This is a genomic window from Cryobacterium sp. TMT1-66-1 (assembly GCF_004403435.1).
GTDB lineage: Bacteria > Actinomycetota > Actinomycetes > Actinomycetales > Microbacteriaceae > Cryobacterium > Cryobacterium flavum.
In genome coordinates this window covers 1-114,182 of record NZ_SOGP01000002.1, presented here as the reverse complement: position 1 = coordinate 114,182, position 114,182 = coordinate 1, and the positions used below count along the sequence as shown (strand labels likewise).

The following is a 114,182-nucleotide window of genomic DNA, read 5'->3' as shown; positions in this document are numbered from 1 at the left end:
CGACCACCTCGGGGAGACGCTCGGTAAGTTGCTCCACGACTGAATCCACGGAAAGAGTGGATGCCCGGAGCCGGGCATCCACTCTTCGGGTGGCGGTTACGTCACGTTGGGGTGCGTTGCACAATGAACTGCACGGTGACCGTCTTCAACCTCGCGGGCACGACCCGTCACTCAGAACGGGAAGGCCCCCGGAACGCGGCGCATCGTGATCCAACGCGTCTCCGTGAACGCTTCGATGTTCGCCTCGGCACCGCCCTGACGCGATCCGGTACCGGACGCACCAACGCCGCCAAAGGGGGCATTCGCTTCGTCGTTCACGGTCTGGTCGTTGATGTGGACGATGCCTGACGGAATGCGCTGCGCCAACTCGAGCCCGCGCATGGCATCCGACGTCACGATCCCGAGTGACAGACCGTAGTCGCTCGCGCTCGCCAGTTGCACGGCCTCGTCGTCCGTGCTGAACTTGACGACGGATGCGACCGGGCCGAAAACCTCCTCGCAGTAGGCCGGGCCGTCCAACGGTGAATTCGCCAGCACGGTCGGGCGGTAGAACAGTCCGTCGTAACTGCCGCCGGCCTTCAACTCCGCGCCCGCCTCGACGGAGTCCAGGACCAATCGGTGAATCCGGTCGCGCTGGTTCTCATCGATGATCGGGCCGAGATGCACGTGGTCCGTTGCCGGGTTGCCGACCGCCATCGACTCAGCCTTCGCCGCAAGCTTCTCGACATACTGGTCGAAGATGCTTTCATGCACGACGTGGCGTCCGATCGACATGCAGATCTGCCCCTGGTGCAGGAAGGAACCCCACGCCGCGAGGTTGACGGCCTTGTCGACATCGGCGTCCTCAAGCACGATGAAGGCCGAGTTGCCACCGAGTTCGAGGTGAGCGCGCTTGAGGTGCTTGCCGGCGAGTTCGCCAACCTTCCGGCCGGCCCTGGTCGAACCGGTGAAGGCGATAACGCGGATGTTTGGGTCGGTGACCATGGCCTCGCCGACGTCGGCGCCTCCAGTGACCAACTGCAAGACCCCGGCTGGCAGCCCAGCCTCCTCGAAGACGCGCACCATCATCACACCGCCTGTCACCGCGGTGCGAGGGTCCGGCTTGAGTACCACCGCATTGCCGAGCGCGAGAGCGGGCGCGACCGCTCGGATTCCGAGGATGATCGGCACGTTGAACGGTGAAACCACACCGACAACACCCGCCGGAACCCGCTGGGCGATAGAGATTCTGGGTTCTTCGCTCGAGAGGAGCTGGCCGAGCGGATGCGACGGCAGCGAGGCCGCCTCATAGCATTCTTGGATTCCGACATGCAGCGCGAACCCTGCAAAGTCCGGCACGCTGCCGGCTTCTCTGACGTTCCAGTCCATGATCTCGTCGGCATGTTTTTCCATGAGTGCTGCCGCCTTGCGCAGCACTCCGGCGCGCACGGAGGGCGGGGTAGCTGCCCATGTCTTTTGCGCGATTGCTGCGCCAGAGGCAGCCACGGCCACGTCCGCTGGCGTCGCAATTCCTATGCGGCCCAACTCTTGCCCGGTCGACGGTTCGATGACCGGGAGCTCGCCGCCAGCTCCAATCTTCCACTCGCCATTGACGTAGATCTTTCCTGCCCAGGTTGCCGGATCGAGGAACAGGCCGGTTTTCGTTTCGTTAGTCGTGAGAGTCATTGTCTCTTCTTCCTCGTCGCATTGAGATTACTTTCATGTGCGTCCGGATCCAGACCTGCCTTGCGACAGCGTCGTTGGACGATTCGCGCCGGGCGCTCGCTTCGGTCAGACCGATTCAGGGCAAGAACAGGACATCCGGCGTGACAATCACTTCCAAGACCAGAGCTTCCTGACGGCCCGCAAGAGACGGCGCGATACGGTCCAGGACCGACACTAGGTCGGAGTAACCGTCTATTTTCAGGGCCTCCACGCCCAACCCAGCGGCAATAGCGGAAACCGACACCCGACCGAAGGACGGCCACGGGGCAGCGCCGCCGCGTTGATCGGCCAGACGGTTCATCACGGCGTAGCCGCCGTTATTCAGGACGATGAAGACGACCCCGACTCCGAGATTCGCGGCTGTCCATAGCGATTGGATTGAATACATCGACGAACCATCGCCGATGATTCCGATGACGGGGCGGTCCGGCTGGGCCATCTTCAGCCCGATGGCCGCTGGCATGGCAAACCCGAGCCCACCCATCGCAGCGGACAAGAACCCGAACGGTCGACGGGCCGGAATAAGAGCCTCCAGAGCCGGACGGGAGGACGGGGATTCCTCGACAACGGTCGTCTCTATCGGAAGACGCTCTGCGAGCAGCTGAAAAACGTGTGCTGCTCGCAGAGGCTCGTCGGCGGTCGGTGGATCCAGCTGGTAGCTCTGGGCATGACGCTTCACGTGGTCGGACTTTTGCACCGCGGGAAGGGGGCTGCGAACTCCGACTTGGGTGCTGATGAACGAGCACAGGGCGGCAGGGTCTCCGATGATGGACAGCTCAGCGGGGGACCGATTCGCCTCCGAGGCATCCGCGGTCAGGACGAAGACCCGCATGCCGTTTGGCACAAGAGAACCGGGCTTGTATGGATATTGGCGTAGGGCGGCGGTGCCAACAACGAGGAGAACGTCGTGGCCGTTGAGAGCTTCCCGCACGCGGGGGCGGTCGGCGGGGAGGCTGCCGCGGAATAGAGGGTGATCCTGCGGGAAGCCAGCCCGGGAACCGAAGGCTTCCTGCCAAACCGGGGCATGCAGACTTTCTGCGAGCTGCACCAGAGCGGCCCATCCTGCTTCGTTGTCGTTTCCCGACCCGGCGATGATTGCGGGTGCGGCCGCGCCGCGCAGCGCGGTTACGACGTTCTCGAGTTCCGTCGGGATCCCGCGCGGAGCCGAAATACTGTGGCTCGCGGCGGCTGTTGCGGTCGGATCTGCTGGCTCATCCCAGTCGTCCATCGGAACGATCACGATGACCGGCCCGCGTTCCTGGCGGGCGAGGTGTATCGCCCGTCGAATGGCCGACGGTACATCGGCGGCGATGACCGGCGAGATTACTTCCAGCGGATAATCTCCCGCGAGCCCGGCGAGTCGGCCGGCGAGGAAGGGCTCGAGTGCGAGGTGTCGTCGGTCCTGCTGACCGACGACGACGACCATTGGCGCGCGGTTAACCCGCGCCGTTGCGATCGCCCCGACTGCATTCCCGAATCCCGCCGTGGTGTGCAGGAGCACGAAGGCTGGCGAGCCGCTACCGAGCGCGTGGCCGGCGGCGATGCCGACCACCGACCCCTCGTGAAGCGCGAGAACAAATTGGATGTCTTCCGGCAGATCAACTAGGAAGGGGATCTCCGTGGACCCGGGGTTCGAGAAGATAGTAGTGAGGCCTTCGGCGCGCATGACGTCGAAACACGCGTCCCGCACGGTGGCGGTGGCAGCACTCATGACTTGTGGCCCTTCTTCGTTACCGCGATCGGCCCTGAAAGGGGACCGCTCTTCGCCAGCTGGATCTGCTCGTAGACGTGCCCGCGCAACTCGTTGAAGCGTGCGCTCGACCGGGTGGTAAGTTGGTCGCGATCTACCGGAAGGTCGATCGTCAGATCTTCCTGCACGACCGTTGGGGAGTTCGACAGCACGAGCACCCGTTCGCCCAGGTAGACCGATTCGTCGATATCGTGCGTGATGAAGATGATCGTCACGCCGAGCTTCTGCCAGATGTGGCGAACTAGGTCCTCCAGATCGGCCCTGGTCTGCGCGTCCACGGCGGCGAAAGGCTCATCCATCAGCAAGACCTCTGGCCTGTACGCCACTGCTCGCGCGATCGCGACACGTTGCTGCATTCCGCCGGACAACTGCCAGGGATAGCTGTCTGGCACGTGGGAGAGCTCGACGGCGGCGAGGGCGTCATCCACGAGTTTCTTGCGTTCGGCGCGTGGTATTCGCTGGTTCTTCAGCGGCAATTCGATGTTGGCGCGTACGCTCATCCACGGCAGAAGGCTGCGACCGTACTCCTGAAAGACGACGGCCATGGAATGAGGCGGGCCGACGACATTTGTACCGCGTAGTTCGATCGATCCCGATGTCGGGGTAAGTAGTCCGGCGATGCACTTCAGCAGAGTCGTCTTGCCCGCGCCGGACGGTCCGACCACGCAGACAAGCTGACCTGGCGCGATGTCAAACGTGAGGTCGCGCACCGCTTCGATTTCGCCGCCTGGGACCGGATAGACCTTTCGCAGGGCCTTGACCGACAGCATTGGCGGCTCGGATGAGAATTCTCCCGGGATGCGCTCGCCGTCATTGAGTACTTTAACTGCCATGCTGAACCTCTTTCAGGCCGGTGTACCAACTCAGCAACCGGTTTTCGATCGACTTGGAAATCACGGAGAGTGCAAGGCCCATGAGGCCGAGAACGACGATCCCACTCCACATTTCTGGGATAGCGAACGCACGTTGGAAAAGCACGATGGTGAAGCCCAGTCCGGAGGATGACCCGAACATTTCAGAAATGACCATCAGGATCAGTGCGATGGACGTGCTCTGTCGTACCCCGGTCATGATCTGGGGGCTGGCCCCAGGCAATACCAGATAACGCAACCGGGCAAAACCGGTCATCGAGTACGTCCGAAAGGTGTCGCCGAGCACGGGGTCGACGGCCCGCACCCCCTCAATAGTGTTGAGCAGCACGGGCCAGATGGCGCCGGAAATGATCACAATGATCTTCATCTGGTCGTTGATCCCGACCAGCAGCATGAGCAGTGGAACGAGTACTGGCGGAGGAATCGCTCGGAAGAATTCCAGCAGTGGCTCGGTGAGGCTGCGGAGCCAGCGCACTGAGCCGATTAGCACGCCGAAGATCACACCCAGCAGGATTGTCAACCCGAGTCCGACCAGCAGGCGGAGGACGCTGGGAACGAAGTCCGTCCAGAACCTCTCTCCGGCCCAGACCGCCCAGAATGTCTGCATGAGCTTGAGGGGCTTTGGCACGAAGAAGTTGGTCGACCCGAGCGTTAGCGTCCACCACAGTGCAACAAGAAGCACGGGCAGGCCGACAAAATAAAGGGTACGTTTAGTCGATCTCATAATGCTACCTCTCCGCGGACCGACGTGTGCCAGGAAAGAACGCGTTTTTCAACCAGGCGCACCCCGGCATTGATGAGAACGCCGATGAGGCCGGTCGCGACAATGAGTGCGTACATTTCGGCAACCGCGCCTCCTGACTGGGTCAAGGCAATCTGTTGGCCGAGGCCGGGGCTGCCGATGACCAACTCGGCTGTAATAGCCAGTATGAGCGCGACCGCGGACGCCAAGCGGATCCCCGTCATGAGGTAAGGCAGCGTCGTCGGCCAGACGACGTATCGGATCCGAGCCATCCGCCCCAGGCCGTAGCTGCGGGCCGTGTTGTCAGCAACCGGATCGACGTCGGCCACCCCGGAAAGCACCTGAAGCAGTACCTGCCAAAACGATGCATAGACGATCAGCAGCAGTGATGATTCGATCTTCAGCCCGAAAAGGAGAACCGCCAGCGGAATCAAGGCGACGGAGGGGATCGGCCGGAGGAATTCGATCGTAGATCTCGTGGCGCGGCGAAGAAATAGGCTGGAACCGATGAAAAGGCCGAGCACGATTGCAGTGATGATCGCAATGGCGAGGCCCAGAGCCCAGGCGGTCATAGTCTCGGCGACATCACTCCAGAAACCGGGCTGAACCAAATAGGCGAAGAATTTCGCCATGACCAGGCTGGCGGGTGGCAGGTATCGCTCATTTACCAGGCCGAGCCGCGGAATTGCCTCCCACGCGACAAGGAACAGCAGGATGCCCGTGACCCCTAGCGCGGGGCCGTTCAGGTGTTTCATTGACATTCTGCTGTTCCTCATCGTTTCGCAGCGCGTTCTTATGCCGAGGTGATGGTGAGCTACGGCAGCATCACGCTGAGATCGGGCTTCGCCGAGAGAGTGCCGAACTTGACGGCTGCTTCGCCAAGCTTCGTCGCTGCGTCGCCGTTGAAGTCAACCCGGAACTCTGGCAGGACCATATTCGTGAGCTGGTCGGCCGTCATTTTCGTGTACGTGGTCACTATCTGGCGCACCTCGTCGGGGTGGACCTGGGCGTATTCGAGGGACTTGTTCATCGCGGTCTGGAACTTCGTGACGAGGTCAGGATTGTTGCTGATGGTGTCGCCATTGGCGAAGTAGCCGGCGATATCAAGGTTGGTGTCGAACGCTGAGAAGTTGTACGAAATGATTCGGGCCCCATTGGCGACGGCCGAGTTGAGGAAGGGAGCGAGAATCCATGCCGCATCGACCTGGCTGTTCTCAACCGCTGCCTCGGCATCGGGAAAGCCGACCTCGACGAACTGGATCGTGGAGGAATCTCCACCGTCGTCCTCAACGATCTGACGAATCGTCGTGTCGCCAATGTTCTGCAGATTGTTGACGGAGACTGTCTTCCCTGCGAGGTCCGCGGCCGACGTGATCGGGGAGTCGCCACGAACGATGACTGCACCGAAGTCGGGCGTGCCGGCCGTCGAGTTGCCGTTCGCGACATATCGGAGGTCGAGGCCCTTGTCTCTGGCGACCATGACAGAGACCAAGTTGCCGAACGCGAACTCATAGTCGCCCGAGATCACTCCCGGTACCGCGGCAGCGCCTCCTGTCGTGACCTGGACGGTGAGGTCGAGACCTTCATCGGAGAAAAAGCCCTTTTCCTTGCCGAGCCAAATCGGCGCCGTGTCGACAATGGGGATGACGCCTACGGTGATTGGGGTGAGCGCGTCGGTTTCGGCTGGTGCCGTGGTACTGGCGCCGGCCGAGCAGGCGCTGAGGGCGATGACGGATGCCGCGGCAAGTCCGATCAATAGCGATTTCTTCATTTTCACTCCATTGTGTGGTGATACGGGTCGTGCTGCTGTGGGTGCCCGGGGCACTGCGAGCTACGGTCGTGAAGACTGATCCGCTCTGATTGGAGACTAGCCATGCGTTTCAATGCAAAAACATGCGCTTCCATTCAGTGGAAGTTCTTGGCACATCGCGGTAGCGTGGCGAGTAATGAGCGGAAAACCGGTACAAAAGCGTACGAGCGGCGACGCCGCTGCCGTCGACGACCGTTCCGTCGCGGCCAGGCTGTTCGCCATTCTGGACGCCTTCGCGGCTCCCGCCGGTGCAACCTCGCTTACTCTCACGCTGACGGCCATCGCCCAGCGGGCGGGCCTGCCGCTCTCGACCACGCACCGGCTGGTTGCGGAGTGGGTGAGTTGGGGTGGCCTGGCCAGGCACGAAAACGGCCAGTATTCCCTCGGCATGAAGCTGTGGGAGCTCGGGGTGCAGACGCCGACTGCCCGTAACCTGCGCACCATAGCGCTGCCCTACCTCGAGGACCTCTATGAGACGACGCGTGAGCATGTGCACCTCGCCATTCTCGACGGACGTGACGCCCTGTACCTCGAGAAACTCTCTGGCCACCACGCGGTTCGACTGATTTCGCGGGTTGGCGCGCGCCTGCCGCTGCACTCGACCGGGGTGGGGCTCGTACTCCTGGCCTACGCACCCACCGACGTCGTGCAGCAATACCTCGCCACAAGCCTGCAGCGCTTTCTGCCACGTACCATCACCGAACCGGAAGCCGTACGCAAACGGCTGGCCGAAATTCGATTGAAGGGCATCGCTCGCATGTCGGAGGAGATGACGGCCGGCTCGAGCTCGCTGGCCGCCCCAATTCGCGACCGCACCGGCCAGGTCGTGGCTGCCGTGTCGATCGTGACCCGCACGACCGACACTGTCGACTCGGAGCACGAACGCGCGGTGCGCCTGGCCGCTCAGGGGGTCAGTCGGGCCCTCGGCTATCGGCGGGCCCAGCAATGATGGATTGTCAACACTTTCACTGAGTGGAAGAATTACACCGCGGGCCTGAGTAGCACACCACACTGTTCAGATCACCCCTGTCATTGTCGCTAGGAGACTCCGTGCCCCACGAAACAACCCGCGTCGCTATCATCGGCGCCGGTCCAGCCGGACTTCTCCTGAGCTGGGCCCTGCGTGATGCCGGCATCGACTCGATCGTCGTCGAAAACCGCTCGCAGGACTACGTGCAGGGGCGCATCCGCGCCGGCGTGCTGGAACAGGGCTCGGTCGAGACCCTGACCCGCCTCGGGCTGGGTGACCGCCTCGCATCCGAGGGCCTGCAGCACGACGGAATCTACTTGCAGTACGCCGGCGAGCGCCACAATGTGAACTTCAACGAGCTGATCGGCCGCACGGTCACCGTCTACGGCCAGCAGCAGGTCGTGAAAGACCTCGTCACAGCCCACGAGCAGGCCGGATCGACGATCTACTACGAAGCCTCCGATGTGGCCGTCGACTCGCTCACCACGAAGAACCCGAACGTGACCTTCGTACACGATGGCGAAGCGCACACCATCGACGCCGACTTCGTCGTGGGTGCCGACGGATTTCACGGCATCTGCCGCGCGTCGATCCCTGCCGAAGAAATCACCCTGTTCGACCGCAGCTACCCCTACGCCTGGCTTGGCATTCTCGCTGACGTGGCACCGTCCTCGGACGAACTCGTCTACGCGCTGCACGAAGATGGTTTCGCGATGCTCTCGATGCGCTCGCCGGTCGTCTCCCGGCTGTACCTGCAGGTCGATCCGGCCGACGATATCAAGAACTGGTCGGACGACCGCATCTGGGAAGCTCTGCAGACCCGGCTCGGCACGCCCGGCTGGACCCTGAATCAAGGCCCGATCACCGACAAATCGATCACCCCGATGCGCAGCTTCGTGGCGTCGCGCCTGGCCTACGGCAACCTCTTCTTAGTCGGTGACGCCGGCCACATCGTGCCGCCGACCGGCGCAAAGGGCCTCAACTCAGCCATCTCCGACGTCACCCAGCTCGCCGCGGCGCTCACCGCCTTCTACGCGAACGACGAAACGCTGCTCGGTCGGTACAGCGAGACCGCGCTGGCCCGGCAGTGGCGGGTGCAGCAGTTCTCCCGCTACATGACCGAGATGCTGCACACCAGCCCCGGCGATCTGCAAACCGGCGCGTTCGACTACCGCAGCCAGCTCGGCCAGCTCGACTACGTCACCCACTCACCGCTCGCCCAGCGCATGCTCGCCGAGCAGTACACCGGCCTCCTGCTCTAATCGATATCGAGGACGCCATGACCCAGAAAACACCCGGCACCGGCCCGGCCAGTCAGAACGAGATCACCGCCGAGATCGAGAGAATCGAAGCGGATGCCGCCGCCCGCGTCGCCGCCGGCGGCTCACCCGAGCTGCAGCCGCGCCGCGACTACGCCCCGTATCGCAGCTCCCTGCTGCGCCACCCCACCCACGAGCTCGTGCGCGTCGACCCGGAAGAGGTCGAACGGGTCTCACCCGCCTTCGGCCACACCGACGTGAACGTGCTGGAGAGCGACCTCACCATCCAGCACGCCGGCGAACCGATCGGCGAACGCATAACAGTGAGCGGCCGCGTGCTCGACGGCGAGGGCCGCCCGGTGCGACACCAGCTGATCGAACTATGGCAGGCCAACGCCGGCGGACGCTACGTGCACAAACGCGACCAGCACCCAGCGCCGCTCGACCCCAACTTCACCGGAGTCGGCCGCGCCATCACCGGAGACAGCGGCGAATACTCGTTCACCACCATCAAGCCCGGGCCCTACCCGTGGAAGAACCACCTGAATGCGTGGCGACCTGCCCACATCCACTTTTCACTATTCGGCACCGCGTTCACGCAGCGCCTGATCACGCAAATGTACTTTCCCGGCGACCCGCTGTTCGCCCTCGACCCGATCTACCAGTCGATAGCGGATGCCGACGCTCGCGCCCGCCTGGTCGGGCAGTACGACCACAGCCTGAGCGTGCCCGAATTCTCGCTCGGCTACAACTGGGACATCGTGCTGACCGGCCCGAAGTCCACCTGGATGGAAAGCGAAGACGCCGATGAATAAGCTCCAAACACCGTCGCAGACCGTCGGCCCGTTCTACGGCTACGCCCTGCCCTATGCGGGCGGACCTGAACTGGTTCCCGGGTACCATCCCCGCGCCATCCGCTTTCACGGCACCGTCACCGACGGCGCCGGCGAGCCGATCCTCGACGCCCTGCTCGAGATCTGGCAGGCCGACGAGAACGGCACGCTCGTGCGAGAGCTGGGCAGTCTCGACCGCGACGGCTTCACCTTCACCGGGTTCGGCCGCTGCGCGACCACGATCGCCGGGCACTACACCTTCACGACGCTCAAACCGGGGGCGGCCGGCACCGCAGCGCCGTATATTCTGGTGACGGTCTTCGCTCGCGGAGTCACCCACCACCTGTTCACCAGGGCCTACTTTGCCGAGGATGCCGCGCTGCACGCGACGGATGCCGTGCTCAGCAGCCTGCCTGCTGACCGCCGGAAGACACTCATCTGTGTCTCAGAGGGCGTGATCGGGGGCGCCGAGTCGTACCGTTTCGATATTCGCGTGCAGGGCGAGAATGAGACCGTCTTTTTGGACTTTGATGCCTAACTTCACGTTCGATGCCGGACTGCTCAACCCGCTGAGCCACGGCACCCGCGAGTCTGAACTCACGAGCGACCAGGCCTGGCTGCAGGCCATGGTCGACGCCGAGCTCGCCCTCACCCGCGCGCTCGTCGACGCCGAGCTGGCCCCCGAGTGGATGCTCGCTGTCTGCGACGCGCTCGCCGACGCCAGCCAGTTCGACCTCGGCGCGATCGCCGTCGAGGCCCGGGGCGGCGGTAACCCGGTGATTCCGTTCGTGAAACACCTCGGCCGCGCCGCCGAACGGGTGCGTGCCGGGGCGTCGGACCACCTTCACGTTGGCGCGACCAGCCAGGATATTCTCGACACCGCCGCGATGATCGTGGCCCGCAAGGTCATCTGCGATCTCATCCACCAGCTCGATTCCTTCGGCGCCGACCTCGCCGCCCTCGCCGACGAACACCGCGGCACCGTGATGAGCGGCCGCACCCTCGGCCAGCAGGCCTCGCCGACGAGCTTCGGCTTCGTCGCGGCCGGCTGGCTCGACGCCGTGCTGCTGATCGTCACCCGTCTCGAAGGCATTCGTGACTCCCTGCCGGTGCAACTCGGCGGAGCCGTCGGCAACCTCTCCGTGCTCACCGAAATCGCCCGCGCCCGGCGCAGTGAAACACCAGCCTCGGAGGTTCTCGACACTGTGCTGGAGCGGTTCGCTGACCATGTCGGCCTGGTCGTGCCGCGCCTCAGCTGGCACACCAACCGGGTCGTCATCTCCGAACTGGCGTCCGTGCTGGCCGCCGCGACCGGGGTCGCCGGCACCTTTGCTCTCGACGTGTCGGTGCTCTCCCGTACCGAAATCGCCGAGGTGAGCGAACGCCTCGCCCCCGGCCAGGGAGGCTCCAGCGCTATGCCGCACAAGCGCAACCCCGTCTCAGCCGTGCTGATCACTGCGGCGGCGCTGCAGACGCCGGGTCTCGCATCCACTCTGTATGGAAGCATGCTCGCTGAAGACCAGCGCCCGAGCGGGGCCTGGCATGCCGAATGGCAGTCGCTGCGGGTGCTCGAACGGCTAACGATTTCGGCGGTGACCGGTGCCGCGTCGCTCGTCGCTCGCCTCGACGTGGACCCCGATCGCATGCGCGCCAACCTCGACCTGACCGACGGACTTGTGTTCAGTGAGCGAGTCACCACGATTCTGGCCGAAACCGTCGGCAAGACCACGGCGTTCGCGCTAGTCGAACGCGCGTCCCAGGAGGCGTTCGCTACCAACCGGCCGCTGCAGGTCGTCCTCGCGAGCATCCTCATCACCGAGGGCTGTTCCGACGAACTGCGCGCGCAGATCTGGGCGGCCTTCGACTATGAGGGCCAGCCCGGCCAATCGGCGGGCGGCATCGACCGCGTCGTGCACGCCTTTCGCCAGCGAGCGGATGCCGTCGCACGGCGTGCCCGGGCGGCCACCTCTACCGATATGGTCGAAGGAGACTCCGCGCAGGTGGGCGCCCCCGCTCGCTCGAACAATGCTCGCTCCAACAATGCTCGATCCAACAATGACGTGAGGACCGCATGACCCAGCCCGTCATTCTCTGCACCATCGAGCCGGCGCGAAACGGAAACGCCAACGCGCCACTGATCGTGCTCGGCCCCTCGCTCGGCACCACCACCGACCTCTGGGCCACCGTCGTGCCGGCGCTCGCCGCCACCCACCGGGTGCTGTGTTTCAACCTGCCCGGGCACGGGTTCAGCCCGAAGACGTCGGCCGCATTCACCCTTGAGGAGGTCGCCGACGCCGTCGTTGGCCTCGTCGATTCCATTGGTGTCGACACGTTTCACTACGCCGGAATCTCCCTCGGCGGCGCCATCGGCCTCGCCCTCGCCGTGAACCACCCAGGCCGCCTCGTGAGCCTCGCCGTGTTCTGTTCCGGCGCAAAAATAGGCTCGTTCGAGGCCTGGACCGAACGAGCCGCCGGGGTGCGGGCGAGCGGCACCCCCTCGCTCATCGCCGGCAGCGCCTCCCGCTGGTTCGCCACCGACTTTCTCGGCCGCGACCCCAAGGCCGGCGCGCACGCCCTCAACCAGCTGCTCGACATCGACGACGAATCCTACGCACTCGCATGCGAGGCGCTCGCCGTTTTCGACCAAACGGATGCCCTCAGCGGCATTCGCACGCCCGTTCTGTGCGTCTCGGGCGAGTTCGACGAGGTGACACCGACCGCGCAGCTCGAGGAGCTGGCTGCCCGCATCCCGGGCGCTACGTCGGCTGTGATCGCCGGGGCCGCGCACCTGCCGTCGCTTGAGCGCCCGGCTGAGGTCGGCGTGCTGTTGGCGGAGTGGGTGGCGGGAGTATCGGCTACGCCGGGCCCGGCCGGTGCTGGTCGTGCCCCGGGTACCGGTTCTGGTGGAGGCGTCGGTTCTGTTGCCGACGTCGGTTCCGCGGCGCCGCGACCCACCGCCGCGGCCGAGCCGCTGCCGGGAGGCCGCACCGCAGCATCCGCTTATGACGACGGTATGGTCGTGCGCCGCGCGGTGCTCGGCAACAAGCACGTCGATGCGGCAACCGCGGCGATCACCCCCGAAACCGCCGTGTTCCAGGACTTCATCACCCGCTACGCCTGGGGCGAAGTCTGGACCAGGCCGGGCCTCGACCGCCGCACCCGCAGCTTTCTGACCATCGCCGCGCTCGTCACCGGCGGGCACGAGGGCGAGCTCGCGATGCACGTTCGGGCCGCCCTGACCAACGGGCTGACCCGCGCCGAAATCAGCGAGGCGATTCTGCACACCGCAATCTATGCGGGCGTACCGGCCGCCAACGCCGCATTCGCCGTGGCCCGCGAGACCTTCGCCGGGCTCGATGCGGCTGCTGATACCTGCACCGACGACACCACTATTCGGCCCAGCTAAGGACCTCGAACCATGGACAAGACCTATCCCTCCGCTGCGGCTGCCGTCGCTGACATTCCCGATGGTGCGTCGCTCGCCGTCGGCGGGTTCGGCCTGGTCGGTGTGCCGATCGTGCTCATTCGTGCGCTGCTCGCGCTCGGCAGTACCAACCTGCACGTCGCGTCGAACAACTGCGGCGTCGATGGGTGGGGGCTCGGCGAGCTGCTCCGCGAGGGCCGGATCAGCCGGGTTATCGCTTCGTACATCGGTGAGAACAAGGACTTCGCCCGCCGCTACCTCGGTGGTGAGCTCGAGGTTGAGCTCACCCCGCAGGGCACTCTGGCCGAGCGGTTGCGCGCTGGCGGCACCGGAATTCCGGCGTTCTACACGGCGAGTGGCGTGGGTACCATGGTCGCCGACGGCGGACTGCCGTGGCGCTACGGCCCCGACGGCGAGGTGACAGTGTCCTCACCGCCGAAGGAGACTCGGCTGTTCTCGTCGCTCGGCAGCGAGAAGGAATACGTGCTCGAAGAGGCCATCGTCACCGATTACGCCCTCGTGCGTGCAGCCAAGGGCGACCGGCACGGCAACCTCGTGTTCGAGAAATCGGCCCGCAACTTCAACCCGGTGGCCGGCATGGCCGGCCGCATCACCATCGCCGAGGTCGACGAACTGGTCGAACCCGGTCAGATCGACCCCGACGAGGTGCACCTCGCCGGCATCTACGTGAACCGCATCGTGCAGCTGGGCGCGGTGGATGCTGCTGATCTGCCGATTGAGAAGACAACGACGCGGCCGCGACCGTCGACGGAAACTGGAGCGAACTGATGGCTCTCACGCGTAACGAAATGGCTGCCCGCGCCGCCCAAGAGCTCGCCCCGGACTCATATGTCAATTTGGGTATAGGCCTCCCGACGCTGATTCCGAACTTTCTCCCCGACGGCGTGCACGTCGTGCTGCACTCCGAGAACGGTGTGCTCGGCGTGGGCCCGTACCCGTGGGAGGGCGAGGCCGACCCTAAGCTCATCAATGCCGGCAAAGAGACCGTCACGGTCAACCCGGGAGCGGCGTACTTCGACTCGGCGCAGAGCTTCGGCATGATCCGCGGCGGGCTGATCGATGTGGCCGTGCTCGGCGCCATGCAGGTGAGCGTGGTCGGCGATATCGCCAACTGGGCGGTGCCCGGCAAGATGATCAAGGGTATGGGCGGCGCGATGGACCTCGTGCACGGCGCCGATACCGTCATCGTCGTCATGGAACACACGACCAGGACCGGCGAGTTCAAGATCAAGACGGTCTGCGACCTGCCTCTGACCGGCAAGGCCGTCGTCACGCGCATCATCACCGATCTCGCCGTGATCGACGTCACCCCTGACGGACTCGTGCTGCGCGAGGTCGCGCCCGGCGTCACCGTCGCCGAGGTACAGGCCGCCACCGAGGCCACCCTGCTCGTGCCGACCCCGCCGACCACCATCACGACCCTGATCGGCGCTGCCGAATGAGCGAGCTGCGCCAGGTCGTCATCTGCGAACCGCTCCGCACGCCGATCGGCCGGTTCGGCGGCGCGTTCAAGACCGTCGCCCCGGCCGACCTCGCCGCGGCGGTCATCGTCGCGCTGCTGGAACGCACCGGACTCGACGGGGCCGTTGTCGATGACGTCATCTTCGGCCAGGCCTATCCCTCGGCCGAGGCCGCGCCCGTTGCCCGGGTCGCCGCCCTCAACGCTGGCCTGCCCGTCACAGTCGGCGGTGTGCAGGTTGACCGTCGCTGCGGCAGCGGCCTGCAGGCCATCCTCGACGCCGCGATGCAGGTGCAAACCGGCGTCAGCGATCTCCTGATCGCCGGCGGCGTCGACGTCATGAGCCAGGCCCCGCTCTACACGGTCGATTCCCGCTGGGGCCTGGCCGGAACCGCCGGCGTGCTGCTGCGCGACGCCCTCGGCCGTGGCCGCGAGACCGCCGGTGGGCGCAACTATCCGGTGCCCGGCGGCATGCTCGAAACCGCCGAGAACCTGCGCCGCGACTACAGCATCGACCGCGTCGAACAAGACCAGCTCGCTGTGGAATCCCAGCACCGCGCCCTCGCCGCCGTCGCCGACGGCCGCTTCGTCGACGAGATCGTGCCGGTCACCGTACCCGGTCGAAAGGGCCCCGTCGTCGTCTCCGTCGACGAAACTCCGCGCGACACCACCCTCGAGGCCCTCGCAGGCCTCACCCCGATCATGGGCAAAACGGATGCCGCAGCCACCGTCACCGCCGGCAACGCCAGCGGTCAGAACGACGCCGCTGCCGCGTGCATCGTGACCACCCCGGAGCGGGCGGCTGAACTCGGGCTGACCCCCATCGTGCGGCTCGCGTCGTGGGCGCGCGCCGGCGTCGACCCCTCCCGCATGGGCCTCGGCCCGGTACCCGCCACGAAGCTCGCACTCGAGCGCGCCGGCCTCACTCTCGCCGACATGGACCTGATCGAACTCAACGAGGCCTTTGCCGCCCAGGTGCTCGCCGTCAGCCGGGAGTGGAACTTCGTTCCCGAAGACTGGGCCCGCACCAACGTCAATGGCTCGGGCATCTCGCTCGGTCACCCGGTCGGCGCGACCGGCGCCCGTATCCTCGCCACCGCGAGCCGCCACCTGCAGCGCACCGAGGGTCGCTACCTGCTCGAAACCATGTGCATCGGCGGTGGGCAGGGCCTGGCGGCCATCTTCGAGCGCGTGTAGCAGCATCCGCTTCGCCGAGGTGTGAGTTTGAGCCCGAAATTTGCTCAAAATGACCCCAGACTCACACCTCGGCGAGCGGATGGCTACCAGCGGGCGCCGCGTGCGGCCAGCGCAGCGCGCACTCGGCGTAGAAGTTCCTGCCCGCCGTACGTGAGGTCATCATCGGTAATGCGAACCATGCGCCAGCCCTGGTCTTCGACCCGCTCGCGTCGCGTGATGTCCTTACGGAATTGCTTCGGGTCCGTGCGGTGACCGTCGCCTTCATACTCGACGCAGACCCGAAATCGCGGCCAGGCCAGGTCGACGCGGGCCACAAAGTAGCCGTCGGAGTCCCGAATGACAAAATTGACATCGGGTTCTGGAATGCCGTCATCCACGATGAACAGGCGCGTCTTGGTCTCCTGGGGTGAATCGACCGCGGCGCGTGCGAGACTCGCGGCTTCCCGCAGGGCGCGGTATCCGCGTCGTCCGGTGAGTTCGGCCGCGACAACTTTCAGCTCCTCGGGCGTGTGGATGGGATTTCGACCCCGGCAGAGAAAGTCCGAAGCGGCGACGAGTTCGACTCGCCTGAGCGTCGGGGCGACATCGATCCAGGTGTGCAGGAGCGACGTCACCCGAAGGCCCTCGACCCGGTCAGTGACGAGCACCTCCCGCTTGTGCCCGACGATCCCCACCATCTGCGGAGCCCGGGCATTCTGCGGCACGCTGACATGCAGGCGTCGGTCTGTTTCGAGCCGATAGGGCAGCCACATTCCCTGGATTACGGCAGCCGTCGCGTGGCTGAAGACGTGAGTCGCGGGCATCCGTTGTGAGTAGGCCGTGGTCAATTCGAGAACGGATGCCGGTTGCACGTGATCAGCACGCAGACGTCGATAGGGCAGGGCAGCACGATCATGCGGAGTGGACATAGAGGAATAGTGCATTGAATCGGGATCGCGCATATTCGTTATGCACAGGCAGCCTCTGATTCGCCGCCGAGGTGTGAGTTTGCGCCCATTCTCGGCCAAATTCGGGGTAAGACTCACACCTCGGCGAACGGATGCTTCAGACCGCGCCGACATCGAGGTTGATGCAGCCCAGATACCCCGTTGCGGTCGTCATCGAAGCCGACCTGGGCCCCGCGCAGATAGGTGCCGTCGACGCCGGGCGTGGCCTCGGAATCGCCCTCGGTGTAGCTGCCGTCGGTCGTGGCACCAGACCCGCCAGAACCAAAGCGAGGTCGTTGCGAATGGAACCCACGTCGAAGTAATACGGCCCGGCTGTGCGCGACTCGGTCTCAGTGCCGCAGGATGACCCGACCGCGTCGAGCTTGGCCACGATGTCGCCGGCCGCGCTCGTCGACGGGATCAGTGTTGCCGTGCGGCATCCGTCTTGGGGATCTCCGGGCCCGCAAAACGCTACTGGAACGCGGAGATGCCGGTGATGGCGCGGCCGACCACGAGGGTGTTGATTTCGTAGCTACCCTCGTAGGTGTATAGCGCTTCGGCGTCGGCGAAGACGCGGGCCATGCCGAAATCGGTGGAGATTCCATTGCCGCCGAACACAGAACGGCCGAGCGCCACGGACTCCCGCATGCGGGCGCTGGAGGAAGCCTTGGCCAGCGCGGCGTGCTCGGGCCGCAGCGTGCCGGCCTGCTGCAGCTGGGCGATGCGTACCATCGTGCCGAGCGACGTCGTCGCGTTCTCGAGGATGCGTACGAGCTTCTCCTGCACGAGCTGGAACGAGGCGATCGGCTTGCCGAACTGCTGGCGCTCGAGGGCGTAGCGCAGGGCATGGTCGTAGGCGGCGAATTGCAGCCCGACGGTCTGCCAGCCGACCCACACGCGGGAGTTGGTGAGCAGCCGGTTGGTGTCGCGAAAGCTCGAGGCTCCTGGAAGGCGGTCGCGCTCGGCTACCACGACATTGTCGAGGGTGATCGTGGCGTTCTGCACGATGCGCAGGGCGATCTTGTTTTCGATGGCCTCGGCCGTGTAGCCGGGCAGGGTGGCGTCGACGATGAAGCCCTTGATCTGGTCGTCGGCGGTGTCGCGCGCCCAGACCAGCACGTTGGCGGCGAAGGTTCCGCTGCCGATCCAGCGCTTGACGCCGTTCAGGGTCCAGTTGGAGCCGCTGCGCGTGGCGGTCGTCTCCATATTGCGCGAAACGTCAGAGCCGTGCTCGGGCTCGGTGAGGGCGAAGGCTCCGATCTTGCGCAGGGAGACGGCGTCGTCCAGGTAGCGTTCGCGCTGGTCGTCGGTGCCGAGCTGGGCAATGGCCGCCGCGAACAGTCCGCTGTGCACGCCGACGAAGGTGGAGATGGAGGCATCTACCCGGGAGAGCTCGAGGGTCATGAACCCGTGCAGCAAGAAATTGTTGCCGCGGGCGCACAGCTCAACCAGGTTGAGGGAGGTGAGCACGGGAATGATCTCGAACGGGAAAGTCGCGTTGTTCCAGTGCTCGGCCACGACCGGGCGGATCTCGCGTTCGAACACAGCACGGGCCTGGGCTACGAGCTGCTGTTCCTCGGGGGAAAGCAGGTCCTGGTAGGAGAAGAAGTCGGCGGTGGGGCCGGTGAAGAAAGCGGGGCTGGCAGCATCCGTTTCGGGGTAGGCCGTTGCGTCGTCTATGCCGCTGGTGGCGTCGATGTCGGTGCTGGCAATGACAATGCTCATGGCTGGTCCTCTCTGACCTGGTACACCTGAATTGTGCGCCAATGAGCCCAATTGCGCAATCTCTCGCCTGAAGACCGTGCATAATGCAAAAGACTTGGGGGAGGAGGCCCGCCAGATTGCCCTCTCTGCGCGAGCGCCCAATTGTAAGCCTCCGAGGCGGGCGCCAGGAGGTGATCGCCGAGGTGCGTCATCGACCCGTGAGTTTCGTGCGCCGAGGTGTGAGTTTGAGTGCGAATTTTGCTCAAAATCGCCTCAGACTCACACCTCAGCGAGCGGATGGCTACCGCGCGCGACCCGCTAGCGCGTCGCGGAGGTGTTCATAGTCAGAACGTCGGTGCCGTCCAGGTCGTGCAGGCCCAGCGTCACGTTCACGACACCGAGGGTGCCGAGCGACGAAACGTGGGTGCCGCCACAGGGGATTCGCACGCTCGTGCCCGGCAGCTCGCAGACCCAGTAGCGGCGATCGGTCAAAAGGTCGCCGTCGCGGTCGATGCGCACCGCGGCTTCCGTTGATGTCCAGTCCAGGAGGGTCGCGTTGATGGCTGCTTCGAGCTGGGGCAGCGCCTCGGCGAACCCGTCCACGGAGAAACCCTTCTTGCGCAGCGACTTGCCGAGCCGGTAGGTGTCGACCGAGGCGTTCGGCCCGATCAGCGACTCGTCGATGGCGAGGCCGTCGAAGTCGGGATGGCCCAGGGCGTCGGGGCGCACCTCCTTTTTCCAACGGTCGGCGAGTGCGAGGTTGAGCGCGAGCGAGGCGAGGTGGCAGCTCGTGTGCCCGGCGCTCGTACTGTCGCGCAGGCCCTCGTCGACCTCGACGGTGACGGTGTCGCCGGCCGACAGCCCGTCCGTCTCGACCACGTGCACGACGACGAAGGCCCAGCCGGGCGTTCCCTTGCCCACCGGAATGTCCTCGCCGATATACAGCGCTGACCCGTCGGTGGCGCCCACGATGCAGTCTTCGACCGGCCAGAAGGCGGCGCCGTGGTGCAGCAGGGCGAGGTCGGGGCCCTGGTCGGGCCAGCCCGCATCGACCGGATGCACGGGTGTCACGTCGAGCAGAACCGCAAACCCGCCGCCCGGCAGCAGCTCGGAGTGCAGAACGGTCGCCTGGGCGTCGACCGCGCCACCCGGGTAGAGCACACGGGTGTCTTCGGTGGGCAGGGTCATGGCTGGTCCTTTCACTGTGGCAGACGGCGCGTCATCCGAGCGGATGCTGCGGCGCAAGCGGGTACATCAACCCAGCGGATTGAAGTGGTGCGAGAAAAAAAGAGGTGCCGCCACGATCGTGGCGGCACCTCGTGCGCTGGTTGGAACCTAGCTCTTGCGGGCCCGAGAAGCGGTCTCTTCAGACTTCGCCTTCTTGTCGGCCCTCTTTTCCTTGAGGGACTTGTCGGCAACCTTCTTGGTTGCATCCTTTTTCGGTGATTTGTCAGCCATTGTGTACTCCTTCGCGCCGAGCCGTGGGGCCCCGTCACCTTGAGAATACGCGGGTTTAGCGCAAACGGCATCTTGCGGCACGGCTCAGCCGGCCAACCCGCCGGCAGCCCTGTGCACGACTGCCGGTGTGTCGTATGCTGTCGCTCTACCGAACCGTTTCTCGTCGAAAGGTCACCCTCATGAGCCATAGCGCCACCTACCGTGCAGTTCTCTTTGGACCGAACCCGATCGCCGCCGGAACCGAAGTGGAGCTGGAATATATCGACGGTGCCTACCAAGACGCCGTGGTGCTCGAGTCGGTCGAAGATACGGAAACGATCACCCGCACCTACAAGCGCGGTCGGGAGACCGAGGAACCCATCCCGTACCGGTTCGTCGAAGAAGACGTCGCCGAAGACGACGGAGAGGCCGACGTTCCTAACTGACGCGAGTGGCGGCATCCGCTTTCACAGCTGATGCCGCCACCCTCGTTCGAAAGTTAGATGCGCTTGGTGGCGTCCCGGCCGAGCCGAACCGGCAGGGCCATGAGCGGTCCGACGAAGCGGCGCTGCAGGCGACGAGCCGGACCCCAGACGATCTGCACAACGTACTGCGACAGAAGAGCGCCCGCCGCAAGTGCCATGGCAATGCCCGCCGCGGTGAGCAGCGAGAGCAGCCCATTGATATCGCCCTCCGAGAGCTTCAGCAGTCCGCGAAACAGGGTGAGCCCGGGAACGAGTGGTACCAGGGCCGTCACCATGATCACGAGCGGGGGAGTGCGCACCATGCGCGCGGCGACCGCGGCGAGCAGGCCGACGCCGAGGGCGCTCGCCGCTGACCCCCAGACCAGGCCAAATCCGCCGGCCATCGCGGCCACGAACAAAAACTCAGCGAGGGCGCCGAGCACACAAACCACCCAGATCGCCCGCCACGGCACCTGAACGGCGAGCGCAAACCCGATAACGATCACCACGGCAGCCACCAGCAGCACCGGCAGAACGGCCAGGGTTACGATCGGGTTTGAATCGATCTCGAGAACCAGGCCGAACCGCGCCAAAAAAAGCGCCGAACCGGACACCCCGGTGACCAGGCCGGCCGTGATCAGCAGCGCCTCGACCAACCGCGCGGTGCCGGTGAGGTAGAACCCCGACAGTGTGTCGTGCACGGCGCCGAAGGTGGTGACGCCGGCCAGGAGCATGATGATGGTGGCGACGACCACGAGCGAGGGGCTCGCGGTGGGGTCGATCACCCCCACGATCGCGGCGACGATCGGGCCGACCGCACCGCCGACCACGGTCTGGTAGAACAGCGGAACCTGCCGGTGGTCGAGCACCGAAGTGATCCAATCGATGATCCAGGTGGCGATGAACGCGGCGATGATCACCGTCGGCCCACCGCCGATCAGCACGGCAGCGCCCGCACCGACCAGGCTCCAGCCGATGCGGCGCCACTGTTTGGGCACCTGCGGCTTCGAGCTGACGATGGTCGCCAGAATCTTGCGCGCCTCGGCCACCTCGATCGGCTTCTCGATGATGTCCGCGATCAGCTCCGAGGTGGCGGTGAGCTTGGAGTAGTCGAGGGTGCGGTATTTCACGTTGCGGCTGCGGGTGATCGACTCGTGCGTCGCCGGGTCTTCCTGCGTGAGCGTGATGATGGTGTGCGTGATGTTCGCGTCGGTGCCCTTGAGCCCGTAGGCACGGGTGAGCGCGATCATCGCGGCGGTCGCGTCTTCGGCACCGGCTCCGGCGGTGAAGATAACTTCCGCGAGTCGCATGGTGAGGTCGAGAACGGCCCGGGTATAGCCGGAGTGGTCGAGGGTGATAGCGGTGGTCTTGCTGAAGGTCATGAGGTGCGCAGATCAATCGGGCCGAGAACGGATGCTGCGGCGGTGGCGTGCGCGGAATCCGCGTCGGAGGGGTGGAAGAAACCGGCGAGCACGTCGCGGTAGAGCCGGGAGAGTTCGGAGGTCGTGTTGTAGGCCTGGCCGCCGGCGACTTGCACGGCGGTGTCCACGACGAACTTGGCGTTCTCTGTGGCCCGGTATTTGAGCCCGGACAGCTGCGCGAACCAGGCCGGTCCGACCGTGAACGAAAGCTCGTCGACCGCGCGGGCGAGGGCGTCGATTTGCGGGTAGATGCCGTCCATCGCGATGACGAGGTCGCCGACCCGCCATCGGGCCACCGGATCCTGCGCATGCGTGCGCCCGTCGTTCTTCAGCGACGTGCGCCGGTGCGCTCCCGCGACGGCGAGCTCCAGCGCGCGCCGGCCGATTCCGGTGTAGACCGCGGAGAGCAGGATCTCGAAGTTGGCGAAGATTCCGGCCACGAGCGGGTCGCCGTTCGGGCCGACCGGCAGCCGCCGCACGACCCGGTCCGGGCGGGCCAGAGCGCCGTCGAGCACGGTGCTCTGGCTCTGGCTGGCGCGCATGCCGAGGGTGTTCCAGTCATCTTTGGAGCGGATGCCGGCATCCGCTTTCTCGAGAAACGCCCAGACGATCGCGGGGTCTGACGGGTCGGTCGAGTCGAGTCCGAGGGTGCCGAGCCGGGTCCAGGCGGGGGACAGCGACGTGAAAACCTTGGTGCCGGTGAACCGGTAGCCGCCTTCTGGGGTAGGGCGGGCGTCCGTTTGGGAGCCGAACAGAACCAGGTCGTTGCCGGGTTCGCTCACGCCGAAGCCGAAGATTTCGCCTCGGCCGGCCTCGTCGAGCAGAAAGTCGAGCGAGCGGTCGCCCTGGGCGTGCAGGCTGCGGGCGACGCCGGTCCAGACCAGGTGCATGTTCACGGCGAGGGCGGTGGCCGGGGCGTGCGCGGCCAATCGGGTCTGCTCGCGCATGGTCTGCTGCAGGGTGAGTCCGAGTCCGCCGAACTCTGTCGGCACCAGGGCGCGCAGGTAGCCGGCGGCGACGAGCGCTTCGAGGTCTTCGGTGAAGAACGCGTTGGCCTCGTCATACCCGGCAGCCCGCGCGCGGACGCCCGCCAGCAGCTCGGCGGACAGCAGCGGTTCGTCGCTCGAGGGTACAAAAACGGGCGCCGCGGGCAGGGCTATAGCAGGGAGAAACTCGGTCACACAGACAAGCCTATGCAGCCTTGCGGCGCCGCGCGAACATGCGCACGATCAGAAGCACAATTGTCCCCACAATCGCCAGCAGAACCAGCCAGGGCAAGGCAACTCCGAGGCCGACCAACAGGCCGCCGAGGGCGGTCACGAGGGCGGTCCAGCCGACGATGATTCCGCTCCAGAAGGTGTCGGGACCGCTCGCGGCGACGGTGCCCTCCGCGACCAGTTCGAGCTGCACGGTGGAGTAGTCGATCTGGTCGGCGAGGTAGTCGCGCTGGGACTGCAGGCTTTCCAGCTCGCCCTGCCGGCTCGACAGAGCACTTTCGATGCTGATCAGGTCGGCCGTGGTGGTGGCCGACGCCATCAGCGCCAGCAGCCGGTCGACCGAGGTGGTCAGCGCGGTGATGCGGGCGTCGAGGTCCTGGCTCTGCTGGGTCACGTCCTGCGCGGTGAGCGTGACGAAGTTGAGGGTGCCGAGCTTTTTCAGCTCGGCCAGGGTGCGGTCGAGTTCGTCGGACGGAATGCGCAGGGTCAGGTTGGCGCTGGCCGGCTGCACGTCGGTGGCCGGGTTTTCGCTGCGGCTGTCGACCCGGCCGCCGGCCTGTTCCGTGATCGTGACGGCCGATTCGCTCGCTTTCACCGGGTCGGTGGCGGTGATCGAGAGGGATCCGGTGGTGATGACATCGCGGCTGGAGGTGTTCACGTCGCCGGTGGTGCCCGTGACGGAGGCCTTATCGCCCGCGGCAGGAGCTACGCCGCCGGAGACACTTTCCGACGAATTTCCCGAATCGCGGTTCACCGAGCTGCCGCTGTTCGTCGTGCATCCCGCCAGCAAGACGGCGGTCAGAAGAACCGCGATCACACCCCAAGTTCGTCTCATGTCTCACTGTATTGGCGCGCCGACGCCCGGGACTGGAGGCAGTCTGGGAGTCGGATCACAATTGGGACTCGATGTCTGTCCCCCGAAGTAAGGTCGTGGGGTCGGCGGTTCAGCCCGACTCGCAACGACCAGGAGGACGACATGGGATTCATTGACGATGCCAAGGATGCACTCGACGCCACCGGCAAGAAGATCGGCCGGGCCGTGGATGATGCCAAGGACCGCATCGAAGACAAGGCCGATGAGGTCAAAGCCGACGCCAAGGTGAAAAAGGCTGAGGGCGACGTGAAGCACGCCGAGGCCGAGCGGGGCGTCACCGAGGCCAAGAATGACTTCAAAGCCACGCTGCGCGACGATAATTAGATATGACCTGGTGGGCGGAGCGGATGCGCAGAGCGCGTCGGCCCCGCCCGCCGCTCTTGCACGTCGCAACGGATGCCGGCAGCGGCCCGGTCGTCATTCTCGTGCACGGCATCGCGTCGTCGTCGGTCACCTTCTACGAGGTGATCCCGATGCTGACGCCGAATCACCGGGTGATCGCCGTCGACATTCTGGGCTTCGGCCAGTCGCCCGCGCCGGACGGGTGTGAGTACCGGCTGGAGGATCATGTCGGGGCCTTGGCCGCGACCATCCGCTCGCTGAAGCTGAAGGAACCATTCGTTCTGGTCGGGCATTCGCTTGGCAGCCTGATCAGTACCCGGTATGCGGCCATGGAACGGCACGGTCGATTCCGGGCAGCATGGCGCCGGCTGGCCGCCCGCGGACCGGTCTCCCGCCTGCTGCTGGTGGGACCGCCGGTGTATCTGTCGCCGAGTGATATCGGCGATCCGCGGGTGCGGGCCCGGGTGAGCGCCTACCTGCGTGCCTACGATTTTCTGCGCGCCAACAAGGAGTTCACACTCGCCAACGCCGCGATCATGTCGCGCCTGCTGCCCAAGGGCATCTTCGAGCTGACCGAGAAAACCTGGACGCCGTTCATCAAATCGATGGAGCACTGCATCGAATCGCAGACCGTGGTGAGCGACATCGCGAGCCTCACTGTGCCGGTCGATGTGATCTATGGGGCGTTCGACGCGTTCATCGCGCAGGGCAGCATGACCGTGATCGAGCGGATGCGCCACGTCACCATGCACCGCGTGGAGGCCAACGACCACATCATTCGGAAGCGCCTTGCCCGGGTGTTGGTGAAGGTGATCGACGGCTAGACGGCCGGGAAAGTAACTCCGGTGAGCTCCTCGGAGAGCGACCAGAGGCGGCGGGCATCGGCTTCGTCGAGGGAACGCGGAGGCAGCTTGGCGGGGGCCGGAGCGCCGGTGAGTTCGCCGAACCCGCCGGGGCCGTAGTAGCCGCCGCCGGCCGCGGCCGGGCTCGTCGCCGCGTACAGCGCCGGCAGGATGCCCTGGTCGATCTGCTGCCACATCCAGCCGATGCGGTGGGACGCCTCGTTCGCGGCGAGGAAGACCTTCGCCGACGCGCCGTTGTGCGTGGGCCCGGTGATCTGCAGGTTCGTGACGGTCGCGCCGGGGTGCGCGGCGACGCTGCGCACCCCCCAGCCGCCGATAATGCTGCGCCGGTTGAGTTCCCGGGCGAACATGAGCGTCGCCAGTTTGGAGAGAGCGTAGGCGCGGTGCGGGCGGTAGCGCAGGCTCTGCAGGTCGGTGAAATCGAGGCGGCCGGTGCGGGCGATCAGGCTCGAGAGGCTCACGACCCGGCTCGTTCCGGCGGCGCGCAACAGCGGAAGCAGGTGGGCGGTGAGCGCGAAGTGGCCAAGGTGGTTGGTGCCGAACTGCAGCTCGAACCCGTCTTCGGTCTCGTCGCGCACGGGCGGCATCATGAGGCCGGCGTTGTTGAGCAGGATGTCGATCGGGCGTCCCTCCTTCGTGAGTTCCTCGCCGAATCCGGCGACGCTCGACAGCGACGCGAGATCCAGATGACGGATGCTGAGGGTCGCGTCGGGCTTCTGCTCATTCAGGAGCTTGACCGCCGCGGCGCCCTTCTCCTCGTTGCGCACGGCGAGGATGACATCGGCGCCGGCCCGGGCGAGGCGGCCGGTGAGTCCGAAGCCGAGTCCGCTGTTGGCGCCGGTGACGACGGCGAGCTTGCCGCGCAGGTCGGGAACCTGAATGTCGGGGAGGGTCTTGGTGCTGGTCTTCGTCATGAGGCTCCCGTTGTCGTGGTGCTCTATTGAACCCGTTCGGGCGGGGGAAGTCACGCGGCTGCCGGTGTGCCGGGCACATTCACGGGTGCGCAATGGCCGGTCTGCGACTGCTCCGCGGCTGCGATTTCGCTCCAAGACAATGCCCCAAGGCCCGGGCCCCGTCCGTCTTGCCGGCGCCCTGCAGGCCGGAGCGCTCAGCCTTGCGGCGGGTCGCCGATGCGTTCGAGGGCGTCGACGATGAGCGCCCAAAACTTCTCGTGGTCCAGGTCGACGGCCACCTGCGTGGTGCAATCCGATGGGGCCGGCGCGCGAAAGTCTGCTACGGTCATGCCGAGGGTGAGGGTGCCGGCCAGTTCCACGTCGAGCGGAGCCTTCCGCACGGTGATCACACTCGGATCGATCACGTAGGCGACCGCGCACGGGTCGTGCACCGGCGGATAGTCGAAACCCTGGGCATCCTTGTAGGTCTCGGCGAAGAAGGCCAGCAGATCGCCGACGAACCGGGCCGGCGCCGTGCCGACGGCCGCGATGCGGGCGACAATATCGGGGGTGGCGAGAGCCTGGTGGGTCAGATCGAGGCCGATCATGGTCAACGGCCACTTCTCGTTGAAGACGATGTGGGCAGCTTCGGGATCGATGACGATGTTGAACTCGGCCGTGGCCGACCAGTTACCCACGTGGTAACCGCCGCCCATCAGCACGACCTGTTTGACCCGCTCGACGATGCGCGGCTCCTTGCGGGCGGCGAGGGCGATGTTGGTCAGCGCGCCGGTCGGCACGAGGGTGATCTCACCCGGCTCGTGCGCCATGATCGTGTCGATGATGAGGTCGACGGCGTGCCGGGCGTCGAGCTCGAGCGTCGGCTCGGGCAGCATCGGCCCGTCGAGGCCGGACTCGCCGTGAATGGACGGCGCCGTCTCGATCTGCCGTACCAGCGGGCGCGGGCATCCGGCGGCAAATGGCACCCCGGTGATGCCGGCCACGCGGGCGACCGAGAGAGCGTTGCGGGTGACCTTGGCGAGGGTCTGGTTGCCCATCACGGTGGTCACGGCGACGAGGTCGATGTTCGGATTGCCGTGCGCGAGCAGCAACGCGATGGCGTCGTCGTGGCCGGGGTCGCAGTCGAGAATGATTTTGGTGGGCACAGCTCAGGGTACGTGGTCGTGCGCTTTCCGGGCCCGGTGCAGTGTGCAAGACGCAGCGAGGACGGGCGACCAAAGCGACGGGAGGCGCGGCATCCGCTCACCGCATTTCTCATGGTCCGTCCAGAGCGCCTCCGATAAGCTGGGCGCGCGGTTGTAGTTCACATCCGCCCCCGTACCGAGGAGCTTGTTCGTATGACTTTGATCGAGGAATTCCTCATGCCCGGCGGCGGCACGAGCATCAACACCCTGCCCAAGGTCTCCCTGCACGACCACCTCGACGGCGGCCTGCGCCCGCAGTCCATCATCGAGCTGGCCGACTCCATCGGATTCGTGCTTCCCACAACGGATGCTGACGCCCTGGGCGAATGGTTCTCCGACCAGTCCAACGCCGGCTCGCTCGTGGAATACCTGAAGACCTTCGACGTCACGACGGCCGTGATGCAGACCCGCGAGGGCCTCAGCCGCGTCGCCCGCGAATTCGTTGAGGACCTCGCCGACGACGGAGTCATCTACGGCGAGATCCGCTGGGCTCCCGAGCAGCACCTGGCCCGCGGACTCACCCTCAACGAGGTCGTCGAAGCCGTGCAGGACGGTATCGAAGCAGGCATCGAGAACGTCGAGCAGTCCGGCCGCAGCATCCGCATCGGCCAGCTCATCACCGCCATGCGCCACGCGAACCGCGGCCTCGAGATCGCCGAACTCGCCGTGCGCTACCGGTTCGACGGCGTAGTCGGGTTCGACATTGCCGGTGCCGAAGCCGGCTTCCCGGCCGGAAACCACCGGGCAGCCTTCGACCTGCTGGCCCGCGAATTCATGCCGGTCACCGTGCACGCCGGCGAGGCCGACGGACTCGACAGCATCCGCGGCGCACTGTTCGACGGCCGCGCCCTCCGCCTCGGCCACGGCGTGCGCCTGGCCGAAGACGTCACGATTGAACGTCAGGACGACGACAACACCTTCGTCACCCTCGGCCCGGTGGCCCAGTGGGTGCGCGACCGCGAGATCACGCTCGAACTGAGCCCCTCCTCGAACCTGCAGACCGGAGCGGTCGCCGCCTGGGGCGAGGAACTGTTCGACCACCCGTTCGACCTGCTCTACCAGCTCGGCTTCAAGGTCACTGTCAACACCGACAACCGTCTGATGAGCGACACGACCCTCACCCAGGAGCTCGCCCTGCTCTCGGATGCCTTCGGTTACGACCTCGGCGACCTCGAGACCTTCCAGCTCAACGCGGCCCACGCCGCGTTCCTGCCGCTGGAAGACCGCGAAGAGCTCGTCGAAGCCATCGAAGCCGGCTTCGGCGACGCCTGACGCATCTGCCCACTCTCCGGGCCTATCCAGTACGACCCCCACTTACCCGAAAGTGACCATGCCACTCCCGCACCTTCCGCTTGACGCCATCACCATCGGCGCACACGTCGACGACTGGCCGGCGGCCATCACGGCCGCGGGCGACGCGCTCGTTCGCTCCGGCGCCGCGACATCCGCTTACACCGAGCGCATGATCAAGGTGATTCGCGAATTCGGTGCCTACATCGTGATCGCGCCCGGGCTGGCGCTCGCGCACGCCCGCCCGGGAGCGGATGTGCTCACCGACGGTCTCTGCGTCGTCACTCTTGCCGAGCCGGTCGCCTTCGGACATCCGCACAACGACCCGGTCAGCGTGATCGTCGGTCTGGCCGTGACCGGAGCCGACGACCACCTGCAGTTCGTCGCCGAATTGGCCAATGTCTTCAACGACCCCGACGTGATTCCCGCCCTGGCCGGCGCGACCACCGCCGAGTTCGTGCAAAGCGTGTTCGCGTCATGAAGATCGTCGTGATGTGCGGAATCGGCCTGGGCACTTCGGCCATCCTCAAGGTCAACGCCGAGCGCGCCCTTGAGCGCCTCGACATCGACGCGCATGTGCAGGCCACGGATGTCGCCGGTTTGCGCGCCGCCGCCGCCGACGCCCAGGTCATCCTGACCTCGTCGGAACTCGTCGACGCGATCGGCAAGACCAACGCCGACGTCATCGTCATCAACAACTACTTCGACGTCGACGAACTCGTCGCCAAGCTAGAGGTCGCCCTGGGCTCCTAGCCCCCGCTTTGTGCCTACGCGGGTAGCGTTCGGTGCCCGCCTTGCAGATGGTGTCCACGGGCCCAGTTTATAAGCTGGGCCCTGGGCTATAAGGTGGGCCCGGCGACCATATGCCCCGTCACTACCGCTTTCCGGGCCCGGTCCCGGAAACTGGGACCACGATAGACTTGGGTTCTGTTTCCGGTTCCCTGCACCTGGGCCCGGTTCCCGAAGGTGGGCCCGGCACCCGCGTGCTGCCGCCCACTCAGTGAGCGCCGCACAATGGATGCCAGCCAGCGCGAGCGGGCCGCGCCGCGGCATCCGCTCGCCGAACCGTGAGTTTCAGCCGGTTGCAGTCGCCGAACCGTGAGTCTTGACGCCCAGCCGACTTTCACTTTCCGCAGGACGAGGACCACGACGCCATCGACGAGGTCGCGGCCCGCTCCTCGCGGCGCATCGGCTGGGTCGCGTCATACTTCGACTACGTGTACTTCTCGCTGTCCAACTCCATGGCGTTTAGCCCGACCGACACGATGCCGCTCTCGCTGCGCGCCCAGCCGCACCACCTACGCGATCAGCGCTCGCATGCCCCGATCGAGCTCATCGAGCGCCGCCTGCGCCGCAGCGCGCCGCTCGACCAACGTGCCGACCGTGCTGCGGGTGTCGATGTACACCTTGAGTTTCGGTTCGGTTCCGCTCGGGCGCACCATGACGCGCGACCCGTCCGTCAAACGGATGCGCAACACGTCACTCGGGGGAAGGTCGCCCAACCCCCAGCGAAAGTCGTCGATCTCGTCGACCCGAATGCGCCCGACGTGGGTCGGCGGGGACTCCCGCAGACGCGTCATCACGAGCGCGATCGTGGACAGTTCGGACACCCGCACCGAGATCTGACCCGACGCGAAGTGTCCGAACTTCTCGCTGAACAGCTCCAGGTAGCCGACGAGAGTGGTCCCCTCCGACTTGAGGTCGCTCACCAGCGAGAGCAGTGCGACCGCGGCGGAGATGCCGTCCTTGTCGCGCACGGTCTCCGGGTTGACCAGGTAACCGAGCGCCTCTTCGAACCCGTAGACCAGGTTAGGCACCCGCGATACCCACTTGAAACCGGTGAGGGTTTCTACGAAACGCAGGCCGTAGGTATCCGCTACCGCGTGCAGGGCGGGAGACGACACGATGGAACACGCGAGTGCGCCGGTCTCCTCAGTGATAACAGCGTCAGGGTCAGAACCAGCCAGCGCAGCGGCCCGCCAGCCGAGAATTGCGCCAACCTCGTTGCCGCTCAGCCGGCGGTAGCCGCTCGCGCTGGACAGATCGGGGATGGCCACGGCGAGGCGGTCCGCATCCGGATCGTTGGCGATGATCAGCTCGGCGCTCACCTCGCGGGCGGTCTCGTAGGCGAGATTCATGGCGCCGGGCTCTTCCGGGTTCGGAAATGCGACGGTCGGAAAGGCGGCGTCCGGGGCTATCTGCGCATCGACCAGGGTCGGCAGGTCGAAGCCGGCCTTGACGAGCACGCGGCGGGTGGTATCCCAGCCGACCCCGTGCATAGCGGTGTACACCGCGTTCACCTGCGCGCGCGGCGTGTGCGCGATGCCGGCTGTCGCCGCGATGTAGGCGAGCACGACGTCTTCCTCGGCCGTCTCATACGCCCCGCGCGGAAGCTTCAAGACGTGCTCGTCGGCGGCGACCCGCAGAATCTCGTCCGAGATCGCCTTGTCATCGGGGGAGACGATCTGCGCGCCGTTGTTCGCGCCGCCCAGATACACCTTGTAGCCATTGTCATTGGGCGGGTTGTGCGACGCGGTCACCATCACACCGCAGCTCGCGTCGAAGTGCCGCACCGCGAACGCGAGAACGGGCGTCGGCAGCAGACGCGGCAAGAGGATGGCGCGCACCCCCGCGCCCGCCATCAGCGCCGCCGTGTCGGTCGCGAAGACGTGCGAGTTCTTGCGTCCGTCGTAGCCGATGACCACCGATGGCGTCACGCCGGGCGCTGCGTGCCGGCGCAGGTAGGTGGCGAGGCCGGCCGCGGCCTGCGAGACGAGCACGCGGTTCATGCGGTTCGGTCCGGCGGAAATTTCGCCGCGGAGCCCGGCCGTGCCAAAGGCAAGGCGGGTGTCAAAGCGCGAGTGTAGGTTCGACAGGGCCACCGTGTCGCCATCGTCGACGGCATTGATGAGAGCGCGCAGCTGCGCCTGCGTCTCCGGATCGGGATCCTGATTCAGCCAGGACCTCGCCGCCTGCAGCAGCGTCGCTGTACGGTCGCTCGGAGTCTCCGGCGCCTCGTGCGCGACCGGAGCCGTTGCGAGGTCGTCGACATCGTCGTTTGCCGTGCCATCAGGGCTCATCGTCTGGATGGCAACGGTTCGTTCTGAGCCCGCATCGTCGCTGTCGTGCACGATGGTCTGAATGGCGACGGTGGGCTCGGATCCGGCATCGTCGCCGTCCTGCACGATCGGCAGGGCGCGGGTCGGGGTGTGCACTTCGTCGGCCGCGTCGGCATCGGTGACGTGCGGCGCGGCATCCGCTGGCGGGCCGGAATGGCGACCGCCGCTGCGCGAAACCGTCGGGGCGTCGTTTTCGGAATCGCCACGCTCGCTGCCGGTCACAGCGCGGCCACGATCCGGGCGAGGAGCGCGCTGATCACGGGTTCGGCCAGCGCGCCGGCCTCGATCACTTCGCCGTGACTGAGCGGGGTCTTCTGAATGCCGGCGGCGAGGTTGGTGATGAGCGAGAGCCCGAGAACCTCCATGCCGGCCTGCCGGGCCGCGATGGCCTCGAGCGCGGTCGACATGCCCACGATGTGGCCACCGATGGCCTTGGCCATCTGTACCTCGGCGGGCGTCTCGTAGTGCGGCCCGCGAAACTGGCAGTACACGCCCTCGTCGAGGGTTGGGTCGATGCCGCGCGCGAGATCGCGCAGTCGCTTCGAATACAGGTCGGTCAGGTCGACGAAGTTCGCGCCCTCGATCGGGGAATCGGCAGTCAGGTTGATGTGGTCGCTGATCAGTACCGGGGTTCCGGGCTTCCACGATTCACGGATGCCGCCGGCCCCGTTGGTCAAAATCATCGTTGTCGCACCGGTCGCCGCCGCCGTGCGCACACTGTGCACAACCCGGCGCACGCCGTGGCCCTCGTAGTAGTGCGTGCGGGCGCCGATCACGAGCGCGCGCTTGCCTCCGGGAAGCAGGATTGAGCGCAACGTGCCGGCGTGGCCGACCAGCGCTGGAGCGCTGAACCCGGTGATATCTGCGGCGGCCACGGTGTGCGTGGTCTCGCCGATCAGGTCGGCGGCCTTGGCCCAGCCGCTGCCGAGGGTGAGAGCGATGTCGTGCCGGGGCACTCCCGTGATGCCGGCGATCTCCGCAGCGGCCGAACGTGCTGCCTCAAACGGATCTGTTTCGGGCAGGTCTAACGGGTTGATCTCGTTCGTGAACATTTCACTACTCTAGAACCCCCACCTTGAGCACGGAGATTCTGCGCGAATTCTGCTCATCGGCGCGCCGAACGGCCGTCGAAACGGTCATTCGGCGTGTTTTCGCCCTTTTCGAGGGACAAACCGGGCTCCGCGGGCGGCGAAGCGGTTTTGTAGGGGCTCGGCGCCTTGAGAGAATGGAGTACATGGCCTATGAGTTCGAACGCAAGCAGCGCATCGCAGTACTGGGCGGTGGGCCCGGCGGATACGAAGCGGCCATCGCCGGAGCACAACAGGGTGCTGACGTCACCCTCATTGAAAGCGTCGGTGTCGGCGGTTCCGCCGTGATAACGGATGTCGTCCCCTCCAAATCCCTCATCGCCACGGCCGAGGCCTCGAACTCGATCGGCGAGGCCACCGACCTCGGCGTGCAGTTCTTCGTGCGCGGAGAAACCGGCAAGCCCCTGCGCCCGGAAGTGGCCATCAACCTGGCCGCCGTCAACAAGCGCCTGCTCGCCCTCGCCCGCCAGCAGTCCGAAGATATGAAGGCCACGCTCATTCGCGCCGGCGTGCGCTACGTACAGGGCCACGGACGCCTCGACGGCACCACCGGAATCATCGTCGCGACCTCCGGCGACTCGACCGCCACCGACTTCGACCGCATCGACGCCGACACCCTCGTGGTCTCGGTCGGGGCGAGCCCCCGCGTGCTGTCCTCCGCACTTCCCGACGGGGAGCGCATCCTCACCTGGACCCAGCTCTACAACCTCAAGGCCATCCCCGAGCACCTGATCGTGGTCGGATCGGGCGTCACCGGCGCCGAGTTCGCCTCCGCCTATCGTGCCCTCGGCGCCAAGGTCACCCTCATCTCCAGCCGCGACCAGGTTCTGCCCGGTGAAGACGCCGACGCCGCCAACGTCATCGAAAACGTCTTCAAGCGCAACGGCATGACGGTGCTGTCCAAGTCGCGGGCCTCCTCGGTGGAACGCACCAAGACCGGTGTCATCGCCACCCTCGAAGACGGACGCACGGTCGAGGGCAGCCACTGCCTCATCGCCGTCGGCTCCATTCCGAACACCGCCAACATCGGGCTCGAACAGGCCGGCGTGCAGATCACCGACTCCGGTCACATCCAGGTCAACCGCGTCGCCCGAACCTCGATTCCGAACATCTACGCGGCCGGGGACTGCACGACCGAGATTCCGCTGGCATCCGTTGCGTCGATGATGGGCCGCACCGCCGTCTTCCACGCCATGGGGGACACCGTCAACCCGATCGAGATTCGCAACGTGGCCGCCAACATCTTCACGCAGCCCGAGATCGCGACCGTCGGCTACACCCAGAAGCAGATTGAAGACGGACTCGCCCAGGGCGAGATCTACAAGTTGCCCCTGTCGCAAAACCCGCGCGCCAAAATGATGGGAATCAAGGACGGCTTCGTCAAGCTCTTCGCCCGCACCGGCAGCGGCACGGTCATCGGCGGCGTCATCGTTGCCCCCAAGGCCAGCGAGCTCATCTTCCCGCTCGCCCTCGCCGTCGAGCACCGCCTCACCGTCGACGAGGTTGCGCGAACCTTCCCCGTCTACCCCTCCCTGACCGGCTCCATAACGGATGCTGCGCGAGCGATGCACGTAGTCCTCTAGTTCCTCAATCCCCGCGCCTGCTCGAAAACGAGGCGCGAGGGCTGAAGGCTAGGCGGCGTCGGAGACAGTCAGCAGCACCGAGCCGGAAGAGACCGTCTCGCCGACGACGGCGGCGACGTTGCCCACGGTGCCGTCGCGGTGCGCGACGAGGGGCTGCTCCATCTTCATGGCTTCGAGCACGAGCAGCAGGTCGCCCTTGACGACCAGGTCGCCCTCGGCGACGAGGAGCTTCACGATGGTCGCCTGCATCGGCGCCTTGATGGCGTCTCCGGTGGCGGTGTCGACGGAGTGCAGGCCGCTACGACGCTTCGGTGCTGGTCCCACCGAACGGGCGCTCGCGCCGCCGGGAAGCAGACGGGTGGGCAACGTCACCTCGATGCGGCGTCCCCCCACCTCCACGACGATACTGTGGCGCTTCTGCTCGCCCGGGGCGTCTTCCATGCTGCCGCTCCACGGTTCGATGTCGTTCTCGAACTCGGTCTCGATCCAACGGGTGAAGACCGTGAAGGGCTTGCCGTCGGTCGGCGCGAAGGCCGGGTCGCGCACGACCTTGCGGTGAAAGGGCAGCACGGTGGGCAGGCCGGCCACCTCGAACTCGTCGAGGGCACGGCGCGAACGCTCGAGCGCTTGTTCACGGGTTGCGCCGGTGACGACGAGCTTGGCGATGAGCGAGTCGAACGATCCGCTAATTACATCGCCCGACTGCACGCCGGTGTCGACACGCACGCCGGGGCCGCCGGCGGGCTTGAAGACGTGTACCGGGCCGGGGGCAGGCAGAAAGCCGCGGCCGGCATCCTCTCCGTTGATGCGAAATTCAAAGGAGTGAGCGGATGCGACCGGGTCGCCGTAGGTCAGTTCGCCGCCCTCGGCGAGGCGGAACTGCTCACGTACCAGGTCGATGCCGGTGACCTCTTCGGAGACGGTGTGCTCGACCTGCAGGCGGGTGTTGACCTCGAGGAACGAGACGGTGCCGTCCTGGCCGATCAGAAACTCGCAGGTTCCGGCGCCGAGGTAGCCGACCTCTTTCAGAATTGCCTTGGACGCGCGGTACATCTCGGTCGTTTGCGCTTCGGTGAGAAACGGTGCCGGCGCCTCTTCGACGAGCTTCTGGTGCCGGCGCTGCAACGAGCAGTCGCGGGTCGACACGACGACGACGTTGCCGTGCATGTCGGCGAGGCACTGGGTTTCGACGTGGCGGGGGGAGTCGAGATACTTCTCGACGAAGCATTCGCCGCGACCGAAGGCTGTAATGGCCTCCCGAGTGGCGGAGTCGAACATTTCGGCAACCTCGTCGCGGGTGCGGGCCACCTTGAGGCCGCGGCCGCCGCCACCGAAGGCAGCCTTGATCGCGACGGGCAGGCCGTGCACGTCGACGAAGGCGAGCACCTCGGCGGCATCGCTGCACGGGTTCAGGGTGCCGGGCGCCATCGGTGCATTGACCTTTTCGGCGATCTTACGGGCCGAGACCTTGTCGCCGAGCTGCTCGATGGCCTCGGGCGACGGCCCGATCCAAATGAGGCCAGCGCCGATCACGGCGCGGGCGAAGTCGGCGTTCTCGGCCAGAAAGCCGTAGCCGGGGTGCACGGCGTCAGCGCCGCTCCGGCGGGCGATCGACAGAATCTTGTCGATGACCAGGTAAGTTTCGGCGCCGGTGGTGCCGTCGAGACCGTACGCCTCGTCGGCTAGACGGGCGTGCAGAGCGTCGCGATCCTGGTCGGCGTAGACGGCGACAGAGAGAATTCCACTGTCTTTCGCGGCACGGATGACCCGAACGGCGATCTCGCCTCGGTTGGCGATGAGGACCTTCGTTATGAGTGACACAATCACTTAGCCTATTGCCCGCCGCCGCATCCCTTTTGGTTCTGTCCCACAAAAAGACCCGGCAGATTCTTGCGGATGCCTACAACTACAGTGCTCCGGGGCGATTCCACAGGGTCGGCCACTCGTGTCCGAGGGCGCGCACCAGCCGCCGCAGCGTCGGTAGCGACAGCCCCACCACGGTCGACGGATCCCCGACGATACTCGTAATAAAGGGAGCACCGAGACTGTCGATCGTGAAGGCCCCCGCCACGAACAATGGCTCCCCGGTGGCGATATAGGCGTCGAGCTCGGCGTCGTCGAGGTCGTCGGCGAAGGTCACCTCGGCCACCGCGACCGCGCCGATCGCCCGCCCGGGCCGGCCATCAGCGACCTCGATCAGCCAGTGCCCGGAATACAGCGTGCCGGTGCGGCCGCGCTGGCGCTCCCACCGCTCGCGGGCAGCATCCGCTGTGTGTGGCTTGCCGTAGATGACGCCGTCGAGCACGAAGACCGAGTCGCCGCCGAGCAGCAGGCCGGTCAGCGGTTCGTCCAGCGGTTCGTCCAGCCGAGCGGATGCCGCTGCCTCCGCTTTCGCGCGCGCCAGCAGCTCCACGAGTACTCGCGGCTCGAGCGCCGAGCCCACAGCGGTTTCAGTCTCGGCGACGAGCCGAGCCTCGTCCACCTCGGGGTTGATCAGCACCGGTTCGATGCCGGCCGCGCGCAGCAGGGCCAGGCGAGCCGGAGAGGTGGAAGCCAGATAGAGGCGCATGGTGATCCTTTTCAAACGGGGCGTAAGCATCCATTCAAGCAGGCGGCAACCCGCAGCCCGGCAAGCGGTGTGGGATCATCGTTAGATGAGCAACACGAGTCACCAGCCCCAGGCCTCCGAGCCGACATTGTCTGCCAGTGTCGGCGACGAGCTTGAACTGAACATCACCAACGTCGCCCACGGCGGAATCTTCATCGCCCGCCACGAGGGCCGCGTCATCTTCGTCAGCGACACCCTGCCCGGCGAACGGGTGCGGGCCCGTCTCACCGAGGCCAACCACAAGAGTTTCTGGCGGGCCGAAACCGTCGCCGTCATCGACGCTGCCCCCGAACGGCAGCCGCATATCTGGAGTGCGGCATCCATTGACCGCGCCCCCGAAAATCGGGCCGGCGGCGCCGAGTTCGGCCACATCGAACTCGGCTTCCAGCGCGAACTCAAACGCCAGGTACTCGCCGACGCCCTGCAGCGCATGGCCGGACTCGCCACCGACGTCGTGGTCGAGCCGGTCGCGGTCAGCGTCAAGGCCAGCCCCGGCGACGCGATGGACGGCACCGGATGGCGCACCCGGGTCAGCCTGCACGTGGCCGCCGACGGAACCATCGGCCCGTACGCCGCCCGCAGCCACCGGGTGATTCCGGTCGACGACCTGCCGCTCGCCGAACACGAGCTCGAACTGCGCGCCCCGCTCGACACCCTGTTTCACAACGCGGCTCAAGTGGACCTGGTCGCGCCGAGCAAGGGCGACGTGCAGGTGCTGGTCTCGGCCAAGGACAGCAACGGCAAGCCCAAGCGGGTGCCGCACGGTCTCATTCACGAGGTCGTCGCCGACCGTGAATTCGAGCTGGACCGCTCCGGATTCTGGCAGGTACACTCCATGGCCGCCGATACGCTGTTCCACGCGGTGCAGAACATTATCGATCCGTCGTCGTTCGACCCGCGCGCCTCCAACCTCGACCTCTATGGTGGTGTCGGACTGCTCGCCGCGGCCGTCGGCGATAAATTCGGCCCGACGACCCGCATCACCTCGGTCGAAAGCGACCCCGAAGCTGTCGCGTTCGCCGCCCGCAACCTCAAGGAATGGGCCGGTGCCACCGCCGAGGCCGACCGCGTCGACCGCTTTCTGCAGCGCCTCTTGCGCGAAGCGGATGCCGCCGAACGCGCCCGTCTCGCCGCCGCCACGGTGGTGCTCGACCCGCCACGCTCCGGAGCGGGCAAGGCCGTCGTTGACCAGCTCGTCGCCATTGCACCGCAACAAATCGTCTACGTGGCCTGCGACCCGGTGGCTCTGGCCCGTGACGTGGCCCTGTTTGCGAAGCAGGGTTACCAGCTGAAGTCCCTGCGCGCCTTCGACCTGTTCCCCAACACCCACCACGTCGAAGCCGTCGCGCTGCTCTGCAAGTAGCTATCGTTGTACCCAAACAACCCGAAGGCAGCCCTACCGTGAGCAACACAGCAGCAGATCCCGCACCAACCACCCCCACCGACGCGCCCGTTCGCGTCGGTATTGTCGACGACCACGAGTCGGTACGACTGGGCTTACAAGCCGCCTGCGAGAACGCCGGCTACGAAGTTTTGTTCGCGGCAGCAACCGCGCAGGCGCTCGTCGCCGGCCTGGCCGGCCGCAAGTGCGACGTGATCGTGCTCGATCTTTCGCTCGGTGACGGGTCGCTCGTCACCGACAACGTGCACCTCGTGCAAACCACCGGCTCCGCCGTGCTCGTGCACAGCATCGCCGACCGGGTCGCCTCGGTGCGGGAAGCCCTCGCTGCCGGCGCGGCCGGAGTCATCCCCAAGTCGTCGCCGACCACCACGGTCATGGCGGCCGTCGCATCCGTTGCCCGCGGCGACGTGCTCAACAACCTCGAGTGGGCCACCGCCATCGACGCCGACCGGGACTTCGCCAAGGCGCAGCTCGGCCGCCGCGAACGCGACGTGCTGCACCTCTACGCTTCGGGCCTGCCGCTCAAGATGGTGGCCATGCAGTTGGGGATCGCGCACTCCACCGCCCGCGAATACCTCGATCGCATTCGCGTGAAGTACGTCGAGGTCGGTCGCCCTGCGCCGACCAAGGTCGACCTGCTGCGCCGCGCCGTCGAAGACGGAATCCTGCCCGGGCTCGACGCCACCGAAGCTGACCGCGGTGTCTAAACGGGCCGCCCGCCAGGGCGACCGCAACCGCCAGGGCACCCTGGCCTCCACGGCAACGCAGCCATTCACGGCCGTCGGTGACGACGCACTCGATACCGACGGCAGCCTGTTTGGCCGCGCCCGGCAGCCGCGCAACCCGATCAGCCAGGCCCAGATCGAAATCGTGCTGTCGCGATCGGTGGCCGCCGTCGCGGTGATCTTCGCCCTGCAGTCCGTGCCACTTATGCTCGAGCAACTGGAGAGCCGCAAAGCCGCGGCGGGCGTGCCGATTGCGATCCTTCTGGCGCTGACGATTGTGATCTTCGTCGTTGCGACGCTGATCCGGCAGGGCATCCGAACGGCCGCGGCCGCAGTGGCCGCTGTCTACCTCGCCGCACTTTTCGTGTGGCCCATGCTCATGATCGATCCCACGGCTGTACTCGAGAACAAGCCCTGGCTGTGGTATCTCTGCAGCGTTGCTACCTCGTGCGCGGCCATCGCCCTGCCGTTGTTCTGGGCCGTCGCCTACACCGTGATCACCCCGGTCGCCTTCGGACTCGTGCGGGGGCTGCCGTCCGGCGGTGAGGCCGAGACCCTGCTTGCCGTGCTTGACACGTTCTATGCCATGTTGCTCGGCGGCACCGTGCTCATCATCATCTACGTTCTGCGCGAGGCCACGGCCAAGGTCGATTCCGCCCAGTCCAATGCGCTCGCGAAGTACTCCGTGGCGGTGCGCCATCACGCCACCGAGGTGGAACGGGTCGAGGTTGATTCCATCGTGCACGACAGTGTGCTCGCGACCCTGCTCTCTGCGGCGGGCGTGCGCAATGCCAGGGGCGCGGAACTGGCCGCCGCCATGGCTCGCAGCGCCATCATCCGCTTGCAGGAAGCCAACGGAGAGCGCAATCTCGACGATGCGTCCGTCGCCGTCAGTAAGTTGGTCGCGCGCATCCGCACCGCCGCGACCGCGACGGGCGTGTTCACCGTGACCGAGCTCTGCGTGGATGGCCTCAGCATTCCGGAGAATGCCGCCGAAGCCCTCTATTCGGCCAGCGTGCAGGCCATGGTCAACAGCGTGCAGCACGCGGGTCCCGCACAATCGCGCAGCGTCACGGTGGGCGGTAACGACCAGAGCGGATGCACCATCGAGATCAGCGACACCGGCCGCGGCTTCGACGTGTCCGCCGTCGCTAGCGCCCGCCTGGGCTTGCGGGTGTCGATTCATGACCGGATTGCCGCAGTCGGCGGTGTTGCCGTGCTGCGCACGAGCCTCGGCCAGGGCACGACCATCACCATCACCTGGCCGCGGCCCGATGAGGCGGGCGAGCCGATCGCCGTCCAGTCAGCCGAGGCGAAGGGCGCGCTGTCCGGGCGCGACGCGGGCAAACACTGATGACCGGCGTCGTCGTTGTCTCCCGTGCCCTGACCCTCATCGTGGCGGCCTTCTTCTCTGGCTACCACGTGTTGCTCGGCGTATATTCGCTCGACACACCGCATTCGGCAGCGCCGATTTTCGCTGCCATGGGCCTGTACCTCGTGGCGACGGTTGCGAGCCTCTGGCCCTCCAGCCCGATGCGCATGTCGCTGCCGCTGGCCCTGTTCAATGTGGGCGTCTCGGTGGCGATTCCGCTGATCGTGGGCAGCCAACTCGACGGGTCCTCCGGCAGGCTGGGGTACGCCACCTGGTACGTCGCCGCGGTCGGCACCCTGATGACGATCACCGCCACCCGCAAGCGCCCGCAGCTGGCCCTGCTGGGCGTCGGCGCGCTCGTCGTGCACAGCGTCATCTGGGCCGGCGTCGGCGAGCTGGGGCACATGGGCGTCATTGGCAGCGTGGTCTGGGTTGTCGCTGCCGGGCTGCTCTCTCGAGCCCTCGTGAAGGCCAGCCGGGATGCGCGCCAGTATGCGCGGGCCGAGCGTGAGGCGAGCGGATGGCATGCCGCCCAGGAGGCTCACCTCTACGAGCGCCAGGTTCGGCTGACCCAGACCATGCGCCTGGCCATGCCCATGCTGCGCCGCATCAGCGAGAGCGACGGCGATCTGAGCGAGGTCGACCGCCAGGAGTGCCGGCTGCTCGAAGCGGCAATTCGGGACGAAATCCGCGGGCGGCGTCTGCTGAACCACGCCGTGCGCGAGCAGGTCATGGCCGCCCGGCGACGGGGTGCGAGCGTCACCCTGCTCGATGAAGGCGGGATCGACGACCTCAACGGATCTGAGCTCGAGATCGTGCTCAACGCCCTCGCGACGGCCATCGGCCGCACGAACGCGGATAAGATCATCGCCCGCACGTCGGCCGACAGCGCGACCATCGCGGTGACCGTGGTGGGCCTGAACAGCCCCGACCCGGCCGTGAGCGCCCTCGGGCCGGACTTATCCGGCGAAGAAGAAGTCGACCTGTGGATGGAGATCCCTCGGCGGGCAGCGACTGCCGTGGTCTGACGGGGGCGTGACTGGCCGCGTGACGGGGTGCTTGACGGGCGGCGAAGTAGGCGGCGTGACGGACCATCCGCTGGTGGGAACGCGAAAGGGGATCAGCCGAAGCTGATCCCCTAACGACTATTCGAGAAAGGACGCCAACCCGAATGGCATCCGTTCTCGCCCCCAACACATTCGCTCGCTTACCCTAGTCAGCGAATGATTGGTGGTGAAACTCCAGGAGCGTCACCGAGCACCTTTAGTCTGTACTATCCCCGCTGCCCGCACAGTCGGCATTTAGGAGGACAGACCGACCGGTGGTTTTGCCCCCGCATTTCGTCCGCAGTAGACACGGGCGAGAGGCGGGGGGAGTCAGCCGGTGAAGCCGCGCCAGCGACCGGCGCCGGGGTACACGGGCTTCCGAATGGCACGCTGGTTTTGCTGCCAGGCGCTCTGGCCCAGTTCCGGCGCGGCCCGACGCTCGTCGGACTCTTCCTGCAACAGACCACGGATGACGGCGCTCACCGCCGACACCTCGACATCACTCACACGCGTGGTCACGAAAACCAGCTCTGACGGGTCGAACTCTGACGGCTTCGAAGATGGCATTAGAGCGGAATATTCCCGTGCTTCTTGGCAGGCAGGGTGGCCCGCTTGGTGCGCAGCGCGCGCAGCGCCTTGATGACCGATACCCGGGTTGCGGCCGGCTCAATGATGCCGTCGAGCTCCCCGCGCTCAGCGGCCAGAAACGGGCTCGCTACGTTGTAGGTGTACTCGTTGGCCAGGCGGGTGCGCACGGCGGCGACGTCTTCGCCGGCCTGCTCGGCCGCCTTGATCTCGGCGCGATAGAGAATGTTCACGGCACCCTGGCCGCCCATGACGGCGATCTCCGCGGTCGGCCAGGCCAGGTTGGTGTCGGCTCCGAGCTGCTTGGAACCCATCACGATGTACGCGCCGCCGTAGGCCTTGCGCAGGATGACGGTGACCAGCGGCACGGTGGCCTCCGCGTAGGCGTAGAGCAGTTTCGCCCCGCGACGGATGATGCCGGTCCATTCCTGGTCGGTACCGGGCAGAAAGCCGGGCACGTCCACGAGGGTGAGAATCGGGATGGAGAATGCGTCGCAGAACCGCACAAAGCGGGAGGCCTTCTCGCCGGCCTCGATGTTCAGCGTGCCGGCCATGGCGTTGGGCTGGTTGGCCACGATGCCGATCGAGCGGCCCTCGACCCGGGCGAACCCCACGACAATGTTCGGTGCATACAGCGGCTGCGTCTCGAGAAAGTCGCCGTTGTCGACGATGTGCTCGATGACCGTCTTCACGTCGTAGGGCTGGTTGGGCGAATCGGGGATGATCGTGTTGAGGCGACGGTCGGCATCCGTTGTTTCGAGCTCCACCTCGCTGTCGAACACGGGTAGCTCGGCCAGGTTGTTGTCGGGCAGGTAGCTGAGCAGGGCGCGGGCGAAGTCGAGCGCGTCGGGCTCGTCGCTGGCGAGGTAGTGCGAGACGCCGGAGATCTTGTTGTGGGTGAGGGCGCCGCCGAGCTCTTCCATGCCCACGTCTTCGCCGGTGACGGTCTTGATCACGTCGGGGCCGGTGACGAACATCTGGCTGGTCTTGTCGACCATGATCACGAAGTCGGTCAGCGCGGGGGAGTAGACCGCGCCACCGGCGGCCGGGCCGCAGATGATCGAGATCTGCGGAATGACACCGGATGCCGCCGTGTTGCGACGAAAGATCTCGCCGTACTTGCCGAGGGCCACGACGCCCTCCTGGATGCGCGCTCCGCCGGAGTCGAGAATGCCGATGATGGGCACCCCGGTCTTCAGGGCGAGGTCCATCACCTTGATGATCTTCTCGCCGGCTACCTCGCCGAGCGAGCCGCCGAAGATGGTGAAGTCCTGGGAGTACACGGCCACCTGGCGGCCGTGGATGGTGCCGGTTCCGGTGACGACGGCGTCGCCGTACGGCCGCTTCTTCTCCATGCCGAAGGCCACGGTGCGGTGCCGCACGAACTCGTCGAGTTCCACGAAGGACCCCTGATCAAGCAGCAGGTCGACGCGCTCGCGGGCGGTCATCTTGCCCTTGGCGTGCTGCTTCGAGGTGGCGGTCGCCCCGCTGGCGGTCACGGCTTCGTGATAGCGCAGCTTGAGGTCGGCGAGTTTTCCCGCCGTCGTATACAGGTCCGGTGCCGCAGCGGGCGTCTTATCAGTCACCGTTTCACTCTACCGGCACCCCCCGGGCGCTTTCCGTTGACGATATTCCACAACTTTGCAGCGCAACACTGGTCGTTTCCCCCTCTGGCCACGCATTTCAGCCCGCATCGTGGCTCAATCGGCGACCTCTACCGCCCGCCCCGTTCATAACTGCGGAGATCCTGGCCGAAATGGCAAGGAATAACACATTAGCGGTCAGATTCGGCAGAATTACCGCAGTTACGTTTGAAGGAGAGAGTAGCCATGGAGTTTTCGCTCAGCCGCACCGAGGTCACCCGGTTCGAGTACCGGTCCGAGGCCGCCTCCACCAACGATGTGCTCAAAGAACTCGCCACAACGGATGCCGCCGCCTGGCCCGATTTCTCGGCCCTCGTCACCGACAACCAGACTCAGGGGCGTGGCCGGCTCGGTCGCGTCTGGCTGGCCCCGACCGGCAAAGCCCTGGCCATCTCGGTGCTGATCCGACCCCAGTTACCGCCGGCGACGCTCGGCTGGTTCCCGCTCCTGGCCGGCGCCGCCATGACCCGTGCCGTCAAAAACGTGGTGGAAAAGAGCATGAAACCCGTCGAAGGGGTCAAAGAGGCCGAGGATCCCCGCCACGACGTGACCCTGAAATGGCCCAATGACGTGCTCATCGACGGCTACAAGGTGTGCGGAATCCTCTGCGAACTGCTGCCCGACGCCAGCGGCATCATCATCGGCGCCGGCCTCAACCTCTCGCTCGACGAGCACGACCTGCCCACCCTCACCTCCACCTCGCTGCTGCTGGTCACCCGCACCGCGCCCGACCCCGACGCGGTACTCGCCGCCTACCTGCACGAGCTCGCTACGCTGTACCGGGCCTTCCTGAAGGCCAACGGCGACGCCCAACACAGCGGACTGCATCAGCAAGTCGAAGAACTGTGTGGCACGCTCGGCAGCGCAGTGCGAGTCGAACTGCCCGGCGGCACCGACCTGGTCGGCACCGCCACCGGCATCGACGCCGAGGGAAGGCTGCGCGTCGTCAACCAGGTCGATGGCGAAGAACGGTCTGTCGCCGCCGGCGATGTCACCCACCTGAGGTATTAATTGAAGTAATGAAAGCTAAGAAGACAGAGCCCAACGAGACCGAACCCTCCGGCTACGCCCGCGAGAGCCGGCCCGAGAAGGTCGTTGCCCGCCTGCGCCCGCACGCCCGGGTGCTGGCCTGGCCCACACTGCTCTTGTTCGCCCTGGCCGGCGGCACCGGCTACTTCTTCGGCAACCTGCCCGAGCCGTGGCAGAACGCCACCCTGCTCGCCGGTGCCATCCTGCTGGCACTGCTCGGCTGGCTGCTGCCGCTCGCCGCCTGGCTCACCAAGCGCTACACGATCACCACCCGCCGCATCATCTTTCGCCACGGATTCTTCGTGCGCACCCGGCAAGAGCTCCTGCACAGCCGCGGCTACGACGTGAGTGTGCGGCAGAACTGGCTGCAGGCCGGGTTCCGCTCGGGCACGGTGCTCATAAATTCGGGGCTGGAGCATCCGCTTGTGTTGAAAGACTTGCCCAACGTCGACCTCGTGCAGAGCACGCTGCACGACCTCATGGAGCAGGCCAGCACGGTCATGGGTTCCCGCCGGCAGGAGCAGTCGGCCCTCTCCGAAGAGTCAGCGTTCTGGGGTCGCCGCTAGCCGAATAGCCCCGGTGCGGGTACTGACCACGGCGATACCAACGGATGTCGGCGCCCCGCTCCGACTCGGCGCGAACACCCAGTAGCGGTACAGCGCGAAACGAAACACCGCGCCGAGAATGAGGCCAACGACGTTGCCCGAGATGTTGTCGGCGAGAACGCTGGTGTAGCCGAGCACGTAGTGGCTGAACCAGAGGCAGCCGATGCCGATGCCCATGCCCACGAGGCTCACCGCGAGAAACTCCAGGCCCTCGCGAGCCGTGTGGTCCTGCCGGTTTTTGCTGAAGGTCCAGTAGCGGTTGCCGAGCCAGTTCACCAGAATGGCGAGCACGGTCGAGATGACCTTGGCGTAGATGGGGCCGGCGTGTACGTCGGCGGAATCCAGCACGGTGGTGCGCAGCAGGTTGAACACCGTGAAGTCCACCACGAAGCCCAGTGCACCGACGGCGCCGAACTTGAGGCCCTGACTCAGAAAGCTGAGCAGGCGCTGCTTCAGGGTGATCGACATGCGTCCGTCCGACGTTCGGTAAAGTGGCACTAGGAAAGCATTGAAGTCTCGCAGTCTACGGCGTGTTGAAATTGCCTGGCTGGGTATTCCCGTTCGTTTAGCTGAACGCTTGCATAGAAAATGGTGAACAGATGGCTTTGACCGTCGGTGTGATTGGCGCAGGCCAGCTGGCCCGCATGATGATCCCCGCGGCCGTGAACCTCGGCATCGAGCTCAAGGTTCTCGCTGAAGCCGATGGCATGTCCGCCGAGCTCGCCGCGGTCCGCGTGGGCGACTACCGCGACCTGGCCACCGTGCTCGCCTTCGCCAAGACCGTCGACGTGATCACCTTCGACCACGAACACGTGCCGCAGGAGATTCTGCGCGAGCTCGTGCGTGAGGGCGTCAGGGTGCACCCCGGCCCCGACGCCCTGCTCTACGCGCAGGACAAGCTGCTCATGCGCGAGAAACTCGCCGAACTGGGCCTGCCCGTGCCGGACTGGGCCCGCATCACTGATGCGGCCGGCCTCGCCGACTTTTTGAAGGACCACGGCGGCCGCGCCGTCGTGAAGACCGCCCGCGGCGGCTACGACGGCAAGGGCGTGCGCGTCGTCAGTCACGAACACGACGTTGACGACTGGTTTCAGGCGCTCGCCGAAGACGGCAACGGCGGCGCTCTGCTGGTCGAAGAGCTCGTGCATTTCAGCCGCGAGCTCGCCCAGGTCGTGGCCCGCCGCCCGAGCGGTGAGATCGCGGTCTGGCCGGTCGTGGAGACCGTGCAGAAAGACGGAGTCTGCGCCGAGGTCATCGCGCCGGCCCCCCAGTCCATGGGGCGTCTCGCCGACGTCGCCACCGACATCGCCGTTGCCGTGGCCGAGGGCATCGGCGTCACCGGGGTGCTCGCCGTCGAGCTGTTCCAGACCACGGATGAACGCCTCCTCATCAACGAGTTGGCGATGCGCCCGCACAATAGTGGTCACTGGTCGATCGAGGGTTCGACCACGAGCCAGTTCGAGCAGCACCTCCGCGCTGTGCTTGACTTGCCGCTCGGAGCGACCGGCGCCCGGGACCCGTGGACGGTGATGGTGAACATCTTTGGCGGACCCGCGTCAGGCTCGCTGGGTGATCGTTATGGGAGCGCCCTCGCGGAGCATCCGCTTGTGAAGGTGCACAACTACGGCAAGGCATCGAGGCCCGGCCGCAAGGTGGGCCACGTGACGGCGGGCGGCGACGATCTCGACGAAGTTGCCTATCAGGCGCGCGCCACTGCACAAATCTTTCAGGACTGAGCCATAGGATCATCTGCGTGCCAGATAACACCGAGACATCCACTGTGCCTACTGACGGCAGCAAGCCTATCGTCGGCCTGGTTATGGGCAGCGACTCCGACTTCACCGTCATGAGCGCTGCGGCGCAAACCCTGAAGGACTTCGGGGTCGCGCACGAGGTGCAGGTTGTCTCGGCACACCGCACCCCAGAACGGATGCTCGACTACGGCCGCACCGCGCAGGCCCGCGGCCTCAAGGTGATCATCGCCGGAGCCGGGGGAGCCGCGCACCTGCCCGGCATGCTCGCCTCCATGACCACGCTGCCCGTGGTGGGCGTGCCCGTTCCTCTCGGGCTGCTCGACGGCCTCGACTCGCTGCTGTCGATCGTGCAGATGCCGGCCGGCGTTCCGGTGGCGACAGTGTCGATCGGCGGAGCGAAGAACGCAGCGCTGATCGCGATCAAGATTCTGGCCACCAGCGACGACGCGCTGCGCGTGAAGCTCGAAGACTATTCGGTACAGCTTGCAGATCTGGTTGAGCAGAAGAACCGGGACCTCCAAGAGCGATTATGAGTAGTGTTTCCGACCCGATCCGGCACCCGAATTCCGGCTCCGCACGCATTATGACAACGCGTGCGTGGTGGCTTGTCGTACTCAATTTCGTTCTGCCCGGTTCGGCGCAGGTGCTGGCCGGCAACCGTCGGCTCGGCCGGTTCGGCCTCGGTGCCACCCTCACCCTGGTGGCCGTGGCCATCATCGCCGGCGCCGTCTATCTGTTCTGGCCCGAAGTGCTGCTCACGGTGTTCACGAGCACGATCGGCCTCTGGGTCGCCGCCGCAGTGCTCGCGTTCTACGCGGTCACCTGGCTCGTGCTCACCGTCAACACCCTCAGCCTGATCAACCTGGTGAAGGCCGCGCCCGGTGCCCGCCCGCTCATCGCGGCGTTCTCCGCCGCCCTTATGGTCGTGGTCTGCGGCACCGCCGGCTACGGTGCCTTCGTCGCCACTTCGGCCAGCGGGTTTCTCTCCTCCGTCTTCGTTGCCGGCCCGAGTCAACCGCCGGTCGAAGGCCGTTACAACATTCTGCTGCTCGGCGGCGATGCCGGTGCCGACCGTGAGGGCCTCCGCCCCGACAGCATCTCCGTGGTCAGCATCGACGCCACGACCGGCCAGGCCACGACCATCAGCCTGCCGCGCAACCTCGAGAACGCGCCGTTCTCGGCCGGATCCTCCCTCGGCGCCCTCTACCCCGAGGGCTACGGCTCGATCGACGGATGCGACGTCTCGGCCTGCATGCTCAACTCCATCTTCACCGAGGCCGAGTTGAAACGTCCGGAATACTACCCCAACGCCACGGCCGAGGGCAGCTCCCCGGGCATTCAGGCCACGCTCGAGGCCGCACAGGGCATCACCGGACTCACCATCCAATACTTCGTGCTCATTGACATGCAGGGCTTCTCCGACCTCATCGATGCCCTCGGCGGCGTCGACATCACGGTTTCTGAGCGGCTTCCCATCGGCGGCGACGAGCAACTCAAAGAGGTCGAGGGCTGGATCGAGGTCGGCCCCCAACACATGGACGGCACGACCGCCACATGGTACGCCCGGTCCCGCCACACGACCAGCGACTACGACCGAATGGGGCGCCAGACACAGCTGCAAGAAGCACTGCTCGCCCAGTTCAACCCGGCAAATGTGCTGACCAAATTTCAGGGCGTTGCCACAGCAGGCACTGAGGTAATCAAAACGGATGTCCCGCAGGGCATGCTCGGCTACTTCGTGAACCTCGCCAGCAAGACCAAGGAGCTGCCGGTCATCTCGGTGCCCCTGATTCCCGAGAACGGCGTCGACCCCGAAAACCCCGACTACGCGGCCATCAAGGCCATGATCGCCACGGCGCTGGCCCCCGCGCCCACCGCCACGCCCGCCCCGTAGCCCTTCGTTACCAACCGCGTTCGCGCGCAAGTGTGAAGATCGATTTTGACACCGTCGTCGCGAATCCCTGTTCCTCCGAGCCACCACTGACGCTCCCGGCGGCATCCGCGAATGCGCCGGCAACATTGCCGCGTATGTAGCGAACACGCTCTTCAGCGTAATCTGCAGGGATCTGCAGTTTCGCGGCCACCGCGAGAAAGTCCTGGAGCCCGATGGCGTCCATGCGATACTCGTCGCCGACCTTCATCGCCGAGCGAAGCGCACCAGTCGCCGGATACGGCGCGTGCGTCCCGAGGTCATAAAGCGGGGCGAGCACAGCGCGGTCGCCACGCAAGAGAATCGAGATGTTCTTTGCATGCGCGTCGGTGCAAGCGGCCGATACGTTGAACACGAGGGAATCAAAGAACCGCTTCTGGCTTGCCTCCCGATCGTTTAAGGGCAATCGGCCGAGCAATTGAGCGATGGTGCCAACGCCCGGGCCGCCGTCCTGCTGATACTTGAGGTCTGGTGGAACGCTCAGAGCCTGGCAGAGGTCTTCCTGATGTAGCCGTGCCCATCGTCCGTCGAATTGTCGTCGGTCGTATCGGCGGGAGACAAAGACGCGATCGTCCTGCTCCGTCGTCGTGAGCTCGTGGTCGGAGACGTTGAGCCCCAGAAGGCGGGCCGCGCGCATCGTCACATACTCGTTCACGTCATGATTGGAGTACGGCGCGATGGCCGGTTTCAGAATGTGCGTGGTCGGCGTGGAATCGTTGGGCACGCCCCACCCTCCATCATCGAATCGGAATAGGGCAACCTTGGGCTGCGCGCCAGGCAAACTCCACCGCGCGTCGTCGCCGCGCTGTCCCCAGGTATCGGAGTGCTGAACGATGTCTTTGATGAGGCTACTGAATTCATCATCGGAAAGTCGTTCGACATCTCCCTGTCGAGTGGCGGCATCGGTCGAGGTCTCATCGGGCGGCAGGATCTGTACGGCTCCCGCGGCATCCCGGCCGACGTGGGCCAGCAGCCCGAAAGCGTTTCGAGCGGATGTTTGATACGTTGCAGCTAGTTCAGCAAGCTTGGTCGGGCTGTCGGTCAAAAGGCCCTGCAGGAAGGCCGTGACGACCTGCGATGGGTGCTCGCGCCTTGCCAGCGGCATGGAAAGCGATAGGGGCGTCGACCGACTATCCAACCGGTATCGTTCGTCGTAGGCAAAGGTGGTTTTGCCCTGTTTGGTTTGGGCGAGCGTGCCGACGCGCTCGCCGTCGAGGTAGACGTAGAGTTCGGAGTTCACCGGTCATCGCCCCAGATCGGCAAAGACATCGTCAAGCACATTGTGCGGGTCCGGGGCTCGATCGCTGACATCCAGGGCGAGCTGCAGCACCTGAAGCACGTCGAAAACACGAAAGAGCGACACGCCCACCTTCGCGGATTCGAAGTTGACGAGCCATTCACGAGAGACTTTTGCGCGGTCGGCTACTTGCTGTTGGGTAAGTCCCAAGGCCTCGCGTTTCGCGCGCGCCAGCGCACCAAGATCCTGTGCGGAACGTGTATACATTTCAGCCTCCACGGTGGTGGATCGTCCACAGCTCCCATTATGGATGATCATCCACAATCCGGCAAGTGCATGATCGTGCACATGCTCCCCAGAACAGCAACCCACATCGCGAAGCGGCCACATACGAGTGGGTTACCCGCCGGCGAGCGGCGGCGGCCCCTTTGTTCACTCACCACTGCGGCGAAACGAGAACTTCTTGTGCCTGAAGAAGCTCAACAACGTGGTGACCACGAGAATCACCAGTTGGGCGAGCAGCGGCGGCACCCCGGCGACCTCAACCAGCAGCGGCAACGCCACCGCATGGATGCCGATCGCCACCAGATACACGCTCACGAAGCGAACAAAGTCCCGCAGCACGTGGCCACGCACCACAAACACGAATCGTCGGTACAGCACGAAGGCCAGGGAAATGCCAACCACTTACGAGAGAGCGAGGCTCAGCAGATAGCCGAGGTAGACATCCGTGAAGACCCAGACGGTGAATGCCGAGAAGACCAAGTACCCGACGAGCGTGTTTGTCGCGCCGACCGCGAGAAACCGCACACGCTGGTCCTGTAGAAAACTCCCCATGGCCTACAGATCCGCGTGCAGCTGCCACACGCGCTCGGCCGAGTCCCGCCAGCTGAACGCCCGCGAGCGGTCCTGACCGAAGATGCTCATGCGGCCCCGCAGCACGCTGTCGCCGAGCACCCGGTTCACCGCGTCGACGAGACGTGCGGGATAGTCCTTGGAATTGGAACGCTCGACCGCTACACCGGCGTCGCCGGCCGCTTCCAGCAGCGCGGGGGCGTCGGAGTGCACGACCGGTGTACCGAGGTGGAACGCCTCAATGATCGGTAGGGCGAAGCCTTCTTCCAGGCTCGGATACACGAAGACGCTGGCCCGGGCAATAACAATGGCCAGGTCGGAGTCGCTCAAACCCGACAGAGCGCGCACGCGACCCGGCTCCAGCCCGGCTTCATCGGCGACCGAGGCCAGGTCGAGCTCGCCCCAGGTGTCCGGGCCGAGCACGATCAACGGCAGGTCCGGCGCGCCCGGCAGACCCATCGCTGTGATCAGCGCAGTGACCGCCTTGCGCGGATCGAGTGACCCGGAGGTCAGAATGTATTGCGACGGGAGCCCCAGGCCTTGCAGCCGCTCCTCCACGAGCGGAATAGCGGGGAGTACGAGCCCACGTCCGACGGCGCCGCCGATCACGCGCACCCGGTCGCCGAGGTCCATGATCTCGGTCAGCTGTCGGGCCACGGCGTGGCTCGGCACCACGATCGCGTCGGCGTGCTTGCGGGCACGCTTGAGCATGCCCTTGGTCCAGGCCACGGTCGTCGGCGTCAGAGACGACGGATGCGTCCACGCCAGCACGTCGTGCAGGGTCACCGCAATCTGAGTGCCGTCGTCGGCACGGTTGTGGTGGCGCAGCGGCGCGAGCAGGCCCGGCGCGTGAATCAGGCCGGTGCCCGATGCCGCGGTCACGCCGAGCGCCCACGCCGTGGCCAGCTCGCGGCGGGCCAGCGTGGTCTTGTGCAGATTAGCCAGGCCCGGCAGGGCAGCCTCAATGAGTTCATACTGTGCGGGTGGTGACGACGAGACGATGCCCTCTACGTCGCACTCGGCCGGCGCGGTGGCAATCAGCGCGCGCGTGAGTTCCTCGGTGTAAAGCCCGACGCCGCCCGGAACCGGGGCGACCATCTGGTCGACGACTACCCGCAGAGTGATCATGCTGCCTCCAAGACCCCTGCGCCGACGGCGGCGTCGCGAGGCAATGTTTGAACGGAAAATCGTGGGGTGAGGTGGGGCTGGACTGAAACTCTCAAGTATTCAACGAATATGCGCATGGGCTACAGGTCCGCATGCAATTGCCAGACCCGCTCGGCGGAGTCCCGCCAGCTAAACGCTCGGGCCCGGTCCAGGCCGCGCAGCCGAAGAGTGGCATTCAGGGACGCGTCGCCTAATACTCGCGTGATGGCCGCAGCCAGTCGTTCCGGATACCCAGCAGCGTCGTTCAGCGCCACAACGTGCCCTGCATCCCCAGCAACCTCGACGAGGGCGGGAGCATCGCTGTGCACCACAGGGGTGCCGAAACTCATGGCCTCCAGCAGTGGGAGTCCGAATCCCTCGGCTTGGCTCGGGTACACGAACACCGTTGCTCGCGACAAAATGAGCGCAAGGTCGCTGTCGCTGACGAAGCCCAGCGCACGAACGCGACCCTCCGCAAGCCCGGCCTCGTCGGCAACTGCGGCGACGTCCAATTCGCCCCAGCCTTGTGGCCCGACGATCAGCAAAGGCAGGTCTGGCGCGCCGGGCAGGCCCAGCCCGCTAATGAGAGGAGTTAACCCTTTGCGCGGTTCAAGTGTGCCGACGGTCAGAATGAACTCTTTCGGCAGTTCTAGCTCGGCAACGCGTGCATCCGCGTTCGTAGGCAAACGCAGTTCGCTGCTGACTGCCCCGCCGATCACACGAACGCGGTCGCCGAAGTCCATGATCTCTGAAAGGGCACCCGCCACAGCGTGTGTGGGCACGATGATCGCGTCGGCATGCTTTCGGGCCCGTTTGGCCATCGCTTTATGCCAGGTCACACCGTGGGGCGTCAAAGTCTCGGGGTGCGTCCACGGCACGACGTCGTGAATGGTCACGGCGACCTGATTTTGATTCGTGGAGCGATCGTGCCGCTTCAATGGCGCCAACAAACTCGTTGCATGCACCATGCCCCCGCCGGGCAGTGAGGTCAACCCTAATTGCCAAGCCGCAGCGAGCTCGCGTCGGGGGAGAGTCGTCGTGTAGAGGGTGGCCAGGCCAGGCAGCCGCTCCATAACCGATGCGTATTTCGCGGGGGTTGACGCACACACCACACCTTCCACGTCGCAGCCGACGGGTGATGTGAGTATCAGCTGACGAGTGAGGTCCTCGGTGTATCGGCCGATTCCGCCCGGAACTGGCGAAATCATCTGGTCCACAATCACTCGAAGGGTTGTCATCGTTACTTAACTCTCGCGTGGAATTTCGAGCGTACGAAACGCAAGGGTCGCGTCAGTCGCCACGACATCGTTCCAAGCGCCGTCGTACTGAACGTCTCGTGGGCTTCCACTATCGCAGCGCTCCGGCAGCCACGGCGGCTTCGAGCGCCTGTCGCCAATCGCGCATCGGTTCGATACCTGCTTTCGTCCAGGCGTCGTGGCCGAGCACCGAATAGGCCGGTCGGGGTGCTGGCAGCACAAAGGCCGAGCTGTCGGTCGGCAGCACGCGTTCAGGGTCGAGTCCGGCGAGGGCGAACACGTCGCGGGCTTGGTCGAACTTCGAGGCGACACCGGAGTTCGTACCGTGGTAGATGCCGGCGGGCGCGGCCGAGTCGAGCAGCAGCACGATCTGCGAGGCGAGGTCCATCGTCCAGGTGGGCTGGCCGATCTGGTCGGTAACGACGTTTAAGGTGTCGCGCGTGCCAGCAGCCTTGAGCATGGTCTTGGCGAAGTTCGGTCCGTTCTCGCCGTACAACCACGCGGTGCGCACGATGTAGCTGCGCGAGCCGTTCTCCACCTGCACGAAATCCTCGCCGGCGGCCTTGGTGCGGCCATACGCCGAGATGGGGCTGTGCGGCGTGTTCTCTGCGTAGGGCGTGGTGGCGCTGCCGTCGAAAACATAGTCCGTTGAAATCTGCACGAGCTTCGCGTGCCGAGCGGATGCCGCGACGGCCAGATTGTAAGGTCCCACCGCGTTCACGGCGTAGGCCTCGTCCTCGTGTGTTTCGGCGTCGTCGACCTTGGTATACGCAGCACAGTTGATGATGACGTCGTGCCCGGCAACGGCGGCCTTCACCGCGTCGAGGTTCGTTACGTCGAGGTCGCTGCGGCCGAGAGCCGTCACTTCACGTCCGGCTAGAGCAGTCTGCAGGTCACGGCCCAGCATGCCGGTCGCCCCGGTGATGAGGTAACGGGTCATGTCAGTTCAGCGCCGCCCGGGCCTTGAGCGGTTCCCACCACTGGCGATTGTCGCGGTACCACTGCACCACGTCGGCGAGGCCCTGTTCGAACGGAACCTGCGGGGCATAGCCCAGTTCGGCTTGAATCTTGGAGATGTCCACCGAGTAGCGCAGGTCGTGCCCGAGACGGTCGGCGACGCGGTCCACATAGGACCAGTCCTTGCCGGTCGAGTCGAGAAGCAGCTGGGTGAGCTCCTTGTTGGTCAGCTCGGTGCCGCCGCCGATGTTGTAGATCTCGCCGGCGCGGCCGCCGACGAGCACCATCGCGATGGCGCGGGTGTGGTCGTCTACGTGCAGCCAGTCGCGAATGTTGTTGCCCTCGCCGTAGAGGGGAACGTGCAGGTCGTCGATCAGGTTGCTGACGAAGAGCGGAATGACCTTCTCGGGAAAGTGGTACGGGCCGTAGTTGTTCGAGCAGCGCGTGATCGACACGTTGAGGCCGTGCGTGCGGTGATAGCTGCGGGCGAGCAGGTCGCTGCCGGCCTTCGACGCTGAATAGGGGGAGTTGGGCTCGAGCGCCCGCTCCTCGTTCCAGGAGCCTTCGGCGATCGAGCCGTAGACCTCGTCGGTGGAAACGTGCACGAACCGGGCCAGCTTGTGGCGCAGCGCTGCGTCGAGCAGCTGCTGGGTGCCGAGCACGTTGGTCTCGACAAAGATGGTCGAGTCCATCACCGAACGGTCAACGTGCGACTCAGCGGCGAAGTGCACCACCGCGTCGAGCCCGGGAAACAGGGTGTCGAGCAGTTTGCCATCGCGGATGTCTCCGTGCACAAAGCTGTATCGCGGTGAATCGGCGATGGGGGCGAGGTTTTCGAGGTTGCCCGAGTAAGTCAATGCGTCGAGCACGACAACCTCGGCGCCCTCAAGGCCCGGGTACTTGTCTTCAATCGTGCGTCGCACAAAGTTGGAGCCGATAAAACCGGCGCCGCCGGTGACGAGGATCTTCATATAGGAGTAACCGTTCCGTTCGTAGACATGGCCTTGTGATTGTATCGGACAGCGATTGGTAGACTCCAAACGTGCAAATTCGCGAGCTCTCGATCCCCGGTTCCTACGAAGTCACCCCAAGGCAGTTTGGTGATGATCGGGGTGTGTTCCTCGAATGGTACCGATTCGATCATTTAGGCGAGGCGATTGGGCACCCGCTCAAACTCGCCCAGGCCAATACTTCAGTGTCGAAGCGAGGGGTGGTACGAGGTATCCACTTTGCCGACATACCGCCGGGACAAGCCAAGCATGTCACTGTGACCCGCGGCGCGGTGCTGGATTTCATCGTAGACCTGCGCGTGGGCTCGCCGGCCTTCGGCACCTGGGATTCGGTTCGCCTTGATGAGCAGGATCGTCGTGCTGTCTACATCCCTGAGGGTGTTGGCCACGCTTTTGTAGCGCTTACCGACGACGCCACGGTCAGTTATCTGGTGACCAGCGTGTTTGATGCCGGCCGCGAGCATGGGATCAACCCGCTCGATCCTGAAATTGGACTTGTTTTTCCGGCCGAATTGGGAAATCCACTCGTGTCGGAAAAGGACGAGCTGGCGCCCAGCCTCGGGGAGGCCCTGGAATCGGGACTTCTTCCAACGTGGGAGGCTTCACAGGCCTTCTACGCCTCTCTCAACACGGAAAGAAACTAAACACATGCGCGGCATTATTTTGGCAGGGGGGTCGGGCACTCGTTTGTGGCCCATCACCAAGGGGATCTCCAAGCAGCTCATGCCCATTTATGACAAGCCGATGATTTACTATCCGCTATCAACGCTGATGATGGCGGGTATCAACGAGATTCTGATCATTACAACACCGGAATATAACAGTCAGTTTCGTGCCCTGCTGGGCGACGGATCACAGCTTGGCGTTAGCATCAGCTACGCTGTGCAGGACTCGCCGGATGGTCTGGCTCAGGCGTTCATCATCGGTGAAGAATTCATCGGCGACGACAGCGTCGCCCTGGTACTCGGCGACAATATTTTTCATGGATCCAAACTCGGCACTGCGCTGCGTCAAAATGAGGCCACTGTCGGGGCCACGATTTTCGCGTATCACGTGTCAAATCCGACTTCCTATGGAGTCGTCGAATTCGACGACGACTTTCGGGCAGTGTCCATCGAAGAAAAGCCGGAGATCCCGCGTAGCAATTACGCAGTGCCTGGTCTCTACTTCTACGACAATGACGTCATTCAGATCGCCAAAGCGATCAAGCCGAGCGCACGCGGTGAGCTTGAAATCTCGACGATCAATGAGGTGTATCTGAATCGGGGAACTCTGACCGTGCAGGTTCTCGATCGGGGAACCGCGTGGCTGGATACCGGGACGTTTGAGTCGATGATGCAGGCAAGTGAATATGTGAAGGTCATCGAAGACCGTCAGGGTTTCAAAATCGGTTGCATAGAGGAAATCGCGTGGCGAGCCGGATGGATTAATGACGACCAACTCGCAGCACTTGCGGCGCCCTTGAACAAGAGCGGTTATGGGCGATATTTGGCCAAGCTGCTCTCTTAGCTCACGTGCCCAGAAACTGGTTGATTCCCCTCGCTTGTGCGCTGGTTAGTTCTTGGACGACCTGAGGCCGCTCGTAGAAGTCAATTTGCCGCTTGTAGTCGGAAAAGAATATCCTGCATGGTGTTGCGGATACCGACAGGCAGTGGCGTTAGATTTCGCTCATCGAGATCGGTCCAGACTACCGACTTCAGCCTCAGGTCGACCGCTTGGAGTGCTCCAGCTGCCGAGTATCCCAGCATGACATGCGGGTGATTTTTTGAGATCGAACGAAACAATCCCAGCAGGGTGCTGATTGTCACGGATTGTCCCGAAACCAGATTTTTCATTGTGTGCACAGTCGTTCCGGCATCGCTCAGAATGAGGGTGCGGTCGAGACCATCCAGAATTAACTCAGCGCAGTCGCGAACATAAATATAATCGCGCGATGTTTCCAGAGGTACAAAGATCGACGCTGGTTGGGTGCCAAATTGTGCTTTGGCGATGTGCGAGATGAGCCCTTGCATCTTTGTGAGACGTTGGCCCGGACCGTAGATGTTCGAGATCCTTCCCGCTAACGTCGAAATGCGCGCGGGAGCGAGCACCCTCGTCATGACCTGCTCTGCGTCGAGTTTGAACTGGCCGTAGCCGGAGAGCGGATGTGGCTCGGTCAACTCGGAGAAGGGCGGCTCGGGCGAGCCGGCATAGATACCTCCGGCAGAGGAAGCATAGAAGAAAGCTCCCGATTGCTGGCCTCCAGTTGCCGCAACGGTCGAAGCGATGGAGCTCACGATGAGGCGGAATTGTTCCAGTTCGCGTTCTATCTGTTCCGCACTGCTAGAGGTCACGACGGCACCTGCAGCCCACACGATCGCCCATCGGGATTGGGAGATACGGGACTGGTCAAGAAGTAGGTTCGTTGCTCGATTCACAGCGGCAACCATGCGTGCGTCGTCCGTCCACGGAAGTGATGGCACGTCGAGAACTGCCCACCCCGGTCGGTCCTCGACGGCCGAGACAATTGCGCTGCCCAGTAGACCCCGTGAACCAATAACCCAGACCAGAGAGGTCATTGGCGACCTTGAGCCGCGCGGCCCATCGGACCGTTTTGCGGGTCAGACGTAATAAGGTAGGGCGGCTTGCCCATCGCCATATTGACATTGACGCCGATGTACTCGGCGATGATGCCCAGCGAGAATAGGACCGCCCCCGACGTGAGCAGTTGAACAACAATCATCGATGCCCAACCCTGGGTGTCAACGCCGCCCGTGATGCGCGCAATGAGGATAACGATTGCAACGACGATGCCTATCGCGGCAAACAGGACGCCAAGCACGCTGACCAGCCTGAGGCCGCGCGTGCCACTGGATATGATCATTCGCAAGAAATGCGAGAACAAACGACGTGCGGAGTACCCGGACCGACGTTCACCTTCATCACGCAGGGTTACGGGCGAGGTCACGACCTTCGTCGCAACCCAGCTCATTGCGACGTCCAGGTACACACCAGACCCTGAGTAGGCGGCAATGCTGCGGCCGATGGTCCCAAGCATGAGACGGTAACTTTGGTAGTCGGCAGCATTGGCACTCCCGAAGAATCGCGTCAAGATCCACTTGGCTCCCTTGGAAGCAGCATTTCGCACAACCCCGTGTGGCGCTGGATTGAGTGGCTTGGCGTAAACGACATCGGCTTGCTCACGCAGGGCGGTATCCAGGAGCCCGCCAATCTCCAGGGGATTGTGCTGGCCATCCTCGTCAAGCGTAACGATCCATTCGCTCCCACTCGATGCCATGCCGGCGAGCGTCGCTGCGTGCTGGCCGTAATTCTTACTCAACCAGATTGCGCGAACGAAATCGTACTTCGTAGCCAACTCGCGCATGACACGGTCAGACTGGTCTGGTCCGTGATCGTGTACGAGGATCACCTCGCTGACTACGAAATGATGTCCCTCAGCGGAGGCAGTTTCGACCGTCAGCGGCGTGATTTCCGCGACGATTTCCGCGAGGGTCTTCTCGCCTTGATAGACCGGTACAACGATTGAGACTGTGTGCGGTTTAGTGTCCACGCTTGGTTTTCCTATCCGCTATTACGACTGATCTCGTCGCAGCATCCGTTTGAAGGTCCGGCGTCTTGGGTAAGGGGATTGCTCTCAGCGGCCAGATCATTGTCCGGCCCCCGAACTGCGGAGCGCGCCCAGAAACTGGACTACCTCATCCGGAACGAGACGCAGGTGCGACACCGTTATTGGTCCGGTGAGTCCAGAAATATGAAGGTTCGTCGTGCCAGGAGCTGCGGAAACCGGTAGGCGAACCGTACCCACGCCGTCCTTCAGGGTAACGGGTACCTTCGATCCTTGCCCGTCGACCCACGCTTTGAGGTTCGCTTTGGGGTCAGCGGTGATAGTGAGCTGGGCTTCAAGTGAGACGGAATCAGTCGTGGTATTCGTGAGCCGAATTTTCGCATTGGAGAGGGCAGTTCCCCACTCGGGAAGGCCATCGGTACTGGACAGCGACTCGAAGTCAGGTTCGAAGTATCCAGTAACAGGTTGGGTGATGAGGCGAGTGATGGATTCAAGCTCGGTGGGAGGAATCGTTTCGCTGATTGTTTTAGCCAGATCCTGCAGATTAAAGAACGTAAACCGCTCGGACTCGCTCACCAGGGGCGTGTGGCCAAGGAGAGACGTCCATCCTGCCTCGAGGAGTGCAGCGTGATCTGGCAGCGCATTCCGGTCCACCATTATTCCAGCAAAGCCTGAGGCCGCGGCAAGATTAGCAACATCCTCGGGACGGTACTGCTCAAGAGCCAAGGGGTAGTCAGATCTCGGCCGTCCCTTAATTCCGCCAGCAGACCAGGAGATGTTCTCGGAGAGAAGGTAGGGGATCAATCCCTCCGAGCCCAGAACGCCTGTGACGGAAGAACTTTCGGGGAATGGAACATAGGGCAACTGCAGAATCATGGATCCGGAGCGGATACCCGTAAGTGCGGTGTCGATCCACACTGTGTCAGCATCGAAGGCTTTCGCTGCGGCTATTCGACCGGCCGTAACATCGCTCGGAGTTTGATCGACGAAGGCCACGACGAGCAGCAGGCTGGCCATGCCTGCAGCGACAACTGCACGAACCGAAAGCCGCCAATTGAACCTGCGGGCGGCATTTGCGATCAACCGATCCAACACAAGACCGACAATACCCAGCGCAAGAATCAGCATGACTATTGACATCCGGTTCCAGCCGCGAAGGCTGCTGGTGAAAAACGAGATTACGGTGGAGAGGCCACCGACCGTGGCGAAGAGAAAAGCTACGAACAGGAGCCCGCCGAGGTCGCCCACTCGGTTGAGTAACAGTTGCTGGTGTTCACCACGCCCGGCGCTGGCGTCACGCTCTGTTCGCCGCCGGGCGATTGCGAGATAGGCAATCGTCAGGAATCCGATCACGAGGCCCAACGCGCCGAGTGCTCCGAGTGCTGGTCGCTCGGACAGCAACGGGTAGTAATTGTCGTAGAGTTCCCGAAAATGTCTGAGTTCGGGAATCCGGTGACCAGGCCACGGCATGATGAGCTGAGTCAGCTTCAGGGCATAGATTTCCGCCTCAGGGGCAGAACGAGCGAGTCCCGCAGCATTCGCACCGTTGAATATGCCGTACAAAATGTCCGGCAGCATGTTGAGAAACATAACGCCAGCCGTGAACGCACCCAATCCCGCAGCTCCCCAGAAACGTGCCCAGGAACCGTCTCGAATAAGGACTGCGATACCGGCGAAGGCGAGGAGGACCAGAAAGAAGATTCCATAGTATGACCCAGATGACGCAAGAAGCGTGGTGAAGAGGAGACTACGGCTGGTCGGGCTAAAAATCACGGCCAACCATTTGTTTTGCGAGCGGCCGCGACCCCATAGACGCCCGCCTGACAGCAAAATCACCAACAAACCTGCACCGAGCGGTACCGCGTAGTAAGAGGCAAGCCACAGATGCCCCTCGCCGCGCATGAAGTGGTACGGGGCCACGGCGAACGCTGTGGCGAGGGCTACGGTCAGGGCTCTGGACACTCCGACGGTACGGAAGAACCAGACGGCACCGAGCGCAGCCAAGGGGAAACCGATTATGTAGTAGACGTTCAAAGCAACGGGCCATTGATCGGTGAATAGCCCAATGATGTTGGCAACGACTAGGTGGAGGTTGTCCGCCGTGGGGAAATCGTTGTATGTCTGGCCGTATGGGGCGCCGAGCAGGCCCTGGTACTCGTACCAGCCGGTTTGCAATACCGTTTTGAAATGCGCGCCCGTCGCGAGAGCGTCGCCGTTGTATTCAAACGGCGCATTCAGGCGCGCGCCCTTGAGATCGATGGCAAACCAAGTGACGATCGATGAAACAAGCGCGGTGACGAGATACAGGAGAGCGTCTGTGTGTGTCCACAGTCGTTCCGGAATGCTCGTGCGTTTAGTGACCTCGTTCGCCATTAATTGCCCCGGTTCATTCTTCGTCGCAACAGAATGTAGGCAAGTCGCCTCGCAAAGGACATGGCATAAGCACGTGCATTACCGAGGAGGACATCGCCGCCATTAACGACGTTGGGATGATCGAGCTTCAACCAACGGTGAAAATCACTCGCTTGTTGAGCCTGCTGACCAGCGAGGCGCACGCTCCACTGGGAATCGCTTATTCTGAATCCGGCCAGTACCTCTGGCACGGCGACGAAGTCGCCTTCCAAAAGAACTCGAACGTAGGTCGCCTCGTCAATGAGGTACGGAAAGCGCGAATCCCACCAGCCAACTCGTTCAAGTACGTCCCGGCGAATTAGGACGCAGGCGGGCTCGCCAAAGATATTGGTTCCAGATCGAACTGTTGCCCGTGCGGCTCGTGCACCGGCCATCTGTCCGCGGAGGCCGGCCAGGCCGCGGCGGGCAATTACGGGCTGGTTGCGAGCGTCTACGATTGATCGCGGCGAGGCGACCAGGACAACGTTGGAGGCCGACTTCATCGCTGCAACCTGTTTGGCCAGGATATCGGGGTGGATAAGATCGTCGCCGCAGACAAGTTTCAGGTAGGTTCCGGTCGCGGCTTGGCTAACACGGTTCCAATTTCGTAGTGCCCCTCCACCGGCTTCCGTGTCCAGGATCACCAGGCGCGGTTCGTGCCGGAACTTCTCTATGACGGCTTTTGTCGAGTCTGTGGATGAGTGGTCAGAAACGATGACCTCGAAATCTTCGAACGTCTGCGCAAAAACCGAAGCGAGGGTTTCCTCAAGGTACTCGGCATTGTTGTAGGCGGGGATAACGACGGAAACCGTGGTCACTCTGAGCTCATTTCTGGTACGTCTGACTGCGACGCTCTGGGGCGCCGAAAGGAAAAATTGCGGTGGCCGACGAAGCTGACCATTGTGGTGACAAAGACAATCAGAGCTTGAGCGACAATCGGTTCAAGTCCGAACAGTTCGACCAAGATCGGGAGAAGTATTGCGTTGATGCCGAGTGCGACTAGATACACCATCTCGAATCGCGCGAGATCGCGCCAGACATGCCCTCGTACACGGAACACGAAGCGCCGGTAGAGCACGAATGCGCAGAGCACGCTCGCGACGTGAGCACAACCCAGAGCGGCCATGTAGCCGAAGGCGCTTCCCACCGTGAATTGAAAGATCGCAAACCAGGCAAATCCAACGATGGTGTTCACGGCTCCGACAAGCAGGAAGGCGACTCGATAGTCCTTAACGACTCGTAGTAAAAGGCCGGGTGCACCCTGCATGCCCGCGGGGGGCTCTGGAAGCTCGTCGGCGGGCAGTGTCGAATTCATATCCTCGAGAGTTTCCTGGATGATCGGGCACCGATGAGGACCAGTGTCCTCTGGAGTCTACATTCCATTGCGTTGCCTGCCGCCGATGACGCGTGCGCGGAGGTACAGCGCGGCTTTCAGAATCATTCGGAGCGGCCAGAGGTACCAACCGGAATAGCGGTTCTCTAAATAGAGGTACGCACTGTTGTGATGTGCCCGAACCATGCGTGTTCGCGCCTGCTCCGTTGAATGAGCCCCGGTATGAACGACGATCGCGGACGGTACGAAGATATTCTCACGCCCGGTCAGTGCGATGCGCCGGCCCAGGTCGACGTCCTCAAAGTACATGAAGAACCGCTCGTCGAAACCGTTCAAAGTGTCAAACACTTCGCGAGAAAGCAGCAAACACGCCCCGGATAGCCAACCGGTGGCACGTTCGAGCTGGTAGCTGGATGCGTCATCGAGATACCGTTGCGACCAGGGGTTTCCGGCCCAGGTTTTATGGAGAAGAGCGTGGCCAATGCCGGTGCGAAGCGAGGGTTGTCGACGTGCCGACGGATAAACCTCGCCGTCGGCACCGACGATTCGCGGACCAAAAGCCGCACCAGTCGGGATCAGTCGAGCTGAAGCAAGGAGTCGATCGATGCTGTCTGGCTCAAAAGTCACGTCGGGATTGACCACGACAATCCACTCGATATCGGGGTTCAGCGTGCTCGTCACCGCATTGATCGCGGCACCATAGCCGACGTTTTCGCTCATCTCATGCAAGAGCACGGAGGGATACCCCACCAAGACAGGCTGAAGATTCACATCACTACCGAGGCTGTTGTCCGCAATGTGGATCTCATAGGGCTGTGATACGGCAGTCGGAACGGAGTTGAGAAGGTTGGAGATGATTCCGGACGACCTGAAGGTCACGGTGATAACAGCGATCATCCCTGCACCACCGTTGATTCATGCCCGACATATGCTGCGAGGTGTATCCGGGCGCTGCGAACCCAAGTAAAGCTGAGTGAGCGGTGCAGCGCCTCGTCGCGCAATGATGCTGAGTCTTCGGGATGTTCAATCACGCGTACGATAGCGGCCGCTATGGATACATCGTCGATCTCCGTATAGAGAACGGCATCCCCTCCCACCTCGGGCAGAGCGAGCCGACGGGTGGTGATCACCAACGCACCACTCGCCATTGCTTCGAGTACGGGCAACCCGAAACCTTCACCGAGGCTTGGATAGACGACGGCGAGCGCCCCATGGAGAAAGGACGGGAGCGCGTCGATCGGGAGGTAACCGGGCTGGATTATCCGCACCGTGCCTTGTGCTGCGGTGACCTCCGCGGCTATCGCTGTGTCCCAACCGGCTCCGCCGGCGAGAACCAAAACAGGAGCTGGATGTCTAGTTGCCACTAAAGCCATCGCCCGGATGAGTGCCGGAATGTTCTTGCGTGGTTCCAGGGTTCCGAGGAAAGCAATGTACGGTTCTTCCCCGAGCCCGATACTGGCGCGAGCGGTGGAACGCTCGGCCGCGGAGGGTGTGTGAAAAATCGACGTATCCACGCCGTGGTGAGCGACCAAGACCTGAGCAGGAAAGCCCGGTAGGTAGTTGGAAAGCTCGCGCGCAGTAGCCGCGCTGGGCACGACGACGGCGTCCGCGCCATTAACAGCCCGCTTGGTCCAGAACCGAAAGAAAGCACCCTTCAGCCGGGAATGAACCTGCGGGTCGCTGAAGAAAGTGGCGTCGTGGATCGTGACAACTCGGCGGAACGAGCCAACGAGCGGCATCGTGTAATGCGGAGAGTGCACGACAGTCGCACCGATCCGACGTGCAAGGAGCGGCAAGCCACTCTGCTCCCAGAGGAACCGCGCCGCACGGGATTGACACGCGCGCGGCAACTCGACGAGCGCGAATTCGGGGAAAGATTCCCGGAAGAACGCAGCATCTCGACTCTGACAGACGATGGTCACGCGCGCACCCGCTGCGGTCAAACCGCCAAGCAGGCCCTCGACGTAGCGTCCCACTCCGCCTCGTGCCTTCGGGAGCGCAGTGGCATCGAACAGAATACTTTCTTCAGGCACGTGTATTTTCCTCTAGACGACAGCCGGGACCGTCATAGTCTAATTGCGTACCTTCGGGCCAGTTGATTAACAAGCGCACGACTTGTGATTCCTTCAGCCTGCCCCGTTGCCTATGTGATAATGAGCTAGCAGACCTTTGATTTTCGAAGTAGACGCGGAAACGAGTAAATCAATGCCTCTCCACACCGACGGTAGTGCCAGAAAGCCGCGGCGGGGTCACCTGCAACGCCTAGTCGCAGTCGTAATCACGCTTGTGACGGCTGCGAGTCTGCTGGTCGCGCTCACTCCGCCTGCGCCGGCCGAAGCGCTCGATGGATCGGGTTTCAACGCCGGAAACATTATTAGCGATGGAGTCTTCTACGACCAGGGTTCGATGTCTGAATCCCAGATACAGGTATTCCTGAATGCTCAGGTGCCAATGTGCCGTTCCGGGTACACCTGCTTGAAGAATTACTCCGAAGTAACTACTTCGCACCCGGCCGACAGCCGGTGTGGCGCCTATCAGGGTGGGGGGCAGAGCAGCGCTGCGATTATCTACGCCGTCAGCCAAGCCTGTGGCATAAACCCGCAAGTGCTCCTCGTTCTTCTCGAAAAGGAACAGGGCCTCGTGACCGATTCCTGGCCCACGGACCGCCAATATCGCAGCGCAACGGGTTATGGCTGCCCTGACACCGCCGATTGCGATGCTGCGTACTACGGCTTCTACAACCAGGTCTACAACGCTGCCCACCAGTACAAGAACTACCAAGCCAACCCAAATAACTGGTCCTACCGTGCTGGTCGCGCGAACACGATCCAGTGGCATCCCAATGCTGCGTGCGGTACGTCGAGCGTCTACATCGAAAATCAGGCAACGGCCGCTCTCTATATTTATACGCCCTACCGGCCCAACGCAGCGGCCCTCAGCAATCTGTACGGCCTGGGCGATTCGTGCTCGTCGTATGGGAACCGCAACTTCTGGCGGATATTCACATCTTGGTTCGGAAGTACTCAGGCAAGCGGTGACCTCGTGAAGAGTGCCGACTCTCCGAGCATTTTTCTCATCGTGGGATCGACCAAACATCACGTGCCTTCGCAGGCAGTGCTCGAAAGTTTGCGTCCTCTGTATCCGTATCGAACCGTTGCCGCCTCGTACTTGGATGCCTTGCCAACAGGAAACACCGTTGGCGCACTGTTCCGCGACCCGGGCACGGGGGATATTTTTCTCTTTGAGAATGGTGTCAAGCACCGCTTCGCCACCTGTGAACTCGTGTCTCTGCTCGGAATGAGCTGTGGAAATACCGTTAATCTCTTGCCGTCGCAGCTAGCCAAGTTCCCCACGGGTGGCGAAGTCGCGCCGTTCGTGAAATCAGCCTTAAACCCGACGGTTTACTATCTCGATTCGGGAAAGAAGCGGTCGATTTCGACGTGGTCGATAGTCGCCGCACTGTACGGGCAGCAGGCCCCATTCATCTACACGGCCTCCGATGCCCTCATGAACTCCTACCCAGCGGGCCCAGCCCTTTTGGCTCCCGGAACTCTCGTCAAGGGTGCGTCTACTCCAGATATCTACATGATCGACGGAACAGGCGCAAAAATTCCGGTGTCCTCGTTTGATACGGCCGCTGATCTCGGAATAAATGGCTGGAGTACGCAATCTGAAGAATTAATGGCCGCGTATCCAACAGCGTCACAGCCGCTGACCAACGTCATTCAGTGCGGGGAACGCCGCTACATTGGCGGGAGTGGTCGACTGACTGCCCTGGCATCGAATGAAGTCGCGGCCCTTCCTGTCACCGCGGTGAGTCCGATCACGTGCGATGCGCTCCCAATGTCTGGCCAAACTGTTGACGGGTTGCTGTTTGTAACGACGGTTTCCGACGCGACGGTTTATCTAATCGATGGGGGTAAGTCTCGAGCGATCGACAGTTGGTCCACGGTGGCAGCTCTCAATGGCAACCGCGGACCGACCATCGTGAAGATCAGTCGTTTTGCATTCAACTCCCTACCGCGCGGAGCCGAAATGTTGGCTCCCGGCACTCTCGTGAAGGCAGCAAGCAATCCGTCTGTGTTCCTCGTAGACGGACTGGCTCGAAAAGTTGCCGTGGACTCATTTGGGATTACGAGCGAGCTTGGCATCGCTGGGTATACAACGCCATCAGACGCACGCTTGGCGACATATGGCACCGATACCACGCCATTGAAGATCGTGGTCAAATGTGGCGACGCCTACTTCATTGGAGGTCACGGCAAACTGTGGAAGCTATCATCACCAGACGGATTCGGTCTGGCCGCTACCGCGCTAAGCACCATCACGTGTGATGTCATACCGCACTCGCCGATAGTAGTAGCGGGCAATTTCTTCGTGAAGGATCCCGCCGGTTCTACGGTGTATCAGCTGTCTGGTGGTCAGAAGCGGCCCATCGAATCATGGGGGCGGCTGATTGCATTGAGCGGGAGTACTGAACCAACGATCGTGACGATTAGTGGTGGTCCGTTGGCGACCATTCCGACGGGTCCCTCCGCATAGTGCAGTTTCTGCATGGTAAGAATCGAAGAAACGCTCCACGGAGCCTACAGAAAGTGAACATGTCAGCTACTAAAAGGCACAACCGTGTGCTCACGACCGCCTCGATCGTGAGTGCGGTTATTGTCCATGTAGCTTTGCAGTGGGGGGCACTGTTCGCCCGATCTGATTTCTCGTTCAGTTCCTTTCGCGCCTACTTTGCAGGCGATCAACTTTCCTATATGTCCATGGTGGTTAATGCCTCGCAGGGTGAGCTCGCAAATGTCGAGCCGTTTACGCAGACCGGCACGAATAGCTACCCGCATCTGTATTACTACTTTCTAGGCACGGTGTCGCGGATTGTCGGCATTAGCCCGCTTCAGGCATGGGCCGTCGGTGGGCTGATATCTCAGATGATCCTTGTGGCGGTGCTCGCCACCGCGCTCGTGCTACTCAGCCGCCGGTGGTGGGCTGCGCTGCTTGCGCCAATCCCGTTCATCCTCGGGACATTTTCTGTTTTTCTGTCTGACAGTTGGTTCACGGCGATGGACTCCCACGCGGTACTGTGGGGCCCCTTCGGCGTGCTCTTTACACTGAACGGCGAATCGGTGGGACTCTGCATGGGGGCGGCGGCCCTGCTGCTGATCCTCATCGCCTTTCTCAGGGTGCGCCAGCCTTGGGCTCGGATCCTTCTGGTCTGCATCGCGAGCCTGACCGTCGGCCTCCTTGCCAACGTTCAGACCTACGCGTTCTTGACCGTGATCTACCTTCTGTCTTACGTCGTGGCGGCATATGTCATAGTCACAGCGCGCCGTCCGCGTCTCCTTGCGGGAATATCGCTGGTTTTGGTAGCGGGGCTGTTTATCGTTGGTCCTCTCATCGCTGCGGAGGCCGGTCCGCTCGTCACTTTGGTACTAGGGCTGATTCCGACAGTGCCAGGCTGGATCGCGCTAATCGCGAGATCCAGAGGCTTGGTGGCCGTGTTCATCCTGCTAGCAGGGCTCGCAGCACTACCCCAGCTGCTGGGGACGGCGCAGGGCATTCTCGGTGATGATCCATTCCTGACCTACCGCGTAGCGTCCAGTAAGAACTTGGGAGTAGATTGGCGTGGCATCGTCGGATCACTCGGTATTTCAATTCCTTTACTCGCGACGCTCGCTGCGGGGCTGCATCGGAAGAATATGCTGTGGATCGCTTATCCGGTGGGCGCGCTGGCGGCGTGGATTCTCGGAGCAACGAACGACGTATGGGGAGCAAATCAGGAACCGTATCGGTTCTGGCTCGATCTGTTCGTTCTCATTTCCATCTCTGCACTGCCGATCTTCGTCCTAGCGGCTCTCAGCTACTTCCGGCCCCGACCGGAGAGGCCAACATCGGAGTCGGAGTCGGAGTCGGACTTGGGCTTGGCTCCTGGCGTCCGGAGCAAGACGACCCTCGTTGCGACGTGGGTTTTTGCTCTTTGCGTTTCTACCGCGGCAGTGTCCGCCGTGGACTTCGCCCGGTTCGCTGTAGATACCACGTACCACTCACTCTGGAGCTACGACAACCCCAGGGACCACGCCATTGGCCAACTTGGAAAAGAGGCCGACGCGGCGCAAACGCGTGGTCTCATTGTCGCGGACCCGTGCGTGGACGTGCTCGCAATGAAGATCACGTCCGGTGCCCCGGTTGCTGATTACAACGTCGGTATGGCTTGGCCAGCCGATCATGATGCAGTGCATGCCGTCATGATCGAGCGGGGGGAAAATATACTCTCCATCGAACACGCGCACGCTGCAGGAGTGGAATGGGCCATTACCGACACAGCCTGTGCGGTGGACTGGGCGGCAACCTACGCGGATGATCTGAAAGCGGTCAGTTCCGTTGTCTACTATGAAAACGAGGTTGGTGAGCAGGAAAGGATCCAGCTGTGGAAAATTCAGTAATAGCCCTTGTTCGATCGGATTGGCGCGACATCCGACCTGACTCTCACCTGTTGAACCGCACATCGGCATTGTAGAACGGACGTAAATACCGTGGAATATGAACCCATTGAAGAATTGCGGAAACGGCTGGCTGCTGCAGAAGCGGAGCGCGACGATCTCAGGGCGCGCATAAATGCCGATCTGAATGACACCGTGACGGACTGGCTCGTATCGGTTGTGGCCTACGCGACGGTTGTCCCGGATGTACACAACACCGTCTCTTGGCGCGTCACGCGTCCGCTTCGGCTTGTTCGAACCTTTCAACTAAAAGTTTCTCAGGTTGGACTTCGACCGGCGGTCGGTATTGTTGCATCCCGGGCTCGTCGCCGACTGGCGCGCGGTCGTACACATTGAATCTGCTGCTTCCGCCGGAAGTGCGTTCTCAAAAGACCGCCATGGAATTAGCGCTTTCTCAGCGGCTTGGCGCGATCGCGCCAGATCTCGGCCTGAGCACGACGTCACTCGAGAGACTTCAAACAGAGGGGTCAGGACCGCTCCTTTGGGAAATTTGCCGTCTGGTGAAGGCTGACTTGACGAGCGACAGGGTCTGGTTGCTGTTCGTCGGCGTTGCCGGGTTGTTCCCTGAGCCCGACGAAGTCCGGTCCCTGCAACGCCAACTCGAACTTGTCGCGACGGCTCAGGTGCACCGAGTAGTTCTGAGTGCCTGTCGTGACTCAGCGATTCGGTACCGATCGCACCTCACCACAATTCGGGTGGTCCGAGAGCAAGTCTTAGTGGACGTCAACTTTTCTGCTCGTACGGGGCACAATAGCGGCGTCCAGCGCGTCGTCCGTGAAACAGCGCGTCGGTGGAGCGTTGACGTTCAGCCGCAATTCGTGGTCTGGACTGACAATGACCGTTCGTTCCGAGACCTGACGACGGCAGAATCCGATCGTCTCCTCGCCGAGGGACCGATTCTTGACGGTTGTCCGATTACCGCCAGAACGGAGATTATTGTTCCCGTTGATTGCATTCTGACCATGATCGAGGTTCCTCAGCGCGAGGAGTGTGCGTCACTGAGTGCTTTAGCCGAGTTCTCAGGCAACAAGCTTGCACTCGTTGTTCACGACATGATCCCGGTAGTGAGCGGCGACATGGTGTCATTCGCCGAATCCGACCGGTTCGTGGAATTTCTTGCCGTTGTCAAGCATGCCGACCGCATTTCGGGTGTGAGCGAGTCGGCAGCCTCCGAGTTTCAAGGATTCATCGACTCGCTCTCATCGCAGGGTCTGACGGGTCCGGTGGTGACGTCTGTCCCGCTTCCGATCGACACCCCAGTGGCGATTTCTCGTCCGGGCGTCAGTCCCAATAAAGATCCCCTAATCCTCTGCGTCGGCAGTGAAGAGCCACGGAAGAATCACCACGCGGTCCTCTTCGCTGCTGAAGTGCTCTGGCGCGAGGGACTGCGATTTCGATTGCGATTCATTGGAGGCGGGAGCGCCTCTTTCATCTACGCTTTTGATCGAGACGTGAAAAGCCTGCGGCGGGCCGGTCACACGATCGAGGTGCTCCGTAACGTCGGCGACGACATCTTGCTGAGCTCGTACAGAGAGGCGTCGTTTTCAGTCTTTCCGTCTCTCCATGAAGGCTTCGGGTTACCGGTCGGCGAGTCGTTAGCGCTTGGACTGCCTGTGATCACATCCAATTTCGGTAGCACAGCTGAAATCGCGTCAGACGGCGGTTGCCTACTCGTTGACCCACGTGATGATCTTGCGATCGCGAGCGCTATGCGAACGCTACTCACAGATCCGGCGTGCCTGGCCCGACTGCGTGCAGAGGCTTTGGCCCGACCTCGGCGAACATGGGACGATTTCTCCAGAGAACTTTGGGCCGAGCTCGTACTCCCTATCCTGGAAAAGAAGAATGAATAAGCTCACTGCACGGACAGAGTTACTCGCAGGAATTCTGCTTTCCGGTGGGTGGGCGTCGTTGTCGAAGTCTCAGCTTGAGCGGACGGTCGGTGCTGCCATCGGAACCAGTGCGGAACGGCTCTGGCTTCTCTTCGCAGTGATGACAGCTACGTTGCCTGTGCAAGACGAGGTCGTCAACCTGGTTCGGATGTCCCGCCTCATGGGCTCGCAGGTGGCGTTTCAGCACGTGCGGCGCCTGGCTCGAACGCGCTTTATTGGACGTTTGGGTAACGAGGTACGGATTCTGCAAGGGGAAACAATCGTTGATGCCCATCACACGGCCCGCTCCGAACTTGCGACAGGTATCCAGAAGGTTGTTCGCAAGACAATCGTGGAGTGGGAAGCCAGCCACACGATCATTCTTGTCGGATGGGACGCGGACTACACGCGATTACGAATGTTGGACGTCGACGAGCGTGAGAACGCACTCTTCGGAACTCGGCCAAACGCGCGACAGGCGCCGCGCCCGAGGGTAACGATCCCGTGGAACTGTGACTACATTCTTCCAGAGCTGGCGACGGAACCGGACCGCACTGCTCGTATTCAGGCGTTGGCGCAATTCTCGAACAACAGACTGCACGTCGTCGGACACGACTGCGTTCCACTTACTACAGCGGAAACTGTGGGGCCCGGAATGGGGGGCGCTTTTGCCAAGAATCTCAGTGCGGTCGCGCGAGCGACCAGAGTTGCAACGACGTCAACCGCATCGACAGCCGAGTACCGCGGATGGCGCACCATGCTGGGTAGCATCGGTGTAGTCGGCCCCGAAATTCAGGAGATCATGCTGCCCACAGCAGCGGAATTCGCCGAGTCCGAGTCCGAGTCCGAGTCCGAGTCCGAGTCCGAGTCCGAGTCCGAGTCCGAGGGTACCCATAGGCGTCCGCCCCTGTTGCTGTGCGTGGGGAGCCACGAACCGCGAAAGAATCACCTTGCAGTACTGCATGCATGTGAACTCTTGTGGCGAGAGAGGCAAGACTTTGAGCTGCTCTTCGTCGGGGGCAATTCATGGAACAGCGACGCTTTTGAGCAGCAACTTGATCGAATGATCGCGTTTGGCCGACCTGTTCGCGTTGCGCGCGGATTGAGTGACCGCCAACTTTGGCAGGCCTATCGTGAGGCCACGTTGACTCTTTTTCCGTCCGTGAACGAGGGGTTTGGCCTACCCGTCGCTGAATCTCTCGCGGTGGGTACGCCAGTAGTCACGAGCAACTTCGGGAGCATGAAGGAAATCGCGGACGCCGGCGGTGGGGCACTCCTGGTAGACCCCAGAGACGATGCCACCTTGGCCGAGGCCATTCGGGAGTTTCTGACAAATTCCGAGCTTAGAGATCGGCTACGGTTGGAGGCCGCTGCACGCACTCAGCGCACCTGGACGCAATATGCAGACGACCTGTGGCATTATTTCGACCCACAGGTCGCATCTGGTTACGCGCCGCGAGTCCCTTAGCGCGAACGCTTCTCTGAACGGTGCAGCAGAGCTGCTCCGAGCCTCCATTTGACGAGGCCGTATGCCCCTCGGTGCTCGAGCTCGTGCAGGCGAGCGCCTAACTCGCCTGCACGGGTAGCCATCGGGCGGAGCTCGTCCTCCACGGTCCTTGCGGCATCAGTGGCTTGGTCGAGTTGACTCCGCAGCGAGGAAATCTCCGCTTCAGCCGAGTCGAGGGCGGCATTGAGCCATCCGGCGTAATCGTGTGCAATGCTAACCGCGATCTTCAAAGGATTCTCGCTGCTGAACTCGTCATCGGGAAGGGATTCAAAATCCGCTCGCGGAATCTGGCACGTGTCTTCGATGGGGCTGTCGGCGGTGGGGGCTGCGGCCAATACGTGCTTCCACCGCTCAATAAATGCCAGACCCGCATGGTCGGACGCAAACCGACGAAAGCGCAGGTCGCGATCAGTCGAAGCGCCAGATAGGTGGGTGGCCCGCGCTTTCGGTTCGACGATTACGTCGAACCCAAGAGACTTGAAGCGAAAGGAAAGATCGGCATCTTCAAAATACGCTGGTCGATAGCGCTTGTCATATCCGCCAATAGCAGAGAAAACCTCATGCCTTACCAATACGGCCGCTCCGGAACCATAGTCTATTGACCGTCGCCGCAGAAATGGGATTGCGGTTGAAGAAGACAGTGAGAGGCCCGCGCCGAGTTGCACTGTACCGGCCGTGCCCAACATTCGCGACCCGGCCTCTTGGAGGGTCCCATCGGGATTGAGCAGCACGGCGGCAACTGCCCCGATGTGATTTTCGCCGGGTGCACGTGGCGCATCCGCTGCATCCACAAGAGCACGGATCATGTCCAGATCCGCGACGGCGTCATCGTTGAGAAAGAGCAGAAAGCGACCTCGGGCGATGGCCGACCCGCGGTTACATCCGTCGCCAAATCCGGTGTTTTCCGGAACGTCGACCAGATGTGCTCCGACTATGTCGGTCGCGACTGTTTGGCGTACATCAGGGCTGGCCCCGTTGAGGACCACGATCACCTCGAAAGGCGGTGGATTTCGCGAGTTAGCGACAGACGCAAGTGCTTGTCGCAGGGGACCGGAAAGTCGCCACGCGAGGACGACGACACTCACGACAGGGGTGGATTCGGGCTTGAAAACGACCTGCGGCACTAGTGGGTGCGCCCAGGTTGATGCGCCAGACAGCGGTGTCTCTTCCATCTACGTCTTTCAGTTTGAACCACCGTAGTAGGCTAGCATGAGCGATTATTGCCGTCCGATGTGACTTCACGGTCAAATACTTGACGTGACAGTACATAACCGATCTCATCCACTGGACATCGCCGTGGATGGTGCGATGGAGATGCATGGGTACCGAAGCACGGAGGCGAGCATCTAGACTCGCTTCACTTCCATTCGAGCGAGCCGGATCTGCAAGCGGTTCAGCCGTTTCGGGTTTTGCTTCGGCCGTGCGTGAAGCGTGGAGTCACCGCGAACTCCTCGACTTGTTGATCAGGCGCGAGCTCAAGGCCCGCTACAAAGACAGCTCATTAGGTTTTCTCTGGAGCCTGATCCGCCCTCTCGTAATGTTGGCGATCTATTACTTCGCTATTGGAAAGATACTTGGCGCGGAGCGCGGAATTCCTCAGTTCGCCATTTTCGTTTTTAGCGGATTAACCCTCTGGGGGTTGTTCAGCGAAATCATCTCAGGCGGCACGATGTCGATCTTGAGCAATGCCGGACTTATAAAGAAGGTTTACCTCCCTCGAGAAATATTTCCTCTGGCTTCGACAGGTTCCGCGATGTTTAATTTCGCCGTTCAGCTCGTCGTACTTATTTTTGCCACAGTCGTTCTCCTGCAAATTCCGTGGCAGATAGAGATATTCTACGCGCCATTGGCGATCCTCGTTGTCGCAGTATTTGGAATTGCTTTCAGCCTCTTTCTCTCAGCTGTGAATGTCTATCTTCGCGATGTTCAATACTTAGTCGAGGTGTCGTTGCTCATTGGGTTTTGGATCTCGCCCATCGTCTATTCCTTTGGTTTCGTTGTTGATGCCTTGGGGCGAGCAGGCTTGCCGGGGTGGGTCACCGAAATTTACCTTGCCAATCCAATTACGATCGCCATCCTCGCTTTTCAAAAAGCTTTCTGGATCGCTGGCAGCACGCCCGAAGCGGGGGCTGTTTACCCTGAACATCTCGGCCTCCGGCTCGTTGTGATGATCATTGTTGGACTCTTGTGCGTGTGGGGCGCCCAGCGCGTTTTCTCGCGTTTGCAAGGCAATTTCGCCCAGGAGATCTAGGAATGTCGACAGTATCTACAGTGCCCGATGTGATTCACATCAATGACGTGTCCAAGCGCTTTGTTATCCGCAAGGATAAATCCCTCAAAGAACGGATCGTGAATTTTCGCCGTTCCAACATGCACAAGGATGATTTCTGGGCCTTGCGAGACGTCTCGATTTCGATAACGGCCGGCACGACCATTGGGCTGCTGGGAGCGAACGGTTCAGGGAAGAGCACGCTCCTCAAGGTGATCGGAGGGATTATCGAGCCCAGCAGTGGATTTGTTGAGCGGCGTGGGCGTCTCGCCGCGTTGTTGGAGCTGGGCGCGGGGTTTCATCCTGACCTCACTGGACGCGAGAATGTGTACCTCAATGCTTCTATTTTGGGACTTTCGAAGCAAGAGACTGATGAATATTTTCAGTCGATTGTCGACTTCTCCGAGATCAGTGAGTTCATCGACACTCAGGTGAAGTTCTACTCCTCAGGGATGTACGTGCGCCTCGCCTTCGCAATCGCAGTACACGTTGATCCGGATATTTTGCTCGTCGACGAAGTACTCGCCGTGGGCGATGAACCGTTCCAACAGAAGTGCATGGCGAAAATCCGAGAATTTCAGAGCGAGGGGCGAACCATCGTCTTCGTGTCTCACGCGGCATCGCAGATTGCTGAATTGTGTGATCGCGTTGTTGTTTTGTCGCATGGGAACATTATTTTCGATGGTGAAACAGAACCAGGGATTGCCGCGCTTAGGGAGTCCTTCGGAAGTCACTAGCCGATGAGGCCGGTCTGACGCTGATCGAAGCGCTTGCCCCTCCGTGCTCAATCGTCGTCCCGAATTGGTGCGGTAGATATATGGGGATCCGGTATAGAACGCGAATTTCTGTTCGAATTGGCTTAGTTGTGGTACTGGCCTTGGCGCTGCGGCGCCGGCCGAGCCGATCGTGAGTGATCCGCCGGTGGCGTCGCAGGCTCCCTCTGCGACTGCCGAAGCATTTGATCCGGTCGCGGAGGCGCCGGAGTGCGCGACGGCCCTCACGCCCGACGCGTACACAGATTTCGATAGCTCCGGGCTGAAATTGCGGGAGTACCAGGGGTGGCGAACGGATAGCCAGTTCATGTCAGACGATGACGGCATCGCCTGCGCGTGGCAGGGTTCAGGGGACGCGGTGGTCGTCTTTGGCCAACTCGCTCTGGCCGCCGCTGAGTGGGAATCCAAAATGGCGGAGCTCCTCACCGCTGGCTTCCTAGAAGAGACCGCTCCGGTCAGGGGCGCGAACACGGTATCCAGCTAGGAGATCAACGCCCGGCGCGCAGCTCGTCAAGGGCGGACGCGGTGGTTACGGCAACATTGAAGAGCGGCAGGTCTGAAAACCCTCCGCGGATCAGCGGCGGCCGGTGCCGTATGCCGTCCAGCCGTGCCACGGCGAATATTCGCTTCGATGGACACCACCTGTGGTGCGAGTGAGTCCCACTGTTCAGATGCGTGACTTGTATCGTTCAGCCCCACTACCGAAGTGGCGCAGGTTCCGCGCAGCCCCCGCGTAGCTGGGCCTGGTGACGACGCGGCGCGACGCAGTCACACACAACCGAGCCCCGGGGACCGAGCGGCCTCGGGCTTACGGGGCGTCGGGGTGCGGCTTGTGGGGCAGGGCGCTGCGCCAGCTCAGGCCTTGCGCGGCCTTGACCGCACAGATCACGAGCAGCAGCCAGCCGAACTCGAACAGAATGGTGCTCTCCGCGGCGCTGGTCACGAGCAGGGTCACCAGAATGAGCGGAGCCCAGACATACGCCAGCGAGCGCTTGTTCGAAGCGAGCAGCCAGGAGCGCACGAAAGCCAGCAGCACCAGGGCGAGAAACGCCAGAAAGCCGATCAGTCCCACCTGAAAGTACACGTCGAGGTAGGCGTTCAGGCCGGTCACGTGCACGCGCCCGGTGGTGAATTCCAGCCAGCCATACGGGGTCACGTCTTGCGGCCAGAATCCGGCCCAGCCCCAGCCCTCGAGCGGATGCAGCTCCACCAGCCGCCACATCTCGGTCCAGAGCGAGTAGCGGGCTTCGAACTCGCTGCCGGCGTTCAGGGCGCTGATGATGGCGGTGCGGCCGAGCCAGGCCGCGCCGGCGGCCACGAGAGCCGCGCTCAGGAGGCCGAGCTGCAGCATCCGCCTGCCGTCAACGGCAGTGCGGCGCAATCGATAGAGGGCGAGGGCGGCGACGGTCACGCAGAGGGCGACGACCACGATGACGGGGGAGCGGGTGAGCACGAGGCAGATGCCGGCCAGCCACATGGAGCCGATGCCGAGGCCGCGCGGAATGGAGCGGGCGCGCAGTTCCACGTAGAAGGTGACCGCGGCGATGAGGGCGATGAGGCCGAAGACGTTGCGACTGCCGAAGATGCCCTGGATGGGGCCGAGCCGGTCGATGTCGCCGACGACGCCGAGAAAGGCGATCGGCAGGTCGAGCAGCAGTCCCGAGAGCACCTCGAGCACAATGGAGAGCCCGAGCAGCATCCGCAGCACATCGCCGGTGGCCCGCACCACCTGAAAGGTATCGCGCACGAGGGCCACGTAGATGGCGAGGAACCCCACGGTGATCTGGTAGCTGACGCCGATGATGGTGTCGGAGACGTAGCCGCTCCACAGGCCGGAGAGCGCGCACCAGGCCACGAACACGATGATCGAGATGGGGAGCAGGCCGTGCCACTCCACGATGGGGCGGCGGGCAACGAGCGAGAAGATGGCCAGCACGACGAGGCCGCCGAGAATGCCGATGAGGCCGGCCCAGCCCATGACGCTGCGCAGCAGGTGGGTGCTGAACGCGGTGGCCAGAATGATGAGCGTGAGCGAAGCCGCGAATTTCGGCGACGCGAGTACGCGACGCAGGGCTTCGGGCAGGGTGGGCATCCTCTAATTTACCGCGCCGGGGTTACGGCATCGGCCGGGGCGCGTGCTGCTGCCGCTTGGTGACGACGGCGAGCACGACGAGAATCACCCAGCCGCTCTCGATCAGCATCCGGCTTTCGGCGATGCTCTGCGCGATCAGCGCGGCGAGCAGCAGCAGCGGCAGCAGGGCGCTGGCGGCGAACGGTTCGGTGTCTTTCACGCCGAGGCGCGGCCGGTCGACGGCCAGAAACCAGGCCCGCCACAGGGTGGAGAAGACCAGGGCGGCGAACAGAATCACGCCGATGATGCCGAGCTGCAGCCATACGTCGAGCCAGGCGTTGTGCGCCTGCAGGTAGGTGACGCCCTTGCGCACGGCGAGGTCGTTGAACGGTTCCACCCACGGCACCCAGTAGCTCACCCAGCCCCAGCCGAACACAGGACGTTCCAGGGCGAGGTGGGTGACGCTGCCCCAGATATCGAAGCGGCCGGTGAGATCCTCGCTGCGGCCGAGCATGCCGAACAGCTGCCCGGAGAACAGCGCGAGTGCCGCTGCCACCACCAGAACGGATGCCGCCGCCACGACATACAGCGGCCGGCGGTGCTGGTCGTGCACTCTGCGCGCCCAGAGGGCGAAGAGCAGGGCGGCGACGACCGCGACGAGCGACACGGTGACCGTGGCGGAGCGGGTGAGCAGCAGCATCCCGATGGCCAGCGCCAGCCAGACCAGGCCGGCGTTGCGCTTGACGGTGTGGGCTCGTAGCTGAACGGCGAAGACGATGATGGCGGTGAGTGCGATGAATCCGAGCAGGTTGCGGTTGGCGACGATGCCCTCGATGGGGCCGCCGGCTAGCAGCAGGCCGCGGCTCCAGTAGAAGGCGTTTGGTACGTCTTGAGTGCCGTAGTCGACGAAGAACGGCAGCACTTCATGTTGTACGACGACGGCCACGAACAGCTCGAACACGAGGCTGAGTGCGAGCACCCAGCGCAGGGCGCCCCCCAGGGTGCGCAGCAGCTCCGGCCAGGTGAGGGTGACGGCCAGGAACAGCGCGGCGAGGGTGGTGATGAGCTGCAGGGCCACACCCAGAGCGGATGCCCCCGGGTAATACGACCACGCGATGGACAGGGTCGCCAGTAGCAGGAACGCCGTGATGGTCTTGGGAAACTTGCGCCAGTTCAGGGCGGGGGCGAGGGCGGCCTGGTAGGTGTTTCCGAGGGCGATGTCGCGGGCGACGTCTTGGGCGGTAGGGGTGTCGTCGGCGACGCTGCCGGCCGCGACGAGCTTGAGGGCATTCGCGCGGTTGCGGGCGTTGGTGCGCTGGGTGCTGAGGCCGATCACGCTGCCGACCGCCACGATGAGTGCGATGGCGCCGAAGCCCCACCAGCCGCCGAGGTTGCGCCAGAACTGGCCGGCCAGAACGGTGAACCAGACGAAGGTCGCGAAAAGTCGAATGACGAGGCGACTCTGCACGGCGGACATGGCTTCAGATTACCGGTGTTGTTGTATCGGCAGGCGCGACACCGATGCGCCAGGTCACGCGAGAGCGCAAAAAGTGCCCGATTGGAGGGCTCAATCGGGCACTTTTTGCGCTCTCGTGGAACGGAGTTGCGGGGTTTTGCGGCTACTCGGCGTGGCCCTCGGATAGGTAGGCGAGGCGGAGCAGGGTCTCGGTGTTGCGGTAAGCGATGGCCAGATCGCTCAGCGGGGTGGGAACCAGGCGGGCCGGGCCAGCGACGACGTCTTCGGTGATGCGCACGCGGCATCCGCTGTCGTGATTTTGGATGTCGATCGACACGTGCGCCTCACCCATCGGCCAGCCGCGGGCCTTGAGCATGACATGGCGGGGCGCGTTCCACTCGAGAACGGAGGTGGTGTCGTCGATGAGGGCGGGCCAGACTCCGACCGAGTGATGGATGCGGCTGCCGACCGCGGGCCAGCTGGCGTCGACGTCGCGCATGCGGCTCGCGCCGACGACCCAGGTGGGGTAGAGCCATCCGTTTTCGAGCACCGCGAAGACCTGCTCCGGGGTGCAGCTCATCGTTCGGTAGTTCACGGCCATCGGGGCTCCTATGGTTTGTCGCGAGAGCGCAAAAAGTGCCCGATTGGAGTGCCCAAACGGGCACTTTTTGCGCTCTCGCGGGGAAATAATCAGGGGGAGAGGGGCGGGGGAACAGTGATGTTGTATTCGTGGGCCAGGGCACTCAGAGCAGCTCGGTAGCCGCACATTCCGTGCACGCCGGGGCCGGGCGAGGTCGACGATGAGCACAGGTAGACGCCGTCGAGCGGGGTGCGCCACGGGTCGGGCGAGAGCACGGGACGGCGCACGAGTTGGGCCAGGCTGATGGCTCCGGCCGCGATGTCGCCGCCGATGTGATTGGGATTGTGGTTCTGCATCTGCGCGGCGGTCTGGCTGGCCGTGGCGAGAATGGTGTCGCGAAAGCCCGGGGCGAAGCGTTCGATCTGGCGGGTGATCTGCTCGGTCTGGTCGCGGGTGGAGCCCGCCGGCACGTGCGTGTAGGCCCAGAGCACGTGCTTGCCCTCCGGCGCGCGGCTGGGGTCGATGATGCTCGGCTGGCTCGCGAGCACGTAGGGGGAGTCGGAGTGCTGCCCGTGGGCGACCAGGTTCTCGGCGCGGGCCTGGTCGGCGCGGGTTCCGCCCACGTGCAGGGTCGGCGCTCGCCGCAGGTCGTCGGCGCTCCACGGCACCGGTTCATTCAGGGCGAAATCCACCTTGGCGACGGCGTTGCCGTAGCGAAACCGGCTGAGGGTCGTGGTGTACCGGTCGGGCAGGGCCCCGGCGGCCAGCTCGACGAGCGCCCGGGGCGTCACGTCGAGCAGCACGATTCGGGCCGGTGGCAGGTCTGTGAGCTTGTGGATGTCAGCATCCGTTATTATTTCGCCGCCGTGCGCGAGCAGGTCGTCGGCGAGGGCCTGAACGATGGCGCCGCTTCCGCCGGTGGGGATGGGCCAGCCCCCGGCGTGCGCGTGTGCGGCGAGAACGAGGCCGGCGCCGGCGGTTGACGGACTCGGCAGCCGCCCGATCGAGTGGGCGAACGTGCCGGTGAGCAGCGCCGGGGCCGTCTCGCCGGTGAAGCGCCAGTTCCAGGCAGGGCCACCCTGCTCGAGGGTGCGCAGCCCGAACCGGGCCAGCGTGAGCGGATGCCGCGGCACCCGCAGCAGCGCGTCCCCGGTGAGTTCGGCGACTTCTGAGATGTTGTCGACGAGGGGATTCAGCAGCTGAAGCCAGGCCGGGCCGTCGCGGCCGAGGCCGGCGGCGGTGCGCTCGATGTCGTGCCAGGCCACGCCGGCGCGGCCGCCGGGCAGCGGATGCCCGTAGGAGATCTCGGGCACAGTGAGTTCGATGCGGTCTTTGAGACCGAACTTCTGAAAGAACTCGGAGGCCAGCGCGAGTGGGTGCACGGCGCTGCCCACGTCGTGGTGGAACCCGGGCAGGGTGAGTTCGGCGGTTGCCGCGCCGCCGCCGATCTGCGCGTTGCGCTCGTAGACGCGCACCCTGAGGCCGGCGCGGGCGAGGGTGACGGCGGCGGCGAGGCCGTTCGGGCCGGATCCGACGACGATCGCGTCAAGCCCCTGGTCGGTCGTCACGCGCGGCCGTGCTCGTCAAGTCTCATTCCGACACCGTAGCCCGGGGGTGTGGTTGTCGCACAGTACACGGCCGGTTTTGGGGGCGCGTTCCTAAGAATCTGCAGCCCTACTCGAGGGGGTGTTCACAACTGCGGAGATGTTTCCGCGAATGCGTGAAATCCGGCTGTGACGACCCGGTTCGTGCGAAATCTCCGCAGTTATGAATGGCACTCCGGGTAGAGATCGCGGGAGCGGGGTCGCGGGCCATCCGTTTGGGTACGTAACGCCGGGAATCTGCGACACGCCGCGCCAAACGGATCGCGGCAGAGCGTGCGGCCGGGGTCGTTCTTTCTGGGGGCACCCCGTCTGGGGCTGCCGGAACAGCACATGCCGCCGGTATGTTTACACATCGACGTGTGGCCCGCCCCCGGGCCACACGTCACCCGCGCCGAAAGCTCAGACGAAGGCGGTCTGGCCGGTGATGGTGCGGCCCACGATGAGGGTGTTCATCTCTTGGGTGCCCTCGTAGGAGTAGATGGCCTCGGCGTCGGCGAAGTGCCGGGCCACGTTGTACTCGAGGGTGACGCCGTTGCCGCCGAACAGCTCGCGGCACCAGGCCACACTTTCGCGCATGCGGCTGGTCGTGTAGGCCTTGGTGAGTGCGGAGTGCTCGTCGCGCTGCACGCCCTCGTCTTGCAGCTGCGACACCCGCACGACCATGCCGAGGCTCGCGGTGATGTTGCCGAGGCTTTTGACCAGCAGGTCCTGCACGAGCTGGTGCCCGCCGATCGGCTTGCCGAACTGTTCGCGCTCGTGCGCGTAGGCGACGGCGGCGTCGTAAGCACCGATGGCGTTGCCGACGGCCGCCCAGGAGACCTCGGCACGCGTGGCCCGCAACACCTTGGCGGTGTCCTTAAACGAGTTGGCATTCTGCAGGCGCAGGCGCTCGGGAACCACCACGTCGGTCAGGGTGATGTCAGCGTTCTGCACGGCGCGCAGGCTGATCTTGCCCTCGATCTTGGTGGCCGCATAGCCGGCGGTATCGGTGGGAACGATGAACCCCAACACCTGGTTGTCGGCGGTGTCCTTGGCCCAGATGATTGTTATGTCGCTGAACGTGGCGTTGCCGATCCAGCGCTTGGCGCCGTTCAGGGTCCAGTTGTCGCCGCTGCGAGTGGCCGTGGTGCGCAGGCCCCGTGCGCTGTCCGAACCGCTGAGCGGCTCGGTCAGGCCGAACGCTCCAATGATGTCGCCCGAGGCCAGCTGCGGAATCCACTCGGCCCGCTGCTCGTCCGACCCGCAGGCTTCTAGCGACCCGGCCGCCAGGCCGTTCTGCACGCCGACAAAGGTGGCGACGGATGCATCCACTCGCGCCAGTTCCAGCGCCACGAAGCCCCGAAACACCGCCGAATTCGCAAACGGCTTCGTTGACTCCCAGCCGAAGGAGTACATGCCGAGCTCAGCGAGCGGCTTGATGATCTGGGTGGGGAATTCGGCGCGGTCCCAGCATCCGTTTGCGATCGGCCGTACCTCTTTTTCGAGGTAGGCGCGCAGTTTGACGATGGCCTCCTGCTCGGGCTCGGTGAGAAGGTTTTCGTAGCCGAAGAAGTCGCTGCCGAGTAGCTCAAAGGTCATGGATGCTCCGTTGCAAGATGGGCGGTCGACGCGCGACCGGTGCGGTTTGGTCAGCCTAGGGTCGTTGGCTGAATGCTCGAAGTCGGTTGGTAGTTTGGTCTAAACACTTTGAGAAGGAGCCGAACATGTTTGTGGGCATCACCAACGCGCCGCGCAATTACGCCTGGGGGTCCACGCACGCGATCGCCGATCTGCTGGGTCGCACGCCGTCGGGTTTGCCTGAGGCCGAGCTCTGGTTGGGGGCCCATGCCGGTTCACCGTCGGTGGTCGAGGATCCGTCGCAGGTAGGCGGTTTTTCGAACCTCGCCGAGTGGATCGCTTCTGCGCCCGAGGTGGCGCTCGGCGCTGGCTGGGCGACGCGGCAAGCGGATGCCCCGCGCCTCCCCTTTCTGCTGAAGATTCTGGCTGCCGGACGCCCGCTATCGCTGCAGGCGCATCCCACGACAGAGCAGGCCCGCACCGGATTCGAGCTCGAAAACGAGGCCGGAATCGCGGTCGACGCCGGCAACCGCAACTACCGCGACCCGTTCCACAAGCCCGAACTCATTTTTGCCCTGAGCGACACGTTCGAAGCGCTCTGCGGATTCCGCCCGCTGCCCGAGGTGCGCGGCATCATCGCCGAGCTGCGCCTGCTCGACCTCGCCACCGAGAACCCGCAGGCCGCGGCCATCGACTCGCTGGAGAATCACCTGGCCGGGGGGCTGCGCGACACCGTCGACTGGCTGCTGCGAGATGGCCGGGGCGGCGACTCCGGCGAGGTGGAATGGCTGGTCGAGCGGGTGGTCGCGCTCGCCGCGCACGCCGAGTTCCTGGCCGCGGGCGGAGCGGCCATCGGCTATGCCCGCGAGCTCGCGACGGTGCGCGCGCTCGCCGCCGAGTACCCGGGCGACCCGGGAATCGTGCTGGCCCTGCTCCTCAACCGGGTGTCTTTGAAACGCGGCGAGGTGTTGTATCTGCCGGCCGGCAACATCCACGCGTATCTGTCTGGACTCGGCGTGGAGCTGATGGCCGCCTCCGACAACGTGCTGCGCGGCGGGCTCACCCCGAAGCACATCGATATCGAGGAGCTGCTCGCGGTGCTCGACTTCGGGGCGGTGCCGGCCCCGTACCTCGCGCCGGTTGTGCTTGCGGAGGGCGTCGCGCTGTATCGCCCCGGGGTGCCTGATTTCGAGCTCGTGCACATTGAAGCGGATGCTGCCGCCGCATCGGCGACACCCGTCACCATGCGACAGATCACCCTCACCGGCCCGGCCATTGCGATCTGCACGGCCGGCGGGTTTCTGGTCGTGGGGGCGGCATCCTCTCGCCCGTTGAAGCGCGGCCAGGCTGTGTACGTCACACCCGACGAGGGCACGGTGACCTTCGCGGGCGCCGGCGAGGTCTTTCTGGCGATGCCCGGCGCCTAGCCGACCTTGCGGGGGCCGAAGGCCCGGCGGTAGGCGGTCGGGGTGGTCTGCAGAACCTGTAGAAAGTGGTGGCGCATCACGGCGGCTGCGCCGAAGCCGGTGTCGGCGGCGATCTCTTCGAGGCTGCGGGAGCTGTCTTCGAGCAGTTCCTGTGCGCGCAACAGTCGCTGCCGGTTGAGCCAGCGAGTCGGCGTGGTGCCGAGTTCGGCGCGAAACCGGCGGGCGAAGGTGCGCGGTGACATGAGCGACTTGCGGGCGAGCAGGTCGACCGGTAGTTCCTGGTCGAGGTGGCGCAGCATCCACTCGGTGACGGCGGCGAAGGATTCGTCCTGGCAGTCCACGACCGGGGCTTCGATGTACTGCGACTGGCCGCCGTCGCGCTGCGGCGGCACGACCATGCGGCGGGCGATGATATTGGCGGCCGTGGCGCCGAGCTCGGTGCGCACGATGTGCAGTGCGGCGTCGATGCCGGCGGCGGTGCCGGCGCCGGTGACGACGTGGTTGTCGTCAACGAAGAGCACGTCGGGGTCGACGGTGGTCTGGGGGAACGATCGGGCGAGGGCGTCGGTGTACATCCAGTGGGTGGTGCTGCGGCGTCCGTCGAGGATGCCGGCGTGGGCGAGCACGAAGGCGCCGCTGCAGACGCTGAGTACCCAGGCGCCGCGGGCTTCGGCGTCGCGCACGACCTGGAGCACGCGGGGGTCGATCGGTGCGCCGGACTCGTAGCCGGGAATGGCGATGAGGTCGGCGTCGGCCGCGGCTGAGAGGTCGTCGTGAATGACGATGTCGAAGCCGATCTTGGTGCGGATCGGTCCGGGTTCGGCGGCCACAACGTGGAAGTCGAAGGCTGGCCCGCCCTGGGCGCTGCGGTCGATGCCGAACACCTCGCAGATCACGCCGAATTCGAACGGCGCCAGACCCGGGAGGGTGACGCAGACGATTTTCTGGAGCATGGGCATCCTCTCGTCAAGGTTGGCAGAAATGTGTCGAACTGTGTCAATGCTGCCACTCGCGGCAGAAAAGCACAATACATAGAGTTTCTGCCATGTTCATCTTTATGCTCCTCCTCATCGTCCTTGCGGTCGCGGGTATTGCTGCCACGATCCGCTCCCTGTACCTCGACGGCTACGGCCAGAAAACTCCCCACGTGACCGACGAATATGACGCTTTGATTCGCTGGCGCTAGCCTGTAGCGGTGGCGCATCGAGTGCCACGCGAACGAGCGGAGCCTCATGGCGTGGTTGGTAACCGGCGGGGCGGGCTATATCGGCTCGCATGTGGTGCGTGCTTTCCAGGCTGAAGGGCTCGACGTGGTCGTGCTCGATGATCTCTCGAGTGGACACGAGTCGTTCGTGCCGGCCGACGTGCCGTTCATTCGGGCCAACGTGCTCGACGGCGAAACCGTGTTGCATGCCTTCCACGAGCATCACGTGCACGGAGTCGTTCATGTGGCCGGCTTCAAGTACGCCGGCGTCTCGGTGCAGCGCCCGTTGCACACCTACGAGCAGAACGTGACGGCAACCGCCACGCTGCTCGCCGCCATGAGCTCGGCCGAGATCGATCGCATTGTGTTCTCCTCGAGCGCCGCTGTCTATGGCACGCCGCACACCGACCTGGTCACCGAGGAGACGCCGAAGAGCCCGGAGTCGCCGTACGGCGAATCCAAGCTGATCGGCGAGTGGCTGCTGCGCGACCAGGCCGTGGCGACCGGTCTGCGCCACACCTCGCTGCGTTATTTCAACGTGGTCGGCTCCGGTGACGTGTCACTGCGTGACACCAGTCCGCACAACCTCTTTCCCCTGGTCTTTGCGGCCCTGCTCGACGGCCGCACGCCGCGCATCAACGGCGATGACTATGCCACGCCCGACGGCACCTGCGTGCGCGACTACATTCACGTGGCCGACCTCGCGCTCTCCCATGTGGCTGCGGCTCGCCGCCTGGAAGCCGGCGACGCAATCGAACCGGTCTACAACCTGGGCAGCGGCGATGGCGTCTCGGTCGGCGAGATCATGGCCACGGTGCGCCGGGTCACCGGCATCGACTTTACGCCCGAGATCGGTCCGCGCCGCGCCGGCGACCCGGATCGCATCGTGGCCTCCGGCGCGCTCGCGGCTCGTGACCTGCGCTGGAGCATGCGTCACACCCTGGAGCAGATGGTGCAGAGCGCCTGGGATTCCTCGCGCACCGCCGCGCACTGAGCTCAGCGACACGCCGGTCGGGCCAACGATCGTGCTCCGTTCGCGACGTTGTTTTGAGCCCGCGTACCCCCCGAATGCCCGATTTTGCCATCATCGGCGCGTCGCAACCCTCCAGCCCGTATTGAGGGTTTACGATCTGCGACTTGACGTTAGCGAATTACACCGGTGTAATTAGGTGCAGCACCAAACGGTGCGTAGCGAGCGCTGGGAGACGATATGGCTATACCTGACTATCGTTCCGGAGTACCAGAGGACTGGTTCGTTGACCCCGTCACCCTCGGTGTCCCGGGCGTACGACAAGATCTCGGCGACGAGAACCTTCTGGCCTGGCAGGCCGACTCGCTCTGCGCCCAGACCGACCCCGAGGCGTTCTTCCCCGAAAAAGGCGGCTCCACCCGCGACGCCAAGAAGATCTGCTCCGGCTGCGAGGTGCGCAACCAGTGCCTCGAATACGCGCTCAGCAACGACGAGCGGTTCGGCATCTGGGGCGGACTCTCCGAGCGCGAACGCCGCAAACTGCGAAAGCGCGCCTAACTCCTTCGGCGCTCGCAAGCAAATGCCGGCAGGCGAGCCCCGCCACGGACCGACGAGACCCGGTCTCTGAGCGGATGGCGCCGCATCCGCTTCGCTATTGCCTCGCCAATATTTGAGGCGCGCCCTCTCGGTTCAGGGCCGCGGGCCGATCCCGACCTAGGCTGGTTCTGTTATGCAACCCAGAGTCACCGCCATCCTTGTCGCCCGAAACGGCGCGAAACACCTTGAGCGAACTCTCAAGGCGCTGTCGCTGCAGACCCGTAAACCCGACATTGTCATCACCGTGGACTGCGGTTCGAGCGATGCGACCGCAAAGATGCTCGCCGAATTCGGGCCGACGCAGTTCATTGCCGCCGACTCCGATCTGAACTTTGGTCAGGCGATCGCCGCCGCAGTGCGCGCGAGCGCGCCGCCCACGCACGACCGCGAGCTGCTCTGGCTGCTCGCCCAGGACAGCGCGCCCGACCCGACCGCCCTCGAGGTGCTCGTCGACGCGCTCGAGATCGCCCCTTCGGTAGCAGTCGCCGGACCGAAGGTCATGGAATGGATCGCCGGCGAATATATCCACAATTTCGGCGAGTCGATGACGCCGACCGGCGCCACCGTCACCCTGGTCGAGAGTGAACTCGACCAGGGCCAGCACGACGGACTGAGCGACGTGCTCGCCGTCAGCGCCGGCGGCCTGCTCGTGCGCCACACGGTGTGGGAGCAGCTCGGCGGGTTCGACCCGGCCCTGCCGACAGTGGATGATTCCCTCGACTTCTGCGTGCGGGTGCGGCTCGCCGGGTACCGCGTGTCGGTCGTTCCGGCGGCCCGCGTCGCCTCGGCCGGTGACGGCGTCGCCGGGCCCAACCAATCCTCGCGGGGGCGCCTCCGCCGTCGCCGCGTGCGCGCGGAACGTTCAGCGCAGCTGCACCGCCGGCTGGTCTACGCGCCCGCCGGAGCCCTGGTTTTTCACTGGCTGTCGCTGCTGCCGCTGGCTTTTGTGCGCTCGCTCGGGCAACTGCTGCGCAAGGAACCCGGCGCGATCGTGGGCGAATTCGCGGCCGCGTTCGGCGCCGCGTTCAACGGAATGCGCGTCGGCAACGCCCGCCGCTCCTTTGCGAAAACGCGCACGCTCGGTTGGGATGCCATCTCCACGCTGCGGGTTCCCTCGAATGAGGTGCGCCGGCGACACTCGCTCAAGCGCGAGGCGAGCCTGTTCGGCCTGCACGGCGAACGCCCGGAGATTCGATTCTTTTCCGGCGGCGGCGCCTGGACCATGCTCGCCGCTGCGGTCGTGGGCATCATCATGATGGTGCCGCTGCTCGGCGCCGACACCCTCACCGGCGGCGGGCTGCTGCCGCTGTCTCCGACCCTGCCCGAACTGTGGGCGAGCGTCGGCTTCGGCTGGCGCGACCTGGGGCTCGGCTTCGTCGGCGCGGCCGATCCGTTCGCCGCGGTCGTGGCCGTGCTCGGCTCGATTGCGTTCTGGTCGCCGTCGTTTGCTCTCGTACTGGTCTATGCGCTCGCCTTTCCCCTCGCCGCCGTCGGTGCCTGGATGGCCGCGACCCGCCTGACCGACCGCGGCAGCCTGCGCGCCCTGGCCGCCGCGCTCTGGGTGCTGGCCCCGACCTTTCTGATCGCCCTCGCCGACGCACGTCCGGCCGCGATTCTGGTGCACCTGCTGCTGCCGTGGCTGTTCTTCGCCTGGTTCGCCGCCGCGCGCACCTGGTCGGCATCGGCATCCGCTGCCCTGCTGTTCGCGGCCGTCGTCGCCTGCGCGCCCTCGCTCGCCCCGGCCCTGCTCGTGGTTTGGGCGCTCAGCGTGGCCCTGGCCGGCCGCCGAGTGATGCGCTTCATCGGCATTCCGCTGCCGGCGCTCGCGCTGGCCCTGCCCCTGCTGGTCAACCAGGGACTGCGCGGTGACTGGCTGAACCTCGTCGCCGACCCGGGCCTGCCCGTGCCGAGCGGCCAGGCTCCTACCCTGCAACTTCTGCTCGGACTGCCCGGAACCGACGGCTGGGCCGGCGTGCTCGACCGCTTCGGCGTCGAGGGCCTGGACCCGCAGCTGTTCGTACCGATTCTGCTCGCGCCCCTCGCCGTGCTCGCCCTGCTCGCGCTGCTGCTGCCCGGCGCTCGCCTCGCCGGCGGCGCCTGGCTCGTTGCGCTGCTCGGCTTCGGCACCGCCCTCGCCGTCAACCAGCTCGTTCTCGCCGCGATCGGCGCCGAACCGGTGCGCGTCTGGACCGGCAGCGGCCTCAGCCTGTACTGGCTCGGCCTAGTCGGCGCCCTGGTGATCGGCCTGCGCTCCCTGCACCGCTTCGCGTCGACGCCCGGTGTGGTCGCCGCGCTCGCCCTGGCCGTGGTCGTGCTGCCGCTGGTCGCCTCGCTGCACCTCGGCACCGCCGCCGTGCGCGAGGGAACCGGGCAGACCCAGCCGGCCTTCGTGGCCGCCGAGGCCCAGATCGACAACCGGGTCGGCACGCTCAAGCTCACCCCGCAGGCTGACGGCGGGCTGCTCGCCACGATCGAGCGCGGTGTCGGCGCCACACTGAACCAGCAATCCACCCTGGACAGCACCGATGCGACGCTCAGTGCCCGCGAGAAAGCGCTCGCGGAGCTCGCCGGCAACCTGGCCTCGCACAGCGGACTCGACACCAACGCTGACCTGGCCGAGTTCGGCATCCGCTTTATCGTGCTGCAGCCCGGCGCTACCGGCGTCGACGCGGCCGACACCGCGCTGCGCACCGAAACCGCCCTCGACGGCAACTCGAGCCTGGCCCCGGTCGGCGATACCGAGTTCGGCCGCCTTTGGCAGTTCGGCGAAACGGATGCTGCCGCCTCGACCCCGATACCGGCTCGCGCCGGCGGCGTTTTCGGCCTGGTGACCCTGCTCATTGCCTTCGCCGTGGTGGGCAGCGCCGTTCTGCTGTCGCTGCCGATCGGCGCCGGGCGCGAAGCCGTGCGCCAGGCCAACCGCGACGCGATTCGCCGGGCCGCCCGTGCCGACGCCAAACAGAAGCCCAAGCGCGTGCGGCGGTCGAAGGGTGCTGTGTCATCCGATCGTGACGAGGAGTTGGAGGTGCCGCTCGGCACCGATCTCGAAGCCGACCTCGCGATCGACCGGGAGACCGGCGTCGGGACCGGGTTGGAATCGGACGACGGGTTTGCCGACGACGATGCTGCGGCCGCCGAACCAGGCACCGCCGCTGTCGACCCTGCTATCGCCGACCCTGCTGCTGCCGACTCGGCTGCCAACGACCGACCGGAGGACGACAATGCCAGATAAAAGCCAACTCGCCCGCATTGGCGGCCGGGCCGGACGCGGTGTGCTCGGCCTCGTCGGCATCGCTGTCGTCGTCGCGACGCTCGGCGCGGCCACCCTCGTGACGCTGCCGACCGTTGAACGCAACCCGCAGTCCAGCGAGATCGCGCCGCTGCCCAGTGAGCAGCAGCGGGTCTGCCCCGGACCACTGCTGACCCTGGCCGAGGACTCGACGAAGGCGCAGTCCGCGTCGAGTGTGGGAGCGGCATCCGCTGTGTATGGAGCGGTTGAGGCTTCATCGCTGGAACAGATTCGGCCGCAGGTGACCGAGATCACCGCGGTCGACGACTCGAACAGCCGGCAGCCGCCGTTGCTGCTGACCGTTCTCGTGCAGGATGGCGCGACCGTTCCGCCTCTCGTGGCCGGAAGTCAGTCGCAGGTCGCCGCCACCGACACCATTGGCGGGCTCGCCGTCGCCGCCTGCGCCGAAGCGGTCAGCGACAGCTGGATCGTGGGCGGCTCGACCGATATCGGACGTACCAGCCTGCTGCTGCTCGGCAACCCGACCTCCGTACTTGCGACCGTCAACGTGACGGTCTACGGCGAGAGCGGACTCGTGGACGCACCCGGCGCGACCGGCATCCTGGTGCAGCCGGGCGAGCAGCGGGTCATCTCACTAGCCGGACTCGCGCCGAACGTGAAATCGCCGGTTCTGCGCGTCTCCTCGCGCGGCGGGCAGGTTGCCGCGTCGCTGGAGCAGAGCAGCATTCGCGGCATCGAACCGGGCGGAGTCGAGATCATCGGCACCACCGCGACCCCCGCCACCAACCAGATCATTGCCGGCGTACGCGTCACGGCGGCCGTCAGCGGGGAGACGGTGACGACGGGCGAGGGGTTCAACGCCGACACCGCGTCGATTCGGGTGTTCGTGCCGGGTGATGCGGCGGCGACCGTTCAGATCGGCGTGACGAGCGCCGACGGGTCAGGTTCCGGCACGTCGACCCAGGTGAATGTCGAACCCGGCATCGCCACCGAAATTCCGCTCGCGCCGCTGGCCGTTGGCAGCTTCTCGGTGCAGTTGCGCTCCGACGAGCCGATCGTCGCGGCCGCCCGCACCGCCACTGACAGCACCGGCGGTAAGGACTTCGGCTGGTTCTCGGCGTCGGCGCCGCTCAAGGGCCCCTTCGTGGTGGCCGTGGCCGAGGGCCCGTCGCCGACGCTGCACCTCGTCAACAGTGGGGCAGCGGATGCCTCCCTCACCCTCACCCCCGCCGCTGGCACCCCGGTAGACCTCACGGTGGGCGCCGGGGCCAGCGCCACGGTGCCGCTTCAAAGCGGAGAGCGCTACGTGGTGAGTGGCGGGTCTGAACTCTGGGCCCTCGTGGATTACTCCGGCGACGGGGTGCTGTCGTCGTTCGCGCTGAACCCGCCCGGGCCGCTCGCGTCGTCGATTCGCGTCTACACGCACTAGCTGTCTGTGCAACCGGGACCGGTCCCGGAAACCGGGCCCCGACCGGGTAGGCGGTCTGCGAGGGCAGGGCATCCGACGTGCGGCGTGCCGGGGGCGGGGCATTCGTTTGCGAGGCGGGCTTGCGCGGGCACGCAGGTTTCGATGGCACACTGAACACTCGACTTTTAAACGCTGGGAGCCGCTTGTGACGTTTGACCCGACTGCCGACCAATTGGCTGCGCCCTCGGCCGAATCGCTGCCCGAACCTCTGGTCGACCCGACGGCGCGTGCCGAGGTTGCCGTCATCGGCGGATCCGGACTCTACGAACTCATCGACCCGGCCGGCGCCGTAACGCACCAGGTACAGACGCCCTACGGAACCACGCCCGTCACGATCGGCCTGCGAGCCGGTCGCCGGGTCGCGTTTCTGCCCCGGCACGGCAGCGGTCACAGCGTCGCCCCGCACCTGATCAACTACCGCGCGAATATCTGGGCGCTGGCCTCGATCGGCGTGCGGGCGATCATCTCCTCCTCGGCGGTCGGGGGAGTCACGCCGGAGTATGCGCCCGGGCTGCTCGTGGTCACCGACCAGTTCATCGACCGCACGACTGGACGTCCCGACACGTTCTACGACCGGGAATCGGTGCAGCATCTCTCCGCCGCCGACCCGTTCGATCCGCTGCTGCGCGGGTACGCCGTGAACGCCCTCGAAGAGCTGGGCGAGAACTTCGCCCCCACCGGAACGGTCGTCGTCATTCAGGGCCCGCGGTTTTCGACCCGGGCGGAGTCGGTCTGGTTCCGCTCGATCGGCGCCCACATCGTCAACATGACCGCGTACCCCGAGATCGTGCTGGCCGGCGAGCTCAACCTCGGCACGGTAAACCTTTCCTTCGTGACGGATGCCGACGCCGGGCTCGCGCCGGTGCTCGCAGCGGATGCCGGGGACGCCGAGACCGCCGCCCGTGGTGAATCCTCCCTCGAAACGGATGCCGTGACCGCCTCGGTCGTGTTCCGGCACCTGCGCGACGCCCAGCCGCGTATTCTGGCCGCGATCGACGGCATCCTGCGGGCCCTGCCGACTGACTTCGCTCCGCGTGAGCTCATCGACCCGGCCCAGGTCGCCGCCGTACTCGCTCGTGCCGTGGTGTCTGACCCGGATGAGCTGGCGTGAACATGGATCGCTCGGCGCGCGGTGCGTTTCAGCGGGTCGCCGGCGGATCGACGGGGAACGCGGAGCGCCACCCTGGTGCCGGCTGCGTCAGCACCGTCAAGCGGGACCAGCCATGACCGGCGAAAACTTGCTGATCACTGGCGGAGCGGGCTTCATTGGGTCCGCGATCGTCGACGCCGCCCTCGCCCGCGGCTATCAGGTGCGCGTACTGGACTCACTGCGCGCCGACGTGCACGGGCCTGCGCCGGCACTCGTGTCCGAGCCCGAGCGCGCGTCCGCGGCCGATCGCGGGCCAAGGTCCGAGGTTGAGTCCACGCCTGAATCCGCGTCCCCTACCTTTCCGGGCCCGGGCCCGGAAAGCGGGCCCATGAGAGAACCTGGGCCCAGTTTCCGGGCCCGGAACGCACGCCCGGCGGGCCTGGACCCACGGGTGGAGTTCCTGCTCGGCGACGTGACCGACCCGGACACCGTCGACCGCGCCCTCGAAGACATCGACGTGGTCTGCCATCAGGCGGCCAAAGTGGGACTCGGCGTCGACTTTGCCGACGCCCCCGACTACGTGCACAGCAACGAGGTGGGAACGGCGGTATTGCTGGCCGCGATGGCCGAGCGGGGCATCCGCCGTCTGGTTCTGGCGTCATCCATGGTGGTCTACGGGGAGGGCAGCTATCGCGGCCCGAACGGTTTCACCCGGCCGGGCCCGCGCCTCGCGAGCGACCTCGACGCCGGGCGCTTCGACCCGCTCGACCCGGAGACGGGCCAGGCGCTCGAGCCCGTTCTGGTGAGCGAAACCGACCCGCTCGACCCGCGCAACGTCTACGCGAGCAGCAAACTCGGTCAGGAATATCTCGCCACGGCCTGGGCGCGCTCGACCGGCGGGCAGGTCGCCGCCCTGCGCTACCACAACGTCTACGGACCGGGCATGCCGCAGAACACGCCCTACGCGGGGGTCGCCTCCCTGTTTCGTTCGGCGATCGAGCGCGGTGAGGCTCCGCGGGTGTACGAAGACGGCCGGCAGCGCCGCGACTTCGTGCACGTGCGTGATGTGGCCGCAGCCAACATTTCCGCGCTGGAATTCACGGCCCATTCCGATTCCGGAATATTCCGCCCGTTCAACGTTGGCAGCGGAATCGTGCACACCATTGGCGATATGGCGACCGCCCTTGCCGCGGCGGCCGGTGGCCTCACCCCGATCGTGACCGGGCAGTACCGGCTCGGCGACGTGCGACACATTACGGCGTCCTCCGAGCGATTGCGCACGGAACTCGGTTGGTCCGCCCAGGTCTCCTTCGAAGACGGCATGCGCGAGTTCGCGACGGCCCCTCTGCGTGCTGCCGTGTGTCCCTGACCCAGCCCACGGGGCTATTCCGGTCGCCACAGACACCTGTAGGAGTGGCGAAAACGGCGTAACTCCTGCAAATTCTCGGCGGCCCCGCGCGGAAGCGCGGAATTCCGGCCAACTTTCCTGGCACCTTCTGCAAATTGCAGGAGTCATGCCGTGGGTAGTGATTGAACCCTGAAGAGAGACCGGGAGCTGCTTTGGCCTGCCGACCGATCAGGCCAGCGGATGCTGCGGCAACAGCATCTCAAACCGGCATCCGTTCCCCACATTGGTCACCGTCACCTGCCCAGCATGAGCCCGCACGATGCCTTCGACGATCGCGAGCCCCAACCCGGCGCCGCCGCTCTGACCGGCGCCGGTTCCCCAGGCGGACACGGTCCGCGGTCCACTCGCTCGCCAGCCAGCCTCGAACACCCGGCCGAGATCCTGCTCCGGAATCCCGCCGGCCGCATCCACAACCGAAATCACAGCCCTGCCGTCGACGTGCCGGGTGACCGAGACGACGATGGCGCTGTCGGCCGGGGAATACTGAATGGCGTTCATGACCAGGTTGCCGACCGCGCGGGCGAGCTCCCGGGCATCCGCTTGGAGGGTGAGACCGCGTTCACCCTCGAAGCGCAGGTCGAGCGATTTGCCGAGGGCGACCGGCGCGAGATCTGCGACGGTGTCGCTGATCAGGTCATACAGGGCCACCCGTTCAAAGTTGAGCTGCAGCGCCCCGGCGTGGATCTTGGACAGCTCGAACAGGTCGTCGACCATGCCGCTGAGCCGGTCGACCTGCCCGCGAATCTGCACGTAATACCGCTGTGGGTCGGGAGCCATGCCGTCTTCAAGGGCCTCGGCCATGGCGCGGATGCCAGCGAGGGGCGTGCGTAGGTCGTGCGAGATCCACGCCACGATTTCGCGACGCGACGACTCGATGCGCTCCTCCCGCTGGCGGGATTCGGTCAGCCGATCGGCCGTCGCGGCCAACTCCCCGGCGAGCGAGGCGAACTCCGTCGATGTATGCCGATCCGGAGATATAACAGATTCGCCCCGACCGATGCTTGCCGCAGCAGCCCGAAAGTATTGGTTGTCGCGCACCAGCGACCGCCCCAAAACAGAGGCCATGACGAGCGACACGATTCCGGCGACGGCGGCTACCGAGTAGAACACGTTCAGGTCGTGCTCCGACAGGTACATGAGCGACGCCACCGCGGAGGTTCCGCTGACCACCGACACGACGGTCGCGAACGCGACGACGACCACCTGCATCACGAGCGACCCCCGCGACAGCAGCCGCAGGGTGAGCAGGGCGAGTGCTCCCACAACCAGCGCGCAACCGAGCGCGATGCCGGCCACGGTCGCAATGACGCCAGCGGTCACGGTGTGCCACCCGCTAAACGGATGCCGCGGGCCGGCCAAGCCCCGGTGCCTCCCGCGAGCCTCGAATCCCAGACAACCGTGATGACGACCTCGCCCGGCGCGCTCATCCCGCGCTCCTCGATGCGTCGTTAGCGGGCGTCGAACCGGCCCCAAGCGGCACCGGATCGAACCGGTATCCGACCCCCCACACGGTATTCACGAGCAGCGGATGCGCCGGGTCGGCTTCGACCTTCTCCCGCAACCGCCGCACGTGCACGGTCACGGTGGACAGGTCCCCGAATTCCCAGCCCCAGACCGAACGTAGCAACTCCTCGCGGGTCAGCACCCGCGACGGCCGCCAGATCAGATAGGCGAGCAGGTCGAATTCCCGGCTCGTGAGCACGAGCGGCTTGTCGCGCAACCGAATCTCGTGTGCGGCGAGGTTGAGCGAGAACTCGCCGGCGTCGAGGATCCCCTCCGGAATGGATTCGGTGCCGCTCCGCCGCAATACTGACTGCACCCGCAGCACCAGCTCGCGCGGAGAGAACGGCTTCACCAGGTAGTCGTCCGCGCCCGCTTCGAGCCCTTCGATGCGGTGTTCCTCCTCGCCGAGCGCCGTCAGCATGATCACCGGAAGCGCGCCCCAGTTCACGCGGATGCGGCGACACACTTCGATGCCATCGAGCAGCGGAAGCATGCGGTCGAGCACAATAAGGTCGGGCTGCGCGAGTTCGGCCTGGCGCAGGCCGGCAAGCCCGTCCACGGTTTCATCCACGACGAATCCGGCGGCGCGCAGGTATTGCCCGACCACCTCGGATACCGTCGGGTCGTCCTCGATCAGGAGCACGCGACGGCTGGCGAGGGCATCCGCTCGGGGCGGCGCAAAATATTGGGAGGGAGACACCCCCTTAGACTAGGCGCGCGCACCCCATACCGCGCGGGGCGCGCGCACCCACCTGTCGGTCGGTCCAGCGGATGCCCCGCCTCACGCCGTCCGCCCAACCGGACGGGGCCCGGGCCCCGTCCACGGGCCCAGCTTCTAAACTGGGCCCAGGGCCACAACATGGGCCCGGACAACCAACCCGTCACCGGCATCCGCCAATCGTGCGTTGAGCCAATTCACACCAAACGCCCAGAAACATTCAGCGGTTCGTAACCTGTTTCGCCCCGAAGCCCCAGACCTCCCCTTTAGGGTCGAAGAATGATGAATGTTCGGGTCGATGTGGTGTTGCCCTGCCTCAACGAGGCGCAGGCACTGCCGTGGATCCTCGAACGCCTGCCCGCCGGCTACCGCGCGATCGTCGTCGACAACGGGTCGACCGACGGGTCCGCCGACCTCGCCCGCATCCTCGGCGCGTACGTCGTGCACGAACGCCGCCGTGGATTCGGCGCCGCCGCCCATGCCGGGCTCCTCGCCGCGACCGCTCCGATCGTGGCCTTCTGCGACGCCGACGCCTCGATGGACCCCCGCGACCTGCCGCTGGTGGTCGATCCGATCAGCGCCGACGAGGCTGATCTCGTGCTTGGCCGCCGTCGCCCCACGACCCGAAACGCCTGGCCTCCGCATGCCCGTCTAGCAAATACCTATCTTTCCTGGCGACTGCGCCGAATAACAGGTGTGAACATTCATGACCTCGGCCCCATGCGAGCGGCCCGCCGCGACCACCTCCTCGCCCTCGACCTGCACGACCGCCGCAGCGGATATCCGCTCGAGATGTTTCTCGGCGCCGCGGCAGCGAATTGGCGCATCCGCGAGGTGGACACGGGCTACGCGCCGCGTGTCGGCCGCAGCAAGGTAACGGGAACCGTGCGCGGAACCCTGACTGCCATTCAGGACATGTCCGCGCTGCTCAGCGCCAACAACGCCCGAAGGGCCAACAACGCCCAAAGCGCCAACAGCGCGAGCAGCACCAGGAACCCAAACACCAACGAGGCCCGCTCATGACCGCTATCGTCGTCATCGCCAAGGAATGCCTTCCCGGCAAGGTCAAGACCCGCCTGCACCCGCCGCTCTCCCTCGAGCAGGCCGCCCAGCTTGCCGCCGCCAGCCTCGCCGACACCCTCGCCGTCGCCGGCGCGCTGCCCGCCACCCGCCACATCCTCGCGTTCGACGGTGTGACCCCGCCGCCGGAGGCATCCGATTGGGAGATTCTGCCGCAGACCTCCGGCGGTCTCGACGAGCGACTCGCCGCCATCTTCGACCACCTCGACGAGCCGACGCTCCTGCTCGGCATGGACACCCCCCAGATCAACGCCGCCGCGCTCGTGCCCGTCTTCACCAGCTGGGGCGACGAAACGGATGCCTGGTTCGGCCCCGCAGTCGATGGCGGTTTCTGGGCGCTCGCGCTCAAAAACCCGACCGGCGCGCTGCTCCGCGGCATCCCGATGAGCCGCGCCGACACTGGCGCCCACCAGCTGCAACGCCTCGTCGAGGCCGGCCTCACCGTCGGCCTGCTGCCCTCACTCACCGACATCGACACCATAACGGATGCCCACACCGTCGCCTCCAGCGCCCCCCACACCCGGTTCGCGCGTGCATTCGTAGAGGTGACGGCATCCGCTTTGTTGCGGAATGCCGAATCGCTCACCGTGAACGGGGCACGTTCATGACCCTCGTGTCGCCGCGCCTGTGGGAGCAGCCGGCCGACTGGGAACTCGACGACGCTGCCAGAGACCGCGCCACGGCCGAGCGTTTTCGCCGCCCGACCACGTTCGGGTCCGGCGGATCCGAACCGTATGCCCAGGCGCTGCAATCCGATGACAACGTGCTGTACCTGCACGGCAATCGAGCCGATGCCGATCCGGGAACGCCGACGCGAGTGTCGACCATGCACGCCGGGCGCTGGAGCGCCGGAGCCGATGCAATCGACCGTTCCCTGCTCTGCGGCGTCGCGGGACCGGTGCTGGACATCGGCTGCGGACCGGGTCGCATGATCCAGGCCGCGATCGACGAGGGACTCGATGCCCTCGGCGTCGACGTCTCGCCGACCGCCGTGCGCATCGCCCTCGCAGCCGGTCTCGCCGTGCTGCAGCGCTCCGTCTTCGACTACATCCCGATGGCGGGAACCTGGGCGACCCTGCTCCTCGTTGACGGCAATATCGGTATCGGCGGCGACCCCGACGCTCTGCTCGACCGCTGTGTGTCGCTGCTCTGCGCCGACGGCGTGCTCGTCGTCGAGGTGCACCGCGACCCCGAGCACGACCTCGCCTACGAGGGCACCTTGCACGACGCCGCCGGACACACGAGCGATGCGTTCCCCTGGGCCGAGGTCGGTGTCAGCGCCCTGCGCCGCCGCGCGGCCCGCGTTGGACTCGTGCAGGTCGCCGAATGGACCCGCGGAGGCCGTTCCTTCGCCCGCCTAGCCCGCGCCTGACCGTACCTTCTTTCCGGGCCCGGGCCCGGAGACTGGGCCCATGCTAGATCATGGTCCCAGTTCTCAAAGCTGGGCCCGGCCGCTCCTCAATAGCGGGCCGCCGACAATAGCCCCCCACCTCAGCGCCCGGAGTCGTCCGGAAAAGCCACGTCCGGTCGTCGCCCGCGCAGAAACGCCCACACCGACAGCCCCACGGTTACCACCGCGAGCACGAGCCAGAAAATCCCTAGGTTGAGCCCGTAATTCAGCGGCAGCACCGTTGGGTTGGCCGGGGCGAAGTTTTTTGCCACGATCAGTGGCACCGCCACGAGCGAGACCAGAGACCCGACGACAATGCCGCCCTGCACGATCGCAATGATCGTCCCGGTCGCCCGTCGTCCGACCCGCCCGAGCGCAATCCCGAACGCAAACATGATCGGCGCCAGAATCGCATCGTGCAGCACAATCGCCGCCGCAATCCACAGCGCCACCCCGGGAATGCGGGTCAGCCGCACCGAGTCGAACATCACGAACGCGCCCCAGGCCAGCATCAGCACGCCGACACCCAGCAGCACCAAGCGGATGCTGCGCATCCGTTGACCGGTCGACGCCTCGATTCCGGCCGGCGGTGGGTTCAGACCGCCTTGAAGAGAAGTCATCAGATCGCCTCGATTCGGCTCAGCCACTTGGTTTGCAACACACCGGGCCGGCCGGGCGCGATCATGCGGGCCGGATACCCGTGCTCAAGGTCGAGCGTCTCTCCGTTGAGCTCGAGCGCAACGAGCGTGAGCGGGTCGCGCACATACTCGCGCCCCATCTGCGTTTTGCTGAAACTGCCGCGTTCTTCGAGGCTGATCAGGCGAAACGACGTGTCAGGGTCGGCGTTCATCAGATCGGCGAGGTCGCGCAGTCGCACACCCCGCCACGAAGCCATCTGGCTCCAGCCCTCGACACAGGCGATCGGCAGTCGCACGGATGTCTGCGGCAGTGCGAGCAGTTCGTCCCGAGTGAACGAGCGTTCGGTGCCGGAGACAGCGAGGGTGAGGCTCCACGCGGGGGCCATGGCGGCATCCGCTACCTTGGCCTGTGCGCTCGTGCGGTTCACCGGAACTCCCTGCTGGCCGACGCCCTTCTTGCGCGGCGCGAACAGGTTGACCGCGTTCAGCGGTGTGAAGGTCTGCCCCGCGGTGAGACCGACGACGGCGGTCGTCGCCACACCGACCGTGGTGAGAAACCCGCGCCGACTGACCCGCGACGCAGCGCGCGGCGTCGCATCGATGTAGTCGAGCACCCGCCCGGTCACGCCATTGGGGCGGGTCGTGCCCCAGAGGCGCACGGCCTCGGCATCGGAACCGCGGTCCCCCGACACCGCATCGGAGAGATGCTCGTCGTCAAAGGACGGAGATTTGTTCCAGTACCGCGTGATCACCGGAAGCTTGACCGCGATGTGGATGACCAGCAGCCCGATCAGCACCCAGCCGAGCGCAAAGTGCACCTGCCGAAACGGAAACGGCCACGGGTACCACTGGTAGGTGTTGAGCAGCCCGATCGTGATCTGAACGAGCGAGGCACCGACAAACAGGGCGATCGACGTGCGCTCCAGAAAATGCACGAAGCCGCGAACCGGGGGATACGCGAACAGGTTTGGAAAGACGATGTACAGCTTGGCCAACAGCAGCGGAAAACAGGCGATGCCCGTGATGATGTGCGTGCCCTGGGTCACCTGGTAGAGAAACTCGGGCCGGGTCGCGAAGCGCATCCAGTCGAGCGGTTCCTGCAGAAAGTGGCTGTACAGGCCCGTGCCGAAGCAGATCAGAAAGGCGGCGCCGAGCAGCCGCCCGATCACGGTGGCCATGCGCGGATTGCGCACCGGCGACGCCAGCGCTCGCTGGGCCTCGTACATCAATCGCCGCATACCTTCATTGCACCACTGCGCCGCGCTCAAAAAGGGTAAGAATTCCTTACGATGTGCGGGTGAATGGGTGAAGGGTCCCGGAAAAGTCACGACCCATGAGACAGACTGAACCGTGCGCATAACGATCATCGCTGCCCTGCTGGTGGCCAGCGCTACCCTCACCGCGTTCGGCGTGCTCACGTTCGACCTGTTCGACCCCGACCGCGACGAGGTGCAGCTCGTGCTGGTCACGAGCGCGCTCTGGCTGCTCTTCGGCCTGGCCTGGTGGCTGTTGCGCCGTGTCCGGGGCAAAGCGGTCGTTGCGCTGATCCTCGCCGGTTCCGCTCTGATCGGCGGCGCAGCCATGGTCGGCCCACCCAACACGAGCACCGACTCGGCCCGTTACGCCTGGGACGGCATCGTACAAACCAACGGCATCAGCCCCTACGCTTTCACGCCAGCGGATGCCCGCCTCGATTCCCTGAGACCAGATTGGCTCTTCCCCGCACCCCAGACCAACGCCGTCGGCACAGAAGTCTGCGTCGGTGAACGCATCGTGCGCGCCCGCACGACCGATGGCGACCTGCTGTGCTCGGCCCTGAACCGTACGGCCGTACCCACGATCTATCCGCCGGCCAGCGAGATTTTTTTCGCCGGTGTGCGCTTTCTCACCGGACCAGGGCCGGAATATTGGCCGCTGCAGCTCGCCGGGTTGCTGCTGAGCCTCGGAACGACCGTCCTGCTCCTCGACGGCATGCGCCGCCGCGGCCTGAACGAGAGAAACGCGGCCCTTTGGGCCTGGTGTCCGCTCGTGGCGACCGAAGCCATCACCAACTCGCACGTGGACATGCTCGGCGTCATTTTCGTGGTCGCGGCCGTGTTCCTGGTCTCGAGCAAAAAAGTCTGGCGCGGCGGCATCATGCTCGGAATCGCAATCGGCACCAAACTCATTCCCGTGCTGGCGGCACCGGCGCTGCTGAAAAGGGGCGGGTGGCGCATGGTGGCGGCATCTGTTCTGAGTTTCGCTCTGCTGTACGTGCCCTATGTGCTCGCCACCGGAATCGGGGTGCTCGGCTACCTGCCCGGCTACCTCACCGAAGAGGGCTACCAGGACGGCTCGCGGTTCGCGCTGGTGTCTCTGGTCGCGCCGGGGGCATCCGCTGTGATCGTGGCGGGCATTATTCTGGCGATCGTGGCCGTTCTCGTCATCATCAAAACCGACCAGACCCAGCCCTGGGTCGGTCAGCTCGTGATGATCGGCGCGACCCTGCTCGTGCTCAGCCCCCGCTACCCCTGGTATGCGCTGCTGCTGCTGCCGTTCGTGGCGCTCAGCGGCCGCTGGGAATGGCTGCTCGTGCCGATGGCGCTCACCCTGCGGTTGCTCCTGCCGAACCCGCAGCTCACCCAGGTGTCGATCGCGGTCGCGGTGATCGTGATCGTGGCCGTCTCGCTGCGCCGCGCCGGCCCCGGTGCGCTCAAGCAGATGCTGTCGCCCCGCCTGACCGCCCGTCGCGCGTAACGCAGTCAACGTGTTAACACAGAGTTCATGCGCCTGATGGCTGCGAAGCGGATGCCGGCCACCTCGCCTCCTTAACGTGAGCAGATGCACGCCTCTCGGCGTGCTTCGATCCACGAAAGAGTGCCGCATGCGCAAGATTGTGATCATCGCGGCGGCTGCCGCCCTCAGCACGGTCCTGGTCGGCGGTGCCGTGGTGGCCGCGCAGGGGGAGCCGGCGCCCGCCGCGCAGACACCCCGCGCGACACAACTCGCCGAGTTCGACCTGCAATCCCATCGTGGCGGCCGCGGCGAACATTCCGAAGAGAGCCTCGCCGCCTTTGCCGCCTCGCTGGAGCTGGGCGTCAGCACCCTCGAACTCGACACCCATCTCACCCGCGACGACGCCGTCGTGGTCTGGCACGACGATGTGCTCACCGCGACCAAGTGCCGGGACACGGATGCCGCCTTCCGCGGCGACCCGCAATTTCCCTACGCCGGCAGCCGGGTGCGCGAGCTGACCCTGGAACAGATCCAGACGCTGGATTGCGGCTACCAGCAGCTTCCGGGCTATCCGGAGCAGCAGAATGTGCCGGGAAACACCATTGCCGAACTCGCCGACGTGTTCGCGCTCGTCGACGTTCACCAGGCCGACACCGTGCAGCTCAACATCGAGACGAAGATCGAGACCCCCGGCCCGGCGGGCGCAGACGAAATGAAGGCGCTCACCCGCGCCGTCGTCGCATCGATCGAAGCGTCGGGCCGCGCCGATCGTGTGACGGTGCAGAGTTTCGACTGGGCGTCCCTCAACCTCGTGCGTGAAATCGCCCCTAAGCTGCGACTCGTCGCCCTCGCCCAGGACGAGGACTGGCTCGGAGTCGGCCGGCCCGGCGCGAGCGTGCACCTGGGCGGCATCGACATTGACGACTACGACGGGTCCGTCGCCCGGGCCGCTGCCGCGCAGGGGTATGACGCGCTCTCGCCGATCTTCGAGACGGTCACGCCCGAGCTCGTCGCCGCGGCGCACGCCGCCGGACTGCCCGTGATCCCGTGGACGGTCAGCGAGACCGCGCTCATGCACACCCTCATCGACCTGGGGGTCGACGGCATCATCACCGACTATCCGACCCGGCTGCGCGCCGTGCTCACCGAGCGCGGCCTTGCCCTGCCGACCGCCTACCCAAAGCTGTGAGCAGGATCGCTCGCGCGCAAAGAGTTTCGCCGCGATCGTACGGTGCGCTTTGTGAAAAGCGGCTCGCCCGCCTATTATCGGGCGCTCGCCACGAGTCGCTACCTGGCAAGCCGATGCCGCCCCGGCAGACGCAAAAGCGGGCCCGCCAACCGGCGAGCCCGCTCTCCTGCACCCGGAGTTACAGGTACGCGCTCACGTTCTCGTCGAACGAGGTCGCGATCGCCGTGCTCGCAACGGCGAAGGCCTCGGCCGGGGCGGCCTGCTGCAGCATGATCTTCTCGAGCGCGGTGGTGAGCTCCTTGTCGCCGTTCGGCACGAAGACGCGGCCCCAGTCCTGCGAGCGAGTCGTCTCGAGCTGGTCGACGGCGGTACGAAACTGCGGGAACTCGGCGTAGACCTTGGTCATGGTCTCGCCATCGCGGGCCGAGGTGCGCACCGGCATGTAGCCCGTGTTCGAGGAGAAGTACGCGGTGTTCTCGGAGTTCGTCAGAAACTTCAGGAACATGCCGGCGGCCAGCTGCTGTTCCGGCGTGCGGTCGGAGGCGATCGCGACGCCGGTTCCGCCGGTCGGGCAGGCCTGCCCTTTCGGGCCTTCCGGCAGAAAACCGGTACCGACGTCAAACGTTGCGGCCTTCAGAATGCCGGTCAGCGAGCCGGTCGAGCCCATGATGCAGCCGGTCAGGCCAGCACCGAAGTCGGCGACCTGGTCGACCGCGGCCACGGTAGCGATCTTGCGGTCGTAGATCAGGGACTGCAGGTAGTCCGCCGCTGCGATCGCTTCGGGAGTATCGAGAGTCATCGTCCACTCGTCGGAGTAGGCGCCGCCCTGGCCCCACAGCATGTTGCAGAACCACCAGGCCGCCCAGGATGCGCCCTTGCCGAGTCCGAGCGGCATCACGCCGCCGTCGGCCGCAATCTTCGGTGCCCACTCATCAAATTCGGCCCAGGTCTTCGGTGCCCGGTCGGGCAGGCCGGCCTTCGCCCAGACTGCCTTGTTGTAGTAGAACAGCGGGGTGGAGCGGGCGTAGGGGATAGCCCAGTGGTTGCCGGTGAAGGTGTAGTCGTCGTACAGCGTCGTGTTGAAGTCGGCGGTGTCGAACTCGAGGTGCTTGGCGAGGTCGTCCAGCGGCAGAATCTGGCCGTTGATCATGTACCGGAACCACCACACGTCGCTCGCCAGCACGAGGTCGGGCACGCTGTTGGTGCCCGATGCCGCCTGGAACTTCTGCGCGATCTCGTCATAGTTGGCGCCGGCCGTGACCAGGTTCACCGTGATCTCGGGGTTCTCGGCCTGGAAGCGCTTGATGATCTCTTCCTCGATCAGCTTCGAGGTTCCCGGGTGGTTGCTCCACCAGGTGATCTCCTTGGCCGGAATGACTCCTGTCCAGTCCGTGACCGGTGCGTCAGCGGCGCCGGCACCCGCTCCGAGCGAGGGCCCGCTGCACGCGGCGAGGGTGGCGGTGGCACCGAATACCGCGGCGAGCTTCAGAATCTGCCGGCGGTTGATGGTGAACGTGGGTGTCGCGGTCATAGAACTCTCCTTGTAGGGGGTGGGCACAAGCGAAAAAGAGGGGGGTGGCATCCGCTTCAATAAAACGGATGCCCGCAGATCAGCCGGTCACGCCACCGGCGGTCAGTCCGGCGATGATGCGTTTCTGCAGCGCAAAGAACGCGATCAGCACGGGCACGGTGACCAGCACGGTGCCGGCCATCAGCACGCCCCAGTTGGTGACGCCGTCATTGTTCTGCAGCAGGGTCAGGCCCACCGGCAGCGTCATCATGTCGGAGCGGTCGACGACGAGCAGCGGCCAGAGGTATTCGTTCCACTCGGAGACGATCGAGACCAGGGCGACCGCGGCGATGGTCGGCGCGCTGATCGGCACGATGAACCGCCAGAGGCGCATCCAGTGGCTCGCACCGTCGAGAGCTGCGGCTTCGAGAATACTGATCGGCAGGGTCAGAAAATGCTGACGAAACAGAAAGGTGCCAAACGCGCTGGCCAACCCCGGAACGATGATGCCCTGGTAGGTGTTGATCCAGCCGAGCGAGGCTACGAGGGTGAAGTTCGGGATCATAACGATCTGCTGCGGAACCAGCAGGGCGAAGATGACCAGCCCGAAGACGAATTTCTTGAACGGAAACTCCAGAAAGACGACCGCGTAGGCGGTGGTCAGGCCGAGCAGCATCTTGAGGCCGGCGCCGATCACGGTGGTGATGGTGCTGTTGAGAAAGAAATTTCCAAACGGCACGGCGGCCAGGGCGGCCGCATAGTTCGAGAGGTCATAGGCTTCAGGCAGCCACTGAATCGGCACGGTGTAGATCTCGTCGCGTTCCTTGAACCCGGCCAGAAACATCCAGACCAGCGGCAGGATCATGATCGCGATGGCCAGCACGAGGCCGAGGTAGCCGCCGAGCTGCAGCGGCTTGCGGCGACGCGGTGCGGCCGCGGTCGTTGAAAGGCTAGGCGTGGCCATTAGTAGTGCACTCGTTTCTCGACGTACTTCATTTGAATCAGCGTGACCACGAGCAGCACGGCGAACAGAATCGTCGCTACGGCGGAGGAATACCCCGCCCGACCGGCCTGAAAGCCCTCCTGGTAAATCTGGTACATCATCGTGGTGGTGCCCTCGAGCGGTCCGCCCTTGGTCATCGCCTGAATGATGTCGAACGACTGCAGAGAGCTCAGCAGGGTGGTGATCGACAGAAAGAAGGTCGTCGGGCCGAGCAGCGGCAGCACGATGTTGCGAAACGCGCGCACCGGCGAGGCACCGTCGAGCGAGGCAGCCTCGAGCAGGTCGCGCGGCACCGACTGCAACGCCGCCAGGTAGATGAGGGCTACGTAGCCGACGTTCTTCCAGAGGTAGACGATGATGACCATGACCAGCGCCCAGTGCGGATCGTTGTACCAGGGCGGTGAGGCCACGCCGATCGCGTCGAGCAGCGCCGCGGTGATACCGAAGTTCGGGTCGAACACGAACAGCCAGAGCAGGCCCACCGCCACCCCGGAGAGCACATACGGTGCGACCACAATGGTGCGGGCCGCGCCGCGACCGTGCAGCTTGCGATTCAGAAGCACAGCGAACAACAGCCCGATCACCATGCCGCCGCCGACGGTCGCGATCGTGAAGATCAGGGTGACCGTGACGACGCGAACGGTGCCGGGATCGTTGAACCAGGTCACATAGTTACCGAGGCCCACCGGAATCGCCGATGCCGAGCCGAGGTTCCACTGCAGTGTGGAGTAGTAGAGCGACTGCAGCAGCGGCTTGTAGGTGAAGACGATGAGCAGCGCCACGTTCGGCCCAGCGAACAGCAGAAACAACAGCCACGACTTCCACGGCTTCTTCTTTTTTCGCGGGGTGAATATACGAGGCGGCACGGGCGACACAACGCCGGTCGGAACCGATTCCGCCACCGCTGAATCGGTACTGCGGTGCAGGTCCTCGATGGTGGGCATACGCGGAAATCTCCCTGAAAAATACCGTCGGCCAAGCAGCAGACTCTGTCAGGTTAGGGAGCGCCCGTGGCGCTGATCGGTCAATTTGTCTGTTTAAGCCCACTCTTCGCGAGGCGTTCGCCTGCACCGCGTCGAAACTTCAGCGGGTGTTCACCTGAGCGGCTCTCGACGTCACCCGGCGCCGTTACGGTGTGCAGATGCCCCCTCTTGTCATCGGTCACCGCGGAGCCAGCGGCTACCGCCCCGAACACACTAGTTCCGCCTACGACCTCGCGTTCGAGCTCGGAGCCGACGCCGTCGAGCCCGACATTGTCGCCACCCGCGACGGCATATTGGTGCTGCGCCACGAGAACGACATCTCCGCCACAACGGATGTCGCCTCCCGCACCGAATTCGCCGGCCGCCGCACGACCAAGGAATTCGCCGACCACACCCTCACCGGCTGGTTCACCGAGGACTTCACCTGGGCCGAACTCGCTACGCTGCGCGCCCGGGAACGCCTCGCCCACCTGCGGCCGACGAGCGCCGTGCACGACGACCAGTATCCGATCCTTCGGCTGAGCGACCTGTTTCACCTCATCGACGAGGCCTCGAACACCTATCGGCGCACCCTCGGCATGGTCGCGGAAATCAAGAACGCCGCCTATTTCGAGTCGATCGGCCTGCCGCTCGACGAATTGTTCGCCGCCGAGGTGCGCGCGGCCGGCTGGAGCAACGACGACGAGCGCCTCATCATCGAGAGCTTCGAACCGACCGTGCTCGAGCAGCTCGCTGCCCGGGGCATCAGCGCTCAAAGCGTGTTTCTCATCGCCCCGACCGGACAGCCGCTCGACAAAATCATCGAGCTCGGCGCCGCAGCCCCGTACTACTCGGACTATCTCACCGACAGCGGCCTCGCCGCTCTCAGCGTTGACGGTATCAGCGTTGACAAATCCCTGATCATCCAGGCGGATGCCGCCGGCGAGTTGGTCGTCTCGTCTCTCGTCGCGGACGCCCACGCGGCCGGGTTGGACATTCTCTGCTGGACGCTGCGCCCCGAGAACGCCTTCCTCACTGAGCCGCATCGCCGCGGTGAACAGGCCGCCGATTTCGGCCACTGGCGCGGCGAGTTCGCAGCGGTCATGGGCAGCGGCATCGACGGGGTCTTCGTCGACCACCCCGACCTCGCCGTGACCGTGCGCGACGACCTGCGCAGCCGGGCGGCGGCATCCGTTTGACGCGCCGCGCGGATGCCGCCGCCTAATCCTGCCGTGGCACGCGTTTGAGAAGTTGGCACTGGTTTGAACACGTGCCAACTTCTCCAAGACGTGCCACGAGCCCGCCGCGCGCACGTCACGTGCGAGACACCGCCCGGGCACGCAAAAATCGAGGCCCGCCGTGTGGCGAGCCCCGATTCGTGCTGTGACGCTGACTCTCTTGTGAAGAGCTACTTGGTGGCGGCGGTGATCGTCGCGATACCAACGAGCAGCTGGTCAGCGACGGCGTCGGTCTTGAACGTGTCGTTCAGCAGGCCGGCGGCGACGGAGGAGATGTGCACCGTGGTGCCGGTCAGGATGGCGTTGTCGCCGTCCATCTTGAGGGGCTCCAGGGTTCCGCCGTAGAGGTTGAAGAGCAGGGCCTGGGTCGCGGCGGATGCGCCGTTGACCGAGACGTCACCGAAGAGCTCCGAGGTGCCCGGGTCGATGGTGAAGTTGGTCAGCTCGACGACGGTGTCGCCGGCGGTCAGCGAGAAGCCGGAACCCTCGTGCTGAATGGAGCCCTGAACGAACGGGCGGTAGCTTGCGGCCGGGTCGTAGTAGTCCACGTTGCCGCCGGTGATCGGGAAGTGCAGGCTGCCGTTTTCGAGGGTGGCCGTTCCGACGGTTCCGGCGGTGAGGCCGAGGCTCGTCAGGGCAGCGGCGAAGTTGGCGTCGAGTAGCACCGCGGTGTCAACACCGGAGAGGCTGGGGATCGAGGCGAGCGGCGTCGGGGTGGCTTCGGCCGAGCTGGACGAGCTGGCGGCGGGCGCCGGGGTGGTCGTGGTGCCGGTCGTCGAGCAGCCGGCGAGGCCGGCGATGAGAATTCCAGCAGATGCGAAACCGATGGTGGCCTTGGTGAATGTACGCATGGGATAAATCCTTTTCTGTAGTTCGAGCAGGTGGTGTTGGGGTCTGCATGGTGTTCGGTTCCACCCCCGAAATGGTTTGGAATTACCCCAATCCGTTACCGTTCTGTTACTCAATTCAGCAAACGTTCAGACAAGCGCGCGCGCTAATAGCGCCGCGATCCCAGTCGCAGAAAGGGATCGCGGGGTTGCCGCCCTGCGAATGCCCGCCCCGCCCGCATTCTGCGCGTGGCACGTATTGGGGAAGTTGGCACTGGTTTGAACACGTGCCAACTTCTCAAACACATGCCGCGACGCCCAGTGGCCGACGCTTCTCTGTGGCGGCGCTCGCCGGAAGCACGCCCGGCGGTCTAGAAGTGGCGGAAGCGATCCGGCGCGAGATCCCAGGGGTCTTTGCCGAGGAGTTCGGCGACGCCGCGAAACACGCAGGTCTCGATCATCATGCGCTGGTGCATCTCGTCGTTCTCGTGCAGGCGCGACAGCCGCTGAATCGGCAGGCGGTAGAACACCACGCGATTCGTCTCCGGCGTGACCATCCAGCGCTCCACCCCGACACCGGGGATGACCGAGGGCGGTCCGGCGGCCACCTCAAAAACCGACTTGCCCAATTCTTCGGGCCAGACGCCGCGCAAATACTCGATCGTCGAGGCGATCGTCATGTCGAACAGGTCGATGCGGGTGCGCAGCGGCGGCAGAAAGGGGCCGGTCGCCGAACTGCGGATGCCGCGGCCGTGCCGGTCACGCCCACGGCCGCGCACGGTCGGTTCGGGCGAAGCGGATCGACGGGATCGGGACATGCTGCCATCCTACGGCGGCCCTGTAGCGGCTACCCTTATAAGCAATGACATTCCGCCCGTGTTCTCGCGTTGCCTGCCTCGAACCCTCGGTGGCCACGCTCACCTTTGACTACGGGGAGTCCCTGGCTGTGCTCGGCCCGCTGTCCGGTCGCAAGGAACCGCACAGTTTTGACCTGTGCTCGCGTCACGCCGAGCGCACGAGCGCTCCCCAGGGCTGGCAGCTCATGAGGCATCGCTTCGTGGCCGACGACCCCGACTCTCCCCGCTAGCATCGGTGGCAGGACCCGGCCTCCGACCAACGCGCTGACGCGGCCCGGGGGGAACGCTGCTGAACCGTTCGGACCAGGCTAGGCGGCGATGGCTTTGACGAGACCGGCCAGTGCCGGTGCCAGCCGAGCGGATGCCAGCGCCCGCTTGAGCGCCGCATAGTGCGACGTGCCGAGCCGTTCGGACCGGGCTAGCCGGCGATCGCGTCGACGAGACCGGCCAGTTCCGGCGCCAGCCGAGCGGATGCCAGCGCCCGCTCGAGTGCCGCATCGTGCACCGGGCGGGCCCGATCGTGCAGGGCGTGCCCGGCCACGGTGAGTTCGGTGTAGATGCCGCGCCGGTCGTCGGCGCAGAGAACGCGGGTGAGCAGCATCCGCTCTTCGAGGCGGTTGACCAGGCGGGTGGTCGCGCTGCTCGACAGGGCGGTCGCGCCGGCGAGTTGCTGCATGCGCATGTGCCAGCCGTGTTGGCGGCCGAGCGCGTCGAGCACGGTGTATTCCACGACCGACAGTTCGACCGCGCCCTGGAGCGCTCGCTCGAGTTCCGTGTCAATGGCCGCGTGCAGGGATGCCAGGGTGCGCCAGCCCTGGGCGCGCACCTCGACGGCGTCGTCTGCAATACCCATGGATCCTCCGGTGTTCACGATGGTTGCTTGCGCGGATAGCTAGCGTGTGCAAGTATTTATAGCGCGCCTGCAACAAGTGTTGGCTACAACTACCAGCGCGTGCAAGTATCAGCGTAGGTGGTCAATCTGTGTCCCGCCAGAGTTGGCGCTCATCCGTCTCGTTCAAGGAGTTTCGCCATGCCCATCAGCCTGATCGCCCTCGCCCTCGGTGGCTTCGGAATCGGCCTCACCGAATTCGTCATCATGGGCCTGCTGCCCGAAGTTGCCGCCGACTTCGCGGTGACCCCGGCCGTGGCGGGCTGGCTCATCTCCGGCTACGCGCTCAGCGTGGTCGTCGGCGCGCTCGGCCTCACCGCCGCGGTCAATCGGTTCTCCCGCAAACGCGTACTCGTGGCGCTCATGGTGCTCTTCATCGTCGGCAACCTGCTCTCGGCCATCGCCCCCACCTACGGAATCATGCTCAGCGGCCGCATCATCGCCGCCCTCTGCCACGGTGCCTTCTTCGGAATCGGCGCCGTCGTCGCGGCCAGCCTCGTTCCCGAGAACAAGAAGGCCGCCGCGATCGCGATCATGTTCACCGGGCTCACCGCCGCCAATGTGCTCGGCGTGCCGTTCGGTACCCTGCTCGGCCAGGCCTTCGGCTGGCGCTCCACCTTCTGGGCGATCACCGCGATCGGCGTCGTCGCCCTGCTTAGCCTGGTCTTTCTGCTGCCGGCCATGGCGCCGCCACGCGCCGGCACCGCGAGCCTGCGCCAGGAGCTGCGCGCCTTCCGGTCGCCGCAGGTGTGGCTGTCGATCGCGGTCACCGTGCTCGGCTTCGGCGGTATGTTCGGAGCCTTCACCTATATCGCGTTCACCCTCACCGAGGTGACCGGCTTCGCGGCGAGCATGGTGCCGTGGCTGCTCGTGGTGTTCGGCGTCGGACTCTTCGCTGGCAACGCGCTCGGCGGCAAACTCGCCGACCGCAACCTCGACGCGAGCCTGCTCGCCTTCCTCGGCGCCCTGACCCTCGTGCTCGTGTTCTTTGCGCTCACCGCTGCCAACCCGATCGCGACCGTGGTCTCGCTCATTTTGATGGGCGGATTCGGCTTCGGCGTCGTTCCCGGCCTACAAATGCGGGTGATGCGCTACGCAAACGGCGCCACCACGCTGGCTTCCGGCGCCAACATCGCGGCGTTCAACCTCGGTAACGCGCTCGGTGCCGGAGCGGGCGGCAGCCTCATCGCCTCCGGCCTCGGCTACACGGCGCCGATCTGGGCCGGAGCGGCCGCCGCGCTCGTGGCGTTCCTCGTGATGGCGCTGGCCGCAGCGGGCGCGCGGCGCCGGGCCGCGGCATCCGCTCTGCCAACGGACCGCGGCCAGCACGAGGAAAGCCGCAGCGAAGTGGCAGCGCGAGCGTAGCGGCCAGCGCGAGCGATTACGCGCACAACGAGCGTAAGAATGTCGAGTTCATTCAGGCTGAAATGGCAAGATAGTGCCATGACTGTCGCCGCACCCACCGTGCCCTCCACCTTCACCTACAAAATTGCCGATCTGTCGCTCGCGGAGGCTGGGCGCCACCAGCTGCGCCTGGCCGAGAACGAGATGCCCGGCCTCATGGCCCTCCGCACCGAATTCGGTGAGACCAAGCCGCTTCTTGGCGCCCGCATCGCCGGATCCCTGCACATGACCGTGCAAACCGCCGTGCTGATCGAGACCCTCGTGACCCTCGGCGCCCAGGTGCGCTGGGCCAGCTGCAACATTTTCTCCACGCAAGACGATGCCGCCGCCGCGATCGCGGTTGGCCCCACCGGCACAACGGATGCCCCCGCCGGCGTTCCCGTGTTCGCCTGGAAGGGCGAAACCCTCGAGGACTACTGGTGGTGCACCGCGCAGATCTTCGACTGGAGTGCCGAGGCGGCTAGCGCCGGAGCCAGCTGGACCGGCCCGAACATGATCCTCGACGACGGTGGCGATGCCACCATGCTCGTGCACAAGGGCCGCGAATTCGAGTTGGCAGGTGCCGTACCAGCGGATGCTGCCGGTGACAGCCACGAATACGGCGTCATTCTCGCCGCCCTCCGTAAGTCCCTGGCGGAGTCGAGCGACCGCTGGACCCTGGTCGCCGCCGACCTCATGGGCGTCACTGAAGAAACGACCACCGGTGTGCACCGCCTCTACGAGCTCGCCGCGAGCAAGGAACTGCTCTTTCCGGCCATCAACGTGAACGACTCGGTCACCAAGAGCAAGTTCGACAACAAATACGGCATTCGTCACTCACTGCCCGACGGCCTCAACCGCGCCACCGACGTGCTGATCGGCGGCAAGGTCGTCTTCGTCGCCGGATATGGTGATGTCGGCAAGGGCGCCGCCGAAGCTCTGCGCGGCCAGGGCGCCCGCGTAATCGTGAGCGAGATCGATCCGATCAATGCGCTGCAGGCCGCGATGGACGGTTTTCAGGTGGCTCGCCTCGAGTCCGTTGTCGAGCAGGTCGACATCTTCGTCAGTGGCACCGGAAACTTCAACGTCATCGGCGTCGACCACATGCTGCGCATGAAGCACCTCGCCATCGTCGCCAACGTTGGACACTTCGACAACGAGATCGACATGGCCACGCTCGAGTCGCTGCCGGGTGCCGTCAAGGTGCAGATCAAGCCGCAGGTCGACGAATGGCGCCTCCCGAGCGGACGCAGTGTGCTCATTCTGTCGGAGGGGCGCCTGATGAACCTTGGCAACGCCACCGGCCACCCCTCGTTTGTGATGAGTAACTCCTTCACCAACCAGGTGCTCGCGCAGATCGAGCTCTACGTCTCGCCGGAGAAGTACCCGGTGGGCGTGTACGTGCTGCCCAAGCTGCTGGACGAGAAGGTGGCACGCCTGCACCTCGACGCCCTCGGCGTGGAGCTGACCGTGCTGACTCCCGAGCAGTCCGCCTATATCGGCGTTCCCGCCGAGGGCCCCTACAAGGTGGACCACTACCGCTACTAGCCCCTGCCCGTATTGCGGACGGGGCCCGGGCCCCGTCCCTGGGCCCAGTTTATAAACTGGGCCCGTGTTCATAGGGTGGGCCCGGTAGGTGCGACACGCCCGGGTGGGGTGCGTTTTGACGGGTGGGTGTGGTGGCCGTAATGTATCTATACGTACCCCAAAGGTGCGAAAAGCCGCAGTGCTTTTCGGCCTCATGTGGGACCAGATCGTAGCC

104 protein-coding genes and 1 pseudogene are annotated in these 114,182 nt (G+C 64.8%); 51 read left to right on the top strand and 54 right to left on the bottom strand.

Annotated elements, in window-relative coordinates; all coding sequences use genetic code 11:
- Positions 1-171 precede the first annotated feature (171 nt).
- From E3T29_RS01390 to E3T29_RS01365, 6 genes are all read right to left on the bottom strand, one after another.
- A complete protein-coding gene (locus E3T29_RS01390) occupies positions 172-1,665 on the bottom strand; it encodes a benzaldehyde dehydrogenase (protein WP_134343773.1) in 1,494 nt (497 codons plus the stop codon).
- 115 nt (positions 1,666-1,780) lie between these two features.
- On the bottom strand, positions 1,781-3,415 hold the full coding sequence (locus tag E3T29_RS01385; protein WP_134343772.1) for a thiamine pyrophosphate-dependent enzyme: 1,635 nt from the start codon (positions 3,413-3,415) through the stop codon (positions 1,781-1,783).
- Positions 3,412-4,224, bottom strand: coding sequence for an ABC transporter ATP-binding protein (locus E3T29_RS01380; protein ID WP_134343831.1), 813 nt, complete (start codon positions 4,222-4,224; stop codon positions 3,412-3,414). The genes E3T29_RS01385 and E3T29_RS01380 overlap by 4 nt, the downstream gene beginning before the upstream one ends.
- A 52-nt stretch (positions 4,225-4,276) precedes the next feature.
- A complete protein-coding gene (locus tag E3T29_RS01375) occupies positions 4,277-5,050 on the bottom strand; it encodes an ABC transporter permease (protein WP_134343771.1) in 774 nt (257 codons plus the stop codon).
- Positions 5,047-5,823, bottom strand: a complete 777-nt coding sequence (locus E3T29_RS01370) for an ABC transporter permease (RefSeq protein WP_134343770.1) — start codon at positions 5,821-5,823, stop codon at positions 5,047-5,049. The genes E3T29_RS01375 and E3T29_RS01370 overlap by 4 nt, the downstream gene beginning before the upstream one ends.
- A 59-nt stretch (positions 5,824-5,882) precedes the next feature.
- Positions 5,883-6,839 (bottom strand): ABC transporter substrate-binding protein, encoded by a 957-nt coding sequence (locus E3T29_RS01365; protein WP_134343769.1) that lies wholly within the window; start codon positions 6,837-6,839, stop codon positions 5,883-5,885.
- 175 nt (positions 6,840-7,014) lie between these two features.
- On the opposite strand from E3T29_RS01365, the gene E3T29_RS01360 reads away from it, so the two are divergent.
- The 9 genes from E3T29_RS01360 (at position 7,015) to E3T29_RS01320 (ending at position 16,041) form a co-directional block, all read left to right on the top strand.
- Complete coding sequence (locus E3T29_RS01360; RefSeq protein ID WP_166792302.1) at positions 7,015-7,827, top strand: IclR family transcriptional regulator; 813 nt, start codon at positions 7,015-7,017, stop codon at positions 7,825-7,827.
- Positions 7,828-7,928: 101 nt separating this feature from the next.
- Positions 7,929-9,110, top strand: coding sequence for a 4-hydroxybenzoate 3-monooxygenase (locus E3T29_RS01355; protein WP_134343767.1), 1,182 nt, complete (start codon positions 7,929-7,931; stop codon positions 9,108-9,110).
- 17 nt (positions 9,111-9,127) lie between these two features.
- Positions 9,128-9,922: a protocatechuate 3,4-dioxygenase subunit beta gene (pcaH, locus tag E3T29_RS01350; protein WP_134343766.1), complete on the top strand. Its 795-nt coding sequence runs from the start codon at positions 9,128-9,130 to the stop codon at positions 9,920-9,922.
- Complete coding sequence (pcaG, locus tag E3T29_RS01345; protein ID WP_134343765.1) at positions 9,915-10,478, top strand: protocatechuate 3,4-dioxygenase subunit alpha; 564 nt, start codon at positions 9,915-9,917, stop codon at positions 10,476-10,478. Before pcaH ends, pcaG begins: the two co-directional genes overlap by 8 nt.
- Positions 10,471-12,015: a lyase family protein gene (locus E3T29_RS01340; RefSeq protein WP_166792301.1), complete on the top strand. Its 1,545-nt coding sequence runs from the start codon at positions 10,471-10,473 to the stop codon at positions 12,013-12,015. Before pcaG ends, E3T29_RS01340 begins: the two co-directional genes overlap by 8 nt.
- Entirely contained in the window at positions 12,012-13,346 is a 1,335-nt protein-coding gene (locus E3T29_RS20580; RefSeq protein ID WP_134343763.1) for an alpha/beta fold hydrolase, read from the top strand. The genes E3T29_RS01340 and E3T29_RS20580 overlap by 4 nt, the downstream gene beginning before the upstream one ends.
- Before the next feature lie 12 nt (positions 13,347-13,358).
- Complete coding sequence (locus E3T29_RS01330) at positions 13,359-14,153, top strand: CoA transferase subunit A (protein WP_134343762.1); 795 nt, start codon at positions 13,359-13,361, stop codon at positions 14,151-14,153.
- Positions 14,153-14,827: a 3-oxoacid CoA-transferase subunit B gene (locus E3T29_RS01325; RefSeq protein ID WP_134343761.1), complete on the top strand. Its 675-nt coding sequence runs from the start codon at positions 14,153-14,155 to the stop codon at positions 14,825-14,827. The genes E3T29_RS01330 and E3T29_RS01325 overlap by 1 nt, the downstream gene beginning before the upstream one ends.
- Positions 14,824-16,041, top strand: a complete 1,218-nt coding sequence (locus E3T29_RS01320) for an acetyl-CoA C-acetyltransferase (RefSeq protein WP_174776385.1) — start codon at positions 14,824-14,826, stop codon at positions 16,039-16,041. Before E3T29_RS01325 ends, E3T29_RS01320 begins: the two co-directional genes overlap by 4 nt.
- Positions 16,042-16,124: 83 nt before the next feature.
- Here the strand turns inward: E3T29_RS01320 and E3T29_RS01315 are convergent, their stop codons facing one another.
- From E3T29_RS01315 to E3T29_RS20440, 4 genes are all read right to left on the bottom strand, one after another.
- Positions 16,125-16,949: a hypothetical protein gene (locus E3T29_RS01315; RefSeq protein WP_134343760.1), complete on the bottom strand. Its 825-nt coding sequence runs from the start codon at positions 16,947-16,949 to the stop codon at positions 16,125-16,127.
- 489 nt (positions 16,950-17,438) lie between these two features.
- Entirely contained in the window at positions 17,439-18,692 is a 1,254-nt protein-coding gene (locus tag E3T29_RS01305; protein WP_134343759.1) for an acyl-CoA dehydrogenase family protein, read from the bottom strand.
- A 297-nt stretch (positions 18,693-18,989) separates the two neighbouring features.
- Entirely contained in the window at positions 18,990-19,859 is an 870-nt protein-coding gene (locus E3T29_RS01300) for a metal-dependent hydrolase (RefSeq protein ID WP_134343758.1), read from the bottom strand.
- A 147-nt stretch (positions 19,860-20,006) separates the two neighbouring features.
- On the bottom strand, positions 20,007-20,129 hold the full coding sequence (locus E3T29_RS20440; protein ID WP_255408738.1) for a hypothetical protein: 123 nt from the start codon (positions 20,127-20,129) through the stop codon (positions 20,007-20,009).
- Positions 20,130-20,308: 179 nt separating this feature from the next.
- Here E3T29_RS20440 and E3T29_RS01295 point away from each other — a divergent pair, with 179 nt between their 5' ends.
- Positions 20,309-20,554, top strand: coding sequence for a hypothetical protein (locus tag E3T29_RS01295; RefSeq protein ID WP_134343757.1), 246 nt, complete (start codon positions 20,309-20,311; stop codon positions 20,552-20,554).
- Positions 20,555-20,607: 53 nt separating this feature from the next.
- Here E3T29_RS01295 and E3T29_RS01290 read toward each other — a convergent pair whose 3' ends face one another.
- The 3 genes from E3T29_RS01290 to E3T29_RS01280 are packed head-to-tail and all read right to left on the bottom strand — an operon-like array spanning position 20,608 to position 24,045.
- The gene (locus tag E3T29_RS01290; RefSeq protein WP_134343756.1) at positions 20,608-21,954 is read right to left on the bottom strand and encodes a threonine/serine exporter ThrE family protein; all 1,347 of its coding nucleotides are present in this window, start codon (positions 21,952-21,954) and stop codon (positions 20,608-20,610) included.
- The gene (locus tag E3T29_RS01285) at positions 21,951-23,147 is read right to left on the bottom strand and encodes an acyl-CoA dehydrogenase family protein (RefSeq protein WP_174776388.1); all 1,197 of its coding nucleotides are present in this window, start codon (positions 23,145-23,147) and stop codon (positions 21,951-21,953) included. The genes E3T29_RS01290 and E3T29_RS01285 overlap by 4 nt, the downstream gene beginning before the upstream one ends.
- A 37-nt stretch (positions 23,148-23,184) precedes the next feature.
- Entirely contained in the window at positions 23,185-24,045 is an 861-nt protein-coding gene (locus tag E3T29_RS01280; RefSeq protein ID WP_134343755.1) for a DUF4349 domain-containing protein, read from the bottom strand.
- A gap of 141 nt (positions 24,046-24,186) precedes the next feature.
- Between E3T29_RS01280 and E3T29_RS01275 the strand changes: the two genes are divergently transcribed.
- Positions 24,187-24,408, top strand: coding sequence for a hypothetical protein (locus E3T29_RS01275; RefSeq protein WP_134343754.1), 222 nt, complete (start codon positions 24,187-24,189; stop codon positions 24,406-24,408).
- Between the two features lie 2 nt (positions 24,409-24,410).
- Positions 24,411-25,250: an alpha/beta fold hydrolase gene (locus tag E3T29_RS01270; protein WP_134343753.1), complete on the top strand. Its 840-nt coding sequence runs from the start codon at positions 24,411-24,413 to the stop codon at positions 25,248-25,250.
- Here E3T29_RS01270 and E3T29_RS01265 read toward each other — a convergent pair.
- Positions 25,247-26,203, bottom strand: coding sequence for an SDR family oxidoreductase (locus E3T29_RS01265; RefSeq protein ID WP_134343752.1), 957 nt, complete (start codon positions 26,201-26,203; stop codon positions 25,247-25,249). The genes E3T29_RS01270 and E3T29_RS01265 overlap by 4 nt on opposite strands.
- 194 nt (positions 26,204-26,397) lie before the next feature.
- Complete coding sequence (locus E3T29_RS01260) at positions 26,398-27,348, bottom strand: nucleoside hydrolase (protein WP_134343751.1); 951 nt, start codon at positions 27,346-27,348, stop codon at positions 26,398-26,400.
- 192 nt (positions 27,349-27,540) lie between these two features.
- On the opposite strand from E3T29_RS01260, the gene E3T29_RS01255 reads away from it, so the two are divergent.
- The 3 genes from E3T29_RS01255 to E3T29_RS01245 are packed head-to-tail and all read left to right on the top strand — an operon-like array spanning position 27,541 to position 29,430.
- Entirely contained in the window at positions 27,541-28,659 is a 1,119-nt protein-coding gene (locus E3T29_RS01255) for an adenosine deaminase (RefSeq protein WP_092341600.1), read from the top strand.
- Positions 28,660-28,717: 58 nt separating this feature from the next.
- The gene (locus E3T29_RS01250; RefSeq protein WP_134343750.1) at positions 28,718-29,158 is read left to right on the top strand and encodes a PTS sugar transporter subunit IIA; all 441 of its coding nucleotides are present in this window, start codon (positions 28,718-28,720) and stop codon (positions 29,156-29,158) included.
- On the top strand, positions 29,155-29,430 hold the full coding sequence (locus E3T29_RS01245; protein WP_134343749.1) for a PTS sugar transporter subunit IIB: 276 nt from the start codon (positions 29,155-29,157) through the stop codon (positions 29,428-29,430). Before E3T29_RS01250 ends, E3T29_RS01245 begins: the two co-directional genes overlap by 4 nt.
- 545 nt (positions 29,431-29,975) lie before the next feature.
- On the opposite strand, the gene E3T29_RS01240 is transcribed toward E3T29_RS01245, so the two are convergent.
- Entirely contained in the window at positions 29,976-32,018 is a 2,043-nt protein-coding gene (locus E3T29_RS01240; protein ID WP_241987577.1) for a phospho-sugar mutase, read from the bottom strand.
- Positions 32,015-32,848 carry a purine-nucleoside phosphorylase gene (locus E3T29_RS01235; RefSeq protein WP_134343748.1) on the bottom strand — a complete coding sequence of 278 codons (834 nt, stop codon included), beginning with the start codon at positions 32,846-32,848 and terminating at the stop codon, positions 32,015-32,017. The genes E3T29_RS01240 and E3T29_RS01235 overlap by 4 nt, the downstream gene beginning before the upstream one ends.
- Positions 32,849-33,030: 182 nt before the next feature.
- Here E3T29_RS01235 and E3T29_RS01230 point away from each other — a divergent pair, with 182 nt between their 5' ends.
- The gene (locus E3T29_RS01230) at positions 33,031-34,467 is read left to right on the top strand and encodes an NAD(P)H-quinone dehydrogenase (protein WP_092341605.1); all 1,437 of its coding nucleotides are present in this window, start codon (positions 33,031-33,033) and stop codon (positions 34,465-34,467) included.
- 48 nt (positions 34,468-34,515) lie between these two features.
- On the opposite strand, the gene E3T29_RS01225 is transcribed toward E3T29_RS01230, so the two are convergent.
- Both E3T29_RS01225 and E3T29_RS01220 read right to left on the bottom strand, forming a co-directional pair.
- Positions 34,516-36,288, bottom strand: a complete 1,773-nt coding sequence (locus E3T29_RS01225; protein WP_134343747.1) for a biotin carboxylase N-terminal domain-containing protein — start codon at positions 36,286-36,288, stop codon at positions 34,516-34,518.
- An 85-nt stretch (positions 36,289-36,373) separates the two neighbouring features.
- The gene (locus E3T29_RS01220) at positions 36,374-37,036 is read right to left on the bottom strand and encodes a nucleoside triphosphate pyrophosphatase (RefSeq protein ID WP_174776384.1); all 663 of its coding nucleotides are present in this window, start codon (positions 37,034-37,036) and stop codon (positions 36,374-36,376) included.
- 85 nt (positions 37,037-37,121) lie between these two features.
- Between E3T29_RS01220 and E3T29_RS01215 the strand changes: the two genes are divergently transcribed.
- From E3T29_RS01215 to E3T29_RS01200, 4 genes are read left to right on the top strand one after another with little or no spacing between them, the layout of a single operon-like run.
- Positions 37,122-38,438, top strand: coding sequence for a class I SAM-dependent RNA methyltransferase (locus E3T29_RS01215; RefSeq protein WP_134343746.1), 1,317 nt, complete (start codon positions 37,122-37,124; stop codon positions 38,436-38,438).
- Between the two features lie 38 nt (positions 38,439-38,476).
- Positions 38,477-39,184, top strand: coding sequence for a response regulator transcription factor (locus tag E3T29_RS01210; RefSeq protein ID WP_104130374.1), 708 nt, complete (start codon positions 38,477-38,479; stop codon positions 39,182-39,184).
- On the top strand, positions 39,177-40,556 hold the full coding sequence (locus E3T29_RS01205) for a sensor histidine kinase (RefSeq protein ID WP_134343745.1): 1,380 nt from the start codon (positions 39,177-39,179) through the stop codon (positions 40,554-40,556). Before E3T29_RS01210 ends, E3T29_RS01205 begins: the two co-directional genes overlap by 8 nt.
- Positions 40,556-41,602 (top strand): hypothetical protein, encoded by a 1,047-nt coding sequence (locus tag E3T29_RS01200; RefSeq protein ID WP_134343744.1) that lies wholly within the window; start codon positions 40,556-40,558, stop codon positions 41,600-41,602. The genes E3T29_RS01205 and E3T29_RS01200 overlap by 1 nt, the downstream gene beginning before the upstream one ends.
- Before the next feature lie 348 nt (positions 41,603-41,950).
- Here E3T29_RS01200 and E3T29_RS01195 read toward each other — a convergent pair whose 3' ends face one another.
- Positions 41,951-42,187, bottom strand: a complete 237-nt coding sequence (locus E3T29_RS01195) for an acyl-CoA carboxylase epsilon subunit (protein WP_104088549.1) — start codon at positions 42,185-42,187, stop codon at positions 41,951-41,953.
- Entirely contained in the window at positions 42,187-43,791 is a 1,605-nt protein-coding gene (locus E3T29_RS01190; RefSeq protein WP_092341610.1) for an acyl-CoA carboxylase subunit beta, read from the bottom strand. Before E3T29_RS01190 ends, E3T29_RS01195 begins: the two co-directional genes overlap by 1 nt.
- A gap of 243 nt (positions 43,792-44,034) precedes the next feature.
- Between E3T29_RS01190 and E3T29_RS01185 the strand changes: the two genes are divergently transcribed.
- Both E3T29_RS01185 and E3T29_RS01180 read left to right on the top strand, forming a co-directional pair.
- Positions 44,035-44,859 carry a biotin--[acetyl-CoA-carboxylase] ligase gene (locus E3T29_RS01185; RefSeq protein ID WP_134343743.1) on the top strand — a complete coding sequence of 275 codons (825 nt, stop codon included), beginning with the start codon at positions 44,035-44,037 and terminating at the stop codon, positions 44,857-44,859.
- An 8-nt stretch (positions 44,860-44,867) separates the two neighbouring features.
- On the top strand, positions 44,868-45,443 hold the full coding sequence (locus E3T29_RS01180) for a PH domain-containing protein (protein WP_134343742.1): 576 nt from the start codon (positions 44,868-44,870) through the stop codon (positions 45,441-45,443).
- Here the strand turns inward: E3T29_RS01180 and E3T29_RS01175 are convergent.
- Complete coding sequence (locus E3T29_RS01175; RefSeq protein WP_134343741.1) at positions 45,420-45,950, bottom strand: GtrA family protein; 531 nt, start codon at positions 45,948-45,950, stop codon at positions 45,420-45,422. The two genes, E3T29_RS01180 and E3T29_RS01175, sit on opposite strands and share 24 nt — an antisense overlap.
- A gap of 131 nt (positions 45,951-46,081) precedes the next feature.
- Here E3T29_RS01175 and E3T29_RS01170 point away from each other — a divergent pair, with 131 nt between their 5' ends.
- The 3 genes from E3T29_RS01170 to E3T29_RS01160 all read left to right on the top strand — a co-directional run bounded on the left by E3T29_RS01170 (position 46,082) and on the right by E3T29_RS01160 (position 49,130).
- Positions 46,082-47,218, top strand: a complete 1,137-nt coding sequence (locus E3T29_RS01170) for a 5-(carboxyamino)imidazole ribonucleotide synthase (RefSeq protein WP_134343740.1) — start codon at positions 46,082-46,084, stop codon at positions 47,216-47,218.
- Between the two features lie 83 nt (positions 47,219-47,301).
- On the top strand, positions 47,302-47,769 hold the full coding sequence (gene purE, locus E3T29_RS01165; protein WP_134343825.1) for a 5-(carboxyamino)imidazole ribonucleotide mutase: 468 nt from the start codon (positions 47,302-47,304) through the stop codon (positions 47,767-47,769).
- Positions 47,766-49,130 carry an LCP family protein gene (locus tag E3T29_RS01160; RefSeq protein ID WP_241987576.1) on the top strand — a complete coding sequence of 455 codons (1,365 nt, stop codon included), beginning with the start codon at positions 47,766-47,768 and terminating at the stop codon, positions 49,128-49,130. The genes purE and E3T29_RS01160 overlap by 4 nt, the downstream gene beginning before the upstream one ends.
- A gap of 7 nt (positions 49,131-49,137) precedes the next feature.
- Here E3T29_RS01160 and E3T29_RS01155 read toward each other — a convergent pair whose 3' ends face one another.
- The 8 genes from E3T29_RS01155 to rfbB all read right to left on the bottom strand — a co-directional run bounded on the left by E3T29_RS01155 (position 49,138) and on the right by rfbB (position 55,588).
- Positions 49,138-50,406 carry a type II toxin-antitoxin system HipA family toxin gene (locus tag E3T29_RS01155; protein WP_134343739.1) on the bottom strand — a complete coding sequence of 423 codons (1,269 nt, stop codon included), beginning with the start codon at positions 50,404-50,406 and terminating at the stop codon, positions 49,138-49,140.
- 3 nt (positions 50,407-50,409) lie between these two features.
- Complete coding sequence (locus tag E3T29_RS01150) at positions 50,410-50,670, bottom strand: helix-turn-helix domain-containing protein (RefSeq protein ID WP_158252847.1); 261 nt, start codon at positions 50,668-50,670, stop codon at positions 50,410-50,412.
- A 165-nt stretch (positions 50,671-50,835) separates the two neighbouring features.
- A complete protein-coding gene (locus E3T29_RS20035; protein WP_255574769.1) occupies positions 50,836-51,090 on the bottom strand; it encodes a GtrA family protein in 255 nt (84 codons plus the stop codon).
- A complete protein-coding gene (locus E3T29_RS20030; RefSeq protein ID WP_241987574.1) occupies positions 51,091-51,240 on the bottom strand; it encodes a hypothetical protein in 150 nt (49 codons plus the stop codon).
- A gap of 3 nt (positions 51,241-51,243) precedes the next feature.
- Positions 51,244-52,386 carry a glycosyltransferase family 1 protein gene (locus E3T29_RS01140; RefSeq protein WP_134343737.1) on the bottom strand — a complete coding sequence of 381 codons (1,143 nt, stop codon included), beginning with the start codon at positions 52,384-52,386 and terminating at the stop codon, positions 51,244-51,246.
- A 119-nt stretch (positions 52,387-52,505) separates the two neighbouring features.
- Complete coding sequence (locus tag E3T29_RS01135) at positions 52,506-53,627, bottom strand: glycosyltransferase family 4 protein (protein WP_370449086.1); 1,122 nt, start codon at positions 53,625-53,627, stop codon at positions 52,506-52,508.
- A 124-nt stretch (positions 53,628-53,751) separates the two neighbouring features.
- Positions 53,752-54,600: a dTDP-4-dehydrorhamnose reductase gene (rfbD, locus tag E3T29_RS01130; protein WP_134343735.1), complete on the bottom strand. Its 849-nt coding sequence runs from the start codon at positions 54,598-54,600 to the stop codon at positions 53,752-53,754.
- A gap of 1 nt (position 54,601) precedes the next feature.
- Entirely contained in the window at positions 54,602-55,588 is a 987-nt protein-coding gene (rfbB, locus tag E3T29_RS01125) for a dTDP-glucose 4,6-dehydratase (RefSeq protein WP_134343734.1), read from the bottom strand.
- A gap of 71 nt (positions 55,589-55,659) precedes the next feature.
- On the opposite strand from rfbB, the gene E3T29_RS01120 reads away from it, so the two are divergent.
- Entirely contained in the window at positions 55,660-56,271 is a 612-nt protein-coding gene (locus E3T29_RS01120; protein ID WP_134343733.1) for a dTDP-4-dehydrorhamnose 3,5-epimerase family protein, read from the top strand.
- Positions 56,272-56,275: 4 nt separating this feature from the next.
- Positions 56,276-57,136 (top strand): glucose-1-phosphate thymidylyltransferase RfbA, encoded by an 861-nt coding sequence (gene rfbA, locus E3T29_RS01115; RefSeq protein ID WP_134343732.1) that lies wholly within the window; start codon positions 56,276-56,278, stop codon positions 57,134-57,136.
- Between the two features lie 80 nt (positions 57,137-57,216).
- Here the strand turns inward: rfbA and E3T29_RS01110 are convergent, their stop codons facing one another.
- The 7 genes from E3T29_RS01110 to E3T29_RS01080 all read right to left on the bottom strand — a co-directional run bounded on the left by E3T29_RS01110 (position 57,217) and on the right by E3T29_RS01080 (position 64,949).
- The gene (locus E3T29_RS01110; protein WP_134343731.1) at positions 57,217-58,185 is read right to left on the bottom strand and encodes an NAD-dependent epimerase/dehydratase family protein; all 969 of its coding nucleotides are present in this window, start codon (positions 58,183-58,185) and stop codon (positions 57,217-57,219) included.
- Positions 58,182-59,177 carry a glycosyltransferase gene (locus tag E3T29_RS01105; RefSeq protein WP_134343730.1) on the bottom strand — a complete coding sequence of 332 codons (996 nt, stop codon included), beginning with the start codon at positions 59,175-59,177 and terminating at the stop codon, positions 58,182-58,184. Before E3T29_RS01105 ends, E3T29_RS01110 begins: the two co-directional genes overlap by 4 nt.
- 96 nt (positions 59,178-59,273) lie before the next feature.
- Positions 59,274-61,565 carry a hypothetical protein gene (locus E3T29_RS01100; protein ID WP_134343729.1) on the bottom strand — a complete coding sequence of 764 codons (2,292 nt, stop codon included), beginning with the start codon at positions 61,563-61,565 and terminating at the stop codon, positions 59,274-59,276.
- Positions 61,565-62,401: a glycosyltransferase family A protein gene (locus E3T29_RS01095; protein ID WP_134343728.1), complete on the bottom strand. Its 837-nt coding sequence runs from the start codon at positions 62,399-62,401 to the stop codon at positions 61,565-61,567. Before E3T29_RS01095 ends, E3T29_RS01100 begins: the two co-directional genes overlap by 1 nt.
- Positions 62,398-62,898 (bottom strand): GtrA family protein, encoded by a 501-nt coding sequence (locus E3T29_RS01090; RefSeq protein ID WP_241987573.1) that lies wholly within the window; start codon positions 62,896-62,898, stop codon positions 62,398-62,400. The genes E3T29_RS01095 and E3T29_RS01090 overlap by 4 nt, the downstream gene beginning before the upstream one ends.
- Positions 62,899-62,955: 57 nt before the next feature.
- Positions 62,956-63,813, bottom strand: a complete 858-nt coding sequence (locus E3T29_RS01085; protein WP_134343727.1) for a glycosyltransferase family 2 protein — start codon at positions 63,811-63,813, stop codon at positions 62,956-62,958.
- Positions 63,810-64,949 carry a glycosyltransferase family 1 protein gene (locus E3T29_RS01080; RefSeq protein ID WP_166789978.1) on the bottom strand — a complete coding sequence of 380 codons (1,140 nt, stop codon included), beginning with the start codon at positions 64,947-64,949 and terminating at the stop codon, positions 63,810-63,812. Before E3T29_RS01080 ends, E3T29_RS01085 begins: the two co-directional genes overlap by 4 nt.
- Positions 64,950-65,121: 172 nt before the next feature.
- Between E3T29_RS01080 and E3T29_RS19880 the strand changes: the two genes are divergently transcribed.
- The 4 genes from E3T29_RS19880 to E3T29_RS01060 all read left to right on the top strand — a co-directional run bounded on the left by E3T29_RS19880 (position 65,122) and on the right by E3T29_RS01060 (position 72,755).
- Positions 65,122-67,458 carry a hypothetical protein gene (locus E3T29_RS19880; protein WP_174776383.1) on the top strand — a complete coding sequence of 779 codons (2,337 nt, stop codon included), beginning with the start codon at positions 65,122-65,124 and terminating at the stop codon, positions 67,456-67,458.
- Between the two features lie 86 nt (positions 67,459-67,544).
- Positions 67,545-69,359: a hypothetical protein gene (locus tag E3T29_RS01070; protein ID WP_134343726.1), complete on the top strand. Its 1,815-nt coding sequence runs from the start codon at positions 67,545-67,547 to the stop codon at positions 69,357-69,359.
- Positions 69,360-70,132: 773 nt separating this feature from the next.
- Positions 70,133-71,269 (top strand): glycosyltransferase family 1 protein, encoded by a 1,137-nt coding sequence (locus E3T29_RS01065; protein WP_166789977.1) that lies wholly within the window; start codon positions 70,133-70,135, stop codon positions 71,267-71,269.
- Positions 71,262-72,755: a glycosyltransferase family 1 protein gene (locus E3T29_RS01060; RefSeq protein ID WP_166792300.1), complete on the top strand. Its 1,494-nt coding sequence runs from the start codon at positions 71,262-71,264 to the stop codon at positions 72,753-72,755. The genes E3T29_RS01065 and E3T29_RS01060 overlap by 8 nt, the downstream gene beginning before the upstream one ends.
- Here E3T29_RS01060 and E3T29_RS01055 read toward each other — a convergent pair.
- Positions 72,752-73,966 (bottom strand): glycosyltransferase family 2 protein, encoded by a 1,215-nt coding sequence (locus E3T29_RS01055; protein WP_134343723.1) that lies wholly within the window; start codon positions 73,964-73,966, stop codon positions 72,752-72,754. The genes E3T29_RS01060 and E3T29_RS01055 overlap by 4 nt on opposite strands.
- Before the next feature lie 146 nt (positions 73,967-74,112).
- On the opposite strand from E3T29_RS01055, the gene E3T29_RS01050 reads away from it, so the two are divergent.
- The 3 genes and pseudogenes from E3T29_RS01050 (at position 74,113) to E3T29_RS19505 (ending at position 76,320) form a co-directional block, all read left to right on the top strand.
- Positions 74,113-75,045: an ABC transporter permease gene (locus tag E3T29_RS01050; RefSeq protein ID WP_134343722.1), complete on the top strand. Its 933-nt coding sequence runs from the start codon at positions 74,113-74,115 to the stop codon at positions 75,043-75,045.
- 2 nt (positions 75,046-75,047) lie between these two features.
- Positions 75,048-75,785: pseudogene (locus E3T29_RS01045) on the top strand (ABC transporter ATP-binding protein); the annotation flags it as partial.
- Positions 75,786-76,143: 358 nt separating this feature from the next.
- Complete coding sequence (locus E3T29_RS19505) at positions 76,144-76,320, top strand: hypothetical protein (protein WP_166792299.1); 177 nt, start codon at positions 76,144-76,146, stop codon at positions 76,318-76,320.
- Between the two features lie 324 nt (positions 76,321-76,644).
- On the opposite strand, the gene E3T29_RS01040 is transcribed toward E3T29_RS19505, so the two are convergent.
- The 5 genes from E3T29_RS01040 to E3T29_RS01020 form a co-directional block, all read right to left on the bottom strand.
- Positions 76,645-77,928, bottom strand: coding sequence for an O-antigen ligase (locus E3T29_RS01040; RefSeq protein WP_134343720.1), 1,284 nt, complete (start codon positions 77,926-77,928; stop codon positions 76,645-76,647).
- Between the two features lie 22 nt (positions 77,929-77,950).
- Positions 77,951-79,384: an O-antigen ligase gene (locus tag E3T29_RS01035; RefSeq protein ID WP_134343719.1), complete on the bottom strand. Its 1,434-nt coding sequence runs from the start codon at positions 79,382-79,384 to the stop codon at positions 77,951-77,953.
- Positions 79,385-79,526: 142 nt separating this feature from the next.
- On the bottom strand, positions 79,527-79,964 hold the full coding sequence (locus tag E3T29_RS01030) for an SRPBCC family protein (protein ID WP_134343718.1): 438 nt from the start codon (positions 79,962-79,964) through the stop codon (positions 79,527-79,529).
- A gap of 89 nt (positions 79,965-80,053) precedes the next feature.
- Positions 80,054-81,511 carry an NAD(P)/FAD-dependent oxidoreductase gene (locus E3T29_RS01025; protein ID WP_134343717.1) on the bottom strand — a complete coding sequence of 486 codons (1,458 nt, stop codon included), beginning with the start codon at positions 81,509-81,511 and terminating at the stop codon, positions 80,054-80,056.
- A gap of 435 nt (positions 81,512-81,946) precedes the next feature.
- Positions 81,947-83,125 (bottom strand): acyl-CoA dehydrogenase family protein, encoded by a 1,179-nt coding sequence (locus E3T29_RS01020; RefSeq protein WP_134343716.1) that lies wholly within the window; start codon positions 83,123-83,125, stop codon positions 81,947-81,949.
- 125 nt (positions 83,126-83,250) lie between these two features.
- Here E3T29_RS01020 and manA point away from each other — a divergent pair, with 125 nt between their 5' ends.
- Positions 83,251-84,531 carry a mannose-6-phosphate isomerase, class I gene (manA, locus tag E3T29_RS01015; RefSeq protein ID WP_134343715.1) on the top strand — a complete coding sequence of 427 codons (1,281 nt, stop codon included), beginning with the start codon at positions 83,251-83,253 and terminating at the stop codon, positions 84,529-84,531.
- Here the strand turns inward: manA and E3T29_RS01010 are convergent.
- On the bottom strand, positions 84,528-85,484 hold the full coding sequence (locus E3T29_RS01010) for a GlxA family transcriptional regulator (RefSeq protein WP_134343714.1): 957 nt from the start codon (positions 85,482-85,484) through the stop codon (positions 84,528-84,530). The genes manA and E3T29_RS01010 overlap by 4 nt on opposite strands.
- 92 nt (positions 85,485-85,576) lie before the next feature.
- Here E3T29_RS01010 and E3T29_RS19500 point away from each other — a divergent pair, with 92 nt between their 5' ends.
- The 7 genes from E3T29_RS19500 to E3T29_RS00975 all read left to right on the top strand — a co-directional run bounded on the left by E3T29_RS19500 (position 85,577) and on the right by E3T29_RS00975 (position 94,479).
- Complete coding sequence (locus tag E3T29_RS19500; protein WP_158252843.1) at positions 85,577-85,717, top strand: hypothetical protein; 141 nt, start codon at positions 85,577-85,579, stop codon at positions 85,715-85,717.
- 46 nt (positions 85,718-85,763) lie between these two features.
- Entirely contained in the window at positions 85,764-86,729 is a 966-nt protein-coding gene (galE, locus tag E3T29_RS01005; RefSeq protein ID WP_134343713.1) for a UDP-glucose 4-epimerase GalE, read from the top strand.
- Between the two features lie 216 nt (positions 86,730-86,945).
- Positions 86,946-87,263, top strand: coding sequence for a WhiB family transcriptional regulator (locus E3T29_RS01000; RefSeq protein ID WP_092342011.1), 318 nt, complete (start codon positions 86,946-86,948; stop codon positions 87,261-87,263).
- Between the two features lie 172 nt (positions 87,264-87,435).
- Positions 87,436-90,534: a glycosyltransferase gene (locus E3T29_RS00995; protein ID WP_134343712.1), complete on the top strand. Its 3,099-nt coding sequence runs from the start codon at positions 87,436-87,438 to the stop codon at positions 90,532-90,534.
- Entirely contained in the window at positions 90,524-91,981 is a 1,458-nt protein-coding gene (locus tag E3T29_RS00990; protein WP_134343711.1) for a DUF5719 family protein, read from the top strand. The genes E3T29_RS00995 and E3T29_RS00990 overlap by 11 nt, the downstream gene beginning before the upstream one ends.
- Positions 91,982-92,165: 184 nt before the next feature.
- Positions 92,166-93,131 carry an MTAP family purine nucleoside phosphorylase gene (locus tag E3T29_RS00985; protein ID WP_241987572.1) on the top strand — a complete coding sequence of 322 codons (966 nt, stop codon included), beginning with the start codon at positions 92,166-92,168 and terminating at the stop codon, positions 93,129-93,131.
- A gap of 112 nt (positions 93,132-93,243) precedes the next feature.
- The gene (locus E3T29_RS00975; protein WP_241987571.1) at positions 93,244-94,479 is read left to right on the top strand and encodes an NAD(P)-dependent oxidoreductase; all 1,236 of its coding nucleotides are present in this window, start codon (positions 93,244-93,246) and stop codon (positions 94,477-94,479) included.
- Positions 94,480-94,686: 207 nt separating this feature from the next.
- On the opposite strand, the gene E3T29_RS00970 is transcribed toward E3T29_RS00975, so the two are convergent.
- Together E3T29_RS00970 and E3T29_RS00965 are read right to left on the bottom strand one after the other, a co-directional pair.
- Positions 94,687-95,838 (bottom strand): sensor histidine kinase KdpD, encoded by a 1,152-nt coding sequence (locus tag E3T29_RS00970; protein ID WP_241987570.1) that lies wholly within the window; start codon positions 95,836-95,838, stop codon positions 94,687-94,689.
- A gap of 103 nt (positions 95,839-95,941) precedes the next feature.
- Positions 95,942-96,721, bottom strand: coding sequence for a response regulator transcription factor (locus E3T29_RS00965; RefSeq protein ID WP_134343710.1), 780 nt, complete (start codon positions 96,719-96,721; stop codon positions 95,942-95,944).
- Between the two features lie 297 nt (positions 96,722-97,018).
- On the opposite strand from E3T29_RS00965, the gene E3T29_RS00960 reads away from it, so the two are divergent.
- Genes E3T29_RS00960 through E3T29_RS00950 form a run of 3 tightly spaced genes read left to right on the top strand, consistent with a single transcriptional unit; the run spans position 97,019 to position 99,191 of the window.
- Positions 97,019-97,762 (top strand): glycosyltransferase family 2 protein, encoded by a 744-nt coding sequence (locus E3T29_RS00960; RefSeq protein ID WP_134343709.1) that lies wholly within the window; start codon positions 97,019-97,021, stop codon positions 97,760-97,762.
- Positions 97,759-98,427 (top strand): DUF2064 domain-containing protein, encoded by a 669-nt coding sequence (locus tag E3T29_RS00955; protein WP_134343708.1) that lies wholly within the window; start codon positions 97,759-97,761, stop codon positions 98,425-98,427. Before E3T29_RS00960 ends, E3T29_RS00955 begins: the two co-directional genes overlap by 4 nt.
- Positions 98,424-99,191: a class I SAM-dependent methyltransferase gene (locus E3T29_RS00950; RefSeq protein ID WP_241987569.1), complete on the top strand. Its 768-nt coding sequence runs from the start codon at positions 98,424-98,426 to the stop codon at positions 99,189-99,191. The genes E3T29_RS00955 and E3T29_RS00950 overlap by 4 nt, the downstream gene beginning before the upstream one ends.
- A 119-nt stretch (positions 99,192-99,310) precedes the next feature.
- Here the strand turns inward: E3T29_RS00950 and E3T29_RS00945 are convergent, their stop codons facing one another.
- Both E3T29_RS00945 and E3T29_RS00940 read right to left on the bottom strand, forming a co-directional pair.
- Positions 99,311-99,829, bottom strand: coding sequence for a hypothetical protein (locus E3T29_RS00945; protein WP_134343707.1), 519 nt, complete (start codon positions 99,827-99,829; stop codon positions 99,311-99,313).
- Entirely contained in the window at positions 99,829-101,085 is a 1,257-nt protein-coding gene (locus E3T29_RS00940; protein ID WP_134343706.1) for a molybdopterin-dependent oxidoreductase, read from the bottom strand. The genes E3T29_RS00945 and E3T29_RS00940 overlap by 1 nt, the downstream gene beginning before the upstream one ends.
- A 112-nt stretch (positions 101,086-101,197) precedes the next feature.
- On the opposite strand from E3T29_RS00940, the gene E3T29_RS00935 reads away from it, so the two are divergent.
- Positions 101,198-102,583: a glycosyltransferase family 87 protein gene (locus E3T29_RS00935; RefSeq protein WP_241987568.1), complete on the top strand. Its 1,386-nt coding sequence runs from the start codon at positions 101,198-101,200 to the stop codon at positions 102,581-102,583.
- A gap of 127 nt (positions 102,584-102,710) precedes the next feature.
- Positions 102,711-103,751: a glycerophosphodiester phosphodiesterase family protein gene (locus E3T29_RS00930; protein ID WP_092342002.1), complete on the top strand. Its 1,041-nt coding sequence runs from the start codon at positions 102,711-102,713 to the stop codon at positions 103,749-103,751.
- Positions 103,752-103,929: 178 nt separating this feature from the next.
- Here the strand turns inward: E3T29_RS00930 and E3T29_RS00925 are convergent, their stop codons facing one another.
- The 3 genes from E3T29_RS00925 to E3T29_RS00915 all read right to left on the bottom strand — a co-directional run bounded on the left by E3T29_RS00925 (position 103,930) and on the right by E3T29_RS00915 (position 107,208).
- A complete protein-coding gene (locus E3T29_RS00925) occupies positions 103,930-105,282 on the bottom strand; it encodes an ABC transporter substrate-binding protein (RefSeq protein WP_092342000.1) in 1,353 nt (450 codons plus the stop codon).
- Between the two features lie 79 nt (positions 105,283-105,361).
- Positions 105,362-106,225, bottom strand: coding sequence for a carbohydrate ABC transporter permease (locus E3T29_RS00920; RefSeq protein WP_134343704.1), 864 nt, complete (start codon positions 106,223-106,225; stop codon positions 105,362-105,364).
- Positions 106,225-107,208, bottom strand: coding sequence for a carbohydrate ABC transporter permease (locus E3T29_RS00915; RefSeq protein WP_134343703.1), 984 nt, complete (start codon positions 107,206-107,208; stop codon positions 106,225-106,227). Before E3T29_RS00915 ends, E3T29_RS00920 begins: the two co-directional genes overlap by 1 nt.
- Positions 107,209-107,405: 197 nt before the next feature.
- Here E3T29_RS00915 and E3T29_RS00910 point away from each other — a divergent pair, with 197 nt between their 5' ends.
- Complete coding sequence (locus E3T29_RS00910) at positions 107,406-108,425, top strand: glycerophosphodiester phosphodiesterase family protein (protein ID WP_134343702.1); 1,020 nt, start codon at positions 107,406-107,408, stop codon at positions 108,423-108,425.
- Positions 108,426-108,634: 209 nt separating this feature from the next.
- Here the strand turns inward: E3T29_RS00910 and E3T29_RS00905 are convergent, their stop codons facing one another.
- Positions 108,635-109,315 carry a hypothetical protein gene (locus E3T29_RS00905; RefSeq protein WP_134343701.1) on the bottom strand — a complete coding sequence of 227 codons (681 nt, stop codon included), beginning with the start codon at positions 109,313-109,315 and terminating at the stop codon, positions 108,635-108,637.
- 347 nt (positions 109,316-109,662) lie between these two features.
- Positions 109,663-110,109, bottom strand: a complete 447-nt coding sequence (locus E3T29_RS00900; RefSeq protein ID WP_092341995.1) for a metallopeptidase family protein — start codon at positions 110,107-110,109, stop codon at positions 109,663-109,665.
- A 44-nt stretch (positions 110,110-110,153) separates the two neighbouring features.
- On the opposite strand from E3T29_RS00900, the gene E3T29_RS00895 reads away from it, so the two are divergent.
- Positions 110,154-110,378 carry a DUF3499 family protein gene (locus E3T29_RS00895; protein ID WP_134343700.1) on the top strand — a complete coding sequence of 75 codons (225 nt, stop codon included), beginning with the start codon at positions 110,154-110,156 and terminating at the stop codon, positions 110,376-110,378.
- A gap of 188 nt (positions 110,379-110,566) precedes the next feature.
- Here the strand turns inward: E3T29_RS00895 and E3T29_RS00890 are convergent, their stop codons facing one another.
- On the bottom strand, positions 110,567-111,001 hold the full coding sequence (locus tag E3T29_RS00890) for a MarR family winged helix-turn-helix transcriptional regulator (protein ID WP_134343699.1): 435 nt from the start codon (positions 110,999-111,001) through the stop codon (positions 110,567-110,569).
- A 177-nt stretch (positions 111,002-111,178) separates the two neighbouring features.
- Here E3T29_RS00890 and E3T29_RS00885 point away from each other — a divergent pair, with 177 nt between their 5' ends.
- On the top strand, positions 111,179-112,402 hold the full coding sequence (locus E3T29_RS00885) for an MFS transporter (protein ID WP_134343698.1): 1,224 nt from the start codon (positions 111,179-111,181) through the stop codon (positions 112,400-112,402).
- Positions 112,403-112,480: 78 nt separating this feature from the next.
- Entirely contained in the window at positions 112,481-113,968 is a 1,488-nt protein-coding gene (gene ahcY, locus E3T29_RS00880) for an adenosylhomocysteinase (RefSeq protein ID WP_134343697.1), read from the top strand.
- Positions 113,969-114,182 lie beyond the last annotated feature (214 nt).

Excerpts from the sequence above, each read along its gene's own strand:
- E3T29_RS01390 (WP_134343773.1), bottom strand. The coding sequence starts at position 1,665 with ATGACTCTCACGACTAACGAAACGAAAACCGGCCTGTTCCTCGATCCG.
- E3T29_RS01385 (WP_134343772.1), bottom strand. The coding sequence starts at position 3,415 with ATGAGTGCTGCCACCGCCACCGTGCGGGACGCGTGTTTCGACGTCATG.
- E3T29_RS01380 (WP_134343831.1), bottom strand. The coding sequence starts at position 4,224 with ATGCTGTCGGTCAAGGCCCTGCGAAAGGTCTATCCGGTCCCAGGCGGC.
- E3T29_RS01375 (WP_134343771.1), bottom strand. The coding sequence starts at position 5,050 with ATGAGATCGACTAAACGTACCCTTTATTTTGTCGGCCTGCCCGTGCTT.
- E3T29_RS01370 (WP_134343770.1), bottom strand. The coding sequence starts at position 5,823 with ATGAAACACCTGAACGGCCCCGCGCTAGGGGTCACGGGCATCCTGCTG.
- E3T29_RS01365 (WP_134343769.1), bottom strand. The coding sequence starts at position 6,839 with ATGAAGAAATCGCTATTGATCGGACTTGCCGCGGCATCCGTCATCGCC.
- E3T29_RS01360 (WP_166792302.1), top strand. The coding sequence starts at position 7,015 with ATGAGCGGAAAACCGGTACAAAAGCGTACGAGCGGCGACGCCGCTGCC.
- pcaH (WP_134343766.1), top strand. The coding sequence starts at position 9,128 with ATGACCCAGAAAACACCCGGCACCGGCCCGGCCAGTCAGAACGAGATC.
- pcaG (WP_134343765.1), top strand. The coding sequence starts at position 9,915 with ATGAATAAGCTCCAAACACCGTCGCAGACCGTCGGCCCGTTCTACGGC.
- E3T29_RS01340 (WP_166792301.1), top strand. The coding sequence starts at position 10,471 with ATGCCTAACTTCACGTTCGATGCCGGACTGCTCAACCCGCTGAGCCAC.
- E3T29_RS20580 (WP_134343763.1), top strand. The coding sequence starts at position 12,012 with ATGACCCAGCCCGTCATTCTCTGCACCATCGAGCCGGCGCGAAACGGA.
- E3T29_RS01330 (WP_134343762.1), top strand. The coding sequence starts at position 13,359 with ATGGACAAGACCTATCCCTCCGCTGCGGCTGCCGTCGCTGACATTCCC.
- E3T29_RS01325 (WP_134343761.1), top strand. The coding sequence starts at position 14,153 with ATGGCTCTCACGCGTAACGAAATGGCTGCCCGCGCCGCCCAAGAGCTC.
- E3T29_RS01320 (WP_174776385.1), top strand. The coding sequence starts at position 14,824 with ATGAGCGAGCTGCGCCAGGTCGTCATCTGCGAACCGCTCCGCACGCCG.
- E3T29_RS01315 (WP_134343760.1), bottom strand. The coding sequence starts at position 16,949 with ATGTCCACTCCGCATGATCGTGCTGCCCTGCCCTATCGACGTCTGCGT.
- E3T29_RS01305 (WP_134343759.1), bottom strand. The coding sequence starts at position 18,692 with ATGAGCATTGTCATTGCCAGCACCGACATCGACGCCACCAGCGGCATA.
- E3T29_RS01300 (WP_134343758.1), bottom strand. The coding sequence starts at position 19,859 with ATGACCCTGCCCACCGAAGACACCCGTGTGCTCTACCCGGGTGGCGCG.
- E3T29_RS20440 (WP_255408738.1), bottom strand. The coding sequence starts at position 20,129 with ATGGCTGACAAATCACCGAAAAAGGATGCAACCAAGAAGGTTGCCGAC.
- E3T29_RS01295 (WP_134343757.1), top strand. The coding sequence starts at position 20,309 with ATGAGCCATAGCGCCACCTACCGTGCAGTTCTCTTTGGACCGAACCCG.
- E3T29_RS01290 (WP_134343756.1), bottom strand. The coding sequence starts at position 21,954 with ATGACCTTCAGCAAGACCACCGCTATCACCCTCGACCACTCCGGCTAT.
- E3T29_RS01280 (WP_134343755.1), bottom strand. The coding sequence starts at position 24,045 with ATGAGACGAACTTGGGGTGTGATCGCGGTTCTTCTGACCGCCGTCTTG.
- E3T29_RS01275 (WP_134343754.1), top strand. The coding sequence starts at position 24,187 with ATGGGATTCATTGACGATGCCAAGGATGCACTCGACGCCACCGGCAAG.
- E3T29_RS01270 (WP_134343753.1), top strand. The coding sequence starts at position 24,411 with ATGACCTGGTGGGCGGAGCGGATGCGCAGAGCGCGTCGGCCCCGCCCG.
- E3T29_RS01265 (WP_134343752.1), bottom strand. The coding sequence starts at position 26,203 with ATGACGAAGACCAGCACCAAGACCCTCCCCGACATTCAGGTTCCCGAC.
- E3T29_RS01255 (WP_092341600.1), top strand. The coding sequence starts at position 27,541 with ATGACTTTGATCGAGGAATTCCTCATGCCCGGCGGCGGCACGAGCATC.
- E3T29_RS01250 (WP_134343750.1), top strand. The coding sequence starts at position 28,718 with ATGCCACTCCCGCACCTTCCGCTTGACGCCATCACCATCGGCGCACAC.
- E3T29_RS01245 (WP_134343749.1), top strand. The coding sequence starts at position 29,155 with ATGAAGATCGTCGTGATGTGCGGAATCGGCCTGGGCACTTCGGCCATC.
- E3T29_RS01235 (WP_134343748.1), bottom strand. The coding sequence starts at position 32,848 with ATGTTCACGAACGAGATCAACCCGTTAGACCTGCCCGAAACAGATCCG.
- E3T29_RS01230 (WP_092341605.1), top strand. The coding sequence starts at position 33,031 with ATGGCCTATGAGTTCGAACGCAAGCAGCGCATCGCAGTACTGGGCGGT.
- E3T29_RS01220 (WP_174776384.1), bottom strand. The coding sequence starts at position 37,036 with ATGCGCCTCTATCTGGCTTCCACCTCTCCGGCTCGCCTGGCCCTGCTG.
- E3T29_RS01215 (WP_134343746.1), top strand. The coding sequence starts at position 37,122 with ATGAGCAACACGAGTCACCAGCCCCAGGCCTCCGAGCCGACATTGTCT.
- E3T29_RS01200 (WP_134343744.1), top strand. The coding sequence starts at position 40,556 with ATGACCGGCGTCGTCGTTGTCTCCCGTGCCCTGACCCTCATCGTGGCG.
- E3T29_RS01195 (WP_104088549.1), bottom strand. The coding sequence starts at position 42,187 with ATGCCATCTTCGAAGCCGTCAGAGTTCGACCCGTCAGAGCTGGTTTTC.
- E3T29_RS01185 (WP_134343743.1), top strand. The coding sequence starts at position 44,035 with ATGGAGTTTTCGCTCAGCCGCACCGAGGTCACCCGGTTCGAGTACCGG.
- E3T29_RS01180 (WP_134343742.1), top strand. The coding sequence starts at position 44,868 with ATGAAAGCTAAGAAGACAGAGCCCAACGAGACCGAACCCTCCGGCTAC.
- E3T29_RS01175 (WP_134343741.1), bottom strand. The coding sequence starts at position 45,950 with ATGTCGATCACCCTGAAGCAGCGCCTGCTCAGCTTTCTGAGTCAGGGC.
- E3T29_RS01170 (WP_134343740.1), top strand. The coding sequence starts at position 46,082 with ATGGCTTTGACCGTCGGTGTGATTGGCGCAGGCCAGCTGGCCCGCATG.
- purE (WP_134343825.1), top strand. The coding sequence starts at position 47,302 with ATGGGCAGCGACTCCGACTTCACCGTCATGAGCGCTGCGGCGCAAACC.
- E3T29_RS01160 (WP_241987576.1), top strand. The coding sequence starts at position 47,766 with ATGAGTAGTGTTTCCGACCCGATCCGGCACCCGAATTCCGGCTCCGCA.
- E3T29_RS01150 (WP_158252847.1), bottom strand. The coding sequence starts at position 50,670 with ATGTATACACGTTCCGCACAGGATCTTGGTGCGCTGGCGCGCGCGAAA.
- E3T29_RS20030 (WP_241987574.1), bottom strand. The coding sequence starts at position 51,240 with ATGGGGAGTTTTCTACAGGACCAGCGTGTGCGGTTTCTCGCGGTCGGC.
- E3T29_RS01140 (WP_134343737.1), bottom strand. The coding sequence starts at position 52,386 with ATGATCACTCTGCGGGTAGTCGTCGACCAGATGGTCGCCCCGGTTCCG.
- rfbD (WP_134343735.1), bottom strand. The coding sequence starts at position 54,600 with ATGACCCGTTACCTCATCACCGGGGCGACCGGCATGCTGGGCCGTGAC.
- rfbB (WP_134343734.1), bottom strand. The coding sequence starts at position 55,588 with ATGAAGATCCTCGTCACCGGCGGCGCCGGTTTTATCGGCTCCAACTTT.
- rfbA (WP_134343732.1), top strand. The coding sequence starts at position 56,276 with ATGCGCGGCATTATTTTGGCAGGGGGGTCGGGCACTCGTTTGTGGCCC.
- E3T29_RS01110 (WP_134343731.1), bottom strand. The coding sequence starts at position 58,185 with ATGACCTCTCTGGTCTGGGTTATTGGTTCACGGGGTCTACTGGGCAGC.
- E3T29_RS01100 (WP_134343729.1), bottom strand. The coding sequence starts at position 61,565 with ATGGCGAACGAGGTCACTAAACGCACGAGCATTCCGGAACGACTGTGG.
- E3T29_RS01090 (WP_241987573.1), bottom strand. The coding sequence starts at position 62,898 with ATGAATTCGACACTGCCCGCCGACGAGCTTCCAGAGCCCCCCGCGGGC.
- E3T29_RS01085 (WP_134343727.1), bottom strand. The coding sequence starts at position 63,813 with ATGATCGCTGTTATCACCGTGACCTTCAGGTCGTCCGGAATCATCTCC.
- E3T29_RS19880 (WP_174776383.1), top strand. The coding sequence starts at position 65,122 with ATGCCTCTCCACACCGACGGTAGTGCCAGAAAGCCGCGGCGGGGTCAC.
- E3T29_RS01060 (WP_166792300.1), top strand. The coding sequence starts at position 71,262 with ATGAATAAGCTCACTGCACGGACAGAGTTACTCGCAGGAATTCTGCTT.
- E3T29_RS01055 (WP_134343723.1), bottom strand. The coding sequence starts at position 73,966 with ATGGAAGAGACACCGCTGTCTGGCGCATCAACCTGGGCGCACCCACTA.
- E3T29_RS01050 (WP_134343722.1), top strand. The coding sequence starts at position 74,113 with ATGGGTACCGAAGCACGGAGGCGAGCATCTAGACTCGCTTCACTTCCA.
- E3T29_RS19505 (WP_166792299.1), top strand. The coding sequence starts at position 76,144 with ATGTCAGACGATGACGGCATCGCCTGCGCGTGGCAGGGTTCAGGGGAC.
- E3T29_RS01040 (WP_134343720.1), bottom strand. The coding sequence starts at position 77,928 with ATGCCCACCCTGCCCGAAGCCCTGCGTCGCGTACTCGCGTCGCCGAAA.
- E3T29_RS01035 (WP_134343719.1), bottom strand. The coding sequence starts at position 79,384 with ATGTCCGCCGTGCAGAGTCGCCTCGTCATTCGACTTTTCGCGACCTTC.
- E3T29_RS01030 (WP_134343718.1), bottom strand. The coding sequence starts at position 79,964 with ATGGCCGTGAACTACCGAACGATGAGCTGCACCCCGGAGCAGGTCTTC.
- E3T29_RS01020 (WP_134343716.1), bottom strand. The coding sequence starts at position 83,125 with ATGACCTTTGAGCTACTCGGCAGCGACTTCTTCGGCTACGAAAACCTT.
- manA (WP_134343715.1), top strand. The coding sequence starts at position 83,251 with ATGTTTGTGGGCATCACCAACGCGCCGCGCAATTACGCCTGGGGGTCC.
- E3T29_RS01010 (WP_134343714.1), bottom strand. The coding sequence starts at position 85,484 with ATGCTCCAGAAAATCGTCTGCGTCACCCTCCCGGGTCTGGCGCCGTTC.
- E3T29_RS19500 (WP_158252843.1), top strand. The coding sequence starts at position 85,577 with ATGTTCATCTTTATGCTCCTCCTCATCGTCCTTGCGGTCGCGGGTATT.
- galE (WP_134343713.1), top strand. The coding sequence starts at position 85,764 with ATGGCGTGGTTGGTAACCGGCGGGGCGGGCTATATCGGCTCGCATGTG.
- E3T29_RS01000 (WP_092342011.1), top strand. The coding sequence starts at position 86,946 with ATGGCTATACCTGACTATCGTTCCGGAGTACCAGAGGACTGGTTCGTT.
- E3T29_RS00995 (WP_134343712.1), top strand. The coding sequence starts at position 87,436 with ATGCAACCCAGAGTCACCGCCATCCTTGTCGCCCGAAACGGCGCGAAA.
- E3T29_RS00990 (WP_134343711.1), top strand. The coding sequence starts at position 90,524 with ATGCCAGATAAAAGCCAACTCGCCCGCATTGGCGGCCGGGCCGGACGC.
- E3T29_RS00975 (WP_241987571.1), top strand. The coding sequence starts at position 93,244 with ATGACCGGCGAAAACTTGCTGATCACTGGCGGAGCGGGCTTCATTGGG.
- E3T29_RS00960 (WP_134343709.1), top strand. The coding sequence starts at position 97,019 with ATGATGAATGTTCGGGTCGATGTGGTGTTGCCCTGCCTCAACGAGGCG.
- E3T29_RS00955 (WP_134343708.1), top strand. The coding sequence starts at position 97,759 with ATGACCGCTATCGTCGTCATCGCCAAGGAATGCCTTCCCGGCAAGGTC.
- E3T29_RS00950 (WP_241987569.1), top strand. The coding sequence starts at position 98,424 with ATGACCCTCGTGTCGCCGCGCCTGTGGGAGCAGCCGGCCGACTGGGAA.
- E3T29_RS00945 (WP_134343707.1), bottom strand. The coding sequence starts at position 99,829 with ATGACTTCTCTTCAAGGCGGTCTGAACCCACCGCCGGCCGGAATCGAG.
- E3T29_RS00940 (WP_134343706.1), bottom strand. The coding sequence starts at position 101,085 with ATGCGGCGATTGATGTACGAGGCCCAGCGAGCGCTGGCGTCGCCGGTG.
- E3T29_RS00930 (WP_092342002.1), top strand. The coding sequence starts at position 102,711 with ATGCGCAAGATTGTGATCATCGCGGCGGCTGCCGCCCTCAGCACGGTC.
- E3T29_RS00925 (WP_092342000.1), bottom strand. The coding sequence starts at position 105,282 with ATGACCGCGACACCCACGTTCACCATCAACCGCCGGCAGATTCTGAAG.
- E3T29_RS00920 (WP_134343704.1), bottom strand. The coding sequence starts at position 106,225 with ATGGCCACGCCTAGCCTTTCAACGACCGCGGCCGCACCGCGTCGCCGC.
- E3T29_RS00915 (WP_134343703.1), bottom strand. The coding sequence starts at position 107,208 with ATGCCCACCATCGAGGACCTGCACCGCAGTACCGATTCAGCGGTGGCG.
- E3T29_RS00910 (WP_134343702.1), top strand. The coding sequence starts at position 107,406 with ATGCCCCCTCTTGTCATCGGTCACCGCGGAGCCAGCGGCTACCGCCCC.
- E3T29_RS00905 (WP_134343701.1), bottom strand. The coding sequence starts at position 109,315 with ATGCGTACATTCACCAAGGCCACCATCGGTTTCGCATCTGCTGGAATT.
- E3T29_RS00900 (WP_092341995.1), bottom strand. The coding sequence starts at position 110,109 with ATGTCCCGATCCCGTCGATCCGCTTCGCCCGAACCGACCGTGCGCGGC.
- E3T29_RS00895 (WP_134343700.1), top strand. The coding sequence starts at position 110,154 with ATGACATTCCGCCCGTGTTCTCGCGTTGCCTGCCTCGAACCCTCGGTG.
- E3T29_RS00890 (WP_134343699.1), bottom strand. The coding sequence starts at position 111,001 with ATGGGTATTGCAGACGACGCCGTCGAGGTGCGCGCCCAGGGCTGGCGC.
- E3T29_RS00885 (WP_134343698.1), top strand. The coding sequence starts at position 111,179 with ATGCCCATCAGCCTGATCGCCCTCGCCCTCGGTGGCTTCGGAATCGGC.
- ahcY (WP_134343697.1), top strand. The coding sequence starts at position 112,481 with ATGACTGTCGCCGCACCCACCGTGCCCTCCACCTTCACCTACAAAATT.